Source organism: Marinilabiliales bacterium (assembly GCA_007695015.1).
Taxonomy (GTDB): Bacteria; Bacteroidota; Bacteroidia; order Bacteroidales; family PUMT01; genus PXAP01.
Genome location: REEN01000058.1, coordinates 1 through 111,894 on the forward strand (window position 1 = coordinate 1; position 111,894 = coordinate 111,894).

Sequence of the window (111,894 nt, forward strand, 5' to 3'; positions counted from 1 at the left end):
ACGGTGGCATTGGGTGTGGTCTGCCCGTTCTCGTAATTGTTCAGGGTGCTGCGTTTTAGTCCCAGTACAAAAGCCACATCCTCCTGGGTCTTCTTCCTCCTTTTGCGGAGGTGCTTTATGTTTGATGAAAAGTTCATCCTGAATGTTTTTATGTTATCGCATACCTGACTGCCCGGGTATTGCATGTGCTCCTCTCCTGCCCCTGACTTTTCGCCTGGAATATTCTGATCCGGATTTTTCCCTTTTGTAAATAAAGTTACTATATTATAGTCGCTAACATGACTATTTAATAGTCAAATATAGTTTATTTTTATTAAAAATCAAATTCTTAACCCGTCAAAGCGATGATTGCAAAGTATCATCGTAAACCGGATCAGTAAGGATCATCGGGAATATTACGGATAGGCAAGATTTTAAAGTGGCCTGAGTATAGACTGGGTTGTCCTGAGTGGCAAAAGCTAAAGAAGTAAAAAATGGATATTACAAACCGCGACATAGTGCACATGGACCTCGACAGCTTCTTCGTGTCGGTCGAGCGGCTGCAGAACAGCAGTCTGCAAGGCAAACCGATACTCATAGGCGGGACATCCGACCGTGCCGTCGTGTCAAGCTGCAGCTATGAGGCCCGCAAATTCGGAGTGCATTCGGCAATGCCGATGAAGATGGCCAGGATGCTCTGCCCCGACGCGGTAGTAATAAGGGGCGACATGGAAAATTACAGCAGATACTCGAATACCGTTACTGATATCATTGCTGAAAGCGCTCCCGTGTACGAAAAGGCATCGATCGATGAGCACTATATAGATATAAGCGGGATGGACCGCTTCTTCGGGTGCTACAGGTGGACCCACGAGTTGCGGCAAAGGATCATAAAAGAGAGCGGGTTGCCGATATCGTTCGGACTGTCGGTTAACAAGACGGTAGCGAAGATAGCTACCGGCGAGGCCAAGCCTGCGGGCGGGCTGCATGTGCAGAAGCCGGGGGTACCGCTGTTCCTGGCACCCCTTTCGATCAAAAAGATCCCGATGGTAGGCGAAAAGACCTTCCGTATGCTGCGGGCAATGGGTGTTGATACCATATCAACACTGCGACAGATGCCGCCGGAGCTTATGGAAAGGGTAATGGGGAAGAACGGGACGGAAATATGGAGAAGGGCCAACGGCATTGATAACACCCCTGTGGAGCCTTACTGGGAGCAGAAATCGGTCAGCACCGAACGCACTTTTGAGCAGGATACCACCGACGTTAAGATGCTGAGGGCGCTGCTGGCGGGAATGGTCGAAAAACTGTGCTATGAGCTGCGGTCGCAGCATAAGCTCACCTCCTGTGTTACCGTAAAACTGCGATACGCCAATTTCGATACCCACACCTTGCAAAAGCGTATCCCCTACACCTCGTTTGATCATACGCTGATTGAAATCTCGCGGGGACTGTTTGACAGGTTATATAACAGGCGACTGCTGATACGGCTTATAGGGGTACGCTTCACCCACCTGGTACAGGGGACCCAGCAGCTCAACCTGTTTGAGGACACCCCCGAGATGGTGAACCTCTACATGACGGTTGACCGGCTGAAAAGGAGGTTTGGGAAGATGGCGGTGGTAAGAGCGGTTAATGCAGGGGTGGCGCCCGGCAAACTGCCAGCCTGACAAATAAAACCGCCGGCCGGACACCGGGCGGCATAAATGATCCGGTTTGAGGTGGTACTCCGGGAAGAAACCGCCGAATATTAATAATACGTAAAATGCTCTATACCGCACGTTCATATTACAGCCTGCGTTACGGCACCATGCCCGTCGAAAAGCTGGTGGAAGAAGCCGGGAAGAGAAATATCGGCGCCCTGGCGCTTACCGATATAAACAACAGCACCGCATGCTTCGACTTTACAGAGCTGTGCATCAAGAGCAACATACAGCCGGTATGCGGCATGGAGTTCAGGTCGGGCGGCCATTACCTCTACACCTGCATCGCGGCCGATGAACGCGGCATGGAGGAGATCAACCGGCATCTGACCAGACACAACCTTGACAACAACCCCCTCTCCTCATCTGCCCCGCCGTTCGACCACGTCTACGTTCTATATGCCCCGGGCAGCGTCCCCGTTTCCCGCCTCAGGGAGAACGAGTACATAGGCATCCGCCCCTGGGAGGCCGGTAAGCTGTGGCCCGCCGAATATCACAAATACAGCAGTAAATTACTGGCTCATTGCCCGGTTGCTTTCGCTTCCGCGGAAGATTACGAATTTCACAGGCACCTGAGGGCAATTGACCGGAACACGCTGCTGGACAAGCTTGAGTCCAGGCACACGGCTAACCGGATGGAGTACTTCCTTTCGCCCAAAGAGCTTAAAAAGATATATGCCAGCAACCCCTCCCTGCTGCTGAACGCTTCTGCCCTGCTTGCACAATGCAGCTTCTCTTTCAATAAATCAACGCCCAAAAACAAACGGACCTTTACGGGAAGCCGTTACGACGACAAGCTGCTGCTGGAGAAACTGGCTCTTGACGGACTAAAATACCGGTACGGAAACGATAAGAAGGCGCTTCAAAGGATACAGGGTGAGCTGGAGGTGATCGACAGGCTCGGCTTCTCGTCATATTTCCTTATCACATGGGATATAATCCGGTATGCCATGTACCGCGGCTTTTACCACGTAGGCAGGGGCAGCGGCGGAAACAGCATCGTGGCCTACTGCCTCAGGATAACCGATATCGACCCGGTGGAGCTGAACCTCTACTTTGAGCGGTTCATAAATCCGCAGAGAACGAGTCCCCCGGACTTCGACATAGATTTTTCGTGGAAAGAGCGTGACGAGGTGCTGGACTACATATTCAAGCGGTACGGCAGGGAGCACACCGCCCTGCTGGGCACGATCAACACCTTCCGCGACAGCTCCATAATACGTGAACTGGGGAAGGTTTACGGGATTCCGAAGAGCGATATTGACCAGCTTGTGGACAGGCCAGGGGATCCGCTGCTGCAGAATGACCTGACAAAGAAGATCTTTGACTACGGACGGCGGATCATCGATTTTCCCAATTACCGGAGCATCCATGCCGGCGGGGTTCTGATATCGGAGGAGCCGATCACCTGCTACACCGCCCTGGATATGCCGCCCAAGGGTTTTCCGACGACGCAATGGGACATGTACGTGGCCGAGGAGATCGGCTTTGAAAAGCTCGACATACTTAGTCAGAGAGGTATAGCGCATATCGGCGAGTGTGTCGATATCGTAAGGGAGAACCGCAACCAGAAGATCGACGTGCACAGGGTAAATGATTTCAAAAAAGATCCGGAAATAAACGAAAGGCTCTACAGGGGCGAAGCGATCGGGTGCTTTTATATCGAGTCGCCGGCCATGAGGGGGTTGCTCAAGAAGCTCAGGTGCAGGGATTATCTGAGACTGGTGGCGGCAAGTTCCATCATCAGGCCGGGGGTGGCAAAGAGCGGGATGATGAAGGAGTATATACACCGTTTTCATAACCCGGATTCGTTCAGCTACCTCCACCCGGTATTTGAGCAGCAGCTTGGCGAGACCTTCGGTATAATGGTGTACCAGGAGGATGTGATTAAGATAGCGCACCATTTCGCGGGACTCGACCTGGCCGATGCCGACATACTGCGCCGGGCCATGTCGGGCAAGTTCCGCTCGCGAAAGGAGTTTGAGCGGATAGAGAACAGCTTTTTCGACAACTGCCGTGAAAGAGGTTACCCCATAGAGCTGACAGCCGAGGTGTGGAGGCAGATAGCCTCCTTCTCCGGCTACGCCTTCTGCAAGGCGCATTCAGCCTCCTACGCGGTGGAGAGCTACCAGAGCCTTTACCTGAAGACCCACTTCCCTCACGAGTTCCATGTGGCGGTGATCAACAACTTCGGGGGGTTCTACCGGACATGGGTATACGTGAACGAGGCCCGGCGGTACGGGGCCACCATAGAACTGCCATGCGTGAACAGGGGGAGGTATATGACGAGCATTAAGGGTGATGTTATTTACCTGGGATTTGTGCACCTCAAAAGTTTGGAGGCACAGGTTGGCAGGCACGTTGAGGCCGAAAGGGAACGGTATGGAGAGTTTCGTGGACTGGCCGGTTTTATGGAGCGGGTGCCGGCAGGCATCGAGCAGGTGAAGATACTGATCCGCTGCGGGGCGTTCCGGTTTACAGGCAAAACCAAAAAGGAGCTGCTGTGGGAGGCTCACTTCCTGACCTCCAGGGAGAAAAAGGTTCAGTTTGGCAGGAAGCTTTTTGACGGGGCCGTAAAAACTTACAGCCTTCCTCCTATGGATGACACCTCTATTGAAGATGCATGGGATGAGACCGAGCTGCTGGGCTTCCCCGTCACCATGTCACGTTTTGATATGCTGCAGACATCCTACAGGGGCAATACCGTGGCGGCCGATCTTCACACCGGTAACGGCGGGGATGCACAAACGGCAGCCAGTAACGTGGCCGGTACCGGCAGGACTTCGCGAAGGGCAGCCAATGCCCCGGCGGGTAAAGGCAGAATAGTGCGAATAGTGGGTGACCTGGTGGCAACCAAGTATGTTCGCACAGTGAGGAAGGAGATCATGCAGTTCGGATGTTTCCTCGATGAGAAGGGCGAATTCTTTGATACTGTGAATTTCCCGCCGGTACTGAAAAAGTACCCCTTTACCGGGCCGGGTGTTTACCTTATCGAGGGACGGGTAACCGAAGAGTTTGACTTTCCCTCCGTCGAGGTAAGCAAGATGGCGCGCCTTCCCTCCCGCCCCGATCCGAGGGCAGGATAAAGATGCGGTTAATCAGCAATCGCCTGCACCCAAAACTCATATATCATTTCGTGGTTCATGCCTGCTCCGGTAGATGAAAGGATATCTGGTGTTTCAGGAAACCCGGCCGTTCCATTTCTTCCTCACTTTAGGCAGTTTCCACCATTGCACATAGGGAAACTCATGGTGTTCCAGATGGTATCCGAAATGGTAGCATGTTATAAAAGATAATAAAACCGGGTAATCATTACTTGTAGCGTTGTGGCGGTTGGTGTATCCCCCATTGGGTTCCCTGTGCGGAAGGTAGGTGCCGAAATAAAACAGCTGCAGGGTGCTGGCGAGGGCCGGAAAGGCCCAGAAAAGCATAAGGTTGGCCACAGGAATATTCAGTCCCAGGTGAAGGATATTGAAGATAATTGCCATGCCCAGGACCTGCCACCAGCTCAGGTAGGTTCTCATAAACTTAAGATACCAGCTGAAGAACCCGGGCTGTTTCCCGTCGTGATAATCCGGATCCTTCTCACTACCCGGATATTTATGATGGTCCCAGTGTTTTGTGTGAAGCTTTTTGTAGGGGAACAGCGCGTATAACAGTACGGCAACAGTGCCTGTTAATTTATTGATACTTAGATTTTGAGGAAAAACCAGGCCATGCATGGCATCGTGGGCAGTGATGAACAGTCCCACATAAAGAAACATCTGTACAACCATAGCTGGTATGATAATGTAGACGGGGACTACCGACAGGTCCATCTGCAGAAATATTACAAGTCCCGCCAGCCAGAGGCCCATAACAGCCAGTCCGGCAGCAAGCCCCATGTATCCATCCTTTTTTGTCGGGTTGTACATAATGAAAAATTATTGCCGGTGGTTTTGGGTAATAAACAACAGGAACTCCCTTAAGAACTGAGGAAGTTCCTGTAAAAACTAATGTCATGCAGAACCGGAACCGGTATATTCCGGCAGTAATTTTTTATCCGCCGCATGGATGGGTCCCGCCACCCTGGTGCACATGTCCGTGACTGACCTCTTCCTCGGTTGCATCCCTGATATTGCAGACCTCGCCTTCAAAATAGAGAGTGTCGCCTGCAAGAGGATGGTTGAAATCCATCTTTACCGTCTCGCCTCCAATTTCAAGCACTATTCCATTCAGCCTGTTTCCGCTGTTATCCTGCATCGGTATATTGTTTCCGACCTTAAGGAGATTATCGTCAATCTTACCATCCACTTCAAAAATGTTCTTGGGGAGGTCGACGATTGCCTCTTCTGAAACCTGTCCGTATGCCTTTTCAGGTTCAAGCATGAAGCTGAAAGGATCTCCCTTTTTCAAGCCGTCAATGTTGGCCTCAAAATCGGGCAACAGATTTCCGCGGCCAAAAAGAAATGTAAGAGGTGCGTTCTTTTCAACTTTTTCGACGATCTCACCCTTTTGATCATCAACCCTGAGTTCATAAGTAAGCGATACAACCTTGTTCTCTTTAATAGTCATTATAAATATATTTTAATTTAAATAAAGCGGGGCAATCCCGCTTCGGGCAACCTTGTGCCTTATAATTAAGGATTCCCCCTGATTTTAAATCTGGTTTCAGGATACAAAGGAAGTGATAATAAAGTGAATAACCAAATCAGTAACTGACAAACCGGGTACTCAAACATACCTCATCCGGATACATCTTACGAACATTTTAAGCCCATTGTTTGTTAAAAAGAGGTAGCAGATTAAAAAAAAAACGTGAGATTGGTTATGAATGCAACCTGCCGCTTTGACGATATAATCTGCTTTATACAGGGTCGTTCTAAAATATATAATTATGTTGATTTATTATAAAATAATTGATAAGCTAAAAAAAAAATCTGATATTTGTAAGGTTTTTCACTATTAACTATTTTTTAATTTAATTTTTTTATCATGAAAGGCAAAGTTAAATGGTTTGATTCAGCCAAAGGCTACGGGTTCATTCAAACCGAAGAAGGTAACGACGTATTTGTTCATTACACAGGTATTGAGCGTGAAGGCTTCAGGGTTCTGGAGGAAGGCCAGGAGGTTGAGTTCGAAATATCTGAAGGTAAAAGAGGCCCCCAGGCCACTAACGTTAAAACTGCTGAATAGAAAATTTCAACTATAATCCATATCAGCATTTACAGAGCCCCTTTGACAGGGGCTCTTTCATTATATATACATAAGCAGACACTGTATTTCCCTTCCATTTGTTTCAGAACATGAATCCAATTCTTACAGCCGGGTTTGCATATATTTTACGTTCATGGCCTGATAAGTCAATAATTATCATTATGTTCAAATTTCTACCGGTATCGCTAACGGAACGCAGTCCGGCACCTGCAATCCATGATGGTCTGAAAAAACGATTCTGCCCGGAGAAACGGTTTTCAGTATCAAAATAGCTGACCGGCAAGCTGAAAAGGTCTACTTCTCCGTGAATATACAACCCGGCTTCAAGGAATCTGAAAGGCAGCAGGTCATTGATATTGGAAACAGGTACAATATCGGTAAACAGAATTGGTCCGAAAATATGGGAACTGAATACACTGCCAACCTGTTTATTATGGTAATACTGGTACTTGGCTCCGGCCCCTGCATTCAGCCACGGTGTTATCCTGTAGCCTGCCAGGGGCGATATCTCATACTGATTGATAAGACCGAGATCAACACCTAAATATCCGCCATAATAAATCCGGTTGCCATAAGCTGAATAAGCCCTGACTTCCGACCCGCCAATCATTGCAAGTAATGCAATGATCAGTAAAGGTCTCTTAAATAAAGAGAAGAAATTTATGTTCATCATTATAAGAAATCATTATCAAAGCTGAATATACCACACCTGCCTGCATGTGTTAGTGCATTATTTTTCAGCTGTATACCTTTGGTTTGATTTTACCTGTCATAACCATGAGCGCATTCATAGCCAGAGCTTTCATCTCATCCTCACCAGGATAAATAATCACAGGTGCAATATAAGAAACCATATCCTTGATGTATGACACAAGGGTTGGGTTATGAGCCATACCACCGGTGAGGATGATTGCGTGCACCCTCCCCTTGAGTACGGCTGACATAGCTCCTATCTCCTTTCCTGTCTGGTAGGCCATTGCATTCTGAATCAGAACAGCTTTAGGATCTCCGTCCCCTGCCCTGATTTCAATTTCATAGGCGTCATTGGTATTGAAATAGGCCATCAATCCACCGTGGCCGGTAATCATCTTCTTTACGTCATCGTGGGTGTAGTTATCATCAAAGCAGGTCCTGGCAAGGCATCCGGCCGGCAACGTGCCTGTTCTTTCCGGCGAAAAAGGCCCCTCTCCGTCAAGGGCATTATTGACATCAATCACCCTTCCCTGCTTATGAGCGCCCACAGATATTCCGCCACCAAGGTGAGCGATTATGAGATTTAATTTATCGTATTCGCTGTCGATCGATTCGGCATGTATTCTCCCTATTGCCTTGTGGTTTAAGGCGTGAAAGATGGACCGGCGTTCAAACAGGGGGTGACCTGTTATCCTGGCAACATCCTGCATCTCATCGACCACGACCGGGTCGGCAATAAAGGAGCGGGCAGCCGGTATTGTCATGGCGATATCATTTGCTATCAATCCGCCCAGGTTACTTGCATGTTCTCCCTGAATCCCCTTTTTCAGGTCCCTGATCATCGCCTTGTTAACCTCATATACCCCCGATGGTATCGGCTTTATCAGTCCGCCACGGCCAATCACTGCATTCAGGCTTTCAATTTCAATCCCGGCATCATCTAATTCATCCAGTATATGTTTTTTCCTGAATTCAAACTGGCTGGCGATATTCCTGAAACTTCCAAGATCAGAAGCTGAATGCTTGATGTTTTTCAGGAACGCAGATTTAGTATTATTATAAACTGCTATCTTGGTTGATGTTGACCCCGGATTTATAGCCAGTATCCTGATGTTTTCCATTTAAGGTTAGTTTCCTGGTTAGCACACCTTAGAATCACTTTGCAAGAGTTGCAGCAAGGGCTATTGAATAAAGTTTTGTTTTTGTGCTGTCACCTCTTGAAGAGAGGACGGCAGGAACTCTTGCACCAACAAGCATGGCTGCCTGCCCGGCAGAACCGGCCAGGGCATTGAGCTTATAAAAAACATTACCCGATTCGATGTTGGGGAAAAGTATGCAATCCGCATCACCGGCAACTTCACTTTCTACGCCCTTTATCCTGGCTGCCTCACTGCTTATTGCCAGGTCCATGGAAAGCGGGCCGTCAACAACGGCACCTCTGATCTGTCCCCTCTCTGCCATTTTGCTTAATAATGCAGCATCTGTACATGCCTGCATTCCTGGCAATACCTGCTCTGTTGCCGCAAGAACTGCAAGTTTGGGATTATCTGTACCCAAAGCATGTGCTGTCCTGATAAGATAATTTGCAATTGCCACTTTCTGCTTCAGATCCGGTAAGGGTATAATGGCAACATCTCCAATTACAAGAAGCTTATGGTAATTTACCATTTTAAGAACGGTAACATGGCTGAGTACTGCACCGGGATTCATCAGCCCCTTTTCCTTGTTCAGTATGGCGCGCATATACTTGTCGGTGCTGAGGTTGCCTTTCATCAAAAAGCTGCCCTGCTGCCTGTTAATAAGATCAACAGCCTCATTCATGGAAGATGTTTCATCGGGATTGTCGATTATACTGAGATCATTTGCCTCTATGCCATTTTCATGGCAGACTTTCTCAATGGTCCTTTTATCACCGACAACAGTTGCGTCGACAACCCCCATGCTTAAAGCCTGGCTGATGGCTGACAAGGAATGCTCGTCTATTGCCCAGGCTGCAACAAGGTGCTGTCTTGAACCTGACCTGGCGAGATTCAGGATCTGTTCCGGACTTGCAATTGACATATTCTTAACTAATCTCGTTTATGATACGCTGCGTGTCTTCAGCGATGACAAGCTCTTCGTCGGTAGTTACAACTATAATCGTTCCTTTAGAATCCTTGGTACTGATAACTTTGGTTGTTTCACGCAAACCGGTATTGATTGCATCATCCAGTTCAAGTCCCAGAAACCCAAGATCCGATGCAACTCCCCTCCTTGTTGTGTCTGCATTTTCACCTATACCTCCTGTGAATATTAGTATGTCAACACCACCCAGCGCGGCTGCGTAGGCTCCAATATATTTTCTGACCCTGTAATCATACATCTGCAGTCCGAGAATGGCTCTTTTGTTTCCTTTATCAGCTTCAAGCTCGATTTCGCGCATATCTGATGATATCCCTGTTACACCAAGCATTCCGCTCTGCTTGTTGATTATCGTATTTATAGAACTAAGAGGTACCGCCTCCTTGTCGAGAATATATGTCAGAACACCAAGGTCAAGATCCCCGGTACGGGTTCCCATGATCAAACCTTCAACAGGCGTAAACCCCATTGAGGTATCAACTGACTTCCCTTTGTCGATAGCGGTTACAGATGCACCGTTTCCAAGATGGCAAGATATGATCTTCCTGGTCTTTATGTCAACTCCCAGGAAGTCACAGGCCTTCTTTGCAACGAACCGGTGACTTGTACCATGGTATCCATATCGCCTTATACCGTATTTCGTATAGAGTGAATAAGGTATCCCGTACATATAAGCATAATCGGGCATTGTTTGATGGAAGGACGTATCAAATACTGCAACCTGCCGTATGCCGGGAATAAGTGTTTTCATTGCAACAATACCCTTTATGTTCGCCGGATTGTGCAATGGTGCAAGGTCGCAGTATTTCTCTATTTCTCCGAAAACCATGTCGTCAATAAAAACGCTGTCAGTGAACTTCTCTCCGCCCTGTACAACCCTGTGCCCAACGGCTTCAATCTCATCAAGGTTTTTAAGGCACCCATGCTTTTTACTTGTAAGAACACCCAGTACATATTCAATACCGATCTGATGATCGAGGATTTCACCCTCGAATCTGCATTTTTCGCCGGACTGCTTCTCGAGTTTCATGAAAGACCCTTTGAGTCCTATCTTTTCAACAATCCCCTTTGCCAGAACGTCTTTGCTTTCCATATTGAAAAGCTGGTATTTGATCGATGAACTTCCGCAGTTCAGAACCATTATCTTCATTTGGTATATCGTTTAAATTTTTAAAATTTCATTAATTGAGAGGCAAAATGCAGAACCGGCCATTTAGTAGCCGCTAAAATAAAATCATGTTTTTATCCTGTTCCCGTTCTCATCATATCCATAAAATCCTCTACCTGTCTTTCTTCCAAGCTGGTTAGCCCTGACAAGCCTCTTTATGATCGGATTTGCCTTATACTTTATATCACCGAACTCACTGTATAAGTTGTCCATGTATCTCAGAACCCGGTCCAGGCCAATGCGGTCGGCCATCTCAAACGGGCCCTGTTTGGTGTCTAAGCTACTGCTAAGTGTCAGATCGATATCCTCTTTTGCAGCAACATTTTCTGAAAGTATCTGGCATGCCTCATTGATCAGAACAACCAGAAGCCGTACCGAAATAAGTCCGGGAGATTCCTCAACCGGAATTACAACTTTGCTGAGGAGTTTTCCAAAAGTCAGGACCTTTTCGTATGCTTCGTCTGAGGTATGGAGCCCCCTTGCAACTTCGAGTATTCCCGAGTCCGGCGAAGTGGTCGAAAAATGGAGGCTTACACAGCGTTCATTATGTTCAAGCTCGGCTGACAATTCAGTTATAACCAGGGTGGTTGAATTTGTTGCAATGATGGTTTCCGGACTTACATGCTTTTCTATCTTCCTGAAAACCTCTTTTCTCATTCCCACGCTGCTGTCCCTTGATTTAGATAATATTGCTTCTATTACCAGATCACAGTCCGATAACTCTCCATAATCCATTGTGCCTTTAATACGGGACATTATGCTGCGCTTTTCCCCTGGCGTCATTCCCCAGCGCTGGATCATCCTGTCCAGTTGGCAGCTGATGGAATCGATCGCCTGCCTGATGAGTTCTTCGGAAAGCTCAATAAAAACCACCTCAATACCCCGGCAGCTGATTATCCTTGCAATGGCCTGGCCAACGCTTCCACAGCCAACAATACCAACCTTCGAGAAAAGGGTTTTTGGTCTGTCTTTTTTACTTAGACCGTATTGTTCTATTGGTTCTATCTTAGTTTCAGCCATTTGTATAGTTTATTATTTTAGTTTGATTTGATTAATTTCCTGCTGCCTGGTTTGCGGTAATTGCAACCAGATTAACAATATCACTTACTGAACATCCCCTTGAGAGATCGTTTATGGGTGCTGCCATACCCTGGAGTACCGGACCAATTGCTTCAGCACCGGCGAGTCTCTGGACAAGCTTGTAGGCTATATTGCCGCACTCCAGATTTGGGAATATCAGCACATTGGCATTGCCGGCTATTTTGCTGCCCGGAGCCTTGCTCTTCCCGATCGCATCAACAATCGCGGCATCAGCCTGTAACTCGCCTTCAATCTGAAGATCCGGGGCCATTTCTGAGGCAATCCGGGTTGCATTCACTACTTTGTCAACCATCGGATGACTGGCGCTCCCCTTGGTACTAAAACTCAGCATTGCTATTCTGGGCTCAATTCCGACGATCGCCCTGGTAGTTCCGGCAGTGGCAACGGCTATCTCGGCAAGTTCTTTCTCAGTCGGATCGGGATGAACTGCACAGTCGGCAAATACCAGCAACCCTTCCTCACCATACTCCTTGTCTTTCAATATCATGATAAACGCTCCTGAAACCACGCTAATACCAGGACGGGTTTTTACAAACTGGAAAGCCGGCCTCAATACATCGCCGGTTGAGTTTGCAGCACCGGCCACCTCACCGTCTGCATCGCCAGCTTTTATCATCATGGTTGCCAAATAGAGGGGGTCTTCTATAAGCTTTCCGGCTTCAGCTTCTGTAAGACCCTTATTTTTCCTTAATTCAACCATCATTGCAATGTAACGGTCCTTGTCAGGATGGTTGAGAGGATCAATAATCGTTGATTTTTCAATATTATCTAGTCCCAGTTCACGTGCTTCAGCTTTTATTTTATCAGGGTTGCCCAGGATTGTTATCTGTGCTATCTGTTCGGACAGTAAAACGTCAGCCGCCTTGAGGGTTCTTTCATCAAAACCTTCCGGTAAAACTATTCGCTTGTTATGTTTTTTGGCTCCAAGCTTGATTCTTTCAAGTAAATTCATTGTAAAGCAGTATTTTAAATGATGTTATATTTTCCGTATAAAGATATGTAAATTTGACTTTTCCGGCTGAAAATTTTAATGATATTAATCACCATTTAATATGGTATTCGGACCTTGCTATACTTCAAAGCTCATATTATCATATGCCAGGAAGATATTTGGCGGCAATTCATGCTGAACCTCTTCGTGAAGGCCCATCTGGTGACTAATATGGGTTATAAATCCTCTGCGGGGACCAAATTCATTGATAAGCTTCACTGCTTCAGAAAGAGTAAAGTGAGAAATATGTTTCTGCTTTCTAAGCGCATTTAAAACAATATAGCTGCTACCGATAATTTTCTCCTTTTCCTCTTCAGGTATATAATTTGCATCTGTAATATACGTAAAATCACCAATTCTGAAACCCACTACAGGCAGCCTGTAATGAAATGCCCTAATAGGCATTATCATATGCCCGGCAGCCTCAAAACTATAATTGTCAATCGTGTGAAGATTAATCTGGGGAACTCCAGGGTATTTATTCTCTGCAAATATATACGAGAACTCCCTCTTTATTGCCGGAATGACCCTGTCTTCCAGGTACACATCAATCGCCCGTTGGTTAACGAAATTAAATGCCCTTACATCGTCAAGGCCTGCAATATGGTCTTTATGTTCATGAGTGTAAAGAATAGCATTGAGATCTTTAACCTTTGCAGTAAGCATCTGTTGCCTGAAATCAGGTCCGGTATCAATAACTATGGTTTTACCATCAGTCTCGATAAGGACCGAAGTTCTCAGCCTTTTGTCCCGTGGGTCATCAGACTGGCAAACCCGGCAGGGACAGGCAATTACCGGCACCCCCTGTGATGTTCCTGTTCCTAAGAATGTTATTCTCAATCTATTGAATTTATTGTAAATTTTAAAGTTAAATGAATTGCACAGAAAAGCAAAACACGGTGCTGTATGTTGTTATGCCAACAGAAACCAGATGCGCAAATTTGCACAATTTTGAATAAATCCCGCAGTTTGAGAAGAATTTAGTAATTGATTTGGGTACTTTTACAACAGGATTGAATTAATACAAACCTGGTTTTTATGTGTGCAAAAGTAATGAACAAAGAGACTAAGGCTGGCAGGCTTTATCTTATCCCGACACTTCTGGGCGATGTTGCTCCGGCCAGTGTGCTGCCGGCATCTGTATTCAATGTGGTTAACAGAGTGCGCCATTATATTGCTGAAGATTTACGCTCAGCAAGAAGATTTTTAAAAAAAGCCGGTATCCCCGTTCAGTTCGATAATGTAAAGTTCTATTTACTTAATAAGTATACAGATGATGAAGAGTTGCAGAATTTTCTGTCCGGTGCAGCCAGGGGTTATGATACAGGATTGCTTTCCGAAGCGGGAATGCCCTGCATTGCTGATCCCGGATCGCGTATTGTTGCGATGGCACATGATTCCGGGATCAGGGTTGTCCCGCTTACCGGTCCTTCATCAATAATGCTGGCACTTATGTCATCGGGCCTGACAGGCCAGTCCTTTGTATTTCACGGGTATCTTCCTGTAAAACCGGACGGAAGAAATCAGGCAATCAGGAAGCTGGAGGCAGATTCTATTGAGCACAGCCAGTCGCAAATCTTTATGGAGACCCCTTACAGGAACAAAAAAGTGCTTGAAAGCGTCATTTCCGTATGTAAACCTTCAACCCGCCTCTGCATCGCATGCGACATAACGCTGGCATCAGAGTATATTCTGACCCGCAGGGTATCGGACTGGCAGAAAGATATTCCTGATATTCATAAGAGGCCGGCGATATTTATAATACAAGGCGAAAGATAAATATCAGGGTGTCCTGATATCAAAAAGCTCAATATCGAAAACCAGAGGAGTGTAGCCCGGTATCTTTTCTCCTGATCCATGCTCTCCATATGCAAGCACGGAAGGAACAATGATCCTTGATCTGCCTCCCGGCTTCATGAGCATGACACCCTCTTCAAATCCCGGTATGGCTGCTTCCGCCCCTATGGGGAAACTGAATAAGGAGCCTCCGATATTTGTATCAAATACCCGGCCGTCAGTAAATGTACCAAGATAATAAACATCAACCCTGTCTTCCTCTTCAGGATGATTGTTGCCTGTTCCCTCAACTAACTCTATATAATACAGACCGCTTTCTCTTGCGGTAACTACCAGGTGGGTAGAATCGGTGTAGGATTCAAGGTATTTTTCAATCAGCTCTTCTTCATATGCGGCCGGATCATCAATAACCTTAACCAGTTCAAAATCATAAATGAGTGTGGTATACGGAGCAACGACACCTGTGCCCTTGCTGCCAAAACCAAGGTGGGAGGGTACTATTAGTGTTGCCGCACCCCCTTCCCGTGTCATTTTTAAACCCTCCTTTAGCCCTGAAACCATTATGGCATCAAGTTCCAGCCGCCTGTCGCCATAGATCTGGTTCGAAGAATGAATATTATTCCTTATCGCGACATCTTCGTCAGTAGTATCAAATACCTGGTTGAATAATGTCCTGGCTGTATAACTTATTATCAACCAGTCACCGGCTGAAGGTTTTGCACCCTGTCCTGCGTGTACGGGAATATAGTACAGTCCGCTTCTTTCCGGCTCAACATCAATATCATTTTCACTTATATACTGTCGGAGATACCGCATCTCCTTCTCTTTATGAAGATCAGAACTGTCGTCATTGCATGAAAGAAAAATGCCGGTGAATAAAAGCGGGAATATTATCCCGCAAATAATAAATCTTGTCATCTGAAATGATAGCTTTATTAACAGTGTGATTTAAGTATGTCCTGATAAAAAGGTCAACCGATTTCGATCAATTCCACGTCAAAGATCAATGTTGAATAGGGAGGAATTATCCCATCCAGTGAGCCACCGGCCCCATAGCCAATATTCCATGGTATTATGAACCTGGCTTTACCACCTTTTCTCATAAGACGTATGCCTTCAATAAAACCGGGTATTATGTCAGTTGCAGAAGTGTTTAAGACCACGGGATTCGCCGCGCTGCTCTTGTCGAAAAGCCTGCCGTCGAGCAGGTAGCCCTTGAAATTTATTGTAACACTTTTATTATCACCGGGAAGGTTCCCCTCTCCCGGCTCCTTCTCTATATAATAGAGGCCACTCTGGGTAGGAGATACGTCAATATCATTATCTTCGATGAATTGTTCAAGCAAATTCTTTTCGTGCTCAGCTGGATCAGCTATGACATCAAGAAGGTCTACGTCATAGATCAGTGTAGAATATGGAGGTATGATACCGAGGTCGGCTGAACCGAATGCAAGATTTGAGGGTATTATCAGCCGGGATGATCCCCCTTCTTTCATAAGCATGATACCCTCCCTTAGTCCTTGAATGCCAAGCTGCTCAAGATTGAACTTGGCCGGGCCATAAAGCTTGTCTGCCCGCAAGATGTTGTGTTGTGAGGCAACATCTTCATCGCTTGTTTCAAAAACGGTACCATCAACCAGTTTCGCCACAAATTCAATATTGACAAAGTCAGACCTTGATGGTATTTCACCTGTTCCGTCTTCAATGACAACATGGTATAAACCACTACTGGTTGGCTCAATGCCGGTATACCCCTGTTCCTGAAGGTATTGCTCGAGCTTAACCCTTTCTTCTTCAATTCTGCTGTCTTCCCTGCTGCAACTTATAGCAAGTAAGCCTGTAAAAAGAATAATAACAACACCGTAATTAAATAATGAATTTATTTGCATGGTATTATATGTTTTTAATTAAATATTCTGGTTTAATTAAGGGATTTGATTCCTCCGGTAAAAATAGTCTAAATAATTGTTTTTATAGGAATATGCTGTTCAACCATTGCCACAAACATTGTGCCTGTTTTTATTTTACTGATACAATCTCGACCTCATAGACCATAGGGGTATACGGGGGTACTAACCCTGTTGATGAACCATGTTGACCATATGCAAACAGCGAGGGTATAAGAACACGTGCTCGCTCTCCTTCACGCATCCGGCCAACAATGATTTCCAACCCTTTTATAAGCTGGTACTCATTCCCGAATACAAAACGGAATGTTTCATTCCTTTCATATGTAGAATCAAATATATCTCCGTCCAGGAACCTGCCTTCATAATTAAGTTCCACAATGTCTCCGGCCTTGACTGCTTTACCGGAACCCGGACTAAGCTGCAAAAAATAGATTCCGTTTTCATCAGGGGCCGCGCCATTCATCATTGAAGCAGCGAAATCATGCAGAGCTCTTTGTTCATTCAGAGGCATTACCTCATTCATTTCCGGATACCGGTAACCCGACCCGGAAAATTCATTCTCTCTCCTAATATCAAGCATTTTTACCGAGACTATGATATTATCACCTATTCTCAGGAATCCGGGCATGACCGTGTCAAGAGTTTTCATAAAAAAATTGGCGGCATCAATTATGAACTCAGCTTCGTCTCCCCTGGCAAGCATTGCAAAACACTCTTCAACTGAACCGTTATATGAAGGCGAATCCAGCCTGAACTCCCTGCGTGCATTGAAAAAAACAGAATCATCTGTAGTTCTGTAGGTAATGTCAGCTGTTATAATGTCACCTGGCACAGCCATTCTTTCTCCTTCACCAGTGACAATGAGCCGGTAATGGATTCCCGATACTGACCTGCTGAAACCAGGATACTCGCTGTCCATACCACAGCCGGCAACAATACTCAGTACTGTTAATAAAAGAACTGCGAAAAGCGGTTTTTGTTTCAGGTAATGTATAAGCGTTTTCATCATCGTATTTCACCTGGGGATTACTTCCAGTACTTCAACCTCATATATCAAAACAGCCCGGGGAGGTATCCTGTTCTGATCACCAATCAGTCCGTGAGCAAGAAATGGCGGCAATATGAACCTTGCTTTATCTCCAACCCTGAGCATTAAAACACCCTCCTCAAGGCCGGATTCCACTCCCCCCTGTCCGACACGGAATGATTTTGGTCCGTTTCCATCCGAACTGTAGCAGACCCTGCCATCAAGCAGGCTGGAAGTGTAATTTATAGTTATTTGATGCCCTCTTTCAACCCGTTGCCCCTCTCCAGCCTGGTAGATCTGGAAGCCCAGTCCCGTTCCGGTAAACTCTATATCCCAGTTTCTGCGGCTAATATAGGCGTTTATAAGTTCCATATCCTTTCCGGCGAGGAACTGGTTTACCCTTATCATTTCCTCCCTTGTTAGTTCGTGGCTGTAACCGGGTTCAGGTTCTTTTCCGGTGCAGCCACTCATCAAACTGAATATGCAAACCGACAGGCCTATTAAAAACATATTTCTGAGAGCACAGGCAATGTTCATCTATACCAGAAATTATTCCGTTTTTATATAAGAAGGTAACAGTGAAATAAATTTATTTATTGTGTCCTGCAAACCAAGCTCTGATTCTCCACCGGATGCATTCTTATGCCCCCCTCCGTTAAAATTTTCCAGGGCAAACTTGCTGGCATCAAAGTGGTCTTTTGAACGGAATGATATTTTTACATGACCATCATTCTCCATGAAAAAGGCTGCAAAACTTATTCCCTTAATGGAAAGCGGATAATTAACAAAACCCTCAGCGTCTCCTCTTACATATTTATACATTCGTTTTTCCGAAAGGCTTAAGCTCATATATGCTGCCCTGAATTTTGGAAGCACGACCATTTTTTTATCGAGACAAAATCCAAGAAGACGCATCCTGTTTTCAGAAAAATTATCGTAAACCCTTGAGAATATCTTATCCTTGTCGACACCCAGGCGGAGAAGTTCCGACAATACCCGGTAAGTTTCCGGCTCCGATGAATTATAGGAGAATGATCCGGTATCTGACATTATGCCGGCATAAATGCATGTAGCTACATTATTGTCAATGTATTTCAGTTTGCCTGTCATTTCAATTAGGCGGTAAACCAATTCCGCAGTTGAGCTTGATCTTGTATCTGAAATTGTGATATCTGCAAAATGTCCGGGGTCAGGATGATGATCAATCAGAACCTTGCAAGCTTTTGATGCATTAATATGCGTTTGCGCTTCTCCGGCACGATCGGGTGAATTAAAATCCAGCATGAATAACATATCAGCTTCTTCTATAGCCATTATTGCCTTCTTGCTTTCCTTGCTCATTATAGATATATGGCCGGTGCCGGGCAGCCATTTCAGGAAATCAGGATACTCATTCGGCATAACAACTGATGTGTTGATCTTTCCGGTATTTATAAGAACCTGGCAAAGAGCCAGTGAAGATCCTACAGCATCACCATCGGGATTGACATGACTCAGGATAACTATATTTTTGGAGGATTTTAATATGCTTTCCACTTTATCTGCAAGATCAGTCATGCTTCTATTTTAATTTTTATTATTTTTATCAGAACCATTATCCTGTATATGACAATGCGAAAATACGCTTTTTAGGTGAAATGCGCACAGAAACATAAATCATACCCTTATGGCTGGAAAACAGACACTGTTACTGATAAAACCACATGCAGTAAGAGATAACAAGGCAGGTGAGATATTATCGATGCTGTGTAATGCAGGCTTCAGGATAATCGCACTTAAAATGACCCGGTTGAATGGTCGCGAGAGTGAAGAGTTTTACAATGAGCACACAGGCAAGTACTTTTTTGAGCCTCTTGTTGAAATGATGTCGGGCGGTCCAATAATTGCTGCAATCCTTTTCAGGAATGATGCAGTAGCCGAACTCAGGAGTGTAGTCGGCAAAACAAATCCTGAAGAGGCAGCTCCAGGGACAGTCAGAAAAATATTTGGCATTTCAATGCGCGAAAACGCCGTGCACGCATCAGATTGTGATGCCAATGCACAAAGAGAATGTTCATTCTTTTTCTCTGACGATGATATATACCATCATATATAGCCGGCAGTATCCCGCTGGCAGTCTAATCCGGTCCTGTGGTGAAATTTTCAGGATATTTTGGAGAAAACTTCCGGTAATACTCCTTTACTCTTTTCAGATCAGAATCAGGATCATCTGAAAGAGTTATAAAGTCTCCGACTCCTATAATTTTTCTTCTGTAATCCAGAAAACCCCGAAGCACAGGTACGCCTGCCCCTGAAGCTATCCTGTGGAACCCCGTCTTCCATTCTGATACTCTCTTTCGCGTTCCTTCCGGGGCAATTGTAAGTACAAAATTGTCCTGCTCATGAAAATGCTTTATCATATCGTCCACGATATCGGTTTTCCTGTGCCTGTCCACCGGAATTCCACCTAGAGCCCTGAGCAGATTGCCCAGTGGAAACCAGAAAAGCTCTTTCTTGACAAGAATTGACGGCCTGACACCTGACGCAAAACAATATAACTGGCCGACCACATAATCCCAATTGCTTGTGTGTGGTGCTACAATAAGAACATACTTTTTCTCAGAGGGCAGCACACCTGACCTTTCCCATCCCATAAGCCTTAATATACATCTGCTTATTGCCCCCTTCATTAAACGGCATCAAATAATTAGCAAAATCAAAGGCCGCCATGAGGCCTGTAGTATTTCATTGCCTCAGGAAGGAAATTCTTCATGTCCCTTATCCTGGAAGCCGAACTGGGATGGGTGCTCAGAAACTCGGGAGGCGCACCGCCACCCGAAAGGTTTTCCATTCTTTCCCAGAAGGTGACGGCCTCTTCCGGATTATATCCGGCCATAGCCATAAATATCAGTCCCAGCCTGTCGGCCTCTCTTTCATGAGCCCTGGAGTAAGGAAGAATGACACCGATGGCAGATCCCGCACCGTATGCTGCCAGAAACATGTTTTTTGTTTCCTCCGGCCTTTCCCTCAAAGCAACTGCCAGCGCGAGGCCTCCGGTCTGCACAATCAGTTGCTGGCTCATTCTTTCATTACCATGTTGTGCGACCACGTGTGCTATTTCGTGTCCCATGACAACAGCAGCTCCTGCTTCTGTCCTGGTGACAGGTAAAATGCCAGTATAAAACACAATTTTGCCTCCCGGCATAGCCCAGGCATTGACAGCATCATCCTGGACAAGATTAAACTCCCACTGAAAATTCTGAATGCGTGATTCAAGGTTCTGATCCCTGAGATAATCTTCAACTGCGCCGGAAATCCTGGTACCCACATTTTTGATCATCTGGGTTTGTACAGGGTCTGCTGATAAATTATGATTTGCCAGGAAATCATTGTAGCTTGTCAGGCTCATATTGACAAGCATTGATTCAGGCAGCAGGGCTACCTGCCTCCTTCCGCTTACCGGCACAGTCCGACAGGAATAGACGGCAAGCTGCATCAGGATAACAACTGTCAGCAGCAGTAAAGATCCATGTTTTTTCATATTAAGGCGGGATTAAATAATATAATATATGCCACAAATATACATGACAATTTTTAAATCATATTCTGCAAATCATAAATCTAAATTGGAAAAATGTAAATTCAATTACGGAAAATTACCTAATTATTAAAACGTAATTAACCTGTCTGATATCTATAAAACACTATTGACCAATTTAACGGCACTTCTATTATGGGCATGCTTCAATCAAAGTCCGGGTTTAAGGCTGGTTCCTCATATCTTAACAATTTCTTAACATAAGCGCTGTTTTTCTTAATATGAATGTAATAACCCGCAAAAAGAAACCCGGTAATTTTGCAATTCGTCAACCTGGCAACTGCAATGGAAAACATATACCTGGTTTTTGTAATCATTCTTTTTATTCTGGCGATTTCCGACCTGGTCGTTGGGGTTGGAAATGATGCTGTAAATTTTCTCAATTCAGCCATAGGTGCAAAAGTTGCTCCATTTCGTGTTATTCTGGGAATCGCCGGACTGGGTGTGCTTGTGGGAGCTACCTTTTCGGGCGGTATGATGGAGATAGCCCGAAGCGGCGTTTTCCATCCGGATCAGTTTTATTTTAATGAGATAATGGTCATATTCCTGGCCGTTATGATTACAGATATAATTCTCCTTGACACATTCAACACCTTTGGCCTGCCCACGTCAACTACCGTATCGATTATTTTTGAGTTGCTCGGAGCCGCTGTTGCGGTATCTCTTTTCAAGATGTACTCGTCACCCGACAGCGTGCAGTATCTGAGTAATTATATTAATTCCGGAAAGGCCCTTGCCATCATATCGGGTATACTGCTTTCAGTTGTTATAGCCTTCACCGTTGGTACTGTAGTACAGTTCATATCAAGACTCGCGTTCACATTCAACTATGAACGTAACCTTCGTTGGTTCGGTGCCTTATGGGGAGGCATGGCCGTTACTTCAATTGTCTATTTCATTTTGGTCAAGGGTGCAAGCGGCGCCTCTTTCATGACCGGCAACATGGTTGCCTGGATAAATGAAAACACGATCATGTTGTTACTGTACTGTTTTGCAGGTTTCACGGTTCTCGGTCAGATACTTATCTCTTTTTTCAGGGTAAATATATTCAGGTTCATTGTCCTTATAGGCACTTTTTCACTTGCGATGGCTTTCGCCGGAAATGACCTTGTAAACTTTATCGGTGTGCCTCTGGCGGGCTATGATTCCTACAGATTGTTTATTGCAGATCCAACTATTGATCCGTCAACAATGACCATGGGTTCATTGCTGGAACCGGTCCGCACCCCGACCGGGTTTCTCCTGGCTGCAGGAATTATAATGGTACTGGCTCTTTTCTTTTCTAAAAAAGCCAGGTCGGTTACCAAGACCGAGGTGGATCTGGCCAGGCAGTCCGAAGGCGCTGAACGTTTCCCTTCATCACTTTTTGCGCGTACGCTTGTTAGAAAAGCTATCGATACAGGGAAATTTTTCCGAAGGATAATGCCCGGTAAACTACTGCGTGTTATGGACAGCCGGTTTGATATGTCCCTCTACAAAAGAAGAAAGAGAATAAAAAAAGACACTGCATCATTTGATCAGCTGAGGGCCTCGGTCAACCTGTTTGTTGCAAGTATACTAATTGCGCTTGCCACTTCCCTCAAGCTGCCTTTATCAACAACCTATGTTACATTCATGGTAGCCATGGGAACATCTTTTTCTGACGGGGCATGGGGACGCGAAAGTGCCGTTTACCGCATTACCGGGGTCATTACCGTTATAGGAGGATGGTTTTTCACTGCATTTACGGCTTTTACCGTAGCATTCCTTTTTGCACTTTTCATAAGCTGGGGCGGATTGCCGGCTACAATAGCAGCAATGATCATGGCTGTAATATTTGTTATAAGGACTTACTACATTCACAGCAAGAGGAGCTTAAAAGAGAAATCAGCTGAGGAGAAGGAGGAAGCAGTAAAGAACGGACAGGATGTTTTTAAAGAATGCAGTGAAAATATTCAAGGTACGGTCCAGTCTGTATCAAAGCTTTATTACGCGGTAAACCAGTGTCTGATTGACGAGGACAGGAAGAAGCTGAAGAAGGTGATGAAAAGGATTGTGGAGCTGAATGACCAGACCAAAAAGCTAAAAAATGAACTCTATCGAACTCTCCGCAGGCTGGAAGAGGACGACATTGATACCGGGCATTATTACGTGCAGACTCTTGATTATTTAAGGGAGCTATCGCACTGCCTTTCTTTTATTGCCAGTCCGGTTTATGATCATCTTGACAACAACCATCCGCCGCTTATCCCTTCACAGGCAAAAGAGATCAAACTACTTAACGGAGAAATTGCTGCGTTATACACTGATATTAATAAAATACTTAAAAGCAACCGCTTCGAAGAACTGGATCCGGTTATTAAAATGCAGGCAGGCATCCTGGCAAAGCTTGAAATTATTAAGAAAAGGCAGATTAAGCTGATAAAGTCCGAGGAGATAGGCACCAAAAACAGCATGCTGGTACTCGGACTGCTTGCAGAAACCAAAAACCTGCTGCTCTATACGGTCAATATGGTAAAGGCACACAGGGATTTTGCAAAAACCAACAATATTCACAACACAGCCGGAAGCACTCCTTCTTCAGAATTATAACACAAGGGTAGTTTTCCGATTGCACATGGTCGTATCTGGGGAGCTTTTAATAAAGGATTCTCTATATTTAGATTATTCCCCGGGACAGGGCTCCGGGGAATTCTTTTGATTGACATTTTTTTAAAGGCCGGGATAACCGTTGAGTGCAGGGGAGAATTATATCACAGGTATCAGATTGATTAATCTGCTGATTTTTCGTTGTATTTATAGCCGACACCCTTAGTGGTTACTATTCTGTCTTCGCCTATCTTTTCGCGCAACTTTCGTATATGCACGTCAATTGTCCTGTCACCCACGATCACATTATCGCCCCACACCCTCAGAAATATCTCCTCCCGGGTGAATACTTTCCCCGGTCTGGATATCAGCAGTTTCAGAAGCTCAAACTCCTTTTTGGGAAGGACGATCTCATTACCCTGACTGGTAACGAGGTATCGTTCCTGGTCAATGACCAGGTCATCAACCTCAAACACTGTCAGATCTTCCCGGCTTTCTGCTTCAGTGCGTTTCCCGGCTCTTTTCAGGAGGGCGGTTATCCTGCTTGTCAGGACCTTGGGTTTTATGGGCTTGGTAAGGTAATCGTCTGCCCCGGCATCGAATCCTGCAATCTGGGAATAGTCCTCTCCCCTTGCGGTAAGAAAAACAATCAGTGTTTCATCCAGATCCTTGTTCTTCCTGATCTCTTCACAGGTTTCAATACCATCCATCCCGGGCATCATCACATCCAGCAATATAAGGTGCGGAATGATTTTCCCCGCCGTATCAATGGCTTCCATCCCATTCAGGCATTTGTAAATTGAGTAGCCCTCCTTCTCAAGGTTATACCCCAGAAATTCCAGGATATCTTTCTCGTCATCAACCAGCAGTATCCTGAATGGCTTATTTGTCATCTTCTTTTTTATTTGCCGGGATTAAGATTACAAAGCTATAAAAAACTGACACTGCATATGTTAAATAATTATTAATTATCCGACATACTGATGACCTTGCAATGATCCTTTACTCTCACCCTCATAACTCAATAATTACCATTCGACCGAGGCCGGGAGCTGCAACAATGGATATTTAAGCAATTTAACTAATATATCACCCGATTCAAACAAAGGTACCCTTTAAATAACCTGTCAGGTTACCCATGTTCTATAATCTATAACTAACATAATGATAATATTTGGCTAATTCCCGGGTAATCTCCTGCTATTAGTAGTTTATCGAATGGCCTGATGAGAGACTCCAGTATGATAAAACCAGGAATGAATGGAGGTATGATGTTGTTGGTTAATCATAAGCCTGAATATATAAATAAAATTTGATATCTTTGATTTATATTCAATAATAGTACCACCATAATTTTTCCCGAAATGAGAGCTTTAATATCATTACTATGTCTGGTTTTCACCCTGTCCTCGGCTGCCATTGGTCAAAATATAGTCAGGGAATCAGACGGATTATTCTATAACGAAAACAACCGCCTTTATACCGGCACTTACAGGGAGTACCATGAAAACGGGAATATCAAACTCGAGATCCCTGTACGTCGCGGCCTTAAAAACGGAGAGGTTTTACTTTACTTTGAAGATGGCACCAAAAATGAGATCCGTTCATACAGATCCGGAGAAATGCACGGTACCTGGATTACATGGGACAAATCGGGAAACAGGCTGGCCCAGGCGGTTTACCACCGGGGTCTTAAAGACGGAAATTGGTATATTTGGGATGATACCGGTCAGCTCAGATACGACATGAACTATAAGAGAGGCAACCGAACCGGCACCTGGAGAATGTTTGATGAAGAAGGAACCCTGGTTATGGCACAATCCTACTGATCTGACTAAGCTCAATCTTTACAGGTTCATTATTATCACCGTTCAGCTCAAGATCAAGCTTCATGCTCTCATATGAGATAAATGAGGCACTCATACTGTATCTGCCGGGTGCAACATCATTAACTTCAAACCTTCCTTCAAAATCGGTGTATATTCTTGCTTCAAAATCCTCAAAAACAACAAGCACACCGGCAAGTGCCTCACCCGATTTATGGTCAGTTACCTTACCGGTAAACGATACGAGCGCTGCCTCTTCTTTATTTCCTGTGTCAGGCGTGGAAGATATAACAACAGGGAAATATGCCATACATAAGAGACCTGATAGTGCTACAAATTTTTTCATTGGATTTTATTTATTACATAGTTCAGTACAAAAGTACATACCGGTTATGTCCCGGGTATTAAACCAGGATGATGTTTTTATTAAATAATTGTTAAATCAAAGGGTGGTGAATGCGAACCCTGAAAAATCAGACATTCATTATTTTACCGAATGTTCAGGCCTCAGGAGATCGGTGATGGTTTTTACCGGGGTGAAGGTTGACAGTGGCACTTCCACAAAAACAGTGTTCCAGTCCGACATCGACCCGTTCCACAAACCCGGAAGTTCAAGCGCCTTAAGCTCCCTTATCCCCATTGATTTGCGCGAAATAAAGCCTGCATTCTCATCTCTGTGCCTGACCAGGTCAAACTTCCTGCCCCGGTAATCGGTTGTGGAACAAACAATGTCAACAGGGTTAAAATGAGTAGAAGCATCAAACAGCTTTTTCATAAGAGGGTTTGACAGGTTAATCTGGGAACTTTCCAGGATCTGAAGCGATACTGAATCATCACTATTCTTTACCCAGAACGGCCCTCCTCCCGGCTCCCCGGCATTTTCTACCATGCCGCATATGCGAAGAGGTCTGTTAAGCTTGGCTACGAGATACCTTCTCAGCTGGTTGTCATCCCACTGGTCTGCGCCCCACGGAGTGACTACCGACAGCTCTTCCTGGAGAAATGTAAGGATCTCTTCGAGATGCCCCCTGTCGGTTTTCTTATTTCCTGTCAGTTCATTAAGGTAATCAAATATCCTTCCCCGGAAAGATATGAGCATGCCTCCAAGCGCTTTCTTGTACCTTACCGATTCATCCTTCAGATCATCAGGAACAACATTGTCGATATTCTTGATAAATATAATCCCTGCATCAAGTGTGCCCAGGTTTTCGAGCAAGGCGCCGTGCCCTCCGGGCCGGAAGACCAGTCTCCCGTCGCTGTCCCTGAAAGGTTTGTTGTCTGCATCGGCAGCAATCGTGTCGGTCGATCTTTTCTGGGTGGAGAACTCAACCTCATACTTTGTATCGTAATATTGACCGTATTTTCCCCTGGCATTTTCCAGGGTGCCGGAGAATGCCTTAAGATGCTCGGGCGACACGGTGAGATGAATTCTTGCAAGGCCATTCCTGTCACGGCAGTATAAAGCAGCTTCAACAAGATGTTCTTCGAAAGCCGTACGTGGTCCGTCATCATACTTGTGAAAAAGTATCAGTCCCTTGGGAATACTGGCATAGTCGAGTCCGCCAGGCGACAACAACGTATTGATTATTTCTGCATATTCACCTGATTTTATAAGTAATTCAGGATCCATTCCCTTCTTTTCAAGGCTCTCTTTCAGTTTATCAAAGAAAGCAAACCTTTTAAGCCCACCTATGAACTCCTCCGGAATGCTTCCACCGGCAGCGCCTGAGCGGGAATCTTCCAAAAACGTATGCAGATCCTTGAACATCCTGGTGGCAGCGCCAGATGCAGGAACAAACTTGATTATCTTCTCACTGGCTGAAGCCGAATTATATAGCTGAACAAAGTCGTCGAGCGTTTCGGGTCGTGGTTTCAGGATCCCGTCACCAGCAGTAGCGGGCCTTACGATAGAAAGGTACGGAAAACCATTTTGAAAATAGGTGAGCTGTTTTTCAGCATCGTTTAAAGAAATGCCTCTTTCCCTGAGCTCTTTTTTGTCCTGTTCAGTAAACATCTGACTGGTTTTTTATTTATAATTTCTGCCGGCCCTCAGAGCTTCAATATTGACATCAACCACATCTTTTCCTTTCCTTTTGAAAATATCCCTCACAGCCTCTTCAAGTAGCAGGTATTCAATTCCAATATAAGGTGATGCCGCACCAAGCATCACCATATTTGATGAACGCGGTGAGCCGGCCCCCTTTGCAATGCTGTCGGCATCGATAATAACATGATTGCCTAATGATCTGATCTCAGAAATGATCTCATCCGTATCAGGATAATCACTGATATTCTTTACTGGAGTTGTATTTGAAACCAGCCATCCGTCAGCGGCGAGCCAGGGCAGATAGCGAAGGCCTTCCATAGGTTCGACCGACAGGATCAGCCTGGCAGCGCCCAGGGGGATCAGATCCGAAACAATCTCCTTGTCTGATATTCGCATATTTGACTGAACGGCGCCGCCTCTCTGGCTCATTCCATGCACCTCTGATTGTTTAAGGTGCAGATCGCTCTTCAGGGCAGCCATTCCGATGCATGCTGCAATTGACAGTATGCCCTGACCTCCGACTCCGGCAATAATGATGTCTGTTTGCATATCCTGAATTAGTTTTTTGTCTTTTCCTCTTTTTTCCTTCGCATGGCCACCTGGATGCACTCCCTCCTGGCAATGACTACCGACACCCCCTTGTATTCAAGTTCCCTGCTGATAATTTCAACATTCTCCTGATGATGTTTCTTTAAAGGGTTTATGGTCTTAATGTGTCCGGGCTCTACTCCCAGTCCGGCACAGATATCTTCTATCCTGCCGGTTGCCGAGGACTTTTGTCCGCCCGTCATCCCGGTGGTCGAGTTATCGCCTATCAGAACCGTAATTGGTGAGCCGTCATTTACTGCATCGAGCAGTCCGGTCATGCCTGAATGGGTAAAGGTTGAGTCTCCGATAACTGATACTGCAGGATGCAGTCCGCCATCGGCAGCCCCTTTTGCCATTGTAACAGATGCGCCCATATCGACACATGAGTTAATTGCATTGAAAGGAGGAAGAGCGCCGAGGGTATAACAACCAATATCGGAGAATACCCGGCCCGGACCATAGCCTTCAATAGCTTCCAGCAGCGCGTTGAACATGTCAATATGGCCACAACCGGAACAGAATGAAGGTGGCCTGTTTTTTACCACATCAGGTACAGGCGGTCCCTCATTAGCAGATAGTCCCAGTACCCGGGAAACAATGTCGGGATTAAGTTCACCGTCACGGGGCAGTGTACCGTCAATCCGCCCGGAAATATTCTTAACCGCCGGCAAACCCCGGAGCAGCTCTTCCACCAACGGATATCCTTCTTCGAGTACAATAACTTTTTCGCAGCCTGCGGTTAACTTTTCTACAAGCTTTTCGGGCAGCGGGTACTGTCCTATCCTTAGTACCGGGTTTGATAGTTGTTTTCCGCGATAAGCTTCAATAAGATAATTATGCGCCAGTCCGCATGCAATATAACCGACTGATTTATCTGACCCGTCTGTGAAAGTGTTCCAGCCCGAACTTTCAGATTCGGCGGCAAGATCAGGTTGCATCTCTATCAACCCCCTGTAGCGTCTTCTGGCAATGGCAGGAAGAAGCACAAACTGTACAGGATCTGCCGGCAGGGCAACCTGCTTCTGCATAATTTTTTTTGAGGGAACAACAGCCGATCTTGAGTGGGCGAGCCTGGTGGTTATTCGCAGCATTACAGGTAGCCTGTATCTTTCGGACAGCTCAAAACCATAAAAAACCATATCGTATGCCTCCTGCTGGTTAAGGGGCTCAAGGACCGGGATCATTGCAAACTTGCCGTAATACCGTGAGTCCTGCTCATTTTGCGAGGAATGCATTGACGGGTCATCTGCCACTACAATAAGGAACCCGCCGTTCACTCCTGTAATGGCGGCATTCATGAACGGATCGGCCGCTACATTGAGTCCCACATGCTTCATGCAGACCATTGACCTTTTTCCTGTGTAGGACATTCCAAGGGCTGCTTCCATGGCAGTTTTCTCGTTGGCAGACCACTGGCAGAATATATTCTCTTTGGCCGCTCTGTGTGAATTCTGAACATATTCCATTATCTCGGTTGACGGTGTGCCCGGATATGCATAGATACCCGACATGCCTGCATCCATTCCTGCATGGGCAATCGCTTCGTCACCGAGGAGCATAAGCTTATCCATAGATTATTTTATCTCTTGTTTACAGACCAAAATTAGAAATAAATGGAAGCAAAAAACATGTTATATATCACATCAGGACATGTGGACGGCTACCCGGTACAATATATTCAGGACAAAGATATTGTTTAAAGAAACTATATCATGACCACACCGTTGCGGTGATTTTCCTGCTGCCTGCCCGGTTTCTGAATTCACACAGGAATATTCCCTGCCATGTACCCATGTGTAATCTCCCGTTTTTTACCGGTATTGTAACTGATACCGACAACAGGCTTGACTTGACATGCGCTGGCATGTCGTCAGGTCCCTCAATAGTATGGATATAGCCGGGGTCATTTTCCGGTACCAGCTTGTCGGTTGCATAGGCAAGGTCGCGGGGAACATCAGGATCGGCATTTTCATTTATGGTAAGGGCTGCCGATGTATGGCGGAGGAACAGATTGACCATGCCCGATTGAGGCAGGTCGTCAAGCTTGTCCTCAATAAGGTGTGAAATTGCATGATAACCTCGTTTCAATGGTGGCAGGGTTATTTCGTATTGTCTTATCATAGCATGAATATTATTTTGTTACAGGACTGCATAAATAAAAAGATCGGCCTTCATGACGGCTCCGGATGTTAATTATACAAAAATAGGTCTTAAATTTATTTTATTTACTTTTGTGACGGCATGGATTTTGCAGATTCATGACATTGGTTAAAAGCAACCTGATTTATGCCGGAAAGCCCACGTTATATATATATATTACTGCTTATTCTTATCACTCCCGCGCTTGCGGGACAGGATCCGCAGATATCTGAAGGGCAAAAGGATCCTGTGCAGATCAGCGGCATCATCAGGGATGAGTTCAACGATCCCCTTCCGTATAGCCATATTATCGTTATCAACAAGGGTATGGGCAGTATAGCCGACAGGCGAGGAAGGTTTTCCTTCATTGTTCATCCCAGTGACACCCTGATATTTTCCTCCCTCGGACACAAACGCAAACAGTATGTTGTTCCCGGCGAAATTGATGTTATTCACTACTCTGTCGATATACAGCTTGAAAGAGACACCTTTGAAATTGAAGAGGTAACTGTATGGCCGTGGGCCACCTATGAGCAGTTTTCAGAGGCTTTTATTGCACTCAATCTGCCTGAAGATGATTATGACAGGGCCATGGCCAATATTGCACTTATCCAGACATGGATGGAGCTGGAAGGCCTTCCTGCTGATCCCGGTGCCAGTTTCAGGATCGCGATGCAACAGCATCATAACAGGCAGATGTATGCCGGCCAGCCCCCCAATAACCTCCTCAATCCATTCTCCTGGGCACAATTCATTCAGGCAATCAGGGAAGGCCGTTTCAGCGGCAGGTAATACTTTGCATAGATTTCCTGAACGCACTCACTGTGTGCATCAATCAAAAGATTCGTTTTTTAAACTATATTTGGAAATTTTCCGTTAATTAACGCAAATACCGGAGTGTTAAAGTTAACAAGCCCCTTTTGATGCATATTTTCAGGATTTTAGTCATATTGTGTTTAATCAGTCTGGCTACTCTTAACCCGGTTAATTCACAGCAATCCACTTTTACAGTATATGGCACCATAACCGATGAAGATGGCGCTTTTCTGCCGCTTGCCAGCATTGCACTCTCCGGAACCCCGGTCGGCACCATAAGTGACAGCAGGGGACAGTACAGCCTAACCCTGGTGCCAGACACTCTCCACTCCATTGTTGTCACTATGCTCGGCTACAGAGCTGCCGAAAAGAACGTTTCAGGCATGGCCGGCGACAGTATGAGAATTGATTTTGTGTTACAGGTAACCTATGAAGAGATCTCAGAAGTTTATGTAACCCGGGCAAGAGAACGTGACGGAAGCCTCAGCGCGATCGACGTAAGGGACGTTGGAGTCATACCTACCGCCTCAAGTGGTATTGAAACCCTGCTGAAGACCATGCCCGGTGTTTCAGGCAGAAATGAATTCAGTTCACAGTATTCTGTGCGCGGAGGAAATTTCGATGAAAACCTGGTATATGTCAACGGCATAGAGATATACCGGCCGGTACTTATACATGCCGGGCATAAAGAGGGGCTCAGCTTCATCAATCCCGACCTGGTTGGTTCGGTTATGTTTTCAGCCGGTGGGTTCGGGGCAAGATATGGCGACAAGATCTCTTCGGTACTTGATATTTCATACCGGGAGCCGGTTACATTTGCCTCTTCAGCATCTGCAAGTCTTCTTGGCGGCACAGCTCACCTGGAGGGCATATCATCAGACGGAAGTCTCAGCCATATAAGCGGCCTGAGGTACAGCACAAACCAGTATCTGCTGCAAACACTCGATGAACAAGGAGATTACCTCTCATCCTTCGCCGATTTTCAGACTTATGCCAACTACAAAATCTCCAGTGATATATCGGTTTCATTCCTGGGGCATTTCTCAAGGAACAGATACGGATTTATTCCTGAATCAAGGGAAACAAGCTTCGGTACATTCGACAACCCCATGCAGCTCATGGTTTATTTTAACGGGCAGGATGCAAGTCTGTTCAGGACACTGTTCGGTGCATTGAACCTTAATTACAACCCTGTGCCTGCACTTAACCTGTCACTTAATGTTTCAGCTTTCAACACCCTTGAAGCTGAAACATTCGACCTTCAGGGGAGATATCTTATTAACCAGCTCGAGAAACAGCTTTCATCGGAAAACCTTGGCGACAGTATAATGAATATCGGGGTTGGTGCTTTTATGAATCATGCCAGGAACTTCCTGGACGCAAATGTTTTTTCAATCGGTCACAGGGGGAAATACTCAATTCGCAGCAACAGGCTGGAATGGGGTGTTCAGGTGAATAAAGATATGTTTGATGACAACATGAGAGAGTGGCAGCTTATTGATTCGGCCGGGTACAACCTGCCATACACTGGTTCGGAAATAACACCCTGGCATCTGGCCGATTCGGAGAACAGGCTTGACGTGTTACGGGTTACATCATATATTCAGAACACAATAAGAATTCCGCTAAACAGGGCCACAGTTGATGCCAGCGGAGGATTAAGGGCCAGTTTCTGGGATTTCAGTGGCGATACATTTATAAGTCCCCGCGCATCACTCACACTTTTTCCGGCAGCCTACAACAATCTTGTTTTCCATCTTTCAGGAGGTTATTACTACCAGCTGCCCTTTTTCAAAGAGTTTCGCGACAGTCATGGAAACATAAACTATGAAAAGAGACCGCAGAGATCGGTACACATTGTATTTGGAAATGATTACTTTCTGAGGATGTGGGGGCGGCCATTCAAATTATCGACCGAGATATATTACAAATGGCTGAGCGACCTTATACCCTATACCACCGACAATATCAGGATAATTTATTCAGGCGTCAACAATGCAAAGGGATATGCAAAAGGTATTGACCTTAAGCTGCATGGTGATTTCGTAATGGGAGTGGATTCATGGGTAAGCCTCTCTTTCCTGCAAACCCGCGAAGCAATAAGGCTGAACGGCGATGACCGGAATGAAGGAGCTTTTTCAGGATATTATCCGAGACCTACTGATCAGCTTGTTAATTTTGCCCTGTTCTTTCAGGACTATCTTCCCAACAACCCTGCATACAAAGTACATCTCAAGGTGCTTTACGGTAGCCGTCTTCCCTTCAGTCCTCCCAACACACCGGCACATGAAATGTCATTCAGGATGCCTTCCTACAAGAGAGTTGATATCGGATTCTCAAAAGAGCTGTTCGGCACTCTGAAAGATCCGGGAGCGGGTCACCATCCCGGGAACTTCAGGAGCCTCAGGCTGGGCGCCGAAATTTTCAATCTTCTGGATCTGAATAATACCGGCTCCTACATGTGGGTCAAAACAATATCAAATGATCCGTCAGTGCCAGGAGAGTTTGCTGTTCCGAACTTTCTGTCAGGCCGCCGGCTGAATATCAGGCTTACAGCCAGGTTCTGATCAGTCCTGTTGGTCCTTCCAGTTTCCCCTGAATACAAAATCGTCCAGTGGCATGCGTGTCCTTTCGGCCAGCTCCCGTTTCTGCAATTCGGCTGGGAGGCCTTGAGGGTCTCCCTGATAACCTGCAGCGATCATTGCAACCGGCTCATAATCACCGGGAATGCCAAACAGGCTTTTTGCTTTTTCCTTATCGTAGCCACCCATCTGATGGACTACGAGTCCCATGTCTGTTGCCTGAACCAGAAGGTTTCCAACCGCCATCCCCGTATCATGAAATGCGTAGTAATTTTGTTTGCCGCTAAAGGAAGACCTGACCTTTGCTATACTTAGTATCATTAAGGGAACATCCTTTGCCCATATACGGTTACCTTCGGCAAGGATATCAATCATCTTCCCAAAAACACTGTCATCATCTTTCGTGGCGTATATAAATCGCCAGGGCTGCTCATTCCTGCTGGAGGGCGCCCATCGGGCCGCCTCAAACAGACGCATTATCTTTACCTCTTCGACGGGTTTTTTGTCAAAAGCAAGGGGACTTCGCCGTTTCTGGATAAGTTCATTGATAATTCCTTTATGTTTTTCCATAGTATTAGTGTTTACTTTTATAATTCACAATTTATCAGCTTTATTTGAAAACAACAAAAAATGGATTTTGTTTCAGCACAAACGGCTGATATTTAACAAGCCATATTTTAGGTTATATGAAAAACTTCTATTAAGATTGCAGATTATCTGGCTCCGGCCTGCTAAACCAATCTTATAATAAAGTTTAACATATGACAACACAGGATTATATTAAAAGAGAAGAAAAGTACGGTGCGCACAACTATCATCCGTTACCGGTGGTGCTGGACCGGGGTGAGGGAATATTTGTATGGGATGTTGAAGGTAAAAGGTACTTTGATTTTTTGTCCGCCTATTCGGCAGTTAACCAGGGACATTGTCACCCCAAAATTGTTGATGCACTTATTAACCAGGCAAAAAAGCTTTGCCTGACCTCACGGGCCTTCCATAATTCAAGCCTGGGGGAATATGAAGAATATATTACCAGGTATTTCGGTTATGACAAGGTCCTGCCAATGAATACCGGAGTTGAAGGAGACGAAACCGCTATTAAGCTATGCCGTAAATGGGCCTACAAGAAAAAAGGGGTACCCGATGGCATGGCAAAGATCATAGTTTGCGAAAACAACTTCCATGGCCGCACTATAACAATTGTTTCCATATCAACAGATCCGGATGCAAGAAAGGATTACGGACCTTATACGCCGGGTTTCGTAACAGTTCCGTATAACGATATACCTTCCCTGGAAAAAGAGCTCAAAGACCCCAATGTGGCCGGGTTCCTGGTTGAACCTATCCAGGGAGAGGCCGGGGTTTATGTTCCTGATGAAGGTTATCTGAAGAAAGCATGGGAACTTTGTAAAAAGCACAATGTTCTTTTCATTGCCGATGAGGTTCAGACGGGAATTGCCCGAACCGGCAGGCCTCTCGCCTGTGATCATGAAAATGTGAAACCAGACATACTGATACTGGGCAAAGCACTTTCAGGCGGCGTCTTTCCGGTATCGGCGGTGCTTGCTGATGATGAGATAATGCTTACCATTAAACCAGGCGAACACGGCTCAACATTCGGAGGAAATCCGGTTGCTGCCAGGGTTGCCATGGCTGCACTTGAAGTAGTCAAAGAAGAAAACCTTGCTGAAAAAGCAGATCGTCTCGGAAAAGTCTTCAGGGAGGAGATGAACAGCATCGACTCTGATATGATAGAAACCGTTCGTGGCAAAGGGCTGCTGAACGCTGTCGTGATCAGGCCCAAAAACGGAAAGACCGCAATGGATGTGTGCCTTGAAATGAAAGATAACGGTCTGCTTGCCAAGCCCACTCACGGACATATTATCAGGTTTGCCCCTCCGCTTGTGATCAATGAAGAGCAGCTCAGGGAAGCTTCAGCGATTATTGCAAAGTCAATTAAGCATTTTGACTGATCATGGTTGATACCGTCATGTTTTGGAAAAGCGGCTCAATTGCCGCTTTTTTTTATGTACTAGGCACTTTACAGACTTCTCTTTGAGTAAGCCAAAGCGGTTAAAGGCAAGGTTCTGCAGGGAGTCTGGATAAATACCGGGCTCTTGCAGGTTAAATTAAATAGGGATCCTTTGGCAAGCCCGGTCAAACAAATTAGCACGGTGCATGTTTCTTATAATAATCTGAATGCTTATTTTTATACCATAAACAGAGAAAACCATGGCTGAATTACCTTATTCAATAAAAGAGAAGCTGAAAACGGAAATGGGTGAATTTCAATTCCTCAGTCTCAGAAAGCTTGAGAAAGATGGATATTCCGTTTCCCATTTGCCCTTTTCAATCAGGATCCTGCTGGAAAATGCCCTGAGAAATTTTGACGGGTTTGGTATTACCGAAGACAACTTAAATACTCTCCTGGCATGGAGCCCGGAACCCAGTACCTGCGATATTCCGTTCAAGCCTGCTCGTGTCCTGATGCAGGATTTTACAGGTGTTCCCGCTGTTGTTGACATTGCCTCCCTCAGGGCAGAAATGTCACGCAATGGCAAAGATCCTGGCAGAATAAATCCACTGATCCCGGTAGATCTGGTAATAGACCATTCCGTTCAGGTGGATTATTTTGGAACAGGTAACTCCTACCGGCAAAATGTTGAGATGGAGTATGAGCGAAACAGGGAAAGGTATCAGTTCCTGAAATGGGCGCAGAAGTCGTTTGACAATTTTTCTGTTGTACCCCCGGGATTGGGTATCTGCCACCAGGTAAACCTCGAATATCTTGCCAGGGGGGTGATAGCCAGAGACGGACTGGTATTTCCTGACACCCTGGTTGGAACCGATAGCCATACTCCTATGGTTAACGGTATCGGGGTCATTGGATGGGGAGTTGGCGGTATTGAAGCCGAAGCTGCTATTCTCGGCCAGCCAGTATATTTTATTATGCCAGAAGTCATAGGGTTGAGGCTTACCGGTAAGTTGCAGCCAGGGACAACGGCAACCGACATGGTTCTTACCATAACCAGCCTGCTGCGGTCTCACGGGGTTGTAGGGAAGTTTGTCGAGGTGTTCGGTGACGGACTTGACGGATTGTCGGTACCCGACAGGGCCACCATCGCCAACATGTCGCCCGAGTTCGGATGTACCGTGACATATTTTCCAATTGATGACCGTACCACCGAATATATGAGACAGACAAACCGGCCGGAGAAGCAGGTGAAACTGGTGGAAGAGTACTGCAGGGCGAACATGCTCTGGAGAACGGGTGATGAGAAAATCAGCTACTCTCATGTCCTGGAACTGGATCTTTCAACAGTCGAACCCACGATTGCGGGTCCCCGCCGGCCGCAGGACAAAATACTGCTCCGGGATGCTGATAAAACATTCAGGCAGCAGCTCAGCGCCGACTTCAACAGGTCATACATAAGTCCTGATGAGCGTGAGATTGACAGGTGGAAAAGTGAAGGTGGCGGTCCGCCAACGGAAAGAGAAGAGCAGGAAAGTCCTGATGTTGCTGAAGTGCTGACGCATACAGCAGAAAACGGATTGCGGACAGCAGAGATCAGGATCAATAATGAGAAATTTACGCTTAGCGACGGTTCTGTTGTAATAGCGGCCATCACTTCATGCACCAATACCTCCAATCCAAGCGTGATGGCAGGTGCCGGTATCCTGGCAAGGAAAGCCCTGAAGCGCGGATTGCAGAGCAAACCCTGGGTAAAGACCTCCCTGGCTCCCGGGTCAAAGGTGGTGACCGATTACCTTGAAAACTCGGGGTTGCTGGCTGATCTGGAAGCATTGCGCTTTCATGTGGTAGGATATGGCTGTACCAGTTGTATCGGGAATTCAGGACCCCTCCCTTCCCATATTGCCGAAGCAGTCGATAACAATGAGCTGATAGTGGCCTCTGTGCTTTCAGGTAACCGTAACTTTGAGGCCAGGGTGCACCCACAGGTGAAGCTCAACTACCTGATGTCACCGGTTCTTGTTGTAGCGTACGCTATTGCGGGCCGTATTGATATCGACCTGCTAAATGAACCGCTTGCCTGGGATCCCAATATGGCCCCTGTTTACCTTAAGGATATATGGCCCACTTCTGAAGAGATATCAGAGGTTCTCACCCCGGTATTGTCGAAGAAGGATTTTGAAAAAAACTACAGTGAAATATTTGATGGCGACCAGATATGGCAGAACCTGGAAGTGCCCCGCGAGGAGGTCTACAAATGGGATGATAGTTCAACATATATCAGGGAGGCTCCCTTTTTCAGAAACCTGCCGGCAGAGCCTGCAGAACCTTCCGGTATATCAGATGCCAGGGTTCTTCTTATGCTGGGCGACAGCATTACAACCGATCACATTTCGCCGGCAGGGGCATTCAGCACAAAGACACCTGCAGGCAAATACCTTCTTGAAAAAGGTGTTGAGAGAAAGGATTTTAATTCCTATGGATCACGCAGGGGTAACGACGAGATAATGGTGAGGGGCACCTTTGCCAATGTCCGTATAAGGAACAGGCTTGCAACATCTGAGGGCGGGTATACCAATTATCTTCCCGGGGACAGGGAAATGAGTGTGTTTGAAGCGGCTGAACTATACAAAAAGGATAATACCCCACTGATAGTGCTCGCCGGCAAGGAGTACGGAAGCGGATCGAGCAGGGACTGGGCAGCCAAGGGAACATTCCTGCTTGGCATAAAAGCTGTCATTGCCGAGAGTTATGAAAGAATTCACCGCAGCAACCTGGTTGGAATGGGTGTACTACCGCTGCAATACCTTGATGGAGAGAATGCAGAATCACATCAACTTACCGGGAAGGAGAACTTCTCCATAAAAGGCATAGAAGGAGGCCTTGAACCACTGAAAAAGCTCACAGTGGAAGTCTCGTTACAGGAGGGACAAACCAAAAGTTTTACCGTCACGGCCAGGCTCGATTCAGAGATAGAGATATCCTACTACCGGCACGGCGGAATACTCCAGTATGTTCTCAGGCAGTTCATGAATTCATAAAACAACGCAAAACCAGTTTGTATGAGACGAAGAAAATTCATCAGAAACAGTATCGCAGGAGGCGGCGCATTAAGCCTTTCGGTAAGTTCATTATGGTCTGCAACTAACCTGTTCGGCGACAAGCCCATCCCTCAGAGAGTTTTGGGCAGGTCAGACGAGAAGATATCGGTCATAGGTTTTGGCGGTATAATGCTGAACAATGAGGACCGGAAAACCTGTAATGATATAGTTGCAAAAGCCTGCGAAACAGGCATTAACTATTTTGATGTAGCACCTACCTATGGTAACGCCGAAGAGATGCTCGGCCCTGCGCTTGAACCCTACCGCAGGCAGAGTTTCCTCTCCTGCAAAAGCACACAAAGGGAGAGGGCGGGTGTTGAGAAGGAGATGCAGGAATCGTTCACCAGGCTCCGGACCGACTATTTTGATCTCTACCAGCTTCATGCACTAACAACAATAGAAGACGTGGAACGGTCGTTTGCCTCCAACGGTGCCATGGAGGCCATACTCAGGGCCCGGGATCAGGGCAGGGTAAGACTGATCGGTTTTTCTGCCCATAGTGAGGAAGCTGCGCTTCTGGCACTGGAATATTTTGACTTTGATACGGTGATGTTTCCCATAAACTTCGCCTGCTGGCACAACGGTAATTTCGGGCCCCGCGTTTACGAGAAAGCCGTTGAAAGAAACCTGGGTATACTCGTTCTCAAGTCACTTGCGGAAAGGGGGCTCAGACCCGGTGAAGAGAGGTTTTTTACAAATGTCTGGTACAAACCGGTACTTGATAATGAGTTGTTTGACCAGGCACTTGCTTTTTCGCTTTCGCGGAAAATTACCTCTGTCATACCTCCGGGTAATATGAGCCTTTTCCTTAAGGCCATTGACCGCGTACACCATTTTGAACCGCTTACCGCTGAAGAAGAGGAAGCCCTCAGGAAGAGATCCCTGGAGATACCTCCCCTTTTCAGTGCCTGAGACCGATCCTTCTGGTATGTGCTACCAGATTAATTATATTTATTGTAAGGGCTTCCAGAACCGCTCATATACTTCGAGGCCCATTCTGACATTGTGATAGGGGCATGTCCATTCATCACCCTTGAGACGGCCCGGTACCGGGGTGCCGTGTTCATCAAGATCGGGATGCCATCCGCCGTGCCGGTAGTCAATCATGTGCTCTTTGATATACTCCCATACACCTGCAGCAGCTCCAAGAAAATCAGGATCCCCTGATATTTTCCAGGCATAAAGAAAGCCTACCACCGCCTCAGCCTGTACCCACCATGAGATGTTCCTGCGGTACAGGTCCTCCCCCGTCTTTTCATATATCATCGCACCCTGGTGATTTAATCCGGCAGACAACTGTTTTCCGGCAATTTCGATAGAAAGGCTGGTAACCCTTTCAAGAAGATCAGTGTCACCGAGAACCTCGGCGGCTTCGTAGAAGAGCCATGAAAATTCGATATCGTGTCCATAGGAATCGTACCTGCCGTCAACAGTCCAGTCCCTCCCGAAAAAAAGGTCCTGGTGGTACCTGCTGGTATCTACAATATGGTCAAAAAAGATATCCATAAGGTGTTCAAGGCTCTCTCTGAGCTGACTGTCTGGCCAGACCCTGTATAGATTGGTGTAGGCTTCAAGAAGGTGCAGGTGGGTGTTCATTGATTTTATCCTTCCTTCGGCCAGGCCTTTCTCCTCATTGTATTGCCAGTCGGCCGAAAATCCTTCAAGGTAACCGCCGTACTCCCTGTCTCTTGCCTTCTCTTCAAGAAGTTGGTAAATGTCAATTGCCAGCCGGAGGCTCTCGTCATCTTTTGTTGCCCGGTAGTATTCTGAGAAAGCATATATGGCAAATGACTGACCATATGTTATTTTTGAGGGATCTGCCAGTGAGCCGTCTGCATTGAGTGTCCAGTGCATTCCTCCGTGTTCGTGGTCAATGAAATGCTCTGAGATATAATTGAATGCCCTGTCAGACAGCCGGCGGGATTCTGTGTCGCCAAGCACCCTGTATGCAGCCGACCAGGTCCACAGGTACCTTGCAAAAAGTACGTTGTATTTTTTTGCATCACCTATCCCGGTTCCGTCATGGGCAATCCGGCCAAAAAATCCCTGCCGGGGGTCATCATGATCGACGGAACTCTTTTTCCAGAAAGGCAGGAGGTTGCCCTTCATATCTGCTGTTATTTCATGCACAAGCAGGTCCTGAACCTGACTCTCATCAGTCTGGTTGCCGGACCTGACGTTGCATGCGGCGGTAAACGCTGCAAGTGCCGCGCAAACCGCAAATATCAGGATACTCCCCCTCATGGCTTGCTTAAAGCTCTCTTACCCAAATATTCCTGAAGCTCACCAGGTCGCCGTGATCCTGGAGTCTGATGGGCAGCTTGTCCTCATGTTTTGTGTATGTGGGCAAACCGATCCACTCTGTATCACCCCATATCTCAACATTGTTCTGCACCAGCACACCATTGTGTATAACTGTAACCCTTGCGGGGTGTGTAACCCTTCCCTGTTCGTTAAACCTGGGAGCCATGAAAATTATATCATAGGTCTGCCATTCACCAGGTTGTCTGCACGCATTTACAAGAGGAATATGCTGCTTGTAGACGGAAGCTGCCTGTCCGTTCGGATATGTCGGGTTTTCATAAGAATCTAGCACCTGGATCTCATACCGTCCCATCAGAAAAACCCCGCTATTGCCTCTTCCCTGGCCTTCACCACGGATCTCCGCAGGTGCCCGCCACTCGATGTGGAGCTGGACATCGCCGAATTTTTGCTTGCTCCAAATATCCCCCGTCTGTGGAACAACCGTCATTGCTCCGTTATTTACCTCCCAGGGTGGCTGGTTCCCGTCACGGTCCACCCAGTTTGAAAGGTCCGTACCGTCAAACAATACAATTGCGTCAGACGGTGGTGCCGTGCCAACGCCTGGTGTAACAACGGGAGGTACCGGTTCATGAACCTCCGTAACTCTGTCTCTGCCTTCCTGTGCTTCCATAGTGATTACTGTTAATAAAAAGATTGCCGTTAATAATGCGCTTTTAAGTTTCATGGTAATTTGATTTTTAGGTTTTAACATAGTATGCCTTTCCCATCGAACCTGACACATACAAAGAAATAAAAAAAACCCGAATAGACTGCCGGTCCGGTTGCTTTAGATATATAAATGTGCTGTTCTTGGGATTATGGCCTGATTTTCGTATTTTGTGGTCATTACAAAAATCAGCGGCTATGAAGACAATCGCTTTTATTGCAATTATCATACTTATTCCGTCATTGGTTAAGGCACAGGACTTTGACCGGTTGCGCGAGAATATGGTGCGTCGTCAGATCGCAAACAGGGGAATTGACCATGAACCGACACTGGAGGCGATGAGAAATGTGGAGCGCCACCTTTTCGTGCCCAGGGCACAGCAGAGAAGGGCCTATGACGACGGGCCCATGCCGATAGGATACGGACAAACCATCTCCCAGCCTTATATAGTTGCCTATATGACACAGCTTGTCAATCCGGGGCCTGATGACAGGGTGCTGGAGATCGGAGCCGGATCGGGTTATCAGGCTGCCGTGCTGGCTGAGATCGTTGAAAAAGTATACACTATTGAGATAATTCCCGAACTTGGCAACCAGGCCAGTAAGGTATTGAAAGATCTTGGATATGAAAATGTTGAGGTCATTACAGGTGACGGCTACTTCGGGCACGAGGAAATGGCTCCGTTCGATGCAATTGTGGTTACGGCTGCTGCGGAATACATCCCCCCTCCCCTCATTGCCCAGCTGAAAGACGGAGGCAAGATGGTGATACCTGTGGGATCTCCGTTTCTTGTGCAGACACTCATGCTGGTTGAAAAGGAAGGAGACAGGATAACGACTACCAACCTTATGCCTGTTCGCTTTGTACCATTTACCCGGAGAAACTGAGCCGTTAAGGCGGGAACATTAAACTGAAGGATTTATGTCGAGGAGAATATACCTGGGAGTCGGACTACTTTCAGCATCAATAATTGCTTTCCAGTTGACGCTGATGCAGGTGCTTTCAATAATCCAGTGGAGTCACTTTGCATATATGGTCATCTCGGTTGCACTGCTGGGCTTCGGGGCAAGCGGCACACTCCTGGCGCTGACCAGGGATTGGTTCGTCAGGAGAATTGAACAGGCCCTGCCCCTGCTGATGGTTCTGTCGGGAGCTTCCATGTCTCTTATGATGCTTGTCTCCTCCACAGTTTTCGGAAGCTTTGATTCTTACCTTCTGTTTGTTGACCGGAGCCAGATCATCACTCTGCTAATTACATATTTTGCTTTCTTCATTCCTTTCTTTCTGGGTGCAACAGCCATAGGACTGGTCTATATTAATTATGTTGAGAAAATTGGCACGCTCTATTTTGCCGATCTTATAGGATCGGGTATCGGGGGATTACTGATACTGCTTCTGTTCTGGATTTTTTCTCCTGCGCAGCTCCCACCGGCAATCGGACTGCTGCCGGTTATTGCCGGGTCGGTCATAATTAGCCGTAGATTGCTAAAACGCTTTGTCCCCCTGCTGGTTGCCGCATTGATATTGCCCATTGTGCTGGTTATCAGACCTCCTTCCCTGCCTATGTCGGAGTACAAAAGCCTTTCCGGGGCACTAAACCTGCCTGACGCCGAAATTATCATTGAGAAAAGCAGTCCCTACGGTCAGCTTAATGTTGTAAGATCCCCGGCACTCAGATACGCTCCAGGCTTAAGCCTGACATTCCAGGGCATGGTTCCTGTACGTGACGTCATATTCAACAACGGAAACTGGTTCGGCCCTGTTGTAGAATGGTCTGAAACAGACACGAGCCATTTCCTTGGCTATACCACTAACCACCTGCCGCATATAATCGGCAAGCCTGAAAACCTGCTGCTCCTTGATGCGGGTACGGGACTCTTTGCAGCACATGCCCTGACAGCAGGGGTTAAGAATATAACTGCCGTTGAGCAGAACAGGGTGGCAGTCGGCCTGCTGAAAAATGAACTTGCCTGGATGATCGATTCAATGTATAATCTTCCGGCGGTCAACCCGGTAAATCTTCATTCCCGGAGCTACCTGCTTGCCGACGATAATCTTTACGACCTTATTGTGCTGCCCACTTCAGAGACTTTCGGCGGAACCTCGGGCATTAACGCTCTTGAAGAACAGTATATTATGACACTCGAGGCCCTGGGTGAAATGCGGGGAAGATTATCCGATAACGGCATGATCGCCATCACATCATGGATGGACTACCCGCCCCGGAACACACTGAAGCTGCTTGCAACCCTTGTTGAGGCGCATGAGGCTGCAAGCAGCTCTCCTGTCACCAGCCACATTGCAGCGATCCGGGGATGGGGAACCATAACCTTCGTGCTGAAAAAATCACCTGTCACCCCCGACGAAACCGAAAGGATCAGGGAGTTTTGCCACAGGATGTATTTCGACCCGGTGTTGCTTCCCGGACTTGATGCAGATGAAAGGTCTGTATACAACCATCTGCAGGATGAAGATTTTTTCGTCTATATTGATAATATTATGTCGGCAGCAGAACGGCAAAATTTTTACAGGGAATATGATTTCAACATAAGACCTGCAACCGACAACATCCCCTATTTTTCGCAGTTCCTTAAGCTGAGCCGTTACAAAAGAATGGAAGAGGTCTTCGGACAGTCCACCGTGCCCTTTCTTGAGATCGGTTACCTTGTTGTGATTATTACATTCCTGCAGATAGCAGCCGCAGCGATCATACTGATTATACTTCCGTTATTCGCAATAGGGTGGAAAGGGGGCGGCAAGGCCTACACGGTTTTGCATTTCAGTGGTATCGGACTGGGATTCATGTTTATCGAGATAACACTTATCCAGCAGTTCATCCTCTATTTTGGGAACCCAATCTATGCCGCTGCCGCAGTGCTGAGCGGGATGCTGATCTGCTCAGGCGGCGGAAGCCTTGTCTCATCCCGCATTGGAACAGGATCAAGGGATATTGCAAAGGTGCTTGCCCTGGTAATATTTTTCATACTGCTATACACTGTCTTTCTGACCCCGCTGTTAAGACTGACAATCAGCCTGCCACTCCTGCTTAAGATATTTCTTTCGATCCTCTTTATTTCGCCTGCTGCTTTTTTCATGGGCATGCCATTCCCGCTTGGTCTCCGAAAGCTTTCAGTACATAACAGAAGCCTCATACCATGGGCGTGGGGAATTAACGGCTGCCTGTCAGTTATAAGCACCGCCCTTGCCACCATAATTGCCGTGGAAGCCGGTTACCTGGCTGTGATGCTTATTGCTGCATTCTCTTACGGACTGACCATGGCAGCTAACTTTATCAGACTATGAGCATGGACAGAAAATATTATATGAGCCATTTAAGAAGATATACATGCGTACTGGCTGCCATCTTTTTTCTGCCGGTAATATCATGCAGGGGTGAAATAAACAGAAGTGTATCCGTTTCCGGGGAAGAAGAACGGCCATATAATGTATATGTTATTCAGGAATTCTGGCATACCGGTATAGTTTTCAATATTGCCGATGTTGATCCTGATATCTGGCCCGAGATTGAGATGTACAGCGACCGCAACCATATTGACGTTGGATGGGGCGATGAAAAATTTTACCAGGCGCCGGGAATTCCGGTTCATCTTGCTGCCAGGGCGGTACTGTGGCCTACACAAAGTGTGATGCAGATCTATGCCTTCAATCTTCCTGTAGAATCGGCATATGGAAGTGAAAGCAGGAAATTGCGCATACCACTTACCGGTGAGCAGTTCAGGGAGCTGAAACGTTACATCGCCGAAAGCTACATTCATGATGATGACGGCTTTCCTATTACCAGTGAGGCATATGGGGAAACAGACCACTATTTCCTTGCCACAAGGAAATACCATCTCTTCAGAACCTGTAACACATGGGTGGCACGAGGTTTCAGGGAGGCCGGACTTGATACAAGGAGCTTTCTGGTGCTTAACGCCAACCAGCTCTACCGGCGGTTGTCACGGTTACCGGGAGCAGAGTTTGTTGAATAGGGCCTACCTTACGGGACTCAAAGGGCTGGTTTCACGTATAAATATGAACGAGTCGTACCTTTCCGGCAGAATTGTCGGCACATAGTTGCCTGTCTCATGGCGGGGATTGTAAACAACCCCTATTGCCCGGTGTCCCCTGAATTCATTTAGTTCAGGCTTACTACGGTCCTCTTCGTCAAAAACAAGGTAGAACTGCTCATAATCAACATGTCCGAATATATATTCATAGCTCCCTTCCATTCCCCGGGGAACCGTCATTCTTTGCATATCCGACCCCCAGCTGCTTCCTGCATTGACCCTGCCGGTATAGGTACCGAAACCGTTGATGAACACATTGTCATGGCCAAGCTCCTGCCTGCTGAGCATGCCTATATTGACCATATTCTGGTACCTCATGACAGTTGCGCGGGCATCACCGACATGTGTATTATGGGCCCAGACTACACCCCTGGCATCTTCACCGTACCAGCTGAGAAGTCTTTTCACGGTTTCCCACATATGGGTTGCCCGGCTGTTCCAGGAAGAGGTATTATCAGTCACTGCAAGCCTGAAAAAATCCTCTGCATTCTTTACCACATAAGCATTCTGTTTGGCCCTTCTGAATTCATCAATGTTTTCATCATCCACTTTTTGGGCCAGTTCCGTTAAAAGGCCGGCCACATTACGCAGGTCATCCTCACAGGAACGGTGTCCCCTTCCGACTACAGCCCTTGCATATACCCATTCATCACGGTCATAGGCAGCAAAGCATTGCATGCTCTGGCTTATCACATCATGATGCTCACTGAGGTTTTTTTCAGAATACCTGAGAAGGTCATCCATCGCCTCCCACTGTCCGTATACGTCCATGCCATAAAACCCGACCTTATCCTCTTCCGGCAACTGATCGTTATATTGCCTCAACCATTCAGCCAATTCTTCAATATCTGTATTTCCCCACATCCATTCAGGCCACCTGTCGAAACGGCGAAGCACCCTTCTGGCCGATGATGGCGCTCCCTGACGCCCTTTAACATACTCATTCAGCCTGTAAATAGAGGCCCAGTCACCTTCAACTGCAACAAACGAAAACCCCTTCTCCTTAATCAGGCGCCTGGTGATATCAGCCCGCCATGAATAAAACTCCGATGTGCCGTGCGAGGCCTCGCCCAACAAAACCAGCTTCCTGCCACCGGCAAGTTCAATAATGCCGTCGAGGTCGCCGGCATCCTGAACGGGAACAGCCTTGCGAGAGAAGTATTCAATCAGTCCGTCAGCTCCGCTATCCGGGGCACTGCCCGAAAGGAGAAAAAAAGATATGAAAACAGGAACAAGCTTTAATGAAGTATTAAATCTCATAATTTTAATTTTTAAAATCTAATTTTCATAAAAGTAGGTAAAAAACGCACATTATAAAAATATATGCATATATTTGCATTCAAAATGTATAAATATGCGTCATGAACAGAATAGACCGGTTGCTGAAGATAAGGAAGCTTATAAAAAACAACAGCATCAGAAGTCAGGACGAACTGCTTAACATGCTAACTTATAGTGGTTACAGCTACACCCAGGCAACTCTCTCAAGAGATCTTAAACTTCTCAGGGCGGGAAAGAGACCTGATAATGAAAAGGGACTGGTATATTTCCTCCCCGATGATGAACCATCTGATTCCGATAATGAATTATTGATGAAAGATGCAATGAACCAGGGTTATCTTTCAATCGACTATACAGGGAATATGGCTGTTATTAAAACCCTGCCCGGCTTCGCAAGCGGAATTGCATACAGGATCGACGGACTTAAGGCATTTGAGATACTCGGAACCATCGCCGGCGACGACACAATCCTTGTAATTGCACGAGAAGGAATATCCAGGAGAGATCTTGACCAGGTTCTGAAGGCTGCAATACCAGAAGAGCGGCAGGTATAGCCGCAATTTACCAGCAAAAATAATTTACCAGGCTTAATTCAAACCATAAATTTATTATCTGTTATGACTAAAGAAAAAATTGTTCTTGCCTATAGCGGCGGACTTGACACCTCGGTTATACTAAAGTGGCTCATTGATGAAGGATATGATGTAATTGCCTATATAGCCGATGTAGGCCAGGATGACAATTTTGACGAAGCGAGGGAGAAGGCCCTGGCTATTGGGGCGTCAAATGTATATATTGAGGATCTCAAGGAAGAGTTTGTTACAGGTTATATATTTCCGGCAATAAAGGCAAACGCTGTGTACGAGAGCCGGTACCTGCTCGGTACTGCACTGGCAAGGCCCCTTATTGCTAAAAGACAGATTGAAATAGCAGCAGCCGAAAATGCGGGTTATGTATCGCATGGTGCAACTGGCAAAGGGAATGACCAGGTAAGGTTTGAACTTACCTATTATGCACTTAACCCCCGCATAAAGGTTTTTGCACCCTGGAAAAACAAGAAATTCCTCGACCGGTTCAAGGGGAGGACTGATCTGCTGAGTTATGCCGGGGAAAAGGGAATTCCTGTAAAGGCGACCCTTAAGAAGCCATACAGTGAAGATGACAACCTGATGCACATCAGTCATGAGGCCGGAATACTTGAAGATCCGGGATATAAGGCCGGGAAGGATATAATATCGCGCATCATGATGCCCCAGGATGCACCTGACAGCGAGACACACCTATCCATCACATTCAAGGACGGCGATCCGGTCAGGGTTTCAAACACCGACGACAACACAGAAAAAACGGGCGCCCTGGAACTGTTTAATTACCTTAACACATTGGGAGCTGAAAACGGCATTGGCCTCCTCGACATGGTTGAAAACAGGTATGTTGGCATTAAATCCCGCGGGGTCTATGAAACTCCGGGGGCAGAGATACTTCTGAAAGCACACATGGATATTGAAGGCATTGCAATGGACAGGGAGGTGATGCGGCTGCGAAACATGTTATCGCCTATATTTGCCGAACTCGTTTATAACGGATTCTGGTTCAGTCCGGAGATGGAGTTTCTGATGGCCGCTGTAAACAAGAGCCAGGAGCTAATTGACGGTACAGTTCACCTGACACTGTATAAAGGCAACGTGATGATTGACGGACGGGAATCACCCAGTTCGCTTTACGACCAGGACCTTTCAAGTATGGACCTGGAGGGAGGTTTCAACCAGCAGGACAGCGAAGGGTTTATAAAGATCAACGCGATCAGGCTTATGGCCCATCACGCCATAACCGTATCAAGACAATCATCCTGACAATGAAGCTTTGGGAAAAAGGAAAGAAAACTGACAGGCTTGTAGAGGAATTTACAAGCGGACAGGACCGTCAGCTCGATCTGATGCTCGCACCCTGGGATGTATTAGGCACCATTGCCCATGTAAGGATGCTGGAAAAATCAGGCTTGCTTTCATTGAGCGAGCTCGTGAATCTGGAAAAAGAACTGAAAGCGATCTATGCCAGGGCTGTTTCAGGCGAATTCACAATTGATGAGGGTGTCGAAGATGTCCACTCCCAGGTGGAGATCCTGCTGACAGCGGCCCTTGGTGAAACTGGTAAAAAAGTCCATGCTGCAAGATCCAGAAACGACCAGGTGCTGGTTGACCTGAAACTGTTTACCAGGGCCAGGTTAAAAGAGATCTCTGAACAGATGGTTGTATTGTTCAACACCCTGCTGCGGCTCAGCAACAGGTACAAGGATGTGATGATGCCCGGATACACCCATATGCAGGTTGCCATGCCTTCATCCTTTGGCTTGTGGTTCGGTGCATGGGCAGAATGCCTTGTTGACGACATGATATTAATTGAGGCGGCATACAGGGTGGCTGATCAGAATCCGCTCGGATCGGCAGCCGGTTTTGGCTCCTCATTTCCCGTCGACCGTGAAATGACAACATCCCTGCTGGGCTTCGGCAACATGCATGTGAATTCCGTAAATGCCCAGATGAGCCGCGGCAGGATGGAAAAAACTGTTGCATTTGCACTCGGCACAGTTGGCTCTACACTTTCAAGGATGGCCGGCGAAATATGCCTTTATAGCGGACAAAACTATAGGTTCATGGAGCTTCCTGAAGAATTCACCACAGGTTCAAGCATCATGCCGCATAAGAAAAACCCCGACATATTTGAGCTGGTACGCGCCAGGGGAAACAGGCTGCAATCGGTACAGGCAGAGATATCCATTATATGCACCAACCTGCCTTCAGGGTACCACAGGGATTATCAGCTTATCAAGGAGACCTACCTTCCGGCCTTCGGCCAGCTTGCAGATATTCTTTCGGTTACAAACAAGGTGGTGGATCAGATTAGGGTTAATCCTGACATACTGAACGACCCCATATACAGGGACCTCTACAGTGTGGAAGAAGTAAACAGGCTGGTAATTGGCGGAATGCCATTCAGAGATGCCTATCGTACCGTGGCTGATAATTTATCGGAAGGCGCTTCTGCCCCTGCTGACATGATCAGGCATACACATATCGGCAGCACTGGCAACCCGTGCAATGAAATGATCCAGAAGAAGATGGAAAGGATAATGGCGGGGTTTGATTTCACCGCCGCCGAAAAAGCGATAGCCGGCCTGCTTGAGTAACCGGGAGTTATTTTCTTTGATATGACAAACACCAGTATGAAAAATAACGGACTTTACTCACCTGAAAACGAACACGACAGCTGCGGAATAGGTTTCGTTGCAAGTATCAGGGGGAAAAAAACGCATGACATTGTTGAACGGGGACTGGAGGTGCTGCTGAATATGACCCACAGGGGTGCTGAAAGTGCCGACAATGTGACCGGTGACGGTGCCGGCATCATGGTACAGGTTCCCCACGAATTTTACAGTGCACAGACAAAAAACCTTCCCCCTGCAGGCCACTACGGCACCGGATTGATCTTCCTTCCAGGCAACAGCGCTGACCGGGAAAAGTGCGAGGAGATTCTACTCTCACAGGTGCATGAAGAAAAACTCGGGGTCATATCTCTGCGCGATGTTCCTGTGAACAACAAGGCTCTGGGCGAAACAGCCCTTGCAACAGAACCATATATTAAGCAGATTTTCATTTCCGGCAATCATGAACAGGATGACATGGAGCGTAAGCTGTACGTCATAAGAAAGCTTGCCGAGAATACAATCAGGAACTCAGGGATCGGACAGAAAGAGTGGTTCTCTATCCCCAGCCTCTCAACAAGGGTGATCGTATACAAGGGGATGTTCACACCGGAACAGTTGAAAGCATACTATCCGGACCTTGCCGACAATCTTTTTGCAAGCGCTATCGCTCTTGTCCATTCAAGATTCAGTACAAATACATTCCCCGCCTGGGGTCTTGCCCAGCCTTTCAGGTACCTTGCCCATAATGGGGAAATCAATACAATAAGGGGGAACCGTCTGTGGATGCAAACCAGGGAATCACTGCTGAAGACAGATCTTTTCGGCAGCGACCTGCAAAAACTCTTTCCGGTCATTGAACCAGGAAAGAGCGACTCTGCCTCGCTTGACAATGTACTGGAGTTTCTGGTGCTGACAGGGCGCTCACTTCCTCATGCCCTGTCAATGCTGGTACCTGAATCATTCAATGACAAGAATCCGATCCCGGGAAGCCTGAAAGACTATTATGAATACCACTCCACTATCATGGAGCCATGGGACGGGCCAGCGTCACTTCTGTTCTGCGACGGAAGGTATGTTGGGGGAACACTCGACCGCAACGGGCTTCGTCCTTCACGGTACCTGATAACAGATGATGATATGATAGTTATGGGTAGTGAAACCGGGGTGCAGGAATTCCCGCCTGACAGGATTAAGGAGAAGGGAAGGCTAAGGCCGGGCAAGATACTGCTTGTGGACACAAAACTTGGGGTAATAATCTCTGATGAGGAGCTGAAATCGCAGCTTTCAAAGATGAATCCATATGGTAACTGGCTACGGGATAACCGGCTTGAACTTGAGAATATTGAAATTAAGGAGAGGGTTCCATCAGGAATGGGAAGTAACTATCCTTTATGGATGAAAACTTTCGGTTATACGAGGGAAGATATTGAGGATATGATAAAGCCAATGTGCATTGATGGCAAGGAGCCTACCTCCTCGATGGGTAATGACACCCCTCCTGCCCTTTTGTCTGACAAGCCTCAAAGGCTCTATAATTACTTCAGACAGCAGTTCGCGCAGGTAACAAATCCGGCTATCGACCCGATAAGGGAGGGTCTTGTAATGTCACTCACCAATTACATTGGGTCACTCAACAAGAATATCCTGGATGAATCACCCAGTATCTGCAAGCTTGTCAAGTTTAAAAGCCCCGTTATCATAAATACCGACCTGAAAAAGCTCAAAGACCTTGATCAATCTGGTTTTTCACACCGGGAACTCAGTATGTTATTTGATCCGGCAGGAGGAAGCCGTGCAATGGAATCTGCACTTGAAAAGCTTTGCGCTGATGCAGAAAAGGCAGTGGATGAAAAGGTGAATTTCTTAATACTGACTGACAGGGGAATTGGTCCTGACCTGGCACCGGTTCCTTCACTCCTTGCAGTATCGGCAGTACACCATCACCTTATCCGCTCAAAGAAGAGGATGCAGACTGGTTTGATCGTAGAGACCGCCGAAGCCCGGGAGGTTATGCACTTTGCACTGCTGCTTGGATACGGGGCAAGTGTGGTTAACCCTTACCTGGCATTTGCCGTGATCGATGAACTGTCTAAGAAAGGAGAAACAGGGCTTGAATATAAGAAAGCCAGGGAAAACTACATATTGGCAATAGACAGCGGCATATTGAAGATCCTCTCAAAAATGGGTATTTCAACCCTGCGGAGTTATCATGGCGCCCAGATCTTTGAGTGCCTGGGCATATCGGAAGAGGTTGTAAACCGGTACTTCAACGGCACCGCCTCCAGTATAGGCGGTATCGGCCTTGACGGCATCGCCGCTGAAGCTGCCAAACCTCACCAGCAGGCATTCGCAGCTTCAGGGTCAGAAAACGGCTTTATGCCGGTTACCCAGGGATATTATTCTTTCAGGATGAACGGAGAGCATCACGGATGGAATCCTGAGACCATAAGCCTGCTGCAATGGGCTGCAAAAAATAATGATTATGACAAATACCGTGAATACAGCTCCCATGTGTACCTGGAAAACCGCAAACCGTCGTTTCTGAGAGGATACCTCGATATCAGGAAAAACCCGGTGCCCATTGACGAAGTTGAACCTGAGGAGGCTATCCTGAAAAGATTTGTAACCGGTGCCATGTCATATGGCTCCATAAGCAAGGAGGCACATGAGGCCCTTGCAATCGCTATGAACCGGATTGGCGGCAGGAGCAACACCGGTGAGGGAGGTGAAGACCCTGGCCGATACAGTGCCGGATCCGGCCATGAAAACAGGAGAAGTGCCATCAAGCAGGTCGCATCAGGCAGGTTTGGCGTTACAGCCGGATACCTTGTCAATGCCGACGAGATCCAGATAAAAATATCGCAGGGGGCAAAACCTGGTGAAGGCGGACAGCTTCCCGGATTCAAGGTAAATAATATAATTGCGGGGCTCAGGAATTCAACACCGGGCATAACTCTTATCTCTCCTCCCCCCCATCACGACATATATTCCATTGAGGATCTGGCCCAGCTGATATTCGATTTGAAATGCATCAATCCTGCCGCGGTGATCTCGGTAAAACTGGTATCGGAATATGGGGTGGGGACTATTGCAGCAGGGGTTGCAAAAGCTAAAGCTGACCTGATAACGATATCGGGCTGTGAAGGTGGCACGGGCGCGAGTCCTGCCAGTTCAATAAGGCATGCCGGACTTCCTGCAGAGCTTGGCATCGCCGAGACTCACCAGACTCTTGTCCTGAACAATCTGAGGGACAGGGTCAGGCTTCAAACAGACGGACAGCTCAAGACCGGGCATGACGTTATACTTATGGGCATGCTGGGCGCCGAGGAGTTCGGCTTTTCAACCGCTGCCCTTATCGTTCTGGGTTGCGTAATGATGAGGAAGTGCCACCTTAATACTTGTCCCGTAGGAGTGGCCACCCAGGATGAGGAACTCAGGAAACGGTTCCTCGGGAAGGCAGATTATGTGGAAAATTATTTCAGGTTCGTAGCCAGGGAGGTTCGCGAGATTATGGCCGGGGCCGGATTCAGAAAGTTTGATGAACTGGTCGGGCGCGCCGATCTCCTTGAAGTGAGAAAGGATATATCCCACTGGAAAGCAAAACATGCTGATCTGTCGCGCATGCTTTTCTATCCCGAGGCAAACGGCGATTTGCCCAGATACTTTAAAAAGCCACAGGAACACAAGATTTCAGGAATAATTGACAGGGAACTGATCAGGCTGTCATCCAAAGCTGTCAGCCGTGGTGAACGGGTCTGGATATCGAAGCCTATAAGGAACACAGACCGGGCCGCAGGAACCATGCTTTCAGGTGAGATTACCAGGAGGAGAGGCCCCGGTGCACTTCCCGAAGATACGATAAATGCCAGATTTTATGGTTCTGCAGGTCAGAGTTTTGGTGCGTTTCTGGTTAAGGGTATACATTTTCACCTTGAAGGTGATTCAAATGATTACCTGGGCAAGGGACTCTCAGGAGGCCGGATAGTACTTACACCGCCGGCAGGGTCAAAGTTCGCACCCGAGGAGAACATTATAACCGGCAATACAGTTCTTTACGGCGCAACCAGCGGCGAGCTGTTTGTCCGGGGCATCGCAGGTGAACGCTTCGCGGTCAGGAACAGCGGCGCAATTGCTGTTGCAGAAGGAGTCGGCGACCATGGCTGTGAATACATGACCGGCGGCCGGGTTGTGATTCTTGGTTCAACCGGACGGAATTTTGCAGCAGGCATGAGCGGAGGCGTTGCATGGGTGCTTGATTTGAAAGGTAATTTCGATTATTTCTGTAATCGCGGACTGGTTGAGCTGGAGAAACCTGAAGATATTGCAGATATAAGTGAACTGCAGGAGATAATAGGAAAACACCTCCTATATACCGGCAGTAAGCTTGCCGAGAAGATCCTGGTGGAATGGGACGAATATCTTCCCCGGTTCGTTAAGGTGATACCGTTTGAATACAAGAAGGTTCTGCAGGAGATGAAGCTGGAGAACCTCAGAAAGAAGCTTGAGACAACAGACGACAGACCACAGCATCATTACTGAATGGGATAGCAATATTAAAACCTGTTAACATGGGAGATCCAAGGGGATTTATTAAGGTGGCCCGCAAAGAGGGAGGCAACAGGCCGGTACATGAACGGCTGAATGATTTCTCAGAGGTCGAACAGACACTTAATGAGACAGATCGCAAACTGCAGGCATCAAGATGCATGGACTGCGGTGTCCCGTTCTGCCAATGGGCATGTCCGGTAATCAACAGCATGCCCGAGTGGCAGGATGCAATTTACAGGGGCGACTGGAAAGCTGCATCAGATATTCTTCATACAACCAATAATTTTCCGGAATTTACCGGCAGGGTTTGTCCTGCTCCATGTGAAAAGTCATGCGTACTGGCAATACATGAAGAACCTGTAACAATAAGGGAGAATGAAGCGGCGGTAGCTGAGAAGGCGTTTAAAAACGGATATATCACTGCAAGACCGCCTGAGAACCGCACCGGAAAGAGGGTTGCCGTGATTGGGTCGGGGCCGGCGGGACTGGCATGTGCCGACATTCTGAACAGGGATGGACACCTGGTAACTCTGTTTGAAAAGGACGATGAGCCGGGAGGTTTGCTCAGATATGGAATACCTGATTTCAAGCTGGGCAAGAATATTGTTGACCGGAGACTTGATCTGATGAAAGAGGAAGGGGTGCTGTTCAGGACTTCTGTAGATGCGGGTAAAGATATTTCCGCCGGCGAGCTTCTTAGATCCTTTGATGCCATATGCCTTGCCACCGGCGCAATGCAACCCCGCGACCTGGATATCGATGGCAGGAAACTTGAAGGGATTCATTTTGCCATGGATTACCTGACCAGTCAGAACAGAATTGTAGCCGGCACCCCCCCCGGCAAAGATGAAATATCAGCCAAAGGGAAGGATGTTCTTGTAATCGGAGGCGGCGATACCGGATCAGACTGCGTTGGTACTGCAAACAGGCAGGGTGCAAATTCAGTTATCCAGTTGGAAATAATGCCTGAACCACCTCTGCGAAGGAGAATGGAAAATCCCTGGCCCTACTGGCCCGACACACTTAGGTCATCCTCATCGCATGAAGAGGGCTGCGAACGTCTATGGGGAGTCAAAACAATCAGATTCAAGGGGAATGACGGCAAGGTTGAAAAAGCTGAAATCTCTAATGTCAAATGGATCCGGTCAGATAACGGAAAGATGGAGATAAGGGAAATACCGGGCAGCAGAAGAGAGATCAAAGCCGGTCTGGTGTTGCTTGCCCTGGGTTTCCTTCACCCGGTACACGATGGACTTGTAACCGATCTCGGGTTAGGCCTTGATGAAAAGGGAAATATACTGATCGATTCCAATTACAACACGACCAATGAAAAAGTGTTTGCCTCCGGCGACAGCGCCTCCGGGGCATCTCTTGTAGTTACTGCTATAATTTCAGGCAGAAGAGCTGCAAATTCGATCTCAGCTTATCTTACGGGGGACTGATACCATGATGAAGATTTTTATTGCTTGACGCTTAAAGGCTCTCAATTACTTGCGAAGATAGTTTTCGAAAGCCTTCTCGAACTTTTCGACCTTGGGGGCTATTACCATCCGGCAGTAACCCTGGTTGGGATTATTCCTGAAATACTCCTGGTGGTAATCCTCTGCCTCATAAAAGCCCAAAAAGGGGGTTACTTCAGTCACTATAGGGTCGTCCCAGATATCTGAACCGTCAAGCATCGCCTTTACCTCTTCAGCTACGCGTTTCTGTCCGTCAGTGTGATAGAAAATTGCCGACCGGTATTGTGTGCCGACATCAGCTCCCTGCCGGTTAAGGGTTGTCGGATCGTGTGTCATGAAAAATATCTCAAGCAGCCTGGCAAAGGGCAAAACTGCCGGGTCATAGGTAACCTGAACTACCTCGGCATGTCCGGTTCGCCCGGAAGTTACCTCCCTGTAGGTCGGATCAGGAATATTTCCGCCTGAGTAACCCGATTTTACATCTGTCACGCCCTCTACTCTTTCAAAGATTGCCTCAACGCACCAGAAACAACCGGCGCCGAGAGTGATTATTTCTGTGTTTTCAACCTGATCATTCATTTTTACTGAAATGTTTGATGTATAACCGGATGCCGGGTATAACAGGGTTAATATTATATAAAAAATTGTTACAATCATGATCTTTTCTATTTTAAACAAACTATGTACCGATAATGTTCAGCTTCGTATTAACAATTTAATTCCAACCTGGTTACAAACCAAAAAGTTAAAGAATTCAAATTTTTTTGATTCAACAATTCTGCATTCAACTTGTTGTATCATATGAATTGACATCTACGGTTATATTCACAAAATCCTACCAGATGGCAGAAACCGGCAATATCGACGAAAGGGAAATCTCATACTACTTAAAGGAAGCCGGCAATGGCAATAATGATGCGCTGAACAAGCTGGTATCCATTGCTTACGCTGAACTCAGGGAAAATGCCCACAATCTGAGGGTCAGGTTTTTCGATATTGACACCCTCAATACAACCGCTATTGTACATGAGACTTATCTGAAGCTTTTACGGACAGGATCCGGCAGTTTCAAAAACCGGTCACATTTCTTTTTCGCATCAGCCAAAGCGATGCGTCAGATATTAATAAATGCCTCTTTAAAAAAGCGAACATTAAAACGTGGCGGTGGTACAAAACAGGTGGCTTTAGGCACCGGTTCCGAAGCTTCCCTGCAACTGAGCGATCAGACATCAGAACAGCTTCTGATGATAAATGATGCCCTTGAAAAACTGGAAGCCTGCAATGACAGGCAGGCAAGAATAGTAGAATGCAGGTTCTTTGGAGGTATGTCAGTTGAGGAAACGGCCGAGGTCCTTCAGATCAGCCCGGCAACGGTAAAACGTTCCTGGAGCATGGCACGTTCATGGCTTTACACCCAGTATATTGAGGGATAAACTTAACACCCCGTCTTATGGCTGGTCGGTTAAAAGAATATGACAAAACATCGTATCTGTTTGAATTGTGCGAAAATGCCCTTCCGTCTGATTGGAACCGTATTATTGCTGAAAGCGGCATTGAAGAGGAAGCTGTGGTAAAGAATGTCCTGCGGCTTCTGGAGAACAGGGAAGAGGCTGAGATGTTTTTTGAGCGACTGACAGGCAGGATCGGATCAGAACTTGAGGCGGGCATAATCAGATACAGTGAAGGACAGATCATTGACAAATTCAGGATTAAGCAGCTGTTATCCGGAAGCAGGAAAGCTTCGGTATATCTTGCAGAGAGGGTTGACGGCCAGATCGAGCAGGAAGTTGCAATAAAGATTTCAGGATCACCTTCCGGCAATTCCCAGTCACAAAACAGATTCCGGACAGAACAGCAGATGCTGTCCCGCCTGAATCACCCAAATATTGCAAGATTCTTTGACGGAGGCATTACAGATGAGGGATACAGTTACCTGGTGATGGAATACATTGACGGTATTCCGGTTGATGCCTATTGCAGGGAATCAAAGTTAAAACTGGGTGAACGCCTGAAACTGTTCCTGCAGGTGTGCGATGCTGTTCAATATGCACATGACAATAAGATCATTCATAAAGACATAAAACCCGGGAATATTCTTGTAACCTCCGACGGGGTTGTCAAACTGGTAGACTTCGGAATTTCAATACCGGTCGATGAAAACGGCGCCCATTCCAATGAAGCTGCTTTTTCTGGTACAATAGGCTATTCAGCCCCGGAACAGTTTGGCGGGGGAAGGCTTTCTACTGCAATGGATGTTTACCAGATGGGCAAAGTATTGTATCTTTTAATTACAGGTTGTAATCACCTCTCACCAGCATCACAACCACGAGAATATGATCTGACCCCGGAAACACTGAAAAGGTTTTTAAAAGGTACATTCAAACGCCGGTTTTCCAATATGATATGCCGGGATATGGATGCCCTGTTATGCAAGGCACTTGCTGTTGATCCCCGATCCAGGTACCTGAGTGCATTGGCATTAAGGCAGGATATCGAAAGTATTCTCTACTGTCTGCCTCTAAAGGCAAGGGAACAGACCTCAAAATACATATTTGGAAAATATATCAGGAAACAAAAAGAACTGGTAATCCCCATAGCTGCCATGGCAGTCAACTTAATCTCCCTTTTATCAGTTTTGGTGTGGCAGAACCATGTTAACCATGATTCTCCTGCAGGGTCCGGTGAAACCGGCCCGGATGGCAATATAACCCGGCCATATTACAAGAATCATATTGACAGCTACAAGCCTGGCCACCTGTCACCAGGAGTATCTTTGCCCTGGCCGGGATACTTACCGGAGCATACCGGCAATCGTAGCAACTCTCCTGAAGATCAAAACCACCCGCAATAATAATTCGGGGAGGCACACTGTTGGCATACCTCCCCGAATTTCATATAACAAGGATCATCTCTCTTCATGTACCGTCTGACAGTCTACCTGAAGAAGCAGTTGCCGCCCTGATTTCCTTCGAACACATTTTCAGTGCAAAGATCGTCATTGACATCAGATTCGGCGCTTATAACGATACCGTAATCACCGCTGTTTCGGAATATACTGTTGGTAACACTGACCCTTGCAGCATCAGAACCGGTACGTCCACCGATAACAAGGTTGGCAAGCTGGTTATGGGTTGACCAGTAGCTCCCTCCTCCTCCGTATTCAATAATAACATTGTCAATTGTATTCTGTGAGCTCGGTGTATTACTTAACAACAATCCTTTCCACCAGCCTTCAACTTTTTCTGAACCTGTAAACAGTACCGGATCGTCAGATGTGCCTTCGATACTGATCACAGTGTTATCCCTGAAAGCCAGTCCGGCACCGTTTTCAAACTCAAAGACAGCACCGGCCTCAATTGTCAGTTCAGTTTCGAAAATGCGCAGTTCTTCCCTTGCCCGGTAGGGTACATCCAGTTTGTTCCATGTTATATTTCCCGATGTTTCACCTTGTCTGACAACAAGGATATGATCATTTCCATTGTTTCCGGTAAATGATGATCCACCATCCATAAAATGCATGCCGGACTGCCCCATGAACACGGGGGCTCTCATATTGTCAGTATAAATATTGCCCGATGATGCAGGCATTTCAGAACTGCTTGTCAGATGCAGACCATGTTCCTCACTATTCCTAAAAACACTGTTGGTCACGCGCAGTCGTGCAGCCTCGCTGGCAATTCTTCCCCCGATTACAAGATTTGCATATGTATTGTGAGTTGACCAGAATCCATTGCCTCCTGCATATTCTATGATTACATGGTCAAGAACGTTCTGGGTGCTCATCGAGCCCTGGATGTTGAAGCCTCTCCACCATCCCGGTGTGTTTTCCGTTGCAGTAAACATTACGGGATTCCCTTGTTCACCGTGGGCACGTATGATTGCCCCATCTCTTACCTGGAAGTAAGTGTCGTTGTTAAAAGCAAACTCTGTCCCGGCTTCTATGGTAAGCTCAATTTCGGAGATACGGATCCTGTCATTCACGATATAAGGCACCCCGGAATTCTTCCATGTCACGTTCCGCACGTTGTAATCTCCTGAATAGATTACTATACCATCAGTTTCATTACCGGTATAAGCGGAGCTTCCATCAAAATACTCAATTCCGGTTGCCGGTATAATGCCACTTATCTTGTTTCCGGTATAGTTGTTATTTACGGAAGCAGGTAATTCAGAAGGATCTCTCACATATATTCCGGCATCGGCACTGTGCCTGAAGATGCTGTTTGAGACAGTTACACGGGCAGCTTCGGATGAGATTCTTCCGCCAACAACCAGGTTTGCTGTTCGTGACTGTGTGGACCAGTATGTGCCACCACCACCGTATTCGATGATTACATGGTCAAGGATATTCGCAGTGCTTTGCGTCTCCCTGATCTGGACGCCTCTCCACCATCCCGGGGTCTCTTCAGTCGCTGTCAGCAGGATCTGGTCCTCTGCCGTGCCCTCTGCCGATATAATACTTCCATCCTGTACAATGAGCGAAGCATCTTCTGCAAAACTAAGCCTGGTACCTGGGGCAATTGTTAGTGTTGACTGGTTCAATATGCGCATACGGCTGGTCACAAAATACTCGAACGGAGCCGACAAGACCAGGTCTTCGCTGAAGTCGCCCGATATCTTTAACGGCGGAAGAAGTACTGCATTAATAACATGCACGATTCCATTTACTGCATGAATATCAGCCGAACTTATTAAGGCATTATTGTTAAGGAATATCTCCTCACCGTCGACAGTAACAATTATTTCAGCTCCCTCAAGCATGGGTTTGAGTACTGACCCGCCCGCAATATCCGAAGCCCTGAGAATAGTTTCTCCTATTACGTGGTAAAGCAGTATATCAAGGAGGATATTATCGGGTATGTCATCCAAAGAATTGTAAGCGGATGCTGCAAACAGGTCCTCAAAAGCTTCATCGTTTGGAGCCATGAGGGTAAGTGACAAATTTTCATCTGAAAGGAATGCAACAAGTTCAGGAAATCTTAAAACTGCCTCGGTAAGAATGGAAAAACCTTCAGTATTTTCTGCAAGTTCAAAAATGGTTGCCATGTCACTTGCATCAATGGCCAGGATATTGATTTCATCGCTGTCGGAGCCATAATCGTTCTCAACAGTAAGCCTGATTGAATACTCACCTTCAATGTCCGGGGTAAACCTGGCCGTAATTGAGGCAGCATCAACTATTACAGCTTCGCTCCCTTCGGGAGTTGTAACAAAAGACCAGTCCGCCTGGAAGCCTTCTCCCGACTCATCAACAGTGCCGGTCCCGTCCAGAATTACCTCTTCACCCGCAAAAACCTCCCGGTCATCTCCTGCATTTGCTATTATGCCGAAATCGGGTGAAACCTCATCATCCTCGCAGGATGTAACAAAAAACAACAAAACCGTGAATATAAGTCCAAAAACCTTTTTCATGTTTATTAAGTTTAAATTTAAATAGCATCGCTTTCTATTACTACATACATGAAAAAGGCTCATCACGGCTCAAAAACCGTGAAAAATGTAGAAATTTGATTGCCGGGAGATCAGTCGAAAACGGGAAGAGGCGTCGTTTCAGTTGAAGGAGGCAATACGGGAATAAGCCTGGCATATTCGGGAACTTCCCCCGAAAGGGATTCCATAAAACTTACAAGGTCGTTTAACTGGTCATCGGTAAGTTTAACATCAAGCTGAGACATGGCAACAACCCTGGTTGCCTCCCTCAGTGACCACTCGCTTCCGTCATGAAAGTAGGGGAAGGTTTCTGCAACATTTAAAAGGGAAGGCACTTTAAAGAAATGCTTATCCTCTTCCCGGCCGGTAAATTCAAACCTTCCAAGGTCAGGTTCAGCATCGCCGGAAAGTTCCCGGGGAGTTATAGACTTTGCGAATGTATGGCCTCCAAGAGTCTCCCTGACATGGCATGTGGTACATCCGACATCAATAAATGTAACCAAACCCCGTAGTTCATCTTCGGAAAGTGCACTCATATCACCTTTCAGAAAGCTGTCAAATGGCGAAAAGGTAAGCAGTATCCGCTCAAATGCACCTATGGCGATGCCAACATTCTCATAAACCAGGGGCTCCTGCTGCTCAGGGAATGCCCTCCTGAAACGTTCAACATATTCAGGTATTGAACCAATAACTGCAAGAACATGCTCTTCCGACGAGGCCATTTCAACGGGGTCAAGGATTGGCATAAGTGCCTGTGATTCAACATCCGGCTCCCTGCCGTCAAGAAACTGTGAACTATGCAACGCTGCGTTCAGCACTGTTGGAGCATTTCTGGGACCTTTCTGCCACATGTGGCCGATTGATACAGGCAGATTATCGACACCTGCCAGGCCAAAATTATGACAGGTGTGGCAGCTGATCAGGCCGCTTTTGGAGAGTCTGGGTTCATAATAGAGCATCTTACCAAGCTCGATAAGCTCGTCACAAGCCTCTTCCCCTTCTTTGAATGCATTCTCAGGCATGGGTCGAAAAAAAACCAGTGCCTGTTCATGAATGACCTGTTCTTGACTCATTTCAGAAGGTCTTTGTCCGTTGCAATTACTGAACATGAAAATAATAAAAGCTGTCAGCGAACCGGAAAGCACCAATGCAGGAACCAAATGCGATCTCATTTTCAATGATTTGTGTTTTTAATGAATGCAATATATAAAAACATAAGGCATTTTTTATAAGATCATTCAAGGAAAGGCATCAATATATATTAAGATTAAATCCCGATCAGGAGTGGCGTTCTTCAAGAACGTCAACGACGCTTTTGAGGGACTGTCCACGATGTCGCAGGAGAACCATCAGATGATACAACAGGTCGGCAGCCTCACCAAGTAATTCCCTGTCACGGCCGCCAACAGCTTCAATCACAAGTTCAACAGCTTCTTCACCCACTTTCTGGGCAATCTTCTCCACACCCGACCTGAACAATGTTGTTGTATAGGATCCATCAGGCAACTCCCTCTTTCGCTGAGCAATCACCTCATCCAGAACTTTAAGAAATCCGATATTCTTGTTTCTCTCTTCGCCAAAACAGGTATCACTGCCGGTATGGCATACCGGTCCGGCCGGCTCAGCCTTCAGCAACAGTGTATCACCATCGCAGTCCGTTGATATGGAGACAACCTTCAACCAGTTTCCGCTGGTTTCACCTTTAACCCATAGTTTCTTTCTTGACCTGCTGTAAAAGGTTGCCTTACCTGTTTTCTTTGTGAGGTCAAGAGCTTCCCTGTTCATCCAGGCATGCATCAGAACCTGCTTTGTCAGGGAGTCCTGGACTATGACGGGAACCAGCCCGCCGCACTTTTCAAAATCTGTTTCCATGATATTTATAATCTTACCGGTACATTGTTACTGCTTAAATATTGCTTTAAATCAGGTATTGATATCTCATTGTAATGAAATACACTGGCAGCCAGTGCGGCATCAGCCTTCCCCTCAGTAAAGGCCTCCAGGAAATGTTCGGGTTTTCCTGCTCCTCCTGAGGCAATTACAGGCACAGGTAACTTCTCCGACATAAGTGCAAGCTCCCTGCATGCATAGCCTGTTTTCACCCCGTCATGGTCCATTGATGTAAAGAGTATCTCACCCGCTCCCCTGTCGCACACCTCAGATGCCCATTCAAACAGTTCGCGGTCGGTCACTATCCGCCCTCCGCTTCTGTATACAACCCACTTACCATCATGGTTCTTGGCATCAATTGCCACCACAAGGAACTGGCTTCCGAAAGATTTTGCCACCTGGTCGATCAGTGCGGGATCAAGTATCGCAGCTGAATTAACACTGATCTTGTCAGCCCCGGCCTCCAGCAGTATCCCGGCATCGGCAATTCCGTTCACACCTCCTCCAACAGTAAATGGTATGTTTATAGTCTCAGCTACATTTCTTACAAGACCGGTCAGAAGCTTTCTCTTTTCATGGGTAGCTGTAATATCGAGGTAAACCAGCTCATCTGCCCCCTGTTCCGAATACCATGCACCATGCTCAACAGGATCGCCAATCTCCTGCAGGTTAACAAAATTAACACCTTTCACAACCTTGCCGTCAAGTACATCCAGGCAGGGAATAATTCTTTTTGCAAGCATATCGATCAATTATCTGTTATACAAAGAAATTTTTAAGGTCGTCAAACCTGATTTTACCTTCATACCATGCCTTTCCAAAAACCACTGCCGGGATACCGGACTCATCAAGTAATCCTATATCACCTGCAGATCCGACACCTCCGCTTGCTATCAGGAAAAGGCCCGGATAGTTTTCCATGATTTTTTTGTACAGGCCTACCGAGGTCCCCGACAGCATCCCGTCACGCTCAATATCAGTGCAAAGAACAGTTGAAATACCCTTTTTCATCATTTTCCCGATAAATTCGATCAGGGGTATCCCGGCATCCTCTTTCCATCCGGAAATGACAATCTTTTCATCCCTGGCATCAGCAGCAAGCAGGATCCTATTTCCTGCATATTCTGCCAGCACCCTGTCCAATTCGTCTTCGTTTTTTACTGCCATACTTCCAATGCAAACCATTGATGCACCTGCACTGAATATGGACCTGACATCTGCCAGATCCTTTATCCCGCCTCCAAAATCAGTGAACAGGGCAGTTCTTGCCGAAATTTTTTCCAACACCTTCAGATGGGTCAGCCGGCCCTTGCCCGCACCTTCAAGATCGACTATATGCAGTCGCCTGAAGCCAAGGTCCTCAAATTTTTTCGCCAGGTCAACCGGATCATCCCGGTAAATCGTTTTCGAATTGAAATTCCCCTTTTCAAGCCTGACACATTTGCCCTCTATCAGGTCTATTGCCGGTATCAGTTCAATCATAATTGAATAAATCTTTGTAATATTTTTTCGCCGTAACTTCCTGATTTTTCAGGATGATATTGCGTTGCAAAAAAATTATCCCGCTCAAGTGATGCTGAAAACCTGCACCCGTAATCACTGACGGCAGTAGTATTCATTACCTCGGGTACATAATAGGAATGAACAAAATAGACAAACTCCCTGCCGGCTGAATTGTCATAGAGATACCCACGGAGATCTTCCAGTTCATTCCATCCCATATGGGGAACTTTCCCCGTCCTGAACCTGACCACATCGGCATCAAAAATGCCGAGGCAACTTGTATTCCCTTCCTCGGAAAACCGGCACATAAGCTGCATGCCAAGACATATGCCCAATACAGGCTGCTTCAGCTCTTTAATTACAGAATCAAGTCCCCTCTCCCTGAGATGCTCCATAGTGCCTGACGCTTCACCCACTCCGGGAAAAATGACCTTGCCTGCGTTTCTGATCTTTTCATGATCATCAGTTATCTCAGAAGATAACCCGAGTCGCTGCAGTGCAAAATCAACCGACCTGATATTGCCGGCATTATACCTTATAATGACTATATCGTTTCTGCTATTCACCTCAAGTGTGTTTGGTCCAATATTTTTTTTAACTACTAAAGCATTCCCTTTGTCGTCGGCAACTCCTGGTTCAGTGGTTCCCTCCTCACAGCCATACGGATTGACCGTGCAAACGCCTTGAAAATGGCTTCTATCTTGTGATGTTCATTTTTTCCGGCAGCCCTGACGTACAGATTGCATCTGGCTTCTTCACTAAAAGAGTGGAAGAAGTGGGAAAACATTTCGGTAGGAACATCACCTATCTTTTCGCGATTGAAATCAGCCTCCCAGTTAAGCCATGACCGGCCGCCAAAATCAATCCCGCACAGAACTGCCGCATCATCCATAGGCAAAAAAAATCCGTACCGTTCAATCCCTGTTTTGTTTCCGAGAGCTTTAAGAAATGCCTGGCCCAGAGCCAGTCCCGTATCCTCGATTGTATGATGTTCGTCCCGGTGCAGGTCTCCCCTGACCCTTATATCCAGGTTGCAACCGGAATGTCTTGCGATCTGTTCCAGCATATGATCAAAGAAACCGAGCCCGGTTTCAATTTTAGATTTTCCTGTCCCATCAAGGGATAGATCAATCTCTATCTTCGTTTCAGATGTTTCCCTTCTGACAGTGGCAGTTCGCTCAGGCAGTAAAAGGTGCATGAAGATCTCATTCCATGAGGCTGTTACAAGTGAGCAACTCTTTTCAAGCGAAGCCTGCCTGACCTCTGCAATTCTTTCCGGGCTGCCTATCAATATTCCTTTGCATCCAAGATTGTCAGCCAGCTGAATGTCAGTCAGCCTGTCTCCGATAACAAAAGAATTTCCCAGATCATAGTCCCCTTCAAGGTATTTGCCTAAAAGTCCTGTTCCGGGCTTCCTTGTAGGAAGATTATCTTCGGGTAATGACCTGTCGATCAGAATTTCGTCAAAAACAACGCCTTCATTTTCGAAAGCCTTGAGCATCTTTTCCTGGACTGACAGGAAATCCTCCTCAGGATAACTTTCACTGCCAAGTCCGTCCTGGTTGGACACAATAACCAGCTCATAGTCCAGGTTTTTTCGAATATTGTACATCGCCCTGAATACACCAGGCAGGTATTCCAGCTTCGCGAGTGAGTCAACCTGATAGTCATCAGGGGGCTCAACTATCAGCGTGCCGTCGCGGTCAATAAATAATGCCTTCTTCATCTGTCTGTTTTTATGAGTGATTTTTGTGCGATCTTTCATATTCTCCGAGGGCATCAAGAAGAATGTCTGTCTCCTCATGGCTGCCTACTGTAATTCGCAGGCAATTACTGCATCCTGTTGCCGAAGAACGGTTTCTCACTATTATGTTTATGTCTACAAGATAACTGTATAGATCTTCGGCATCATCAACCTTAACAAGTATGAAGTTCGCGTCAGACGGATAGACTTTTTTAACAAAAGAATAATTATTAAGTCTTTCAAAAAGCATTGACCTTGTATCAATAATCCCGGCAACAACCTGATCTTTCAACCTGCAATCATGCAATGTTCTTACGGCCTCGTCAATTGTGAGTGAATTGACATTGTATGGGGGCTTTATTTTATTAAGAACATCAATTATTTCCCTTCCGGCGAATGCCATTCCAAGTCTTATCCCTGCCCTCCCCCAGGCCTTGGAAAGCGTACGTAAAACAACCAAATTCGGGATCTTCAGTACATCGTCAATAAAAGCCTGAGTTCCGGAAAAATCGATATAAGCTTCATCTATAACCAGTATGCCACCGAACCAGTCCAGTATTCCAAGAACTTCACTGCGCATGAAACTATTTCCGGTAGGATTGTTTGGCGAGCACAGGAATATTATCCTGGTATTGCCATCCGCAACTTCCCTGAGCGCTTCCGTATTCAGAGAAAAATCCTCATTTAATTGAGCTTTGCGGTATTCAGCCCCATTAATGGCAGCAGCCACCTCATACATTCCATAACTTGGGTCAGGTGCTACAACGTTATCTGTACCGGGCTCACAAAATGCCCTCATCAGCAGGTCAATGGCTTCATCGCTCCCGTTCCCGGCAAAAATATTGTCAGCAGGGAGCTGCGTCATATCTGAAATAACTTTTTTAAGATATCGCTGTCGCGGATCGGGATACCTGTTCAGGGGACGGAAATAGGGATTCTCATTGGCATCCAGAAATACCGCATTATCACCCTCAAACTCATCGCGGGCTGATGAATAAGGTTTAAGCTCCCTGATATTTTTCCTGATCAGTGAATTGACTGATTCCATGATTCATTGGTTTTATTCATCAGATAATCGAGACGTACCTTTACGGCCTGCCTGTGAGCCTCAAGCTCTTCTGCCTGGGCCATAAACTCAATTACGGGTCCGAGGGCCCTTATCCCGTCGGGTGTAATTTCCTGGAAACTGGTCCGCTTCATAAAAGCACCGGTTCCGACACCGCTCCAGGCCCTTGCAAAACCATTTGTCGGAAGCGTATGGTTGGTACCTGATGCATAGTCTCCCGCACTCTCCGGCGTGTAGTTTCCAAGAAAAACAGATCCGGCGTTCAATACCCTGTCAGCAAGTTCATTGTAATTTTCAGTTGCAATAATAAGGTGTTCAGGAGCATAGGCATTAGTAAAATCCATCAGTTCATCATAGGTGTCAAACAGGAGAATACGGCAATATTTCAGGGCTTCTGATGCTATATCGCGCCTTGGCAGACGGTTCATAAGGCGCTCAATCTCAATTTTAACCTTTTCAATTATTGTGTTGTCAGTGGTCAACAGCATCACCTGGCTGTCTTCGCCATGTTCAGCCTGGGATAGGAGATCAGCAGCCACAAAAGAGGAGGGAACGGTATTGTCAGCTATCACGGCAACTTCTGAGGGACCAGCAGGAAGGTCAATAGCAACTCCATAACTTGTTGCAATCTGCTTCGCCATTGTAACCCATTGGTTTCCAGGACCAAATATCTTGTCAACCCTGGGAATTGTCTCCGTGCCCCATGCCATTGCAGCAACAGCCTGTGCCCCTCCGGTACGGTAAACAGTGGTTACATTTGAAATTGAGGCTGCATAAAGTATTGCCGGATGGATCTCGCCATTGCCACCTGGAGGCGTGCAGATGATTACCTCCCTGCAACCGGCAATATGTGCCGGTATGGCAAGCATCAGGACCGTTGAGAACAACGGGGCTGTGCCACCGGGAATGTACAAACCTACCTTTTCAATCGGAAGATACTTCATCGTACACTCTACTCCGGGCATGGTGGTAACTTTCACTTCAGCAGGTTTCTGTGCCCTGTGAAAAGCTTCAATGTTACCCGCTGCCAGCTTTATTGCATCCTTCAGCCGGCCGTCAAGGAGGTCTGCCGACTTCCTGATTTCTTCATCAGCAACCCGCAGATCAGACACCTCAGCACCATCAAACTGCCGGCTGAATTTTTTAAGCGCATCATCACCTTCACGCTTTACCATGTCCATTATATCCCGGACATCCTTTTCCAGCTTTGAATTGTCAATATGAGGCCGCCTGCAAAGCTCCTCCCATTGCCCGAAAGGGGGATTGATAAAAATCTCCATTGCTACAGAATTATATTATACAATCATTTTCTCTATCGGTATGACAAGAATGCCCTGGGCACCATACTCACGCAGCTTTCCTATCACCTGCCAGAAATCGTTTTCATTTACTACCGAATGAACAGAACTCCAGCCTTTAAGGGCCAGTGGCAGGACAGTCGGACTCTTCATGCCCGGTATAGCTTCTATTATCTTATCCAGCTTGTCATCCGGGGCATTAAGCAGGATATACTTGTTGTTTCTTGATGCCAGTACAGTCCTGAGCCTGAACAAAAACTCCTCCATAATTCCGGCTTTGCGTCCGGCAAGCGCCGGAGAACCAAGTAAAACAGCTTCCGAGTCCATTATTCTCTCGACCTCTTTCAACCCGTTGCTCAGAAGAGTGCTTCCTGAGCTGACTATGTCAAATATACCGTCTGCCAGTCCGATCCCGGTTGCAATTTCCACTGATCCGGCAATTACGTGTATATCGGCCTTTATTCCTTTTTTGTCAAGCCAGCACCTCAGAATATTAGGATAAGAAGTTGCAATTCTCTTTCCTGCGAAAAACGATGTTCCTTTATAATCAACCGATTTCTGAACGGCCAGCGAAAGCCTGCACCTGGCGAAACCAAGTCTCTCATGGATCTCCAGTGCAACATCCGATTCGGCAAAAACATTCTCCCCGACAATGCCGGCGTCTGCTACCCCGTCAGCAATATATTTCGGTATATCATCATCCCGGAGGAACAGGATCTCAACAGGGAAATTTGATGATGGTGAAATCAGTTTCCGAGAACCGTTTCCCAGGTTTATCCCTGCTTCAGATATGATTTCCAGCGATTTCTCACTTAACCTTCCTGATTTTTGAATTGCGATTTTTAGCTTTTCCATAAATTTATCTGACTAATATTAATAAAAAAAAGGCCTGCAAACAGTATGCAGACCTTTTAAAGTATATCTTTACGCCTGGCGGCAATTCTGCATACCTATTCAACATCACAATGATGATGATAATGCAGGAAAGCCGTCATTGAATTAATGGTCATATCAATATTATTTCTGCATGCAATATTATATATTTATTTCATAAAAAAGATATAATTCTTAAAAAATGTCAGAAAAAGGGTATATAACCTCTGAGAAGATAAGTATAAGAGAACTGGCCAAAACCAGCGAATCCCCACTCCTCCAGCGGATGCCCGGTGTTGTATTCAAATTGATTGAAAAAATAATAATGCAGGATGAGATCAACAGGATAATTGATGAATACCGGGATTATAAGGGAGTTGATTTCCTGCCAGTTATGCTTGAAGATATAAACATACGCCCTGTTATAAAGGGAATTGAAAATTTACCCGGTAATGGCCGGTGTTTTTTCGTTGCCAACCACCCATACGGGGTAGCTGACGGCTTGCTCATAACGTGGCTGGTGTCTTCCAGGTATGGTGACCTAAGGGCAATAGGAAATGATGTCTTTATGCTTATCCCACAGTTAAGGCCTCTTATAGCTGCAGTAGATGTATTTGGCAGGAGCAGCTACAGGGAATATATCCGCGAGCTGGACAAGGTATACAAATCTGACATACCCATTACACATTTTCCTGCCGGCTTGGTTTCCAGATACACAAATTTCAGGGTTCAGGACAGCATGTGGCATAAAAGCTTTATCACAAAGGCAATTGAATGCAAACGGGATATTGTACCCCTGTACTTCCCCGGAAGGAATTCATTTATTTTTTACCTAATCAGCTTTCTGAGAAATCTGTTTTTTATAAAGGTCAATCTTGAACTGTCACTTCTACCGAGAGAATTCTTCAATAAGAGAAACAAGAGCCTTGAGGTCATAATCAGGAAACCGATTTCCTGGAAAATATTTGACAAATCAAAAACTCCCCAGGAATGGGCCGGATGGGTCAGGGAACAGACTTATAAGCCTGATTACTATTAACAGTCTGCGTGTAATGCTTCTCCGGCAATAATTGTGTGAACCATAACAATTATTAATTGTTCATAAAGTGGGTAAAATCTCCATAAAGATGAACATGAAAAAGGAAACATGGATGGTAGATGGTATGTCGTGTGCATCATGTGCGGCAAATGTGGGAAATCTACTGCAAAAAGAGAAAGGTGTGCGGTTCGCAGATGTTAACCTTGCAACAGGTACAGTTATAGTTGAGTATGATAACCGCAACACTGGTTTCAGCCGGCTTGACGCGATTCTGAGAAAATCAGGATATGGACTTTCGGTAAGGGAGCAAATCTCAGACGACGGAACCGGCACACAGGAAAAGGAAAGACTCTCCGGGCTCCGGAATAAGGTAGCTGCATCGGCAATACTTACTTTACCGGTTTTCATATACGGTATGTTTTTTATGCATGCAACAGGTGCCAACCCGATAATGATGGCTTTTTCAACGCCGGTAATCATATACCTGGGGCGGGAATTCTTCATAAATGCCTGGAAAAAAGCCATGAACCGGCAGGCAAACATGGACACCCTTGTTGCAGTCGGCACAGGTTCAGCCTACCTTTTCAGTGTTTTTAATACGCTGTTCCCCGGGTATCTCCTCTCCAGGGGACATCAGCCATATGTATATTTTGAAGCCGCAGCAGTTATAATAACACTGATTTTGCTCGGCAGATATCTCGAGGGGAAGGCAAAATCAAAAACATCAGCTTCCATCAGAAAGCTGATAGGGCTTCAGCCGCAGAATGCAAGGATAATTGTTGATGGGAAAATCAAGGATATACCTGCAGATATGGTTGTCCCGGGTAATATTATCCTGGTAAGGCCTGGCGAAAAGATACCGGTAGACGGGACGGTAACTGAAGGGACAGCATGGGTTGACGAAAGCATGATTACCGGAGAGTCAATGCCAGTTGAAAAGAACAAGGGTGACAAGGTTATAGGTTCAACAATAAACGGATCGGGAAGTTTCTATTTCAGGGCCGAAAAAGTCGGATCAGAAACAATGATTGCCCGTATAATAAGAATGGTTGAAGAGGCACAAGGAAGCAAAGCCGGTATTCAAAGGGTGGCTGACAGGTTTGCAGGGATCTTCGTCCCGACAGTTATAGTTGTCGCAATAATAAATTTTGCATTGTGGTATTTTTTAGGGCCTCACCCCTCTCTGACTTATGCAGTAGTCACATCCGTATCCGTTCTTATTATTGCCTGCCCGTGTGCACTCGGACTAGCAACCCCAACTGCCCTGATGGTGGGGATTGGCAGGGGGGCTGACATGGGGATTCTTGTACGCGATGCTCAAAGCCTTGAAACGGCAAAGAGGATCGACACCATTATCCTGGACAAAACCGGCACCCTTACAGTCGGCAAACCTGTGGTCACAGATACTGCAACCGTTGTTGAACCAGGCATGGATAAAGTCCATGAAGAAGTGTTGCTTGGCGCTGAAAACAGGTCTGAACATCCACTCGGACTTGCGATTGTAATGCATCTGTCAGAAAAAGGCCTGGAACCTGATAATCCTGATAAGTTTGTCAGTATCACAGGCCGGGGAATTGAATTCACAAAGGGAGCCAATAATTACCTTGCGGGAAGTCTCAGATATATGGAAGCTGCCGGGGTTGAAATACCTGATATGATAAGAGAAAAAGCCTCCGGATTTGAATATGAAGGGAAAACACCCGTATATTTTTCTGTCAACAAAAGGGTGCTGTTTCTGTATGCGGTATCTGACAGTTTGCGTCAATCTGCCGGCGATGCCGTAACCAGGCTTAAAAGGATGGGGCTTGATGTTCACATGCTCACGGGAGACAATGAGGCAACTGCACGTGCAATTGCCAGCGCGGCAGGTATTGAAAAATATGTTGCCAATGCCCTGCCGGATGACAAACTCAGATATGTTGAGAACCTTCAAAAACAGGGCCGTGTTGTAGCTATGGTCGGAGATGGTATAAATGATTCTCCTGCACTGACCAGGGCCGATCTCGGAATTGCAATGGGCTCAGGAACAGATATTGCTATGGAAAGTGCCGGGATAACAATAGTTAAGGGAGATATAGACAAGATCGTTGCTGCCATCAGGCTGTCCTTTGCAACAGAGCGTACAATAAGGCAAAACCTTTTTTGGGCATTTATCTATAACACATTAGGCATTCCTGTTGCCGCAGGTGTACTCTATCCTTTTACAGGATACCTTTTAAATCCAATGCTGGCCGGAGCAGCCATGGCTTTCAGCTCGGTATCGGTGTTGAGCAACAGCCTGCGGCTCAAAAGAAAGAATATTTCAAGCTAACCAGCTGCATACCAAGTCAAAATCAGCAATAACCTTTAACATTATTTATGAATATTTGTATTCCCGGTATATAACTGGATTTCTGTGCATTAATTCTGCATGGATAATGATGGGTCCCTCAGCATTAAACATTGAAGTGAGTTAAAACGTTATTTACACCAGCTAATGTTAATTTTACCCGCAATTTAGCGTATCTGAGGATATTATTAATCCAGCTATCTTCCCGGTAATCTTACGGGTTAATGAATTATGCAAACCTAAAGAAGTTATCATGACATCCAGGAAAAAAGTCAGGGTACTGTTTTACACAGTTATAACCATTGCGGTGCTTGGAATTATTGCATATCCCAAGGTCAGGCCATTACTTGCCGGCAACAGCAACTCCCCGCAGGGAAATCCCGGCCAGCAAAGGGGGCCACAGGCTCTTAATGTACAGGGAATGGTGATAACACCCCAACACATGAGTGAACTGATCAACAGTACCGGGACCCTGTTATCTGATGAGGAAGCCGATCTTGCATTTGAAACAGCCGGAAGAATTGTAGGTATCTTTTTCGATGAAGGCACCCGGGTGAGGAAAGGGGACCTGATGGCCAAGATCAACGACAGGCCGCTGCAGGCTCAATTGCAACGGCTTACGGCACAGAAGAGACTTGTTGAAGAGCGGGAATTCCGCCAGAGAAGCCTCCTTGAACGTGATGCCATAAGCCAGGAAAGCTATGACCAGGTTGCAACCGAACTCCAGGTAATTGAAGCAGATATATCATTACTTGAGGCAAGAATTGCTGAAACTGAATTAAGAGCGCCTTTTGACGGCATAGTGGGACTTCGTTACCTTAGTGAAGGCAGCTATGTTACACCGAATATAAAAATTGCCCGGCTGGTAAAGAATCAGCCCATTAAAATCGAATTTTCTGTTCCTGAACGCTATTCGGGCCAGATTACCGAAGGGTTCCCGATAAACTTCCGCATGGACGGCATAGCCAATACTTTCAATGCCAGGGTTTATGCTGTTGAGCCGAAGATTGATATAAGAACCCGGACAATCAGCGTGAGGGCATTATATCCAAATACAAATGAAGAGCTTTCACCAGGCAGGTTTGCCCAGATTAATCTCCAGCTATCAGAGATAAACGATGCTGTGGCAATCCCGACAGAGGCTGTAATTCCCGAGATGGAGGGCGAAAGGGTCTTCGTTTACCGTTCGGGCAGGGCGCAGTCAGTTAATATAAATACCGGATTGCGGACAGAATCACATATACAGGTGATTGGCGGACTGGAGTTCGGAGATACACTACTGACCACGGGAGTTATGCAATTGCGTCCCGGTATGCCTGTAGATATATACTTATTTCAGGAAAACGGAAACTAATAATAAATAGTCATGAGCCTGTCTTCAATAAGCATAAAAAGACCTGTGCTGGCATCGGTATTCACCATCCTGATAATACTGTTCGGGGCAATAGGTATGACTTTTCTTGGGGTCCGGGAATTTCCCAGTGTAGACCCTCCCATTATCAATGTAAGGGCATCTTACCCGGGAGCCAACTCCGATGTTATCGAAACTCAGATTACGGAACCCCTGGAACAGTCCATTAACGCCGTGCCGGGCATCAGGTCCCTTACCAGCGTCAGCCGGCAGGGCAGCAGTAATATCACTGTCGAGTTCGAGCTAAGTGTCGATATGGAAACTGCTGCAAATGATGTACGTGACAAGGTAGCCCAGGCGCAGAGACTCCTTCCAAGAGATGCTGATCCGCCTATTGTCTCCAAGGCAGATGCAGACGCAAGCCCTATAATGCTTATCACTGTCATGAGTGCAGAAAGATCATTGCTTCAGTTGTCAGAAATTGCTGATCTGACAATAAAAGAGCAGTTGCAGACAATTGACGGAGTAAGTGCCGTGATGATATGGGGTGAAAAAAGGTATGCAATGAGGTTATGGCTGGATCCCGCCAAGCTTGCAGGCTACGGACTCACTCCCCTCGATGTCAGGAATGCGATTGCCCGCGAAAATGTTGAGCTTCCGGCCGGGAGGATTGAAGGTAATACTACTGAGTTGTCAATCAGGACTCTCGGACTAATGACGACCCCCAGGGAGTTCAATGATATGATCGTTTACCAGTCCGGCGACCAGATAGTGCGGTTTTCAGATGTCGGAAGGGCCGAACTTGGTCCCGAAGATATCAGGGGAATTATGAAAAGAAACGGCATTCCCTCAATTGCAACGGTCATAATACCGCAACCGGGGTCAAATCATATTGATATTGCCGACGAGGTGTACAGAAGACTTGCAATGATGGAAAGGGACCTACCCGATGATGTTGTGGTTGAGATAGGTTTTGACAACACCGAATTTATACGGTCATCAATTGCTGAAGTGCGGAATACCATATTTATTGCGTTTTTCCTTGTTGTAGTGGTGATATTTTTCTTTCTCAGGGACTGGCGTACCACGCTGATACCCATACTGGTTATCCCGGTGTCTCTTATAGGATCATTCTTTATTATGTACCTGGCGGGGTTCACCATCAATGTGCTGACACTTTTGGCTATAGTTCTTGCGATCGGTCTTGTGGTTGATGATGCCATTGTAATGATGGAGAATATTTACGTCAAGATAGAAAAGGGCATGGCCCCTGTGCAGGCAGGGCTTGAAGGATCAAAAGAGATATTTTTTGCCATCGTTGCAACCACCATTACGCTTATTGCAGTGTTCTTTCCGATAGTTTTCATGGAGGGTATGACGGGAAGGCTTTTCCGCGAATTCAGTATTGTAATTGCAGGAGCCGTCGCAATATCATCGTTTGCTGCACTCTCTTTCACCCCGATGCTGGCAACCAAGATTCTTAAACCCAGGAAAAAGAAACATGGCTGGTTCTACCAGAAAACCGAGACGTTCTTTATACATCTCAATAACTCCTACAGGAATTCACTTGAGAAATTTCTTGCAAGACGGGCATATACTTTTGCAATCATAGGGGGAGCACTGGTCCTTATTGTTCTCTTCTGGTCAGTCATCCCTGCCGAGATGGCACCTCTTGAGGACCGCTCAAGGATAAGTATGAATGTCTCTACCCCTGAAGGGGCTACGTATGAATTTGCCTACGATTATATAGAAGATCTCGCAGCAATGGTTAGTGAGGTTGTGGATGAAGATGAAATAGAGGCAATACAGGCTATGACCAGGGGCAGCGGAGGTTTTGTCTGGATTGTGCTGGTCCCGGCTTCAGAGCGCAGCCGTTCACAGATGCAGATAGCAGCTCAAATTTCAGCTGAAGCCAGGAATCATACCAGGGCTATGGCCAGGGTAATGCAGCAATCCACTTTCGGTGGCAGGCGGGCCGGAATGCCTATACAGTACGTTCTGCAGGCCACAAATATTGAGAACCTGAGGGAGGTTCTGCCGGAATTCATGGACCGGGTTAATGAAAGCCCCGCATTTCAGATGGCTGATGTAAATCTGAAATTCACCAGGCCTGAATTGAGAATCCATATAAACAGGGAAAAGGCAGCACTGATGGGGGTCTCTACGCAAAATATCGGCCAGACCCTGCAACTTGCATTGAGCGGGCAAAGATTCGGATATTTTTTTATGAATGGCAAGCAATATCAGATCCTGGGTGAAATGGAAAGAGACAACCGCAACAAACCCCTTGATATTAAGTCGCTTTATGTGAGGAACAACACTGGTGAAATGGTTCAGCTTGACAATCTTGTCACCCTTGAGGAGCAGACTGCCCCACCCCAGCTTTTCCGTTATAACAGGTTCGTATCAGCAACAGTCTCTGCAGGTCTGGCTGATGGATGGGCGATTGGCCAGGGACTGGAAGAGATGGACCGCATAGCAACAGAAGTTCTGGATGATACTTTCCGTACCGCGCTTGCTGGAGATTCCAAAGATTTCAGTGAAAGTGCATCCAGCCTGATGTTTGCCTTTCTCCTGGCCCTGGTCCTGATATTCCTTGTGCTGTCGGCCCAGTTTGAAAGTTTCAAAGACCCGCTTATAGTTATGATGACAGTGCCGCTGGCGCTAACCGGAGCTCTGTTTTTCATGTGGTATTTCAACATTACCCTTAACATATTCAGTCAGATCGGCATCATTATGCTGATAGGCCTGGTATCCAAAAACGGTATACTGCTGGTAGAATTTGCCAACCAGAGAAAGCGTGCCGGAATGAACAAAATGGAGGCAATCAAGTTTGCCGCAGCTGCAAGGTTCAGGCCGATCCTCATGGTGAGCATATCGACCATACTGGGTATATTGCCGCTTACATTCGGATTCGGTGAAGGAGCACAGAGCCGCATAGCGATGGGTGTGGCTGTTATCGGGGGACTGGTTGTTGCGACGTTTCTCACCCTTTATGTAGTTCCCGCAATCTATACATATGTATCAAGCGAAACAAAGAAACAGGAAAATGAGGTTACATCAACTGCTGCTGCTTAGTATTGTTTTTGTTTTCAATACTGGCATTTCATGGGGTCAGGAATACAGTCTGAGCGAATTTATTACCACAGGTATGGAGAATAATTTCTCACTGCAGATTGCACGCAACCGCCAGGAAATATCAGAAAACAACTTTACTCCGGGCAATGCAGGATTTTTCCCTGTACTTGATCTCAGTACAAGACAATCAGGAAATATCAACAGCAACTGGCAGTCCTTTGCAGACGGCAGCTCTGCCTCAAACCAAGGGATTCACAATACAACCACCAATGCCGGACTCAACCTGGGATGGAACCTTTTCAGCGGTTTCCGGGTAAGGACTACCTATAACAGACTGGAAGAGCTGAAGTCCCAGGGGGAACTAAGCACAAAGCTTGCTGTTGAGCGGTTTGTTGCGCTGACTGCCACTGAATATTATAACTTCATACAGCAGGCAAGGCAGCTTAATAACCTGACATATGCAGTATCTCTGTCAAAAGAGCGGTACAGGATCGACGAAGAGAGATATTTGATAGGTTCGGGGTCACGCCTGCAGATGCTTCAGTCCCGTGTTTTTCTCAATGCCGACAGTTCAAGGTTGTCACGTCAGTACGAAGTGCTCAGGGCCTCACAGATCAGGCTTAATGAGCTAATAGGCGCAGAAGACTTTGATTACCTGTTGGGAGTAAAAGATACCATGATAATAGTTGACAGGGGACTTGATTATGATCTTTTGTATGAAAGGATGCTTGAACAGAACACCAACCTTCTTATGGCGGCAAGCAACCAGGTTGTATCTGAATATGACAAAGAGATCATCGCCTCCCGCACATATCCTTATGTGAACTTCAACACCGGATACGGTTACACATTCAACACCTTCCAGTCCGGCAACCTCGATCATCAGCACACACTGGGTTTAAGTTACGGCCTTACTGTTGGCATAAACATCTTTGACGGATTTAACAGGCGCCGGGAGATAAGCAATGCGATGATTGAAATACAAAACCGTCAGCTATCCTTTAACCAGGTATTGCAGGAGGCTAAAGCTGACCTGATGACTATTTACAGGGCCTATGAAAACAACCTGAGGCTGCTGGAGATGGAATACCAGAATCTTGAAACAGCCCGGGAGAACATGGATATAGCTTTTGAACGTTACAGGCTTGGAGTGCTTTCGGGAATCGAGCTCAGGGAAGTCCAGAAAAGCCTTCTTGAAGCAGAAGAGCGCCTTCTTTCGATTCAGTACCAGACCAAGCTTGCAGAAATATCCCTGCTTCAGATATCGGGAAGGATAATGGAATACCTGTAACAGGTTTACACCTCCTTAAGAAGCTTGTTCTCCTGACATTTCTCAAGAGTATTGTTGAATGCATCCATGATACCCTTCAGCTTTTCAATCTCTTCACTTTTTCGGGCTATCAGCACATCCATACCCCTGTGGTCCAGTTTATCAGATATAAATTTTATGGTTATCCTGTTAATATCTATTGCAGGCTGGTATGCCGTCTCCTTGACAAATTTGGTCTTTGCTTCTGAGATGACATTAATATCGACAAGTTCATACAATAATTCCCTTACGAGCCTTATAGGGATCTCCAGTTCGTTGCTTATCTGCCTTGCTGTATAGGGAGGTACTCCATTCTCAAAGTTTTTCACAAGAAGATGTGCTATATAAAGAGTCAGGAGCCGTCTGTTGTAACTGCTCATATTCAGTGACTCAGCCTCAAATTCATATTGTTCAACATTTTGGTTTGCAAAGGATATCTCTGCACCAAAAAGCACTACCAGCCAGCTAACCTGCATTACCAGCAGAAGAAGGGGAAGCGCCGCAAAACTACCGTAAATGGCATTGTAACGGGAAACACCAACCTGAAAATGGATATAACTCCACTGAACAAGCTGAAACAGGGTGCCGGCAATAATCCCGGCCAGCAGGGCAGATGCAAAGTTAACCTTGGTATTAGGCATAATCATATACAAAATTGTAAAGAGTGTCCATAGAAGCAAGTATGGTATCAGCTGGACAAAAAACATTATTATGGGGCTGAGAAATCCCAGAAGTACAAAACTCTGAGTAATATTGGAGATCTGGGTAGTGATAAAAACCGTAAAACCGTTAGCCAGTATTATGAACAGTGGAGCTATCAGCATCATCGAAAAATAGTCCGCGAACTTCCTGGTGAAGCTGCGTGGCTGGTTTATCTGCCATATTTCATTGAATGAATGTTCAATATGACTTAGAACCTTCATGATTGTCCAGAACAGGATAATTAGTCCCACTCCTGCCATAAGTCCGCCCCTTGTAGTTTCCAGCAATGACTGTGAAAAGCTGAGGACCCATTCAAACACTTCCTCCCTGCCTGCAAAAACTTTGGACAGTTCTTCTTCAAGGTATTGATCCAGTCCAAAGCCTTTGGCTATTCCAAAAGCCATGGCAACTACCGGAACCAGGGATAAAAGTGTATAGTATGTAAGGGCCGAGGCCCTGAGCTGGATTTTGTCCTCACTGAAACCCCGAAGTGCAATTATCAGTATTTTCAGCTGTTTAAGCAGAAAAGCCCTTAAAGGTGGCAGCTCATCAATTGGCATTCTCCAGATATCTCTTTTAAAGAACCGGATGACCCTGTTGATTTTTTCTTTGTCAACCATGTTAAAGACTTTTTGTATTTACCATAAACTATGAGTAAATATACATAAAATTATTCTGCATAAAATCACACAGAGGCGCATGATAAATTTCTATGTAAAAAAGAAGTCAGCTTCAGGATTCCCCGTGCAAATCTGAATCCCTCTAAAAAAGGTTATCCGGGCGGAGGCTATTTCAGCTTTTCCAGCGCATGTTCAATACGGTCAAATGCATCATTTAGTTTAGCATCACTTGCTGCATATGAAATTCTTACATGGAATGGTGATCCGAAAGCTTCGCCGGGAACTGCTGCAACATGGGCGTGTTCGAGCAGAAACATACAAAAGTCATTTCCGCTTTCAATCACACCGCCTTCATACTTCATACCTTTGAAATGGCTGATTTCGGGGAAGAGATAGAATGCTCCCTCCGGTTTTGAAACATTCATGCCTTTTATTTTCCCTGCTCTTTCAGTTACCAGGTCTCTTCTGCGCCTAAAAGCTTCCCGCATTTTCCATGTATATGACATATCTCCCGTAAGAGCAGCAATTGCTGCCTTCTGAGCTATTGATGATGGCCCGGAAGTGAACTGCCCCTGCAATTTACTGCAGGCTTTGATTATAATTTCAGCAGCAGCCATGTATCCTATTCTCCACCCTGTCATTGCAAAAGCTTTTGATACGCCGTTAACCAATACCACCCTGTCTTTTATCTCTTTGAACGAGGCTATCGACTCATGCTTCCCCACGAAGTTAATATGCTCATAAATCTCATCGGATATGATAAAAATATCCGGATACCTGTTGAGGATCTCTACAAAATCGGAAAGCTCGTCACGGGTATATACACTACCTGAAGGGTTGTTCGGAGAACATAGCAGCAGCACTTTGGTTTTTGGCGTAATCGCATCTTCTATCTGCGAGGGGGTAACCTTGAAATTGTTGTCTGCAGAGCTCTCAAGAATAATGTTATTTCCCCCTGACAGTTTGACCAGCTCAACATAGCTGACCCAATAAGGAGCAGGAACAATAACGTCATCACCCTCATCAACCAGCACCATCAATGCGTTAGCAATGGAATGCTTCGCGCCCGAGGAGACAATAATATTTGATGGCGAATAATCAAGTTTATTTTCATTCTGCAGCTTTTTTACGATGGCCTGTTTAAGGTCAAGGTATCCCCCGGCCGGCGAATAAAATGAGAAATTATCATCAATTGCTTTCTTTGCGGCCTCCTTAATATGGGGAGGGGTGTGAAAATCCGGCTCACCTACACTCAGGTTAATTATGTCTACACCTTTAGCCTGCAAATCACTGCTCTTTTGATTCATTGCCAGGGTTTGAGAATCTGACAATTTCCTGATCCTGCCTGAAACAATCTCCTTCATTTTTTCATCTTTTTAAGTGAGACCCTAAAAATAGAAAAATATTGAAACTTGCGGGTAAGATGGATAAAAATTATTTATTATTGCATAAAAAACAACCCCTATGGCTGACTTTCTGGAAATCTTAAAATATACACTGCCGGCACTGATAGTCTTCTTTACATCGTGGCTTCTGATAAGGAAGTTTCTTGATAGTGATCAGAAACTGAAAAAGATCGATATGATGTATAAAAACGAGCAGTATATTCTTCCAATTCGATTGCAGGCCTATGAAAGGCTTGTTCTTTTCCTGGAGCGTATATCGCCAGAATCGCTCTTAATGAGGATGAACAGTAAAAAGATGACCAGCCAGGAGCTACATTCAGAATTACTGACCACAATAAGAGCTGAATATGAGCATAATCTTTCCCAACAAATCTATGTAAGCAGGGAGAGTTGGGAAGTAATCCGGAATGCCCGGTCAAACATTGTCAACATAATAAACGAAGCAGCCAAAAGCATAGAACCTGGTTCTCCCTCAATTAAACTAAGTCAGACGATCCTTGAGTCGATTATTGACAAAGAAGATTCACCGGCTAATGTTGCTATTGACTTCCTGAAAAAGGAGATTAAACAATTGTTCTGACAAAACCTTAGAGTTATTACCTGAAGCCTATGTAGTATACATAGCCCATACTGATGTTGATATTGAAGTTTCGGGGAGAACTTCCTGAAATTTCCTTTATCATTGGGATACCCATAGCGCCATGAATATTTATCATAAAGTCAATATCGTCATAAAGCCGCAACATCATTCCCGCTCCCAGCAATATGCCATAATCGAGAGATCTGAATTCGGATGTGATATTTTCACTCACCCGTGACTGCTGGTCGCCATTATATAACGCTCCCCGCCTTTGTGCATTCATCAGATATGCACCATATGCCCCGGCATTAAAGTGAAACCTGGGATATTTACCGGTAGTGCTGAACTTATAAAGTACCGGAACAGTCAGGTAATTGAGGTTGGTATTGATCTTATGTATAAATTCGGGTGCGCCCTTCTGTTCAAAGGTAAGCGATGTACTGATCGATTTTGCATCATCGAAAGAATAGTTGCCGGTAAACCTGAAACTGGCACCAAGAAATCCGGCATGTCGCTGATATTCAGGAGACGAGCTTATGCCAGCCATGTTGATACCGGCATCGAAAGCAATATATCTTATCTGCGGATGCTTTTGTCCCCATGATGTACCCGTAGCCAGGATACATAATAATAAGGCTGGAAACGCAAATTTACGGGTCATATTTCTTTTCAAATCAACCAAAATTAGGCAAATATTGCAAAAAAAAAGCCCGTATATTAAATAACGGGCTCTTTTGGGTGATATTATTTACCTACATCAGATCTATACTTCTTTTAACAAACCTTGAAAGGTCCTCTCCTTTAAGCATATTGTTTGAAAGCAGGGCAAGATCTATGAGCTGTTTGACCAGCTTGTTGTTTTCTGCAAACTTTGTCAGCCGTTGCTCTCTCTTGCTATCAAGATCTTCAAGTTTTTTATTCAGGTCAGCAAGCCTCTCCTTGTCTTCCTGGCTGACTTCATCCTCTTTCTTTGATTTGTTCGCTTTTTCGATTTCATCCTTACTGGTATGTATTGGCTCGGCTTTAGCCCTGATCTTCTCCAGATCCTTACCGGCTGACTTCTCTTTCTCCTCAGCCAGTTTGATAACCAGCGGGTGATTCGAATTGATCACCAGGTTGAAACTGTCGGGCATTTCACCATAAAACCCCATTCCCCCACCAACAGATGACATATCTTTCATTCTTCTCATAAATTCGGATTGGGTAATAGTGACCGGACTGTCACTTTCTCCCATACTTTCAAATGAAACCATGAATACCGGTTCTGCCGGCAAAAGGTTTTTAAATACAACCGCAAGGTCATTTTGCTGGTCGGCAGATAATCTTGAGTCAGCCTGATCATCTTTTTGTATCAGTTTGTCGGTTACATCAGCATCAACGCGCACAAACCTCGAATTCTGGAATTTCGTTTCAAGATGATTGATAAAATGTGTATCAAGCTGACCCTCCATTAAAAGTACGTCATATCCCCTGGCCCTGGCAGCTTCAATGAACGAATATTGTTTCTCCTTATCAGTTGCGTAAAGGTAAATCAGGTTCTTATGTTTATCGGTTTGATTTTCCCTGATCATTTTTTCATACTCTGCAAACGTAAAGTATTTATTCCCGGTATTCTTAAGGAGTGTAAATTTTTCAGCACGCTCATAAAACTTTTCATCGGTCAACATTCCGTATTCAATGAAAACTTTCAAATCATCCCATTTCTTTTCAAACTGTGAGCGATCGTTCTTGAAAATATCATTAAGCCTGTCCGAAACCTTTTTGCTTATATGGGAGGAAATCTTCTTTACATTTGAGTCACTCTGGAGATAACTTCTTGAAACATTGAGTGGAATATCAGGCGAATCTATCACCCCATGCAACAGGGTAAGGAATTCAGGGACCACACCTTCGACAGAATCGGTCACATAAACCTGGTTGGCGTACAACTGTATCTTGTTCTTCTGTATCTCGAAATTGTTTTTGAGTTTTGGAAAGTACAGAATTCCGGTAAGATTAAACGGGTAATCAACATTCAGATGGATATAAAAGAGCGGTTTATCGCTTAACGGATAAAGATCATTATAGAACTTTTCATAATCATCATCCTTGAGATCCGCTGGCTTCCTGGCCCATAAAGGCTCTGTCTCATTTACAATACGAAGTCTTTCAGTTTCAACCTCTTTGCCGTCCTTCCACTCCTTCTCCTTACCAAAAGCGATCGGCACGGGCAGAAATCTGCAATATTTCTTGAGCATTTCCAGTATCCTGTTCTCTTCAAGAAATTCTTTGGAATCGTCGGCAATATGAAGAATAATATCCGTACCCGCATCATCCTTTTCTATCTCTTCTATGGTATAACGCGGACTTCCATCACATGTCCATTTGACTGGTTTTGCATCTTCCTGATACGATCTTGTAATGATTTCCACCTTTTTCGCAACCATGAAGGAGGAATAGAACCCCAAGCCGAAATGACCTATTATGGCTTCAGCCTTATCCTTGTAACGCTCAAGAAAATCTTCCGCACTTGAGAATGCAATCTGGTTGATGTATTTTCTGACCTCCTCTTCTGTCATCCCGACCCCGCGGTCTGATACCGTAAGGGTCTTCTTTTTCTTATCAATATTAACATGAATTGTCAGGTCACCAAGCTCGGCCTGGTAATCACCAACAGATGCCAGGGTTTTGAGCTTTCTTGTGGCATCAACTGCATTTGAAATCAGTTCTCTGAGAAATATTTCATGATCCGAGTACAGGAACTTTTTAATGATCGGAAATATGTTCTCGGTCTTAACATCAATTTTACCTTTCTGCATTTTATATGTTAAATTTTAGTTAAACAGCAGTTAAACAACCTCGCACTTTCAAAGTATGTGCCAAAACCAATTCATGACAAATAGTCACCAGAGTGAAATCCTGCGCAGAATACTATCCTGTGAGCAGAACATAAACAAACCCTGACAGCGTGAATAAAAAAAATACCAGGAATGAAAAAGCGGTAAATCTGCAGATCCTTCTTTTGTTTTCAAAATTCTTCCTGGCAATTATCCATTTGAAGGCATTGTCAATCCTGAACATAACATTTTCATTGTTCGCTATATGAATCATGTTGCCTTTGCGCAGTGATGAAACATCTTTTTCCAGCTCTTTATGGTGGCAAACATTTATTACTTCAGCATTGGGGATCAAATTGATAATCCTTTCAATAATACCGGATTTTAAATATTTGTCAGGTTTGCCCATATGTACGGCCAATATGACAACGTGATCATTCTTTTTTGAATTTTTTCTGCTGTTAAATTCATTGAAGAATTTGTCAGCCGACGGATAAACATGCAATATATATTTGTTACCCGGGGAATACCTCTCCTTAATATCTGCTTCAAACAGATAGTTCTCATCAATAAGGTGTACATATAAAAGCTTCGCCGGGATAAAATCCATCTTTACAGGGTTAATTTGTGATTTGACAGCCGTATTAGGGAACTCCGGGTTTTTTCCATTCAAAATCAGGTTTATGCATCCATTTACCATCTTGAAAAATAAGTGCATCATGGGTCATGTCAGGGCCGTAAAATCTGTGCTGCCCCTCAAACCTTGGTGCAGACGGAGATAAATGATCATACACAATCATGTCAAGTTCGGGAATATATCGCATGAACATGACGACCTGTGAAGAATACCTGAATATCAGCCGGTATTTGGTGTCCCCCTTATACATAAATACAGGGGCGCCGAAAACGGCCTTATTATCATGGATATGCAGAACATCAATCATCTTGGCATTTGTAAAAACATCATGAAAGCCAAACCCGATCAGCGTATAATGAACCCTCCCCCCTGCTTTCACAGGGTGTACCTGGTAATACAATGCTCCATACCAGCTATCTGATGAATATTCCACACGATCCTCAATTTTCCTGTTCCCGGCAACCTGGTTAAGCGGAATAACAGTTGCCCCATTCCGGTCTGCTTCGACTACCTGGATAAACCCGAAATATCTATGCTCTGAACGAGACTCAGATATACTCCAGGTATAGATTCTTATTAGGCTGTCAGCAGATGAAATAATTCCAACCGAATTCAGACTGTCGAACGGATAGAAGAATGAAGCCGGATTATTCAATGTCTGATCCAATATTTCCAGAATGCTGTCGTTGATCAATAGTTTTTCTGATAGATTCTCAGATCTGTGGAGTTTTACAAAGAGGGTTTTTAACTCATTTTCTGCAAACATGGTATCCTCATAACATAAATCGGAAAATACTGACGAAATTGACAACATAGATAATAAGAGGAATACAAACATTTTTAATATGTACTTATATGTATATTTAAAATAATAATATTATTTTTGTAAATATATTCAAAAACCATGGACATCAAATCCCGCATTAAGAAAATAGTCACTTTAAGGCTTATCATTGGTATTGCAGCAGGAGGAATACTGGGCTTTGCCTGGTATTATTTTATCGGGTGCAATTCAGGCGGATGTTCAATTACATCCGACCCCTACAGAATGACATTGTTTGGAATGGTATTCGGCGGTTTGCTTATTAATAAGTAACAGGGCGAGTTACATCTTATCCAGACAATCGAGCAACACATTACAGGCATGTTCAGCCTCGCTGCGCTCAATGATCAGTGGAGGACATATACGTATTGATTTTTCATTAAAAAGAAACCAGTCGGTTACAACTCCTCTCTCAATGCATTTATCAATTACCGAACGCACCATTGAACTGCACCCCAGATCAATTGCAATCATCAGACCTTCTCCCCTAACTTCCCTTATTTTTGCATGATCCAGCATTTTTTTAATGAATACTCCCTGTTTCTCAGCATTTGCAAACAAACTATTATGTACAATATACTTAATCGAGGCAATAGCTGCAGCACATGACACAGGGTGACCGCCAAAAGTGGTTATATGACCAAGGGCGGGATCAGTACAAAATGATTTCATTATTTCCCTTTCGGAGATAAAAGCACCAAGTGGCATGCCCCCGCCAAGCCCCTTTGCAAACAACGCGATATCGGGATATATTCCATATCGGTCCATGGCGAAAAGTTTACCTGTGCGGCCGAAGCCGGTCTGTATCTCATCAAAAATCAGCAAAGTACCGGTTTCATTACACCTGGCCCTGAGATCGTCAAGAAATCCAGGAGACGGTAAAACAACACCTGCCTCACCCTGTACCGGCTCGGCAATTACACAGGCAGTATTGACACTTATGGCATCAAGCTGCTCCCGGGAGTTAAAATCAATATGCCTTACTGAAGGGATAAGGGGGCGGAATGCACGTTTCTGGCTTTCACAACCGGTAACACTAAGTGCCCCCATCGTACTTCCGTGATATGCATTTTTAAACGCGATAATTTCATGACGTCCTGTAAATCGCCGGGCAAGCTTAATTGCTCCCTCAACAGCTTCACTACCGCTTCCGGTGAAGAATACTGAATTAAGGTTCCCGGGGAGCAGGCTGCAGAGCAATTCAGCCAGAATTACCTGGGGTTGCTGAATAAACTCTCCGTAAACCATAAGGTGCATGTGACGTCCGGCCTGATCATGAACCGCTTCTACAACCTGAGGATTATTATGTCCGATATTGCTGACAGATATGCCGGATATAAGATCAAGGTACTTTCTCCCTTCAGGAGAGATCAGCCAGCAGCCCTCTGCTTTTTCAATTTCGAGTTTAAGTGGCGAATTGGAAGTGGGTGCAAGATAATTAAGGAATAGCTGACGGGCGGTAGTCATACTTAAAAGTAAGCTTATTTAATCATAAGGTTAAGGTCATTCATGAGCTTATCCTTGTATGATTTGCCTATCGGGATAGATTTCTTACCTCCTTCAACAGGGATTATAATTGAATTATCCTCGATCAGGTTAATGCTGCTGGTATTTACAATATAGGATCTGTGAACGCGGGAAAAACGATTTGCAGGAAGCTTTTGCTCTATCGATTTCATCGTGAAATGGATAGTAAATTTATCATCGAAAGTATTAACAATGACGTAATTCTCCAACGCCTCTACCCAAAGAATGTCTTCGTATTTAAGCCTGATAAGTGAAGAGTTTTTCTTTATAAATATCTCATTCCGGCCGTCAGGAACAGAAGATACTTTCATATACTGACTGTAGGCTTTATCCACTGCCTTGAAGAACCTGCTGTATGTTACAGGTTTGAGAAGATAATCGGTTACATCATATTCAAACGCAACCAGGGCATAATCTTCTTTTGAAGAAATAATAACTATCTGGGGTGGATTTTTCAGTGTTTTAATAAACTCTATACCGGTCATTTCGGGCATCTCAATATCAAGAAAGATCAGGTGTACCTCATTTCCAGATCGGAAAAGTGGAATTGCATCCACAGCATTTTCAAATGAAGCTATATGATGCAGGAAGTCGGTCTTCTTTATAAACTCCTCAATAACCTTTCTTGAGAGTTTATCATCGTCTATTACAATACAGTTCATCAAACTCAAACAATGTTAGAAAAAATCCTGATAAAACAAATATCTACCCCAAATAGCAGCATCTCTTATTCCTGATCATAATAAAAGTATGCTTTCAATGAACTACAATTCACATCGTAGAAAGTGAAGGAACTTGGATGAACGATCAAAATTAAAGGATAAAAATATGATTTTTTTTGATAAAAATCAAAAATCGGCAAAATTCATCTATCTTCCGGCATGCTTATGCTTAGTAAGAAAATCCCTTTCTATAAGGTCTGCCCGCTTTATTGACTGACGAAGCCATTCCAGCTTGATCTCCTCAACAGAACTACCGTCGAGATGCCAGGAAATATCACTGTTATTCAACCGGCTTCTCAAATTGTAAAGAATTATACCGGCTGATACAGAAACATTGAAGCTTCCGGTAAAACCATACATGTCAATGGTAATGAATTCATCCGAACAAGCCATAGCTGCCTGTGAAAGTCCGTCCTTCTCAGTCCCCAGCACAAGTGCTGAAGGCCCTTTTCCAATATCAAAATCTTCGAGGCTTACTCCTGACTGATGCGGACTGGCAGCTACTATCCGGTACCCCTTGTTGCGGAGTGAATTGAATACGGCATCAATATTACCTTCCGGTTCTTCATACCTGCGGATACTCAGCCATTTAGAGGCGCCCAGTGCCACTTCCGGATTAATTTCAAAACTATTTCCAGACTCAATAATATGTACGTCCTGAATACCGAAGCAGTCACATGTGCGAAGCACCGCACTTGCATTATGCCCCTGGTAAATGTTTTCACAGACTACGGTTAAATAGCGGGTCCTGTATTCGAGAACCCTTTCGAAAGCTTCAAGTCTGTGTGCGCTGACAAAATCTGACAAATGCTCAATCAACTCCTTCGACATGACAATTAGGAATTAAGATCCATATGCGACCTGAATATTGATGAAGATCGACATGCAAAACTAACATAAAAAAAGGGAGCCTTAATAAGCTCCCTTTAAATTCCGGTATGATGATTAATTACTGAACAGTGTCATTTAGTTCACTTCCAGCCTTAAATTTAACAACTTTCTTAGCTCCAATTGTTATTGGTTTACCGGTCTGAGGATTACGGCCAGTTCTGGCATTCCTCTTTGAAACTGAGAATGAGCCGAAGCCTACCAAAGCCACACGGTCACCTTTTTTAAGAGCATCTGTAGTTGCCTGAACAAAAGCGTCCAGGGCCTTTTTTGCATCAGCTTTTGTCAGCCCTGCACCTGCTGCAATTGCATCGATTAGTTGTGCCTTGTTCATAATGATTGAATTTTAGGGTTAATAATACTTTGAGAAAAACGTTTCATTTTAGACAAATATATTGCATTTATCGAGTATGTCAAATTTCAGTCGGTAAAAATTCACGAAATATTGATAAAATAGTGGTTTTTGTTAATAAAGTGGCCAAAATACCGGTTTAAACAGTACTGTAAAGTAGCCGGCGGCGGCAATATAATTAAACAATACTGATTAATGCCTTTATTGCAAAATAGAACCCCTGCTGGGATGAATTCAAAAATAATTGTATTTTTGTAGCGGAGAAATGGCAGAGTGGTCGAATGCGGCGGTCTTGAAAACCGTTGTTCCGTTACCGCGGAACCGGGGGTTCGAATCCCTCTTTCTCCGCCATTATGCAGAAGATTGAATATCTTCTGCTTTGTTTTTGGGAGAGATGCCGGAGTGGTCGAACGGGGCGGTCTCGAAAACCGTTGTTCTGCTATCGCGGAACCGAGGGTTCGAATCCCTCTCTCTCCGCAAAAGCATTTAAAGGCTAAACCCGCGAAAAGCGGGTTTAATTTTTTGGGTACAGGCCTGCAAAAGCTTGCTTTTGCAAGGACTGGAACCGAAAATAAGTGCCGCCAGGCGCTTAAACTTTAAATGCTTTTAAGCAACTCCATAATGGGATCGCGAAGAATGAGCAATCCCTCTCCAGCCGGAGGCGTTGGAGAGGAAGAAGGTCGCGAAGAATGAGCAATCCCTCTCCAGCCGGAGGCGTTGGAGAGGAAGAAGGTCGCGAAGAATGAGCAATCCCTCTCCAGCCGGAGGCGTTGGAGAGGAAGAAGGTCGCGAAGAATGAGCAATCCCTCTCCAGCCGGAGGCGTTGGAGAGGAAGAAGGTCGCGAAGAATGAGCAATCCCTCTCCAGCCGGAGGCGTTGGAGAGGAAGAAGGTCGCGAAGAATGAGCAATCCCTCTCCAGCCGGAGGCGTTGGAGAGGAAGAAGGTCGCGAAGAATGAGCAATCCCTCTCTCTCCGCAAAAGCATTTAAAGGCTAAACCCGCGAAAAGCGGGTTTAATTTTTTGGGTACAGGCCTGCAAAAGCTTGCTTTTGCAAGGACTGGAACCGAAAATAAGTGCCGCCAGGCGCTTAAACTTTAAATGCTTTTTAGGTAAAATATTGCATATCATGCAGCTTGCGGTAGTATCCGTTGAGAGCAAGCAAGTTGGCGTGTTTACCTCTTTCAACAATCTGCCCCTCATGAAGCACACATATCTCATCAGCAAACTGGATCGTCGACAGCCTGTGGGCAATAACCAGTGAGGTCCTGTTTTTCATCAACCGGAAGAGTGCATCCTGAACAAGCCTTTCCGACTCGGTGTCCAGTGCGGAAGTTGCTTCATCAAGTATCATTATTGGCGGGTTTTTCAGAACCGCCCTTGCTATGCTGATACGCTGCCTCTGTCCGCCGGACATTTTGCTCCCCCTGTCACCGGTCTTTGTATAGTAGCCATGTTTGGATGCCATAATAAAATCATGGGCATTGGCAACCTTGGCGGCATTAACAACATCCTGCTCAGTTGCATGGTCTACACCGAAAGCTATATTATTAAAAAATGAATCATTGAAGAGAATTGGATCCTGGTTGACATTCCCCATTAGTCCCCGCAAATCAGAGATCCGGTAATCCCTGATCGACTTGCCATCAATCAGGATATCACCCTGCCTGACGTCATAAAACCTGGGCAGCAAGTCAGCCATTGTAGATTTGCCTGAACCTGACTGGCCAACGAGTGCAACAGTTTTCCCTTTTTCGATTACCAGATTAATATCGCGCAGAACATCGTGATGATCATAGCTGAAATAAACATTCCTGTATTCTATGGAACCGCTGAACTCCTCAATTGCAACCGCCCCGGGTTTTTCAATTATATTGTTACCGGCATCAAGCACGTCCTGTACCCTTTCAACAGATGCAAGCCCCTTCTGCACATTATACATCGCAGTGGAGAATGATTTTGAAGGTGCAATAATAAGGTAAAACAGCATCAGGTAACCAATGAACTCCTGCGAATTAAGATCGCTCGCATCAGCAAGCACAAGTGTGGCGCCGAATACCATAATGGTTATCATAACGATTGTACCGAGGAATTCGCTGACCGGACTTGCAAGGGAGCGCCTTCTTTGCATTTTGACCATTATCCTTGTATAAAGCATATTCGTGCCCCTGAACCGGTTACGCATTTTATTCTCTGCATTGAAGGCCTTTATTATCCGGAGGCCTCCAAGGGTTTCTTCAATCATTGAGAGCAAAACTCCCATCTTTTTTTGTCCCTTGAGCGATGTCTGCCTGAGTGTTCTGCCGAGCCTGCCGATTATGAACCCGCTGACCGGAAGAAGAACCAGGACAAAAAAGGTAAGTGACGTACTCATATAGAATAATGCACCCAGATATATTATTATCTGAAAAGGGTCTCTGAACAGCATTTCCAGCGAACTGACTATCGAGGTCTCAATTTCCTGGACATCACCTGTCATCCTTGCGATAACATCTCCTTTCCTGGTTTCGGAAAAATATGATAAAGGAAGTACAAGAACCTTGTCATATATCTGATTTCTGATATCTTTTACCACCCCGTTCCTTATGGGTGCCAGATAGTACATAGCAAGATAATGAAAGAGGTTTTTACCAAACGACATTATAATTATCAGTAAGCTGAGAAACATAAGCGCACGTACCGGACCATGATCTGTTATCATATTACTGATAAAGTAATTGAAATGCTGCCTGACTGATTCAAGGGTGTATTCAAATTCACCCACACTTGTCATGGCAGGTTCATTCTGGAACAATATGCCCAGAAAGGGGATTGCAATTGTCACTGAAAAGAGAGCGAAAAGTGCAGAAAGAAGGTTCAGGGTTATATTCAGTGTCCCCTTCTTCCAGTAGGGAATCAGAAAACGCAGTATCTTGCCGATATTCTTCATATAAATCTGTTCGGATAGCTGTCAGGGCTTAATTCCCGTATAATTGAACGGGGTTAACATCTTAAGCTCTTCCTTTATCCTGTCATCAATGTCAAGCGAATTTACAAATCGGGCAAAATCTGCCTCTGTGATCTTCGAATCCTGTCGGGTAAGCTTTTTAAGTGCCTCATATGGCTCGGGGTATCCCTCCCGGCGCAGTATTGTCTGAACGCCTTCTGCTATTACCATCCAGTTGTTCTGAAGGTCAGCCTCTATAGCAACCATGTTCAGTGACAATTTATTCAGCCCGCGCATAATAGCTTTTATAGCAATCACTGTATGTGCCAACGGCACTCCTACATTCCGTAATACGGTCGAATCGGTCAGATCCCTCTGCAGCCGTGAGATCGGCAGCTTGGCAGAAAGATGTTCAAAAACCGCATTTGCTATACCCAGATTGCCTTCGGCATTTTCAAAATCAATCGGATTGACCTTATGGGGCATTGCTGACGACCCAACCTCTTCTGCCCGGATCTCCTGGCTGAAATAATCCATCGATATGTAACTCCAGAAGTCCCTGCAAAGATCAACCAGTATCGTGTTAATTCGTTTCAGGTTATCAAAAATGGCGGCAAGATTATCATAATGCTCGATCTGTGTAGTAACCTGCGAACGGTCCAGTCCAAGTTTCCCATTTACAAACTGGTTCGCAAAACCGATCCAGTCCACCCCGGGATATGCAGCATAATGGGCATTAAAATTCCCGGTTGCTCCCCCAAACTTGGCAGAACATGGAATCTCTCTCAGCAAAGCAGCCTGTTTGACAATCCGTTCATTGAAAACCCTTATCTCCTTACCAAGTCTGGTGGGTGATGCAGGCTGACCATGCGTCCGCGCAAGCATGGGTACATCCGACCATTCAATCTCTGCCTGCTTTAGCTTATCAATAAGAGTTTCTATAACAGGATAATAAACCTCACGCAATGCATCTCTGACCGACAGGGGTATTGCAGTATTGTTTATATCCTGGCTGGTAAGACCGAAGTGTACAAACTCAACATACCGGTCAAGTCCGCACTCCCTGAAAGCATCTTTGATATAATACTCAACCGCCTTGATGTCATGATTGGTAATCTTTTCTGCCTCTTTCACCCTCAGAGCATCCTCAAGCTTGAATTCATCATATATCTTTCGTATATTTTCCTTGTCACCGGTCTTTATATCTTTAAGCTGCGGCAGAGGAATATCAGTAAGTGCAATAAAATATTCCACTTCAACATAAATACGGTATCTGATCAGGGCATACTCAGAAAAAAAGACAGCAAGCTCATCAGCCTGCTGGCGATATCTTCCATCAACGGGTGATAATGCAGAAAGTCGTCCGATATCCATAAGCTACTGTCTTATTATTGTTCCGGGCAAAGTTAAAAAAAATAAAGACTTATACTGAGTTCAGTCCGCAATATGATTTGATCGGTAATTTGTAGTATTTTTGTATTCGTATATATCAGGCAAAAGAGATAATTATAAATACAAAGAAATGACCATATCCCGCAAAATGCTGAAATGTTTCACCATCCTTCTGATTGCAGCACAGTCGGTATCATTTGCCGGTACTGAAGAAGCTGAAGAGAGGAAGCTTGTATACAAGTTCGATATGAGAACTGAGGTCATGCCTGCATTATGGAGGCAGACACAGCAGGCATTCACCGAGGCTGAAGAGCTTCAGGCCGACTATATCCTGATCCATATGAACACTTACGGAGGCCTGGTACAGGCTGCCGATTCAATAAGGACCAAAATACTGAACACTGATATACCGGTGATTGTCTTCATAGATAACAACGCCATATCTGCCGGCGCACTCATAGCAATAGCCGCGCAGGAGATATATATGCGATCCGGATCAAGTATCGGGGCGGCGACTGTTGTTGATGCCACCGGTGCGGAGGTACCCGATAAGTTTCAGTCTTTTATGCGGTCTGCAATGCGCGCCACAGCCGAATCGCACGGAAGGGACACCCTGATAACTGAGTCCGACACCATAGTCAAGTGGCGCCGGGATCCGGTAATTGCCGAAGCCATGGTTGACCCTTCTGTCTACATACCAAACATTATAGATACAGGCAAAGTGCTTACCCTCACTGCCGAAGAAGCTATTGAGGCAGGTTATTGTGAAGGAATTGCCTCTACCATAAGTGAAGTCCTCCAAAAAGCAGGGATTGAAAATTATGAGATCATTGAATATGAACTGACTGCCATGGAATCCGTTATCGGTTTCCTTATCCACCCTGTATTTCAAAGTATACTTATTATGATAATTATCGGGGGACTCTATTTTGAGCTGCAGACACCGGGCATTGGGTTCCCCCTCGGAATGGCGTTTCTGGCAGCTATCCTTTACTTTGCCCCGCTGTATTTAGAAGGTATAGCACAAAACTGGGAAATAGCCCTTTTCATAATAGGAGTTATCCTGCTTGCAATTGAGATTTTTGCCATACCCGGTTTCGGGGTGGCAGGTATAGCTGGCCTGGTGCTGATGGTAACCGGACTCACCCTTGCTATGATCGACAATATCGTCTGGGAGTTCGAAGGAGCAGGTCTCAGGCCTTTTATCAGGTCTTTGCTGCTCGTTATATTCAGTTCATTTGTTGCACTTGTTACATCAATTTCTGTCAGCCGGAGACTTCTTGACACGACCGTCTTCTCTCATCTTGTGCTGAGTTCAATTCAGGACAAAGAGCAGGGATATATAGGTGTTGACAATAAATCCCGTGAACTTGTTGGTAAACAGGGAACCGCGTCAACTTCTTTACGACCTTCAGGCAGGGTTGAGGTCGAGTCTGAACAATATGATGCAAAATCGCTCGTTGGTTTCATAGATAAAGGAGAAAAAGTCAAAGTAGTTAAATTTGAAACAGGGCAGATATACGTGGTAAAGGAAATATAACCCTGGGGTCCTTTTTATTGAAAACATTATTTTATCCCGGCAAAATTCATTACTTTTAAGACAGGATTTCAACATTACTAACCCACATAATAACGTGATATGACAATAACATTCAATGAACTACGGAAGATCAAGGACAGTTTGCCGGACGGAAGCATGAGAAAAATAGCTGATGAGCTCAACCTTAGCGTAGAAACAGTCAGGAACTACTTTGGAGGAGCAAATTACGATGAGGGAGAAACAGTCGGCATACATCTTGAAAAAGGACCCAACGGAGGAATAGTTGTATTGGATGACACCACTATACTTGATATGGCAAAAGATATACTTGCAAAAGAGGGTGTCAACTGATGAGCATCAGATGATAATTGATTATGTGATTATGGCAGGGAAGCACGCTTTTCTGCCATTTTTTTATATATGGATAACAGGATAACAATAATCATAAAAAGTGCAGAGGAGCTTCATCTCACAACTCTCTACAGCTACTGCATGAATCTGTTTAAAGGGCAGAAACTGCCCTCCCATGACCATGACCACCATCTGAGAGTATGGCACTATACAAAAGAGATGATAACTATGCTGCCTCATGGACTAAGGGAGTTTAACAGAAATGACATCGAGCAGCTGATGCTTGCCGTATTCTTTCATGACACAGGCCTTACCGTTACATTGAGTGAAGATCACGGTTCAGAAAGTGCTATAATACTCAAAAGGTTCCTGGACCGGAACCGGTGCGCTTTCCCGGCAGATACTGCAATGGCTGTTTCAGCCGTCGAGCAGCATGACAAAAAAGAGATTCTTGAAACGGGCGAGAGCGGCTTGGTGCCCGGCATTCCAATAATAGTCTCCCTGTGTGATGATCTTGATGCCTACGGACCTGCAGGGATTCTTCGCTATGCTGAAATATATCTCCTGCGTGGCATCACTTTTGCCGAACTTCCCGGGAAAGTGCTGAAAAATTTGGACTTAAGGTTCAGAAGGTTTACACAGCAGAACTGGATGCCGGTTGATCTTATTGCAAAGCATGAAAAGAGATACAATTATACACGCGATTTCTATGAAACTATGGCGCAGCAAAATAAGGTACTGCAAAAAGAGATCATCAGATGCTATATGGATTACCACAAGACAACAGGAGGAAGCCTTCAGGGATTTGCTGTAAATCTTTTGAACGGCAAAAATGAAGATTTCAGGAACTTTGGCTGCGACCTGTTGGCTGATATGGAAAGTGAGCCACAATGCAGCACATAAATCATTCCAAACCAGTGTGTATTTAGTTTCAGTATTTTTTATCTTGCATTTTAAACATGCCGGCCAATGGATGAGTTGTTTCAGGATTTTATAAAAACCAACGATCTTTTCACACATGATGACAGGATCCTGCTTGGGCTCAGCGGTGGGATTGATTCGATGGTCATGCTGCATCTTATGACAAGTGCAGGATTGGATGTATACGCAGCACATTGCAATTTCAAACTAAGGGGGGCGGAATCAGATGAAGATCAGATTTTTGTTGAAAGCGAATGCCGCCGGCAAAACATACGGTTTATTCCCGGCGCTTTTAACACAAAAGAATATGCAGCAGAAAAGGGGATATCGCTTCAGATGGCAGCACGAGAGCTGAGGTATGAATGGTTCTTAAAACTCCTGGGTGACCTGGACTGCAGGTACGTTGCAATTGCCCATAACAAGAATGACGTTGCCGAAACCTTTTTAATTAACCTCTTGAGGGGTACAGGCCTCAGGGGGTTGACAGGGATCAGGCCCAAAACAGGCAGTATTGTAAGGCCCCTTCTATTTGCAGACAGAAAATCCATATCAGAATATGCATCACATCATAATATCCTCCACAGGGAAGATTCCAGTAATTATGAAACAAAGTATTTACGGAACTATGTCAGGCATGCAATAATTCCGGAATTTGAAAAAATATCTCCAGGCTTCATCGGCAACATATATGATACTGCCGGCCGGCTCAAAGAAGCTGATGCTATTTTTTCGGAAACTATTGAGAATAAGTTTTCATACCTGTTTGAGAGTCAAGGCAATGATTATATTGTAAGTATTAATTCGTTGTCCGGCCTCCATCCCCTGCCGGCATATCTGTATGGGTTCCTCAAAAGATGGAATTTCCCCAGGGAAGTCACCGAGGATATACTGGTTGCGATGCAGGGCGGAACTTCAGGAAAACAGTTCTATTCACCGACACACCGGTTGATAAGAGACAGGGAGCACCTTATAATTACAGCTCTCCCCGTACACGGACTTACCCGGTACTATATTGATGAAGATTCAACTACACTCAGTGAGCCGCTCAATATGAGAATTTCAAAACACAGGCATCAACCGGGTTTTAAAATACCGGCTGACAGAAATATTGCCTGTGTTGATGCAGGCATGCTCCATTATCCGCTTCTGCTCAGAAAGTGGCAGAAGGGCGACTATTTTCAGCCCCTTGGCATGGGTGGGTTGAAAAAACTGAGTGATTTCTTTATAGATAACAAGTTTTCCATAGCTCAAAAAGAGAGAGTCTGGATACTTGCCTCCGGGTCAAGGATAGTCTGGATTGCAGGCCACAGGCTGGATGACAGGTTCAGGATCACCGAACGCACAAAAGACATACTCATGATCGAGATTCTTGAATGACATGACTTTCAGGCTTAATCCTCCTCCGGAAATACTCAAAGAAAGTAACATTCATAAGAACAAGGAAAAGTCCGTAGATTACATCTTCAACCGGAATTGTGAATATCCTGAGCGACAGGTTATGGTTGTTATCGTACCACACCACCTGCTCTTCAATAAAGGAACCTGTCAATATCCCGTTGATAATAAGGAACGGCAACAACAATATTGCATAAGACAGGTAGAATCTTCCCATGTAGGGAGATTTGAGTACAAGTTCATGATATAATATAAATGTGGCAGCAAGTATAAAGGTGACCGAAGTATATAACTTTGAAAGATTGAAAACAGCAATAATGAGAAGGCCCGCTGCAAGTACAAATGAAACCGGCCTGGAGTATTTTGCCGGCAGGTCCCGTTTTACAAAGTACTTCAGGGTGTCATATGTAAACACACAGGCAAAGGGGATCGTAATAAAAAACAACACCTCTTCCAACGGGAGATTTACTATATATATGCCTGTAAGATATCTTGGGTTAAACCCCCAGATCCCCATGCCTGTAAAAAGCATGTCCCATAAAATAAAAAACAGTCCGGTAATCGCTATTGCAGGAAACAGAAATTTCCACCTGGCAAAGAAATAATTCCGTTTGTCAAAGCTTATAACAAAAGGAAAAAGGATTGCGAAAATATTTATCAGCAGATATGTGTACATGATTGTTGTTATTTTTTTACCAGCTCTCTCAGTTTTTCTTTTACCCTGGGATATGCAATCAGGAACCACACAGTGTATTTGCCGGGGTTATCTTTCATGTCGTCGTCAAGCTCATCCAGGTCTGCATAAATGAACTCATCTACCTCATCCCGGTCCGGCCGCGGTTCCTCATCGCTGATACCTATTAAAACATGGTCGAATTCATGTTCAGTAAGACCATTGTCAAACTCCGCCCTGTAGATAAACGAAAAGGACTTATGGAGCTGTCCATCCATCCCCATCTCCTCGTACAACCTTCTTTTTGCAGCTGCTTGCACATCTTCTCCGTGCCGCGGGTGACTGCAACAGGTATTGGTCCACAAACCCGGAGAATGATATTTGGCTGCAGCCCTTCTCTGAAGCAGCAGTTCCCCCCTGCTGTTAACCACGAAAACCGAGAACGCTCTGTGCAACACACCTTTTTTATGAGCCTCAATCTTTTCCATGGTACCTGTTTCCATGTCATTTTCATCAACTAATACCACTTTCTCTTTCGTCATCAGGGTAGATCAGTTTAATTTGAAATATGATAAAACCAACAGCCAGTATTTCTTTGAGTCAGGAATTCTGACCCTCTTTTTCAGCAGAGCGGTTGTCGGGGTTTTCCTGATCTTTTTGAAAAGACTGTAATAATATATATATGCTATATAAACACCCCTTTTTGCTGATGAGGGAAGCTTTTTGATACCGTCGTAACCATGCCTGAAATCCCTTTCAATGTCCTCTTCGATCCTTATTCTGTCTGTTTCACTGAAATTCTCAAGGTCAACTCCGGGAAAGTAGGTCCGGCCCAGTGTACTGTAATCAGCATGGAGATCCCTCAGAAAATTGATCTTCTGGAAGGCCGAGCCAAGGCTCATGGCATGGGGCTTCAGTTCCTGGTATTTACCATCATCTCCCTCAAGAAAAACCCGCAGGCACATAAGTCCGACAACTTCGGCCGATCCAAGTATATACCTTTCATAACCACTGTTGTCATATGATCTTTTTTCAAGGTCCATCTCCATACTGTTCAGAAAAGTATCGACAAGGTCTCTCTCAATCCCGTACTTGTTTACAACATGCTGAAAACTGTTGAGTACCGGATTAAGGCTAATACCATCGCTTATAGCCTGATGTGTGTCTTTCCTGAAATCCTTAAGCAGTCTCTCCTTGTCATATGCATGAAATGTATCAACAATTTCGTCTGCCAGTCTTACAAATCCGTATATTCCATATACAGGATCATGAAACTTCCTGTCGAAGACCCTTATTCCAAGGCTGAAGGAGGTGCTGTATGCAATAGTGGTCATTTTGCTGGCCCTGAATGATACTTTGTCGTAAAGTTCCTTCATTTTCCTCGCATTTTAATAATTTCGCCGGCAGCAACCTCACCGCTGATAATGGTGGGAGGCACACCGGGACCCGGTGTCGTCAGTTGTCCGGCATAAACCAGATTCCTTACTTTTCCGGATAAAAGACTGGGTTTGAGAACAGCCGTTTGCATCAGGGTGTTTCCAAGCCCGTAAGCATTTCCTTTATAGGCGTTGTAATCGGCGGCAAAATCCTTATGTGCATAACTTTTTCTGAGAATAACATGGTTCCTCATAGGTTCACCAGTCAAATGTTCCAGCCGGTCCATGACAATATTGTAATAGTTTTCCCTCGTTTCATCTTTGTCCGCCAGGCCTGAAGCCACAGGTATCAGCACCACCAGGTTTTCTTTACCCTCAGGAGCAACTGAAGGGTCTGTCTTTGATGTTACCGAGGTATACAGAAGCGGTTTGGAGGGCCATTTCTTTTGCTCAAAAATTTCGCTTGAATGAACCTGGAAATCCTCATCAAACATGAGGTTATGATGAATAAGGTTCTCATATTTACGGTCAAGACCGATATAGAAAAGCAAAGATGAAGGTGCCATTTCCCTGCTGTTCCAGTATTTTTCACTGTACTTTTCCATGCCATCAGGAAGCAGTGAGTGCTCAATATGATGATAGTCAGCCGCGCCCACAATATAATCGCCGCTGTAAAGCTCCCCGCCTGCTTGAACACCGGTGGCTCTGCCATTTTTTACAATAATTTTTTCAACCGGCTTGTTATAAAGAAATTCAACACCAAGTGAACGTGCAAGCTTCTCAAAACCTTTCACCACCTCGTACATACCTCCCATCGGATACCAAGTTCCAAGTCCCATATCAGCGTAATTCATCAGACTGTAAAGGGCAGGTGTCTTTTTTGGAGTGGCACCCAGAAATATTACCGGAAACTCAAGCAGCGGCCATAGGCGTGGATCTTTGAAGTTTTTCCTGACGTAACTATGAAATGATCTGAGCAGATCAAGTTTGAATACCCCCTTTACAACCTCCCACTCTACATATTCAAAGATCGATTTTGCAGGTTTGTACACCAGGCGGGTCATCCCTACCCGGTATTTGTATTCAGCCTCCTTAAGGAACCTGTCAAGTTTTACCCCGCTTCCCTTTTCAATGCTCTCAAAAAGTCCGATCACATTGTCCCGTCCCGCCGGCACATCGACTATCTCGTCTTTACTGTAAAAAACCCTGTAGGATGGATCAAGCCTGAGAAGCTTGTAATAATCGGACGCCTGTTTACCGAAAAGACCGAAAAACCTTTCAAAAACATCAGGAAGCCAGTACCAGCTCGGTCCCATGTCATATAAAAATCCATTTTCCTCATAATTCCTTGCACGGCCGCCGGGAATGCTGTTCTTTTCAATCACAGTAACCGAAAACCCCGCATTTGCAAGAACTGATGCAGCTGATAACCCGGCAAAACCAGCCCCTATGACCAATACTTTTTTTGACATTTTTTTGTTAATTTGAAGTAATACAAACCTTAAACACAACAAAGAAAGCTTTGTTCAAATAATGGTAAATACAAACCGGGCAGAACTAATATATATGCCGGTTTGGTACTTATTGAGAAATATTCATCGGGAACAAAAACAATGTTTCTTTACTCCCGGAGTTTTCCTGCTATTCAGTGTAAGCCGCACTGTCAGGTTGCTTTAAAGGTATTGTGACAATAAAAACAGAACCTTCCCCCGGTGATGATTCAAGATCTATGGTGCCTCCCAGTAATTCCGCATAAGATTTCGCAATGAACAGTCCAAGTCCGCTGCCACCGTATTCGCCGGTTGCATCTTTTGTGCCCTGCCTGAAGCGGTCAAAGATTACCCCATGCAGTTCTTCGGGTATTCCAACTCCGGTATCACTCACCGATAACCTTAATTGATCCATCTCTCCCCTGCAGGCAACCACAATTTTTCCGTTACGGGTAAATTTCAATGCATTATTTAACAGGTTGCAGATGATCTGGTTCAGCTTTGTCTCATCAGTCATTAAATACTGATCACTTCCGGTTAGTTCAATATCAAGTGACAGGTTATTGTTATTCTCTAAGGCCTGTATCTGATACTGTTCAATAATGCGGGTAAGCAGTGTTCTGATACCGGTCTTTTTGAATAATAACCTTACCTGTCCGGCCTCGATGGCAGCAATATCAAAAATATCGTCAATTATTGCCAGAAGCTGGCTGCTGCTGTGTTGTATAATTCCTGCATATTTCTCAATGTCCTTCTTGTCCGTTTCTTCCCTGTCAAGAAGTTCGCTGAACCCAACAATGGCATTAAGCGGAGTACGGATCTCATGAGAAAGATTATTCAGGAATGCCGTCTTCAGCCTGTCACTCTCCTCTGCCCGGTCCCTGGCATTGATCAGCTCCTGCTCCATCTTTTTTCCCGGGGTAATATCCTCGTATGTACCCAGAACGCCTATTATATCGCCATTAATATCTGTGAGAGGAACCTTGTTGGTTTTCAGCCATATCCTGCCTCCGTCAGGCGTTGTTTGCGGTTCTTCATAATTCAGTTTGGGTTTTCCCGTCTCCATAACCATCCTGTCATCGCGACGGTAAAGCTCAGCCTGGTCAATCCAGCCCATCTGGTAATCATCCAGGCCGGCAAGTTCGTCGGGACTGTCAAAACCGGCATCCCGGGCAAAAGGAATGTTGCATCCAAGGTAGCGGCTGTTGTTATCCTTCCAGAAGACCCGGATAGGAATGGAATCTATTATAAGCCGGAGCATCTTTCTTGATTCTTCGAGAGCCATTCTCGCCTCTTCCCGGTAAGTAATATCCTGCACTATGCCAACTGACTTAACGGGACTTCCCTCATCGTTGTAGCTTGTCCGGCATCTTTCAAGGACAAATTTTACCCGGCCGTCTTTCATAAGCAGCCGGTGTTCGATTTCATATGGTTTTCTGGTCTCCAGTGATCTGTGGTATGCAGTATCTACGGCACTCCTGTCCTCCGGATGAACCGCCTCAATAAATGCATCATAGGAGGCCCCGAACTTACCTTTGTCTATTTCAAAAATATCGAATATCGTATCCGACCATTCAAGGCGACCGGTTGACAGATCGTGTTCCCATCTGCCCATGCCGGCAATCTTATTGGCCTCCATAAGTGCCGCCTCTCTGTCGGATAGCCTGGCAACCATTTTGCGGTACTGCTCCTGCCTGGCAAAAAGGATAAAAAGCAAAAGGGTGGCAACCGGATAGATGGTTAGAACAGGCATTCCAATAACCGGTATCACTTCTGAAGCGATCTGCCCCGGAAGGAAAACTGCCAGTATTAGCATATTCACATGAACAACCAGGGCCAGGACAAAATAATGAACTAACCCTGGAGACCATCCCAGCTTCTTTCTGAGGTAATTGAAAAGCAGACCCATAAATCCGGACTGTATGATCACCAGCACCCCCATCAGGGTGCCTGCACCACCCAGGAATATCCTGTAGGATGAGCTTATAAGCATTGCAATTATAACCGGCACAGGTCCGCCAAATACACCGGCTGTAACAAGGATAATCGACCTCCCGTCAAAAATGACTCCCGGTTGAAGCTCAACTGAGTTTAGCATGCCTGTTACAGCCACGAGCCCAAAAAGGGTTCCTGACAGGGCCCTGAACCTCTTAGATCCAGGGCCAAGATATCTTAATAACAATGAATGGATAACACTCAGTGTTACAAGCAGTGTAATATTATTCAGCAGCGATATATAGATCATGGGGCAGGTTTCGCAAAATGACAGTTAAAACCTATTCATACGCAATATAATATATTTATACTTTTATTTATGCTTATGCCTGCAATTAATTACTGCGCATTCGTCTGACCACAGTGGAAAATATTTTTTGCATATTTGCATTGCAACCACCACCATAATGCCAGCTCCGGTTTAATCCGGCAATCAAAAATTTTAAAATCAGCAATTATGACAAGACACATATTGACCATCAGGATAATTATCCTTGCACTGGTTCCGGCTTTTATCCTGTCCTGTACTCCGGCCACGGTAGAGGACCTTCCAATGATCATAAATATCGAAGATAACTGGCAGTTCAGGCAGTCCGGCACCAGCGATTGGCTCCCTGCAGAAGTGCCGGGCACCGTTCATACCGACCTGCTGGCAAACGGTATTATCGATGATTTTTTCTGGCGTACAAATGAAGATGATGCGCAGTGGATAGAGGAGGCAGACTGGGAGTACCTTACCACTTTTATGGTGGATGCCGGAATGCTCGAAAGGGATGTTGCCGAGCTGGAGTTTCACGGACTTGACACCTATGCCAATGTTTACCTGAACGGCCATCACATATTGACTTCAGACAATATGTTCGTGGGCCACCGTATCAGCTGCCGGGAGTTGTTGATTGAGGGTGAAAACGAGCTGCGTATACTGTTCCTTTCCCCCGTAAGGGTGGGTATGGAAAAGCTTCAGCAGGTCGACTACCATATCCCCGCCACCAATGAGCAGGCGCCACGTGGCAGTCAAACCAGTGTTTTTACACGCAAGGCCCCTTTCCATTACGGATGGGACTGGGGGCCGCGGCTTGTCACCTCCGGAATATGGCGGCCCGTCAGGCTCACAGCATGGAACAGCGCCAGGATATCAGACCTCTATCTTGAGACTACCGTGGCCGGCAATGACAGGGCCGTGGTTTCTGCAGGTGTTGAGATTTATTCCCTTACCGGGGAAGAGTACGTCCTCTCGCTCTACATAAACGGGAAACACTCCGGCATTACCAATGCTATTGCAGCACAGCCCGGGCACAACGAAGCAGGGCTGGGCATTGAAATCGACAATCCCCGTTTGTGGTGGACAAACGGCCTTGGAGAACCTTACCTCTACGATCTAAGCTTCAGGCTGGAAAAGGATGGAAAGTTAATCAGCAGATACGATATCGACTACGGGGTACGCACTGTTAAGCTGGTACAGGAGCCTGATGAAACCGGCCACTCATTCCACTTCGAGGTAAACGGGGTCCCTGTCTTTATGAAAGGAGCCAACATCATACCCTCCGAAACGCTTACTCCGCGTACGACTGATGAAATGTATGAAAACCTGATTGAAAATGCTTTGAGTGCTAACATGAACATGCTCAGGGTCTGGGGCGGCGCCATTTACGAGGAGGACTATTTCTATGAGCTGTGCGACCGTAACGGACTACTGGTGTGGCAGGATTTCATGTTTGCCTGCAACCTGCAGCCCGGCGACGAGGCCCACCTTGAGAACATCAAAAGAGAAGCCGAATACAACGTGCGAAGGCTGAGGAACCGCACCTCCATAGCCCTCTGGTGCGGCAATAACGAGAATCTGCACGGCTGGCACCATTGGGGATGGCAGGACCTGTACACGCCTGAGCAGAGGGATTTCATGTGGCGCACCTACGAGCGCATCTTCCACGAAATACTTCCTGGTGTGGTTTCTGAACTTGATCCCAAAAACGACTACTGGTCCTCCTCCCCCTCGTCGGTCGGCAATACTCTGGCTGACCGTAGGTCGGGTGATGAGCATGACTGGACCGTATGGTTCGGACAACAGCCGTTCTCAAACTATGGTAATAACGTACCCCGCTTCGTCAGCGAGTGGGGCATGCAGGCATTTCCGGGAATGCATACAATCGAAAGCTTCACCCTGCCCGAAGACCATGACATCGACTCGGAAGTTATGAGGCACAGGCAACGGAGCGACATGTCATGGCTGGCGCCCGGTTTTGACGGCAACGACATGATCAGGTGGTACATGGAGATGTACTACAGGGTACCTGAAAGCTTTAAAGATTTTACGTATGTCAGCCAGTTGCTGCAGGCTAAGGGATACCGCACCGCCATAGAGTCGCACAGGAGGGCAATGCCCCATTGCATGGGCACACTTTACTGGCAGCTAAACGATTGCTGGCCTACCGTCTCATGGTCTACCGTCGATTACCACAACCGCTGGAAAGCTTCTCACTACGCTGTAAGGGATGCATATGAGGAGGTTATCGTTTCGCCCGTTATCGAAGAAGACAATATCAATATCTACGTGGTATCAGACAGGCTTGAACCCTTCGAGGCAGAGCTGATGCTGTCGCTTATCGATTTTTCAGGAAACGAATTGTGGAGCGAAACGGTAGAGGTCAGCATACCGGCAAACACAGCGACTCTTGTTCACTCCGTCGCAGAGCCATCATTGCCGGCCGGCGACCGGCCCGGCAGTATAGTTTTGACGGCTGATCTGCTGTCAGCGGCAGGGGTTGTTGCCGCCAACACTCTTTACTTTACTGCGCCCAGGTACCAGGAGCTTCCCGATGCACAGGTCTCAATTAACCTTACAGCCGGCCAGGGGAGCTACACTGTTGACCTTTCTAGCGATATGCTGGCCAGGAACGTTTATCTGCAGACCGAAGATCCTGATGCAACATTCAGCAGCAACTTTTTCGACCTCCTGCCCGGCAGGAATGCAACAGTTGAGATTTATACATCACAGCCACTTGGCCCCGATGATATAAAAATAATAACACTCAACGACCTGAAGCATAATCGCTGAGATGTCGCGGCCGGTATGGCGGATTCCTGATTTTACAAAACAATTCATCGGTGGGGTTGCAATTGACCGGCAGATACCATAAATTTGAAACCGTCTGTAACGGCATGATTGCACTGAAAATCCTTAACCAAATAACCTAAACCTTAAAAAAATGGAAAACCAGAATCACAAAGGAGCAGCAATAGTAGCGCTCATGGCTGTTTTTACCCTGGCAATTTGTTTTATCATACTGGGTTCGGTATCCACCGAACTGATGACTCACCTGGGCATTAACGAGGGACAGTTCGGCACGCTGGTGCTTGGGATGTTCCTTACCAGTTGTATTGTCCAGCTGTTTGTCGGACCGATGGTCGACAAGATCGGATACAAACCGGTGGCTTTTTTCGGGTTTGTTGTTACTGCTCTCAGCATGCTTCTTCTCTCCTTTGCAACCAGTTTCGGTTTTGCACTTTTCGCATGTATACTGATGGGTTTCGGTGCGATGTCGCTTAACACCGTAGGAAATACCCTTATACCGGTCGTGCTCTTCCAGGGCAATGACCCGGCGCGTGCCAGCAATTTCGGCAATGCATTTTTCGGACTTGGATACATAGTCACCCCCCTTCTTATAGTTTTCATGTTTGATTCCCTGGGTATGAGTTACAATGCCGCACTTATAGTCCTTGCCGTCTTTATGTTGATATTCCTGATTTTTTCGTTATCTGCAACTTATCCTAAAGTTTCCATCGGGTTTGAATTTACCATGGCTTTCAAGGTACTGGTAAAACCCGCGGTTATTATTGCCGCTATTGCGCTCTTCTGCTATATCTCCCTGGAAATATCAATGGGAACCTGGATACGGTCACTGATGAACGAGCTTTATTCTGACGCCGGAGTCACCGGAGTGTCAGCAAAATCGGGTATAGTCCTGAGCCTGTTTGGTGTGTCTATGATGGCAGGCCGTTTCCTTACGTCAACAATCAAAAACCTTACGGCAATAGGTGGAAAGGTGATAGTGGTCATGTCGGTGGTTTCCCTGGGGGCAATCCTGTTGATGGTAGCAGCGAAAAGTCCTGCACTGGGAATATTTGCGGTAATTCTGGCCGGACTGGCATTTGCACCCATCTTCCCCACTATTGTCGGTGTTACATTCGGGAAATTCAACCCCAGCCTTTACGGAAGTATTTTCGGAATCATGTTCTCGGTAGGGCTTCTTGGAGGCACCTTTGTACCCAATATCATAGGTAATCTGAGTGTTGATGCAACTGTTCAGCAAAGCCTTATGATAGCGGCAGTTATGGCCGGCATACTTGTTCTGATATCACTGTTCATTGGCAGCGTGGGAAAACCGAAAGAGAGCTGATCTTCCCGGGACCAGGTCCCTGCGAATAGCACGGGCAGATCGTACAACTATGGAATTGCTTATCACGCGACCGGCCGGGAGCCGGTCGTGTAATATTTCCCGGATCAATGAAGGTTAGGGCTGCTGAAGCACAAACCTGAAGGTGAACTTGAGTGTCTGCCCGAATATCTCCTGTATATCACATCTCGGCATGGACATTACGGCCCTGCGGCTCTCTTCGATCAGAGCCGTGTGCCTTGCCGATTGGCAGATCCGGATACCTTCGGGAGCATAAGTGACTACAACTATCTCATCAAGTTCAATGTAATCTCGTACCGGCTGGAGTTCGAGTATTTCATTCACCCTGCCGTTATTGCTTATCCTGGCATACAGCTCAACCGTGCCGGCCTGACCCTCTTCGGCAGCAGCTTTTGGATAGGTGATGTTCCTTGCCAGGAACCTTCTTATAGCATTGATCGAACACAGATCATCATCAGATACTGTAACAGCATCCTCAGAAATTGTCGCAGCTGTACTCCCCGTAACAGTTTTTAAATACCCTGCCTCCGCGATCTGTGCCTCAACAGTAATAACGAAAAAGACTGCAAAACACAGTGAAATGGCAATGACACCGGGATAAGGGTGGCTGACACTGGTCGAACTCTCTATATCCTTCATGGCGAAAGATTTTATATTAAAATATTAAGGCAAGTTATAAATAAACGTATCAACTTCCAATTCTATTTCACAGAAGCTTCATATAGTCAGCCCGGCTACATAACAACACGAACCGGTATCTTCATAGAGTCAGCCCGGCTACATAACAACACGAACCGGTGGATTCAGATCATCCGAACGCTTTCCTGAGCATCTCAATGCTTTTCGGAACAGCTGTTTCAGGATCCTCCTGCCCTTCAAATTCAAGAGATATATACCCCCTGTAATTGTGCTTGCGCAGTATTTCAGCATAGATGTTGTAATCCAGGTCAAGCGTGTACCAGTTACCACCGCCGTAATAGGTTTTTGCCTGTACGAGTACAGCTTTTTCGGCTATCATGTCAAACTGCTCATATTTGTCGTCGAAAAAGTTTCCCGTATCTGCTGTAACCTGCAACCAGGGAGAATCAATTTCGTTCACAATTCTCATCACTCCCTTAGCAGTGCGACCCAGTCCCCAATGGTTTTCAAGTCCGAGAACTACACCATACTCCTCTGCCATAGGCAGAAGCTGCTCAATAGAGTCGATAACCCATCCAAAGCCCTCTTCGTCGGTGTATCCCTCCAGAACAGGTTCAATACCCTTGTTCGCCATCAGGTCGTCGAACGATCGTATTGTTCCCCAGCGCCCTGTATTGATCCTGATCGTGGGAATACCAAGCCTGTGCGCAATATCAATCTGTTTCCTTGTTCGTTCAATATTCTGGTCACGTACATCTTTTTCGGGCGAAACAAAATCCTGGTGAGTGGAAAGACCCATCAGGGGTTGTCCGGCATGCAAAGCAATCCTTTTCAGCTTCTGAAGATATGCATTGTCTTCACTGCTCATCTGCACTTTAAGTATTTCCACTCCGTCAGCACCCATTCTTGCTGAACGTTCAATACAGTTCTCAACTGTGGCATCTTCCCTTGTACGGTCGAAATGCCAGAATGAATAGGTTGAAACGCCAATAAGATTTGAATACCCGCGGGGGTGGCCGTCCTCCTTTTTTTCACCGGCGGTTGAAAGTTCCCTGCATGAAGCGGCAGTAACGGCTGCTCCTGCGATTGCCAGATTTTTAATAAAGTTGCGTCTTGACTTTGACATAATTGCAGTTTTTTATTTATTATGTTTGTGCTGCCGGTAAGGCATCTTATGAGGGTCAAATTACAAAATACCTGAATATATTCCATATTATTTCCTGTTAATTCGATATATTTCGCATCTGAACAAATGCCAGACAGATGGACCATAACCACAAATCACCGTCAAGGCGCAGGTTTATAAGCAATACAGCCGGAATGGCAATGCTTGGCGCCTTTGGTGCAGGAAGCCTGCTCTCATCCTGCACCTCCCGCAGGACCGAATACAGAACCCCCGCGTTCCCCGATACCGCACCTGACGGGCCGCCGCTAAAGGCCGGACTGATCGGGTGCGGAGGCAGAGGCACAGGTGCAGCCTCCAACTTCATCAATGCCGGGCCTAACCTTGAACTGACAGCATTGGGTGACGTTTTTCAACACAGGATAGACAGCTGTCGCGAGAGGCTCAGGGAGCGTCACGGTGTTGAGATTGCCGATGAGAACTGTTTTACAGGATTTGATGCCTACAAGCAGGTTATAGACTCCGGCGTGGATATCATACTCTGTGCCGCACCACCACACTTCCGCCCCTTGCATTTTGAGGCCGCCGTACAGGCAAGAAAGCACTGTTTCCTTGAAAAACCGGTATCAGTCGACCCCTGGGGATCAAGGTCGGTAATGGCTACGGGTAAGATGGCTGAATCAGCAGGACTTTCGGTTGTTGCGGGCACCCAGTACAGGCACATGAGAGATTATGTCGCTGCTTTCGACATGGTAAAGAACGGTGCTATCGGCGACCTGGTCTCCGCCAACTGTTATTACAATATCGGCGCACTGTGGCATGTAAACAGGCAGCCGGGCTGGAGCGATATGGAAGCTATGGTGAGAAACTGGCTCAACTGGTGCTGGCTCTCGGGCGACCATATTGTAGAGCAGCACATACACCAGATAGATGTGCTCAACTGGTTTTTTGAAAAGTACCCTGCCAAAGCAACCGGATTTGGAGGCAGGCATCACAGGCCCACCGGCGATCAGTTCGACTTTTTCAGCATCGATTTCGTATTTGATGACGGCAGGCACTACCAAAGCATGTGCAGGCAGATAAACGGCTGCACAAACTATGTCGGTCAGTGGCTCTACGGCACAAAGGGGTACACGAACTGCCAGAACCAGATATTCGATTATGACGGTAACCTGTTATGGGAATATGACTATCCCGTTGAAGGCACCGGTTCGGAGATGTCAAGGGTGGCCGTCAACCC

Annotated in this window: 93 protein-coding genes and 2 tRNA genes; 38 read left to right on the top strand and 57 right to left on the bottom strand. The window is 45.7% G+C overall.

The features are described 5' to 3' along the window. A partial coding sequence (locus EA408_07265) for an XRE family transcriptional regulator (protein ID TVR72198.1) occupies window positions 1–137 on the bottom strand: 137 nt, incomplete at its 3' end. A gap of 336 nt (window positions 138–473) precedes the next feature. Here EA408_07265 and EA408_07270 point away from each other — a divergent pair. Both EA408_07270 and EA408_07275 read left to right on the top strand, forming a co-directional pair. Continuing rightward, a complete protein-coding gene (locus EA408_07270) occupies window positions 474–1,649 on the top strand; it encodes a DNA polymerase IV (protein TVR72112.1) in 1,176 nt (391 codons plus the stop codon). A gap of 95 nt (window positions 1,650–1,744) precedes the next feature. Beyond that, window positions 1,745–4,768 carry a DNA polymerase III subunit alpha gene (locus EA408_07275; protein TVR72113.1) on the top strand — a complete coding sequence of 1,008 codons (3,024 nt, stop codon included), beginning with the start codon at window positions 1,745–1,747 and terminating at the stop codon, window positions 4,766–4,768. A 93-nt stretch (window positions 4,769–4,861) separates the two neighbouring features. Here EA408_07275 and EA408_07280 read toward each other — a convergent pair whose 3' ends face one another. Both EA408_07280 and EA408_07285 read right to left on the bottom strand, forming a co-directional pair. Continuing rightward, window positions 4,862–5,596: a beta-carotene ketolase gene (locus tag EA408_07280; GenBank protein TVR72114.1), complete on the bottom strand. Its 735-nt coding sequence runs from the start codon at window positions 5,594–5,596 to the stop codon at window positions 4,862–4,864. Window positions 5,597–5,720: 124 nt separating this feature from the next. Beyond that, window positions 5,721–6,236, bottom strand: coding sequence for a peptidylprolyl isomerase (locus EA408_07285; protein ID TVR72115.1), 516 nt, complete (start codon window positions 6,234–6,236; stop codon window positions 5,721–5,723). Between the two features lie 420 nt (window positions 6,237–6,656). Between EA408_07285 and EA408_07290 the strand changes: the two genes are divergently transcribed. Then, complete coding sequence (locus EA408_07290) at window positions 6,657–6,857, top strand: cold-shock protein (GenBank protein TVR72116.1); 201 nt, start codon at window positions 6,657–6,659, stop codon at window positions 6,855–6,857. Between the two features lie 103 nt (window positions 6,858–6,960). Here EA408_07290 and EA408_07295 read toward each other — a convergent pair whose 3' ends face one another. From EA408_07295 to EA408_07325, 7 genes are all read right to left on the bottom strand, one after another. Then, a complete protein-coding gene (locus tag EA408_07295) occupies window positions 6,961–7,551 on the bottom strand; it encodes a hypothetical protein (GenBank protein TVR72117.1) in 591 nt (196 codons plus the stop codon). A gap of 64 nt (window positions 7,552–7,615) precedes the next feature. Beyond that, complete coding sequence (gene buk / locus EA408_07300) at window positions 7,616–8,692, bottom strand: butyrate kinase (protein TVR72118.1); 1,077 nt, start codon at window positions 8,690–8,692, stop codon at window positions 7,616–7,618. Between the two features lie 34 nt (window positions 8,693–8,726). Next, window positions 8,727–9,632, bottom strand: coding sequence for a phosphate butyryltransferase (locus tag EA408_07305; GenBank protein TVR72119.1), 906 nt, complete (start codon window positions 9,630–9,632; stop codon window positions 8,727–8,729). A 4-nt stretch (window positions 9,633–9,636) separates the two neighbouring features. Continuing rightward, entirely contained in the window at window positions 9,637–10,842 is a 1,206-nt protein-coding gene (locus EA408_07310) for an acetate kinase (GenBank protein ID TVR72120.1), read from the bottom strand. Window positions 10,843–10,926: 84 nt separating this feature from the next. Then, entirely contained in the window at window positions 10,927–11,880 is a 954-nt protein-coding gene (locus EA408_07315; protein TVR72121.1) for a 3-hydroxyacyl-CoA dehydrogenase family protein, read from the bottom strand. A 31-nt stretch (window positions 11,881–11,911) separates the two neighbouring features. Then, window positions 11,912–12,913: a phosphate acetyltransferase gene (locus tag EA408_07320; GenBank protein ID TVR72122.1), complete on the bottom strand. Its 1,002-nt coding sequence runs from the start codon at window positions 12,911–12,913 to the stop codon at window positions 11,912–11,914. A 117-nt stretch (window positions 12,914–13,030) separates the two neighbouring features. Beyond that, on the bottom strand, window positions 13,031–13,792 hold the full coding sequence (locus EA408_07325) for an MBL fold metallo-hydrolase (GenBank protein TVR72123.1): 762 nt from the start codon (window positions 13,790–13,792) through the stop codon (window positions 13,031–13,033). A gap of 213 nt (window positions 13,793–14,005) precedes the next feature. Here EA408_07325 and EA408_07330 point away from each other — a divergent pair, with 213 nt between their 5' ends. After that, on the top strand, window positions 14,006–14,731 hold the full coding sequence (locus EA408_07330; GenBank protein TVR72124.1) for an SAM-dependent methyltransferase: 726 nt from the start codon (window positions 14,006–14,008) through the stop codon (window positions 14,729–14,731). Between the two features lie 3 nt (window positions 14,732–14,734). On the opposite strand, the gene EA408_07335 is transcribed toward EA408_07330, so the two are convergent. From EA408_07335 to EA408_07355, 5 genes are all read right to left on the bottom strand, one after another. Continuing rightward, window positions 14,735–15,667: a hypothetical protein gene (locus tag EA408_07335; GenBank protein ID TVR72125.1), complete on the bottom strand. Its 933-nt coding sequence runs from the start codon at window positions 15,665–15,667 to the stop codon at window positions 14,735–14,737. A gap of 53 nt (window positions 15,668–15,720) precedes the next feature. Beyond that, window positions 15,721–16,638: a hypothetical protein gene (locus EA408_07340; GenBank protein TVR72126.1), complete on the bottom strand. Its 918-nt coding sequence runs from the start codon at window positions 16,636–16,638 to the stop codon at window positions 15,721–15,723. A 130-nt stretch (window positions 16,639–16,768) separates the two neighbouring features. Next, complete coding sequence (locus EA408_07345) at window positions 16,769–17,668, bottom strand: hypothetical protein (GenBank protein ID TVR72127.1); 900 nt, start codon at window positions 17,666–17,668, stop codon at window positions 16,769–16,771. 6 nt (window positions 17,669–17,674) lie between these two features. Then, window positions 17,675–18,223, bottom strand: a complete 549-nt coding sequence (locus EA408_07350) for a peptidylprolyl isomerase (GenBank protein TVR72128.1) — start codon at window positions 18,221–18,223, stop codon at window positions 17,675–17,677. Window positions 18,224–18,235: 12 nt separating this feature from the next. After that, entirely contained in the window at window positions 18,236–19,243 is a 1,008-nt protein-coding gene (locus EA408_07355; protein ID TVR72129.1) for a bifunctional oligoribonuclease/PAP phosphatase NrnA, read from the bottom strand. Between the two features lie 109 nt (window positions 19,244–19,352). On the opposite strand from EA408_07355, the gene EA408_07360 reads away from it, so the two are divergent. Next, window positions 19,353–19,781, top strand: a complete 429-nt coding sequence (locus EA408_07360) for a nucleoside-diphosphate kinase (GenBank protein ID TVR72130.1) — start codon at window positions 19,353–19,355, stop codon at window positions 19,779–19,781. A gap of 22 nt (window positions 19,782–19,803) precedes the next feature. Here EA408_07360 and EA408_07365 read toward each other — a convergent pair whose 3' ends face one another. Together EA408_07365 and EA408_07370 are read right to left on the bottom strand one after the other, a co-directional pair. Further along, window positions 19,804–20,355, bottom strand: a complete 552-nt coding sequence (locus tag EA408_07365) for an acyltransferase (GenBank protein ID TVR72131.1) — start codon at window positions 20,353–20,355, stop codon at window positions 19,804–19,806. Window positions 20,356–20,381: 26 nt separating this feature from the next. Continuing rightward, window positions 20,382–21,206 carry a M48 family peptidase gene (locus tag EA408_07370; protein ID TVR72132.1) on the bottom strand — a complete coding sequence of 275 codons (825 nt, stop codon included), beginning with the start codon at window positions 21,204–21,206 and terminating at the stop codon, window positions 20,382–20,384. Between the two features lie 342 nt (window positions 21,207–21,548). On the opposite strand from EA408_07370, the gene EA408_07375 reads away from it, so the two are divergent. After that, window positions 21,549–23,834, top strand: coding sequence for a phosphate permease (locus EA408_07375; protein TVR72133.1), 2,286 nt, complete (start codon window positions 21,549–21,551; stop codon window positions 23,832–23,834). A 179-nt stretch (window positions 23,835–24,013) separates the two neighbouring features. On the opposite strand, the gene EA408_07380 is transcribed toward EA408_07375, so the two are convergent. Further along, window positions 24,014–24,724, bottom strand: a complete 711-nt coding sequence (locus tag EA408_07380) for a DNA-binding response regulator (protein ID TVR72134.1) — start codon at window positions 24,722–24,724, stop codon at window positions 24,014–24,016. Between the two features lie 471 nt (window positions 24,725–25,195). On the opposite strand from EA408_07380, the gene EA408_07385 reads away from it, so the two are divergent. Next, window positions 25,196–25,660: a toxin-antitoxin system YwqK family antitoxin gene (locus EA408_07385; GenBank protein TVR72135.1), complete on the top strand. Its 465-nt coding sequence runs from the start codon at window positions 25,196–25,198 to the stop codon at window positions 25,658–25,660. On the opposite strand, the gene EA408_07390 is transcribed toward EA408_07385, so the two are convergent. From EA408_07390 to EA408_07410, 5 genes are all read right to left on the bottom strand, one after another. Further along, the gene (locus EA408_07390; GenBank protein ID TVR72136.1) at window positions 25,641–26,003 is read right to left on the bottom strand and encodes a carboxypeptidase-like regulatory domain-containing protein; all 363 of its coding nucleotides are present in this window, start codon (window positions 26,001–26,003) and stop codon (window positions 25,641–25,643) included. The two genes, EA408_07385 and EA408_07390, sit on opposite strands and share 20 nt — an antisense overlap. A 138-nt stretch (window positions 26,004–26,141) precedes the next feature. Further along, on the bottom strand, window positions 26,142–27,671 hold the full coding sequence (locus EA408_07395) for a DUF4301 family protein (protein TVR72137.1): 1,530 nt from the start codon (window positions 27,669–27,671) through the stop codon (window positions 26,142–26,144). Between the two features lie 12 nt (window positions 27,672–27,683). After that, the gene (locus tag EA408_07400) at window positions 27,684–28,253 is read right to left on the bottom strand and encodes an indolepyruvate oxidoreductase subunit beta (GenBank protein ID TVR72138.1); all 570 of its coding nucleotides are present in this window, start codon (window positions 28,251–28,253) and stop codon (window positions 27,684–27,686) included. Between the two features lie 8 nt (window positions 28,254–28,261). Further along, window positions 28,262–29,863: an indolepyruvate ferredoxin oxidoreductase subunit alpha gene (locus tag EA408_07405; protein ID TVR72139.1), complete on the bottom strand. Its 1,602-nt coding sequence runs from the start codon at window positions 29,861–29,863 to the stop codon at window positions 28,262–28,264. A gap of 139 nt (window positions 29,864–30,002) precedes the next feature. Next, a complete protein-coding gene (locus EA408_07410) occupies window positions 30,003–30,413 on the bottom strand; it encodes a YjbQ family protein (protein TVR72140.1) in 411 nt (136 codons plus the stop codon). Window positions 30,414–30,578: 165 nt separating this feature from the next. On the opposite strand from EA408_07410, the gene EA408_07415 reads away from it, so the two are divergent. Beyond that, complete coding sequence (locus EA408_07415; GenBank protein ID TVR72141.1) at window positions 30,579–31,223, top strand: hypothetical protein; 645 nt, start codon at window positions 30,579–30,581, stop codon at window positions 31,221–31,223. Window positions 31,224–31,354: 131 nt separating this feature from the next. Further along, window positions 31,355–33,814: a TonB-dependent receptor gene (locus EA408_07420; GenBank protein TVR72142.1), complete on the top strand. Its 2,460-nt coding sequence runs from the start codon at window positions 31,355–31,357 to the stop codon at window positions 33,812–33,814. Here the strand turns inward: EA408_07420 and EA408_07425 are convergent, their stop codons facing one another. Next, window positions 33,815–34,399: a nitroreductase gene (locus EA408_07425; protein TVR72143.1), complete on the bottom strand. Its 585-nt coding sequence runs from the start codon at window positions 34,397–34,399 to the stop codon at window positions 33,815–33,817. It lies immediately after the preceding gene. Between the two features lie 191 nt (window positions 34,400–34,590). Here EA408_07425 and rocD point away from each other — a divergent pair, with 191 nt between their 5' ends. From rocD to EA408_07440, 3 genes are all read left to right on the top strand, one after another. Then, complete coding sequence (gene rocD / locus EA408_07430) at window positions 34,591–35,802, top strand: ornithine--oxo-acid transaminase (protein TVR72144.1); 1,212 nt, start codon at window positions 34,591–34,593, stop codon at window positions 35,800–35,802. 259 nt (window positions 35,803–36,061) lie between these two features. After that, window positions 36,062–38,842: an aconitate hydratase gene (locus tag EA408_07435; protein TVR72145.1), complete on the top strand. Its 2,781-nt coding sequence runs from the start codon at window positions 36,062–36,064 to the stop codon at window positions 38,840–38,842. A 126-nt stretch (window positions 38,843–38,968) separates the two neighbouring features. Beyond that, window positions 38,969–39,814, top strand: a complete 846-nt coding sequence (locus EA408_07440) for an aldo/keto reductase (GenBank protein TVR72199.1) — start codon at window positions 38,969–38,971, stop codon at window positions 39,812–39,814. A 39-nt stretch (window positions 39,815–39,853) separates the two neighbouring features. Here EA408_07440 and EA408_07445 read toward each other — a convergent pair whose 3' ends face one another. Both EA408_07445 and EA408_07450 read right to left on the bottom strand, forming a co-directional pair. After that, window positions 39,854–41,146, bottom strand: a complete 1,293-nt coding sequence (locus EA408_07445; protein TVR72146.1) for an N-acylglucosamine 2-epimerase — start codon at window positions 41,144–41,146, stop codon at window positions 39,854–39,856. Between the two features lie 7 nt (window positions 41,147–41,153). After that, window positions 41,154–41,891, bottom strand: a complete 738-nt coding sequence (locus tag EA408_07450; protein TVR72147.1) for a DUF1080 domain-containing protein — start codon at window positions 41,889–41,891, stop codon at window positions 41,154–41,156. A 179-nt stretch (window positions 41,892–42,070) separates the two neighbouring features. Between EA408_07450 and EA408_07455 the strand changes: the two genes are divergently transcribed. The 3 genes from EA408_07455 to EA408_07465 are packed head-to-tail and all read left to right on the top strand — an operon-like array spanning window position 42,071 to window position 45,865. Beyond that, complete coding sequence (locus EA408_07455; GenBank protein TVR72148.1) at window positions 42,071–42,760, top strand: protein-L-isoaspartate(D-aspartate) O-methyltransferase; 690 nt, start codon at window positions 42,071–42,073, stop codon at window positions 42,758–42,760. A gap of 34 nt (window positions 42,761–42,794) precedes the next feature. After that, entirely contained in the window at window positions 42,795–45,176 is a 2,382-nt protein-coding gene (locus tag EA408_07460; GenBank protein ID TVR72149.1) for a spermidine synthase-like protein, read from the top strand. A 20-nt stretch (window positions 45,177–45,196) separates the two neighbouring features. Beyond that, on the top strand, window positions 45,197–45,865 hold the full coding sequence (locus EA408_07465; GenBank protein ID TVR72200.1) for a DUF2459 domain-containing protein: 669 nt from the start codon (window positions 45,197–45,199) through the stop codon (window positions 45,863–45,865). A gap of 3 nt (window positions 45,866–45,868) precedes the next feature. Here EA408_07465 and EA408_07470 read toward each other — a convergent pair whose 3' ends face one another. Beyond that, a complete protein-coding gene (locus EA408_07470) occupies window positions 45,869–47,203 on the bottom strand; it encodes an erythromycin esterase family protein (GenBank protein ID TVR72150.1) in 1,335 nt (444 codons plus the stop codon). A gap of 101 nt (window positions 47,204–47,304) precedes the next feature. Here EA408_07470 and EA408_07475 point away from each other — a divergent pair, with 101 nt between their 5' ends. From EA408_07475 to EA408_07495, 5 genes are all read left to right on the top strand, one after another. Further along, the gene (locus EA408_07475) at window positions 47,305–47,778 is read left to right on the top strand and encodes an ArgR family transcriptional regulator (GenBank protein ID TVR72151.1); all 474 of its coding nucleotides are present in this window, start codon (window positions 47,305–47,307) and stop codon (window positions 47,776–47,778) included. 63 nt (window positions 47,779–47,841) lie between these two features. After that, window positions 47,842–49,077, top strand: coding sequence for an argininosuccinate synthase (locus tag EA408_07480; protein TVR72152.1), 1,236 nt, complete (start codon window positions 47,842–47,844; stop codon window positions 49,075–49,077). Beyond that, the gene (gene argH, locus EA408_07485; GenBank protein TVR72153.1) at window positions 49,074–50,411 is read left to right on the top strand and encodes an argininosuccinate lyase; all 1,338 of its coding nucleotides are present in this window, start codon (window positions 49,074–49,076) and stop codon (window positions 50,409–50,411) included. The genes EA408_07480 and argH overlap by 4 nt, the downstream gene beginning before the upstream one ends. Window positions 50,412–50,432: 21 nt before the next feature. Next, window positions 50,433–54,968, top strand: a complete 4,536-nt coding sequence (locus tag EA408_07490; GenBank protein ID TVR72154.1) for a glutamate synthase large subunit — start codon at window positions 50,433–50,435, stop codon at window positions 54,966–54,968. A gap of 29 nt (window positions 54,969–54,997) precedes the next feature. Continuing rightward, on the top strand, window positions 54,998–56,419 hold the full coding sequence (locus EA408_07495; GenBank protein TVR72155.1) for a glutamate synthase subunit beta: 1,422 nt from the start codon (window positions 54,998–55,000) through the stop codon (window positions 56,417–56,419). 45 nt (window positions 56,420–56,464) lie between these two features. On the opposite strand, the gene msrA is transcribed toward EA408_07495, so the two are convergent. Then, window positions 56,465–57,094 carry a peptide-methionine (S)-S-oxide reductase gene (gene msrA / locus EA408_07500; GenBank protein ID TVR72201.1) on the bottom strand — a complete coding sequence of 210 codons (630 nt, stop codon included), beginning with the start codon at window positions 57,092–57,094 and terminating at the stop codon, window positions 56,465–56,467. Between the two features lie 185 nt (window positions 57,095–57,279). On the opposite strand from msrA, the gene EA408_07505 reads away from it, so the two are divergent. Both EA408_07505 and EA408_07510 read left to right on the top strand, forming a co-directional pair. Then, window positions 57,280–57,870 (top strand): sigma-70 family RNA polymerase sigma factor, encoded by a 591-nt coding sequence (locus tag EA408_07505; GenBank protein TVR72156.1) that lies wholly within the window; start codon window positions 57,280–57,282, stop codon window positions 57,868–57,870. Between the two features lie 17 nt (window positions 57,871–57,887). Beyond that, window positions 57,888–59,288: a serine/threonine protein kinase gene (locus tag EA408_07510; protein TVR72157.1), complete on the top strand. Its 1,401-nt coding sequence runs from the start codon at window positions 57,888–57,890 to the stop codon at window positions 59,286–59,288. A gap of 83 nt (window positions 59,289–59,371) precedes the next feature. Here EA408_07510 and EA408_07515 read toward each other — a convergent pair whose 3' ends face one another. The 10 genes from EA408_07515 to EA408_07560 all read right to left on the bottom strand — a co-directional run bounded on the left by EA408_07515 (window position 59,372) and on the right by EA408_07560 (window position 70,223). Further along, entirely contained in the window at window positions 59,372–61,915 is a 2,544-nt protein-coding gene (locus EA408_07515) for a fasciclin domain-containing protein (GenBank protein ID TVR72158.1), read from the bottom strand. A 44-nt stretch (window positions 61,916–61,959) separates the two neighbouring features. Next, window positions 61,960–63,039: a cytochrome-c peroxidase gene (locus EA408_07520; GenBank protein TVR72159.1), complete on the bottom strand. Its 1,080-nt coding sequence runs from the start codon at window positions 63,037–63,039 to the stop codon at window positions 61,960–61,962. Between the two features lie 106 nt (window positions 63,040–63,145). Continuing rightward, window positions 63,146–63,739, bottom strand: a complete 594-nt coding sequence (locus tag EA408_07525; protein TVR72160.1) for a bifunctional phosphoribosyl-AMP cyclohydrolase/phosphoribosyl-ATP diphosphatase HisIE — start codon at window positions 63,737–63,739, stop codon at window positions 63,146–63,148. Window positions 63,740–63,744: 5 nt separating this feature from the next. Beyond that, window positions 63,745–64,500, bottom strand: a complete 756-nt coding sequence (hisF, locus tag EA408_07530; protein TVR72161.1) for an imidazole glycerol phosphate synthase subunit HisF — start codon at window positions 64,498–64,500, stop codon at window positions 63,745–63,747. A gap of 16 nt (window positions 64,501–64,516) precedes the next feature. Next, window positions 64,517–65,239 (bottom strand): 1-(5-phosphoribosyl)-5-[(5-phosphoribosylamino)methylideneamino]imidazole-4-carboxamide isomerase, encoded by a 723-nt coding sequence (gene hisA / locus EA408_07535; protein TVR72162.1) that lies wholly within the window; start codon window positions 65,237–65,239, stop codon window positions 64,517–64,519. Beyond that, window positions 65,236–65,826: an imidazole glycerol phosphate synthase subunit HisH gene (hisH, locus tag EA408_07540; protein ID TVR72163.1), complete on the bottom strand. Its 591-nt coding sequence runs from the start codon at window positions 65,824–65,826 to the stop codon at window positions 65,236–65,238. The genes hisA and hisH overlap by 4 nt, the downstream gene beginning before the upstream one ends. A 35-nt stretch (window positions 65,827–65,861) precedes the next feature. Beyond that, window positions 65,862–66,986 (bottom strand): bifunctional histidinol-phosphatase/imidazoleglycerol-phosphate dehydratase HisB, encoded by a 1,125-nt coding sequence (gene hisB, locus EA408_07545; GenBank protein TVR72202.1) that lies wholly within the window; start codon window positions 66,984–66,986, stop codon window positions 65,862–65,864. Between the two features lie 10 nt (window positions 66,987–66,996). Next, on the bottom strand, window positions 66,997–68,052 hold the full coding sequence (gene hisC / locus EA408_07550) for a histidinol-phosphate transaminase (GenBank protein TVR72164.1): 1,056 nt from the start codon (window positions 68,050–68,052) through the stop codon (window positions 66,997–66,999). Beyond that, on the bottom strand, window positions 68,031–69,350 hold the full coding sequence (gene hisD / locus EA408_07555; protein TVR72165.1) for a histidinol dehydrogenase: 1,320 nt from the start codon (window positions 69,348–69,350) through the stop codon (window positions 68,031–68,033). Before hisD ends, hisC begins: the two co-directional genes overlap by 22 nt. Before the next feature lie 15 nt (window positions 69,351–69,365). Further along, window positions 69,366–70,223, bottom strand: a complete 858-nt coding sequence (locus tag EA408_07560; protein TVR72166.1) for an ATP phosphoribosyltransferase — start codon at window positions 70,221–70,223, stop codon at window positions 69,366–69,368. Between the two features lie 220 nt (window positions 70,224–70,443). Here EA408_07560 and EA408_07565 point away from each other — a divergent pair, with 220 nt between their 5' ends. The 5 genes from EA408_07565 to EA408_07585 all read left to right on the top strand — a co-directional run bounded on the left by EA408_07565 (window position 70,444) and on the right by EA408_07585 (window position 79,329). After that, on the top strand, window positions 70,444–71,280 hold the full coding sequence (locus EA408_07565) for a hypothetical protein (GenBank protein ID TVR72167.1): 837 nt from the start codon (window positions 70,444–70,446) through the stop codon (window positions 71,278–71,280). A gap of 88 nt (window positions 71,281–71,368) precedes the next feature. Continuing rightward, complete coding sequence (locus EA408_07570; protein TVR72168.1) at window positions 71,369–73,591, top strand: copper-translocating P-type ATPase; 2,223 nt, start codon at window positions 71,369–71,371, stop codon at window positions 73,589–73,591. A gap of 271 nt (window positions 73,592–73,862) precedes the next feature. Then, window positions 73,863–74,963 (top strand): efflux RND transporter periplasmic adaptor subunit, encoded by a 1,101-nt coding sequence (locus EA408_07575; protein ID TVR72169.1) that lies wholly within the window; start codon window positions 73,863–73,865, stop codon window positions 74,961–74,963. A 12-nt stretch (window positions 74,964–74,975) separates the two neighbouring features. Next, window positions 74,976–78,038, top strand: a complete 3,063-nt coding sequence (locus EA408_07580) for an efflux RND transporter permease subunit (protein TVR72170.1) — start codon at window positions 74,976–74,978, stop codon at window positions 78,036–78,038. Next, window positions 77,980–79,329 (top strand): TolC family protein, encoded by a 1,350-nt coding sequence (locus EA408_07585; protein ID TVR72171.1) that lies wholly within the window; start codon window positions 77,980–77,982, stop codon window positions 79,327–79,329. Before EA408_07580 ends, EA408_07585 begins: the two co-directional genes overlap by 59 nt. Window positions 79,330–79,334: 5 nt before the next feature. Here the strand turns inward: EA408_07585 and EA408_07590 are convergent, their stop codons facing one another. Continuing rightward, complete coding sequence (locus EA408_07590; protein ID TVR72172.1) at window positions 79,335–80,669, bottom strand: YihY/virulence factor BrkB family protein; 1,335 nt, start codon at window positions 80,667–80,669, stop codon at window positions 79,335–79,337. A gap of 167 nt (window positions 80,670–80,836) precedes the next feature. Continuing rightward, window positions 80,837–82,033, bottom strand: coding sequence for a pyridoxal phosphate-dependent aminotransferase (locus tag EA408_07595; GenBank protein ID TVR72173.1), 1,197 nt, complete (start codon window positions 82,031–82,033; stop codon window positions 80,837–80,839). A gap of 100 nt (window positions 82,034–82,133) precedes the next feature. Here EA408_07595 and EA408_07600 point away from each other — a divergent pair, with 100 nt between their 5' ends. Continuing rightward, window positions 82,134–82,655 (top strand): hypothetical protein, encoded by a 522-nt coding sequence (locus tag EA408_07600; GenBank protein ID TVR72174.1) that lies wholly within the window; start codon window positions 82,134–82,136, stop codon window positions 82,653–82,655. A 16-nt stretch (window positions 82,656–82,671) separates the two neighbouring features. Here EA408_07600 and EA408_07605 read toward each other — a convergent pair whose 3' ends face one another. The 4 genes from EA408_07605 to EA408_07620 form a co-directional block, all read right to left on the bottom strand. Then, on the bottom strand, window positions 82,672–83,316 hold the full coding sequence (locus EA408_07605; protein ID TVR72175.1) for a PorT family protein: 645 nt from the start codon (window positions 83,314–83,316) through the stop codon (window positions 82,672–82,674). Between the two features lie 91 nt (window positions 83,317–83,407). Beyond that, window positions 83,408–85,453, bottom strand: a complete 2,046-nt coding sequence (gene htpG / locus EA408_07610) for a molecular chaperone HtpG (GenBank protein TVR72176.1) — start codon at window positions 85,451–85,453, stop codon at window positions 83,408–83,410. A gap of 112 nt (window positions 85,454–85,565) precedes the next feature. Beyond that, window positions 85,566–86,081, bottom strand: coding sequence for a hypothetical protein (locus EA408_07615; protein TVR72177.1), 516 nt, complete (start codon window positions 86,079–86,081; stop codon window positions 85,566–85,568). 34 nt (window positions 86,082–86,115) lie between these two features. Further along, entirely contained in the window at window positions 86,116–86,874 is a 759-nt protein-coding gene (locus EA408_07620) for a hypothetical protein (GenBank protein TVR72178.1), read from the bottom strand. A 138-nt stretch (window positions 86,875–87,012) separates the two neighbouring features. Here EA408_07620 and EA408_07625 point away from each other — a divergent pair, with 138 nt between their 5' ends. After that, window positions 87,013–87,204 carry a hypothetical protein gene (locus tag EA408_07625; GenBank protein TVR72179.1) on the top strand — a complete coding sequence of 64 codons (192 nt, stop codon included), beginning with the start codon at window positions 87,013–87,015 and terminating at the stop codon, window positions 87,202–87,204. 9 nt (window positions 87,205–87,213) lie between these two features. On the opposite strand, the gene EA408_07630 is transcribed toward EA408_07625, so the two are convergent. The 4 genes from EA408_07630 to EA408_07645 all read right to left on the bottom strand — a co-directional run bounded on the left by EA408_07630 (window position 87,214) and on the right by EA408_07645 (window position 90,402). Beyond that, window positions 87,214–88,398 (bottom strand): aspartate aminotransferase family protein, encoded by a 1,185-nt coding sequence (locus EA408_07630; GenBank protein TVR72180.1) that lies wholly within the window; start codon window positions 88,396–88,398, stop codon window positions 87,214–87,216. 14 nt (window positions 88,399–88,412) lie between these two features. Beyond that, the gene (locus EA408_07635; protein TVR72181.1) at window positions 88,413–89,120 is read right to left on the bottom strand and encodes a DNA-binding response regulator; all 708 of its coding nucleotides are present in this window, start codon (window positions 89,118–89,120) and stop codon (window positions 88,413–88,415) included. Window positions 89,121–89,327: 207 nt separating this feature from the next. Further along, on the bottom strand, window positions 89,328–90,011 hold the full coding sequence (locus EA408_07640; GenBank protein ID TVR72182.1) for a TrmH family RNA methyltransferase: 684 nt from the start codon (window positions 90,009–90,011) through the stop codon (window positions 89,328–89,330). Between the two features lie 118 nt (window positions 90,012–90,129). Continuing rightward, complete coding sequence (locus EA408_07645; GenBank protein ID TVR72183.1) at window positions 90,130–90,402, bottom strand: HU family DNA-binding protein; 273 nt, start codon at window positions 90,400–90,402, stop codon at window positions 90,130–90,132. A gap of 277 nt (window positions 90,403–90,679) precedes the next feature. Between EA408_07645 and EA408_07650 the strand changes: the two genes are divergently transcribed. Together EA408_07650 and EA408_07655 are read left to right on the top strand one after the other, a co-directional pair. Next, a tRNA-Ser gene (locus EA408_07650) sits at window positions 90,680–90,771 on the top strand. A gap of 37 nt (window positions 90,772–90,808) precedes the next feature. Further along, a tRNA-Ser gene (locus EA408_07655) sits at window positions 90,809–90,900 on the top strand. Window positions 90,901–91,526: 626 nt separating this feature from the next. On the opposite strand, the gene EA408_07660 is transcribed toward EA408_07655, so the two are convergent. Together EA408_07660 and EA408_07665 are read right to left on the bottom strand one after the other, a co-directional pair. Continuing rightward, complete coding sequence (locus tag EA408_07660; GenBank protein ID TVR72184.1) at window positions 91,527–93,347, bottom strand: ATP-binding cassette domain-containing protein; 1,821 nt, start codon at window positions 93,345–93,347, stop codon at window positions 91,527–91,529. Window positions 93,348–93,368: 21 nt separating this feature from the next. Next, complete coding sequence (locus EA408_07665) at window positions 93,369–94,718, bottom strand: adenylosuccinate lyase (protein ID TVR72185.1); 1,350 nt, start codon at window positions 94,716–94,718, stop codon at window positions 93,369–93,371. 166 nt (window positions 94,719–94,884) lie between these two features. Here EA408_07665 and EA408_07670 point away from each other — a divergent pair, with 166 nt between their 5' ends. The 4 genes from EA408_07670 to tilS all read left to right on the top strand — a co-directional run bounded on the left by EA408_07670 (window position 94,885) and on the right by tilS (window position 98,925). Further along, a complete protein-coding gene (locus EA408_07670) occupies window positions 94,885–96,276 on the top strand; it encodes a nodulation protein NfeD (protein TVR72203.1) in 1,392 nt (463 codons plus the stop codon). Window positions 96,277–96,375: 99 nt separating this feature from the next. Further along, the gene (locus EA408_07675; GenBank protein TVR72186.1) at window positions 96,376–96,627 is read left to right on the top strand and encodes a DNA-binding protein; all 252 of its coding nucleotides are present in this window, start codon (window positions 96,376–96,378) and stop codon (window positions 96,625–96,627) included. A gap of 69 nt (window positions 96,628–96,696) precedes the next feature. Continuing rightward, window positions 96,697–97,530 carry an HD domain-containing protein gene (locus EA408_07680; protein TVR72187.1) on the top strand — a complete coding sequence of 278 codons (834 nt, stop codon included), beginning with the start codon at window positions 96,697–96,699 and terminating at the stop codon, window positions 97,528–97,530. Between the two features lie 66 nt (window positions 97,531–97,596). Then, window positions 97,597–98,925: a tRNA lysidine(34) synthetase TilS gene (gene tilS, locus EA408_07685; GenBank protein ID TVR72188.1), complete on the top strand. Its 1,329-nt coding sequence runs from the start codon at window positions 97,597–97,599 to the stop codon at window positions 98,923–98,925. Here the strand turns inward: tilS and EA408_07690 are convergent. From EA408_07690 to EA408_07710, 5 genes are all read right to left on the bottom strand, one after another. After that, complete coding sequence (locus tag EA408_07690) at window positions 98,903–99,622, bottom strand: lycopene cyclase domain-containing protein (protein TVR72204.1); 720 nt, start codon at window positions 99,620–99,622, stop codon at window positions 98,903–98,905. The genes tilS and EA408_07690 overlap by 23 nt on opposite strands. Window positions 99,623–99,627: 5 nt before the next feature. Further along, a complete protein-coding gene (locus EA408_07695) occupies window positions 99,628–100,158 on the bottom strand; it encodes an isopentenyl-diphosphate Delta-isomerase (GenBank protein ID TVR72189.1) in 531 nt (176 codons plus the stop codon). A 9-nt stretch (window positions 100,159–100,167) separates the two neighbouring features. Next, window positions 100,168–100,992 (bottom strand): phytoene/squalene synthase family protein, encoded by an 825-nt coding sequence (locus tag EA408_07700; protein TVR72190.1) that lies wholly within the window; start codon window positions 100,990–100,992, stop codon window positions 100,168–100,170. Then, entirely contained in the window at window positions 100,989–102,464 is a 1,476-nt protein-coding gene (gene crtI, locus EA408_07705; protein ID TVR72191.1) for a phytoene desaturase, read from the bottom strand. Before crtI ends, EA408_07700 begins: the two co-directional genes overlap by 4 nt. 169 nt (window positions 102,465–102,633) lie before the next feature. Continuing rightward, window positions 102,634–104,727: a PAS domain S-box protein gene (locus tag EA408_07710; GenBank protein ID TVR72192.1), complete on the bottom strand. Its 2,094-nt coding sequence runs from the start codon at window positions 104,725–104,727 to the stop codon at window positions 102,634–102,636. Between the two features lie 207 nt (window positions 104,728–104,934). Between EA408_07710 and EA408_07715 the strand changes: the two genes are divergently transcribed. Together EA408_07715 and EA408_07720 are read left to right on the top strand one after the other, a co-directional pair. Beyond that, window positions 104,935–107,532 carry a glycoside hydrolase family 2 protein gene (locus EA408_07715; protein ID TVR72193.1) on the top strand — a complete coding sequence of 866 codons (2,598 nt, stop codon included), beginning with the start codon at window positions 104,935–104,937 and terminating at the stop codon, window positions 107,530–107,532. A 151-nt stretch (window positions 107,533–107,683) separates the two neighbouring features. Then, on the top strand, window positions 107,684–108,874 hold the full coding sequence (locus EA408_07720) for an MFS transporter (protein TVR72194.1): 1,191 nt from the start codon (window positions 107,684–107,686) through the stop codon (window positions 108,872–108,874). A gap of 114 nt (window positions 108,875–108,988) precedes the next feature. Here the strand turns inward: EA408_07720 and EA408_07725 are convergent, their stop codons facing one another. Together EA408_07725 and EA408_07730 are read right to left on the bottom strand one after the other, a co-directional pair. Then, entirely contained in the window at window positions 108,989–109,531 is a 543-nt protein-coding gene (locus tag EA408_07725) for a hypothetical protein (protein ID TVR72195.1), read from the bottom strand. A gap of 169 nt (window positions 109,532–109,700) precedes the next feature. Next, entirely contained in the window at window positions 109,701–110,657 is a 957-nt protein-coding gene (locus EA408_07730) for a sugar phosphate isomerase/epimerase (protein ID TVR72196.1), read from the bottom strand. A gap of 137 nt (window positions 110,658–110,794) precedes the next feature. On the opposite strand from EA408_07730, the gene EA408_07735 reads away from it, so the two are divergent. Continuing rightward, the coding region (locus EA408_07735; protein TVR72197.1) for a gfo/Idh/MocA family oxidoreductase at window positions 110,795–111,894 on the top strand (1,100 nt) is incomplete at its 3' end.

Bases quoted from the DNA above. Each gene is read 5' to 3' on its own strand.
- EA408_07270 (TVR72112.1), top strand. From the start codon at position 474: ATGGATATTACAAACCGCGACATAGTGCACATGGACCTCGACAGCTTC.
- EA408_07275 (TVR72113.1), top strand. From the start codon at position 1,745: ATGCTCTATACCGCACGTTCATATTACAGCCTGCGTTACGGCACCATG.
- EA408_07280 (TVR72114.1), bottom strand. From the start codon at position 5,596: ATGTACAACCCGACAAAAAAGGATGGATACATGGGGCTTGCTGCCGGA.
- EA408_07285 (TVR72115.1), bottom strand. From the start codon at position 6,236: ATGACTATTAAAGAGAACAAGGTTGTATCGCTTACTTATGAACTCAGG.
- EA408_07290 (TVR72116.1), top strand. From the start codon at position 6,657: ATGAAAGGCAAAGTTAAATGGTTTGATTCAGCCAAAGGCTACGGGTTC.
- EA408_07295 (TVR72117.1), bottom strand. From the start codon at position 7,551: ATGATGAACATAAATTTCTTCTCTTTATTTAAGAGACCTTTACTGATC.
- buk (TVR72118.1), bottom strand. From the start codon at position 8,692: ATGGAAAACATCAGGATACTGGCTATAAATCCGGGGTCAACATCAACC.
- EA408_07305 (TVR72119.1), bottom strand. From the start codon at position 9,632: ATGTCAATTGCAAGTCCGGAACAGATCCTGAATCTCGCCAGGTCAGGT.
- EA408_07310 (TVR72120.1), bottom strand. From the start codon at position 10,842: ATGAAGATAATGGTTCTGAACTGCGGAAGTTCATCGATCAAATACCAG.
- EA408_07315 (TVR72121.1), bottom strand. From the start codon at position 11,880: ATGGCTGAAACTAAGATAGAACCAATAGAACAATACGGTCTAAGTAAA.
- EA408_07320 (TVR72122.1), bottom strand. From the start codon at position 12,913: ATGAATTTACTTGAAAGAATCAAGCTTGGAGCCAAAAAACATAACAAG.
- EA408_07330 (TVR72124.1), top strand. From the start codon at position 14,006: ATGAACAAAGAGACTAAGGCTGGCAGGCTTTATCTTATCCCGACACTT.
- EA408_07335 (TVR72125.1), bottom strand. From the start codon at position 15,667: ATGACAAGATTTATTATTTGCGGGATAATATTCCCGCTTTTATTCACC.
- EA408_07340 (TVR72126.1), bottom strand. From the start codon at position 16,638: ATGCAAATAAATTCATTATTTAATTACGGTGTTGTTATTATTCTTTTT.
- EA408_07345 (TVR72127.1), bottom strand. From the start codon at position 17,668: ATGATGAAAACGCTTATACATTACCTGAAACAAAAACCGCTTTTCGCA.
- EA408_07350 (TVR72128.1), bottom strand. From the start codon at position 18,223: ATGAACATTGCCTGTGCTCTCAGAAATATGTTTTTAATAGGCCTGTCG.
- EA408_07355 (TVR72129.1), bottom strand. From the start codon at position 19,243: ATGACTGATCTTGCAGATAAAGTGGAAAGCATATTAAAATCCTCCAAA.
- EA408_07360 (TVR72130.1), top strand. From the start codon at position 19,353: ATGGCTGGAAAACAGACACTGTTACTGATAAAACCACATGCAGTAAGA.
- EA408_07365 (TVR72131.1), bottom strand. From the start codon at position 20,355: ATGAAGGGGGCAATAAGCAGATGTATATTAAGGCTTATGGGATGGGAA.
- EA408_07370 (TVR72132.1), bottom strand. From the start codon at position 21,206: ATGAAAAAACATGGATCTTTACTGCTGCTGACAGTTGTTATCCTGATG.
- EA408_07375 (TVR72133.1), top strand. From the start codon at position 21,549: ATGGAAAACATATACCTGGTTTTTGTAATCATTCTTTTTATTCTGGCG.
- EA408_07380 (TVR72134.1), bottom strand. From the start codon at position 24,724: ATGACAAATAAGCCATTCAGGATACTGCTGGTTGATGACGAGAAAGAT.
- EA408_07385 (TVR72135.1), top strand. From the start codon at position 25,196: ATGAGAGCTTTAATATCATTACTATGTCTGGTTTTCACCCTGTCCTCG.
- EA408_07390 (TVR72136.1), bottom strand. From the start codon at position 26,003: ATGAAAAAATTTGTAGCACTATCAGGTCTCTTATGTATGGCATATTTC.
- EA408_07395 (TVR72137.1), bottom strand. From the start codon at position 27,671: ATGTTTACTGAACAGGACAAAAAAGAGCTCAGGGAAAGAGGCATTTCT.
- EA408_07400 (TVR72138.1), bottom strand. From the start codon at position 28,253: ATGCAAACAGACATCATTATTGCCGGAGTCGGAGGTCAGGGCATACTG.
- EA408_07405 (TVR72139.1), bottom strand. From the start codon at position 29,863: ATGGATAAGCTTATGCTCCTCGGTGACGAAGCGATTGCCCATGCAGGA.
- EA408_07410 (TVR72140.1), bottom strand. From the start codon at position 30,413: ATGATAAGACAATACGAAATAACCCTGCCACCATTGAAACGAGGTTAT.
- EA408_07415 (TVR72141.1), top strand. From the start codon at position 30,579: ATGCCGGAAAGCCCACGTTATATATATATATTACTGCTTATTCTTATC.
- EA408_07420 (TVR72142.1), top strand. From the start codon at position 31,355: ATGCATATTTTCAGGATTTTAGTCATATTGTGTTTAATCAGTCTGGCT.
- EA408_07425 (TVR72143.1), bottom strand. From the start codon at position 34,399: ATGGAAAAACATAAAGGAATTATCAATGAACTTATCCAGAAACGGCGA.
- rocD (TVR72144.1), top strand. From the start codon at position 34,591: ATGACAACACAGGATTATATTAAAAGAGAAGAAAAGTACGGTGCGCAC.
- EA408_07435 (TVR72145.1), top strand. From the start codon at position 36,062: ATGGCTGAATTACCTTATTCAATAAAAGAGAAGCTGAAAACGGAAATG.
- EA408_07445 (TVR72146.1), bottom strand. From the start codon at position 41,146: ATGAGGGGGAGTATCCTGATATTTGCGGTTTGCGCGGCACTTGCAGCG.
- EA408_07450 (TVR72147.1), bottom strand. From the start codon at position 41,891: ATGAAACTTAAAAGCGCATTATTAACGGCAATCTTTTTATTAACAGTA.
- EA408_07455 (TVR72148.1), top strand. From the start codon at position 42,071: ATGAAGACAATCGCTTTTATTGCAATTATCATACTTATTCCGTCATTG.
- EA408_07460 (TVR72149.1), top strand. From the start codon at position 42,795: ATGTCGAGGAGAATATACCTGGGAGTCGGACTACTTTCAGCATCAATA.
- EA408_07465 (TVR72200.1), top strand. From the start codon at position 45,197: ATGAGCCATTTAAGAAGATATACATGCGTACTGGCTGCCATCTTTTTT.
- EA408_07470 (TVR72150.1), bottom strand. From the start codon at position 47,203: ATGAGATTTAATACTTCATTAAAGCTTGTTCCTGTTTTCATATCTTTT.
- EA408_07475 (TVR72151.1), top strand. From the start codon at position 47,305: ATGAACAGAATAGACCGGTTGCTGAAGATAAGGAAGCTTATAAAAAAC.
- EA408_07480 (TVR72152.1), top strand. From the start codon at position 47,842: ATGACTAAAGAAAAAATTGTTCTTGCCTATAGCGGCGGACTTGACACC.
- EA408_07490 (TVR72154.1), top strand. From the start codon at position 50,433: ATGACAAACACCAGTATGAAAAATAACGGACTTTACTCACCTGAAAAC.
- EA408_07495 (TVR72155.1), top strand. From the start codon at position 54,998: ATGGGAGATCCAAGGGGATTTATTAAGGTGGCCCGCAAAGAGGGAGGC.
- msrA (TVR72201.1), bottom strand. From the start codon at position 57,094: ATGATTGTAACAATTTTTTATATAATATTAACCCTGTTATACCCGGCA.
- EA408_07505 (TVR72156.1), top strand. From the start codon at position 57,280: ATGGCAGAAACCGGCAATATCGACGAAAGGGAAATCTCATACTACTTA.
- EA408_07510 (TVR72157.1), top strand. From the start codon at position 57,888: ATGGCTGGTCGGTTAAAAGAATATGACAAAACATCGTATCTGTTTGAA.
- EA408_07520 (TVR72159.1), bottom strand. From the start codon at position 63,039: ATGAGATCGCATTTGGTTCCTGCATTGGTGCTTTCCGGTTCGCTGACA.
- EA408_07525 (TVR72160.1), bottom strand. From the start codon at position 63,739: ATGGAAACAGATTTTGAAAAGTGCGGCGGGCTGGTTCCCGTCATAGTC.
- hisF (TVR72161.1), bottom strand. From the start codon at position 64,500: ATGCTTGCAAAAAGAATTATTCCCTGCCTGGATGTACTTGACGGCAAG.
- hisA (TVR72162.1), bottom strand. From the start codon at position 65,239: ATGATTGAACTGATACCGGCAATAGACCTGATAGAGGGCAAATGTGTC.
- hisB (TVR72202.1), bottom strand. From the start codon at position 66,986: ATGAAGAAGGCATTATTTATTGACCGCGACGGCACGCTGATAGTTGAG.
- hisC (TVR72164.1), bottom strand. From the start codon at position 68,052: ATGGAATCAGTCAATTCACTGATCAGGAAAAATATCAGGGAGCTTAAA.
- hisD (TVR72165.1), bottom strand. From the start codon at position 69,350: ATGGAGATTTTTATCAATCCCCCTTTCGGGCAATGGGAGGAGCTTTGC.
- EA408_07560 (TVR72166.1), bottom strand. From the start codon at position 70,223: ATGGAAAAGCTAAAAATCGCAATTCAAAAATCAGGAAGGTTAAGTGAG.
- EA408_07565 (TVR72167.1), top strand. From the start codon at position 70,444: ATGTCAGAAAAAGGGTATATAACCTCTGAGAAGATAAGTATAAGAGAA.
- EA408_07570 (TVR72168.1), top strand. From the start codon at position 71,369: ATGAACATGAAAAAGGAAACATGGATGGTAGATGGTATGTCGTGTGCA.
- EA408_07575 (TVR72169.1), top strand. From the start codon at position 73,863: ATGACATCCAGGAAAAAAGTCAGGGTACTGTTTTACACAGTTATAACC.
- EA408_07580 (TVR72170.1), top strand. From the start codon at position 74,976: ATGAGCCTGTCTTCAATAAGCATAAAAAGACCTGTGCTGGCATCGGTA.
- EA408_07585 (TVR72171.1), top strand. From the start codon at position 77,980: ATGTATCAAGCGAAACAAAGAAACAGGAAAATGAGGTTACATCAACTG.
- EA408_07590 (TVR72172.1), bottom strand. From the start codon at position 80,669: ATGGTTGACAAAGAAAAAATCAACAGGGTCATCCGGTTCTTTAAAAGA.
- EA408_07595 (TVR72173.1), bottom strand. From the start codon at position 82,033: ATGAAGGAGATTGTTTCAGGCAGGATCAGGAAATTGTCAGATTCTCAA.
- EA408_07600 (TVR72174.1), top strand. From the start codon at position 82,134: ATGGCTGACTTTCTGGAAATCTTAAAATATACACTGCCGGCACTGATA.
- EA408_07605 (TVR72175.1), bottom strand. From the start codon at position 83,316: ATGACCCGTAAATTTGCGTTTCCAGCCTTATTATTATGTATCCTGGCT.
- htpG (TVR72176.1), bottom strand. From the start codon at position 85,453: ATGCAGAAAGGTAAAATTGATGTTAAGACCGAGAACATATTTCCGATC.
- EA408_07615 (TVR72177.1), bottom strand. From the start codon at position 86,081: ATGGATTTTATCCCGGCGAAGCTTTTATATGTACACCTTATTGATGAG.
- EA408_07620 (TVR72178.1), bottom strand. From the start codon at position 86,874: ATGTTTGCAGAAAATGAGTTAAAAACCCTCTTTGTAAAACTCCACAGA.
- EA408_07625 (TVR72179.1), top strand. From the start codon at position 87,013: ATGGACATCAAATCCCGCATTAAGAAAATAGTCACTTTAAGGCTTATC.
- EA408_07630 (TVR72180.1), bottom strand. From the start codon at position 88,398: ATGACTACCGCCCGTCAGCTATTCCTTAATTATCTTGCACCCACTTCC.
- EA408_07635 (TVR72181.1), bottom strand. From the start codon at position 89,120: ATGAACTGTATTGTAATAGACGATGATAAACTCTCAAGAAAGGTTATT.
- EA408_07640 (TVR72182.1), bottom strand. From the start codon at position 90,011: ATGTCGAAGGAGTTGATTGAGCATTTGTCAGATTTTGTCAGCGCACAC.
- EA408_07645 (TVR72183.1), bottom strand. From the start codon at position 90,402: ATGAACAAGGCACAACTAATCGATGCAATTGCAGCAGGTGCAGGGCTG.
- EA408_07660 (TVR72184.1), bottom strand. From the start codon at position 93,347: ATGAAGAATATCGGCAAGATACTGCGTTTTCTGATTCCCTACTGGAAG.
- EA408_07665 (TVR72185.1), bottom strand. From the start codon at position 94,718: ATGGATATCGGACGACTTTCTGCATTATCACCCGTTGATGGAAGATAT.
- EA408_07670 (TVR72203.1), top strand. From the start codon at position 94,885: ATGCTGAAATGTTTCACCATCCTTCTGATTGCAGCACAGTCGGTATCA.
- EA408_07675 (TVR72186.1), top strand. From the start codon at position 96,376: ATGACAATAACATTCAATGAACTACGGAAGATCAAGGACAGTTTGCCG.
- EA408_07680 (TVR72187.1), top strand. From the start codon at position 96,697: ATGGATAACAGGATAACAATAATCATAAAAAGTGCAGAGGAGCTTCAT.
- tilS (TVR72188.1), top strand. From the start codon at position 97,597: ATGGATGAGTTGTTTCAGGATTTTATAAAAACCAACGATCTTTTCACA.
- EA408_07695 (TVR72189.1), bottom strand. From the start codon at position 100,158: ATGACGAAAGAGAAAGTGGTATTAGTTGATGAAAATGACATGGAAACA.
- EA408_07700 (TVR72190.1), bottom strand. From the start codon at position 100,992: ATGAAGGAACTTTACGACAAAGTATCATTCAGGGCCAGCAAAATGACC.
- crtI (TVR72191.1), bottom strand. From the start codon at position 102,464: ATGTCAAAAAAAGTATTGGTCATAGGGGCTGGTTTTGCCGGGTTATCA.
- EA408_07710 (TVR72192.1), bottom strand. From the start codon at position 104,727: ATGATCTATATATCGCTGCTGAATAATATTACACTGCTTGTAACACTG.
- EA408_07715 (TVR72193.1), top strand. From the start codon at position 104,935: ATGACAAGACACATATTGACCATCAGGATAATTATCCTTGCACTGGTT.
- EA408_07720 (TVR72194.1), top strand. From the start codon at position 107,684: ATGGAAAACCAGAATCACAAAGGAGCAGCAATAGTAGCGCTCATGGCT.
- EA408_07725 (TVR72195.1), bottom strand. From the start codon at position 109,531: ATGAAGGATATAGAGAGTTCGACCAGTGTCAGCCACCCTTATCCCGGT.
- EA408_07730 (TVR72196.1), bottom strand. From the start codon at position 110,657: ATGTCAAAGTCAAGACGCAACTTTATTAAAAATCTGGCAATCGCAGGA.